This window comes from Kribbella sp. NPDC004875, assembly GCF_042873375.1.
In the GTDB taxonomy this organism is placed as follows: Bacteria; Actinomycetota; Actinomycetes; order Propionibacteriales; family Kribbellaceae; genus Kribbella.
Genome location: NZ_JBIALI010000002.1, coordinates 778,982 through 886,257, shown reverse-complemented (window position 1 = coordinate 886,257; position 107,276 = coordinate 778,982). Strand labels below are relative to the sequence as shown.

The window sequence follows — 107,276 nt, the reverse complement described above, 5'->3', positions numbered from 1 at the left end:
GGCGCACCGCCCGCCCCCCCCACCCCCCCCCCCCCCCCGCCCCCCCACCCCGCGGTTTGGGGGCCGGCCCCAACAAACGGCGGGATGCGGACCCGAAATAACACGTGTCACCCCACACTTTCAGGGGCCGGCCCCTGAAACGACGTCACGTGAGGTCGCGACGGAGGGGTACTACGGCTGCCGCCGCCGCGCCGACTGCGGCGTAGCCGAGGAGCACGAGGGCGGCGTACACCGGTGGGAGCGGCGTGCCGGCCGTGGCCGAGGTCTGGTCGGCGATGGTGTCGGTGAGGAACGTGAAGCTGGTGAGGGACGACGTCGCGCCGCCCGGGAGGTAAGGGTAGATCCGGTTCACGCCGGGCAGGATCATCAGCACGTACTCGAGGAAGTAGAAGTAGCCGAGGACGATGCCGACGGCAACGAGCTGGTGCCGGGCCAGAGCGCCGATCGCCACGCCGACGACCACGTAGACGGCCGCGACCACGGCGAGTTTGGTCAGCAGGAGGAGCAGATCCGCCGGGTCGACGGTCAGCGTCACCCCACGGATCGCAGCAGCGCCCAGGAGCGCGAGTCCGGAGGTGACGGACGCGAGCAGTCCGTATCCCAGGCCGCCCGCTCCGTAGACGAGCAGCTTCGCGGTCAGCACCTGTCCGCGGCGCGGTGCGGCCAGGAACGTCGTACCGATCGTGCGGTGCCGGTACTCGCTGGTGATCGCGATGGTGCCGAACAACGCGGGGACGAACAGCAACAGGCCGGACAGACCGACCACCAGGCCGGCACCGGCCGGGGTGTCGATCCCAGGCATCGGCGGCGTCGCGTTCTCCGGACCGGTCAGCGCCAGGATCCCGGTCAGGCCGCCACCCGACGCGACCGCGGCCAGGACGGCCCACCACGGCAGCCTGGTCGAGAGCAGGCGGGTGATCTCGCCACGGATCAGGTTCCTCATACCGTCGTCTCCTTCGCGGTCAGCGCGAGAAAGGCCTGCTCGAGCGTCGTTCCGTGCGCCGCGAAGTCCGCGAGTCCGCCGGACCAGGCGATCCGCCCGTGGTCGATCAGCACCAGGTCGTCGACGCTGTACTGCAGCTCGGTGAGCACGTGACTGGAGATCAGCACGGTCCGCCCTTCGTCCGCGAGCGTCCGCAGGAACGTTCGTAACCACACGATGCCCGCGGGATCCAGTCCGTTCGACGGCTCGTCCAGCACCAGCACCCCCGGGTCACCCAGGAGCGCGGTCGCGAGCGCGAGCCGCTGCCGCATCCCGGTCGAGAAGCCGCGGACCTTGCGATCGGCGTACCCGATGAGGTCGACGCTGTCGAGCACCGCGTCGATCCGGGATCGCGGATGCCCGCTCAGATCGCACACGGTCCGCAGATGCGCCCGCGCACTCGCCGCCGGATGGGCCGCCGCGAGATCGAGCACCGCACCCACCACCCCGGTCGGCGTCGCCAGGTCCCGGTACTGCGTGTCGCCGAACAACGCGCTCCCCCGATCGGGCCGGATCAGCCCGAGCAGCATCCGCAACGTGGTCGACTTGCCGGCGCCGTTCGGCCCGACGAACCCGGTGACGCGGCCCGCTGCCGCGGTGAAGGTCACATCGGTCACGGCCTCGACCGGCCCGAACGCCTTGCTCAGTCCCGCCACCCGGATGGGCAGTCCCTGGGTCATATCTGTCCCCTCGCCGACTATTATCAACCTGAGAGCAATAACATTATCAGACTGATAATGATCAGTGGAGGTCACTGTGGCGAAGGACTCGCCGATCGCCGAGGTCGTCATGCACCCGGCGCGGTTGCGGATCATCCAGCAGCTCAGCGGGCGCGAGCTGACCACCGCCCAGCTCCGCGACGCGCTCCCCGAGATCACCCAGGCGACGCTCTACCGGCACGTCGCGGCGCTGCTCGAGGCCGGGATCCTGGCGGTGGTCGACGAGCGCAAGGTGCGCGGGACGACCGAACGGACGCTGGCGCTGGGTGCGCGGCTGGCGGTCGCCGACCTCGACGAGGTCCGGGCCATGGACACCGCGCAGCTGCGGACCACGTTCCTGACCTTCCTGGGGCTGCTGGGCGAGACCTTCGACGACTTCCTGGCCGCCGAGGACCAGCAGTTGCGTGACTACCTCGGTTTCGGGATGAGCCAGCTGTACGTCGCCGACGACGACCTGCCCGCGCTACAGAGCACACTCAACGACGTACTGGCGCCGTACCGGAAAGAGCGACCCGGCACGCGCCGGGTCGCTCTCGCCAGTGTTCTCATTCCGGAAGCGGAATGAGCTGACCGATCAGTACTTCACCCTGTAGACGGCCCCAGTACCGAAGACGGGCGCGGAGACGAACAGCTGGCCCCAGCGGTTGAAGGCCGTGCCGCCCGGCATGGTGAGCTGGCCCCTGACCAGTTCCTTGCGGAACGTGGCCTGGTGGTGCCGGCCCTGGAACTGCAGGTAGAGCGCGCCGATCTGCGGCTTGCCCGTGAGCTCGAACTGGACCCAGCTCTTCTTGGCCAGTTCGACGACCGAGAGCGTCCCGCGCGGACCGCCGGCCAGGTCGACGATCGACGTGTAGCCGTCGGCGTAGCGCTTGCAGTTGCCACGGTTCGGCTTGGTCGGGTCACAGATCGCGTTGTAGGAACCCGGCTTGATCCGCCAGATCTGCGACTTGCCCGGTGTCGCCGGGAAGCCACGGAGCTCACCGACGTACCAGTAGCCGTCCGAACCGACAGTCACCGACGTCGCGACAGCCTCCGACGGAACCAGCGTGCCGGCCGGCGGGATCGGGCTCCCGTCCGGGCCCTTGGCGGGCAGGCCCGGCGGAACCGCGACGACGCGTGGCTTCAGCCGCGCCACGGTCTTGATGTGGCCGTTCGGCCAGACCCGGAGCAGATCGTTGCCGGCCGCGTCGGAGACCAGGACCGTTCCGTCGTTGAGCGCGGCGACACCGAACGGGTTCGAGTCGGTCGGGTTCTTCTCCAGGTCGTACGGATCCGGGTCCTTCTTCTGGTACGCCGCGATGTCGGCGATCTTCACCGGCGACTTCCCGTACCGCAACCGGTACAGCGTCGAACTGCCGGGAACCGGTGGCTGACCCGGCTCGCCGCCCGCACCGGTGAGGGCGTACGTCACGCCCCTCCGGCTGGTGTCGATCGCCGGTGCGAACCCGTTGGCGCCCGGCACCGTGCCGAGCTTCCAGGTCTTGTGACCATCGGTCGCGTAGACAGCACCGCTGCTCACGCTGTAGATGACCTTGTTCCCGAACGTCGAGACGCCGCGTGGCCCGTTCAGCTTGGTCGCCACCGGCTTCAGGCTCGACTGGTTGTTGTGCGCGTCGGCCTGCCCGGCGACCAGCACCGAACCGGCGAGCGCGAGCGCCGCTACCGCGGCAATGCGTGTTCGTACCCCCACTGCGAAACCCCCTATGTTCCGCCTCCCCCGAGCACGGATTCCCCCTCCGCAGACCACCTCATCGCAACATGAGGTCACGAAATGGTCAACGGGAGGACTCCGCGCGGTTACGCCGCGACGCTCGGTGCAGGGCGGTCAGGAGCAGAAAGCTCAGCGCAGCAAGGGGTCGATGGCAGCAGCGATGAAGAGCAGCGCCAGGTAGATGTTCGAGAAGTGGAACAGCCGCATCGGCTTCAGGGCGGCGCCTTCCGCGCCGGTGTGGGCCCGGAGCAACAATCTGCGCGCCTCGCGGAGGAACACGAAACCGAGCACGATCGCCGCCGGCCCGTACACGTAGCCGGTGTCGGCGATCGGCCAGAGCGCGAGCGACGTGATCACCATGACGACGGAGTACGCCATGATCTGCCGGGCGGTCTGGACCGGCGTCGCGACCACCGGGAGCATCGGCACGTCGACCGACGCGTAGTCCTCGCGGTACCGCATCGCGAGCGACCAGGTGTGCGGTGGGGTCCAGAAGAACACCACCAGGAACAGCACGACCGGGGTCCAGGCCAGCTTGCCGGTGACCGCGGTCCAGCCGATCAGGGTCGGGAAGCAGCCGGCGATCCCGCCCCAGACGATGTTCTGCACCGTACGGCGCTTCAGCACCATCGTGTAGCCGAAGACGTAGAACAGGTTCGCCGCCAGCGCCAGGCCGGAGGAGAGCCAGTTCACGAACAAGCCGAGCTCGAGCGTCGCCAGCACGCCGAGGACGACGCCGAAGATCGTCGCCGAGCGCGGGCTGACCGCGTGCCGCGGCAGCGGGCGGCGCCTCGTCCGGCGCATCTGCTCGTCGATGTCGCGGTCGAGCACACAGTTGATCGTGTTGGCGCTGCCGGAGGCGAGCACACCGCCGATCAGGGTTGCCACCACGACCTGCAACCCGGGCACTCCACCGGCCGCCAGGAACATCACCGGCACGGTGGTGATCAGCAGCAGCTCGATGATGCGCGGCTTGGTCAGACCGACGTACGCCTTCACCACGTCGCGCACCGACGGACTCACCACAGCAGTAGCGTCCGGCAGCGGCGTCGGGTACGACGTCGTCGCGGCGGGACGCGGGTCGACGGCCGTCACGAACACCTCGAACAATCTGGGTTGACGCCGGAGATCCGGCGCTGACGGTTCAGCAGTCTACGACGCCCCGTAGGAGGGTTCAGCCACCCCCCTCCGATGCGACGCCACCGATTGGGGAACAGGGAGAGTTGCCGGACAGTTGACACGTAGTTGAGCAGTGTGCAGTGGAGCGAGTTGGCCACAGTAGGCTCATCCTGGGTGACGGACCCAGAAGCCACCATCGAGAGGAGCGCCGCCGGCGTGACGGAGAAGACCAGCCCCAAGCTTGAATGGACCGAGCTCGACCAGCGCGCGGTCGACACCGTGCGGGTCCTCGCGATGGACGCGGTCGAGAAGGTCGGAAACGGACACCCCGGTACGGCGATGAGTCTCGCGCCGGCGGCGTACCTGCTGTTCCAGAAGGTGATGCGGCACAACCCGGCGGATCCGCACTGGGCCGGTCGCGACCGGTTCGTGCTGTCCGCGGGCCACTCCAGCCTGACCCTGTACATCCAGCTCTACCTGGCCGGCTTCGGTCTCGAGCTGGACGACCTGAAGGCGCTGCGGACCTGGGGCAGCAAGACCCCGGGCCACCCGGAGTACCGGCACACCAAGGGTGTCGAGACCACCACCGGCCCGCTCGGCCAGGGTGTCGGCAACGCGGTCGGGATGGCGATGGCGGCCCGCCGCGAGCGCGGTCTGCTGGACCCTGACGCGCCGAAGGGCGAGAGCCTGTTCGACCACCAGATCTACGTGATCGCGTCGGACGGCGACCTGGAGGAGGGTGTCTCGGCCGAGGCGTCCTCGCTGGCCGGTCACCAGAAGCTCGGCAACCTCACGGTGATCTACGACGCCAACAAGATCTCGATCGAGGACGACACCGACATCGCGTTCTCCGAGGACGTCGCGGCGCGCTACGCGGCGTACGGGTGGCACGTCCAGGACGTCGACTGGACCAACGGCGGCACCGGCTACGAGGAGGACGTACAGGCCCTGTACGACGCCCTCGAGGCGGCCAAGGCGGTCACCGACAAGCCGAGCTTCATCCGGCTGCACACGATCATCGGCTGGCCGGCGCCGAACAAGCAGAACACCGGCAAGATCCACGGCTCGGCGCTCGGCGCCGACGAGGTGGCGGCCACCAAGAAGGTCCTCGGCTGGGACCCGGAGCAGAGCTTCCAGGTCGCCGACGAGGTGCTCGCGCACACCCGCGAGGCCCTCGACCGCGGCAAGGCCGAGGAGGCCGAGTGGACCGCGAAGTTCGACGAGTGGAAGGCCGCGAACGCCGAGCGCGCCGCACTGCTCGACCGGCTCTCGAAGCGTGAGCTGCCGAGCGGCTGGAAGGACGCGCTGCCGAGCTGGGACGCCGACGCCAAGGGCGTCGCGACCCGCGCCGCCTCCGGCGAGGTGCTCACCAAGCTGGCTCCGGAGCTGCCCGAGCTGTGGGGCGGTTCGGCCGACCTGGCCGGCTCCAACAACACCACCCCGAAGGGCCAGCCGTCGTTCATCCCGGCGGAGTACTCCACCAAGGAGTTCCAGGGCGACGAGTACGGCCGCGTGCTGCACTTCGGGATCCGCGAGCACGGCATGGGCTCGGTGCTGAACGGCATCGCCCTGCACGGCCTGACCCGCCCGTACGGCGGGACGTTCCTGGTCTTCTCCGACTACATGCGCCCGTCGGTCCGGCTGGCCGCGCTGATGAAGCTGCCGGTCACCTACGTCTGGACGCACGACTCGATCGGCCTCGGCGAGGACGGCCCGACCCACCAGCCGGTCGAGCACCTCTCGGCGCTGCGGGCGATCCCGGGGCTGGACGTCGTACGGCCTGGTGACGCGAACGAGACGGCCGCCGCCTGGGCCACCATCCTCGAGCACACCGACCGCCCGGCCGGCCTGGCGCTGACCCGCCAGAACGTGCCGACGTTCCCGCGCGGCACCGACGGGTTCGCCACCACGGAGAACGTGCACAAGGGCGGCTACGTGCTGCTCGACACCGAGGGCACACCGGACGTCGTGCTCATCGGCACCGGCTCCGAGCTGCAGATCGCCGTCGAGGCGCGCTCGGTGCTGGCCGAGGCCGGCGTCAAGGCGCGGGTCGTCTCGATGGTGTCCCGTGAGTGGTTCGACGAGCAGGACGACGCGTACCGCGAGTCGGTCATCCCGGCCGCTGTCCGCGCCCGGGTCTCGGTCGAGGCCGGGATCGCGCAGAGCTGGCACGACATCGTCGGCGACTCCGGCCGCTGCGTGAGCCTGGAGCACTACGGTGCCTCCGCGGCGTACCAGACCCTGCACGACGAGTTCGGGATCACCACCGACGCGGTCGTCCAGGCCGCCAAGGACAGCATCGCCGCCGCCGCGCAGATCAGCGGTCCGGGTGTCCCGCCCGGACGCGCGGCCGCCGGGCCGGTCGGACCGGCCGACGCCAGCTGACGACACCCACAACAGAACATTCGGAAGAAGGCATCGGAGTTATGAACGATCGCTTGAAAGCACTCGCCGACGCGGGTGTCTCCATCTGGCTCGACGACCTGTCCCGGCAGCGGCTGACCAGCGGCGGCCTGGCGAAGCTGATCGACGAGAAGCACGTCGTCGGCGTGACCACCAACCCGACCATCTTCGCCAAGGCCATCTCGGACGCGAACGCGTACGCCGAGACGGTCGGCCGGCTGGCGGCCCAGGGCATCTCCGTCGACGAGGCGATCCGGGTGATCACCACCGACGACGTCCGGGACGCCGCGGACCTGTTCAAGCCGATCTACGACGACACCGAGGGCCAGGACGGCCGGGTGTCGATCGAGGTCGAGCCGACGCTCGCGCACGACACGGCGAAGACCGTCGAGCAGGCCAAGCAGCTGTGGGACATCGTCGGCCGCGAGAACGTCTTCGTGAAGATCCCGGCCACCAAGGCCGGGCTGCCGGCGATCACCCAGACGCTGGCCGCCGGGATCAGCGTGAACGTGACGCTGATCTTCTCGCTGGAGCGCTACAAGGCGGTCGCGGACGCGTTCCTGACCGGCCTGGAGCAGGCCGTCGAGAACGGCCACGACGTCACCAAGATGGCCAGTGTGGCGTCGTTCTTCGTCAGCCGCGTGGACACCGAGGTCGACAAGCGGCTTGAGTCGATCGGCACCGACGAGGCGAAGGCGCTGAAGGGCAAGGCGGCGATCGCCAACGCCCGGCTCGCGTTCGAGGCCTACGAGAAGATCTTCGACACCGACCGCTGGCGGGAGCTGGAGACCGTCGGCGCCAAGCCGCAGCGCCCGCTGTGGGCCTCCACCGGCACCAAGGACCCGTCGTACTCCCCGACGCTGTACGTCGACAACCTGGTCACCAGGGGTGTCGTGAACACGATGCCCGAGGCAACGATCAAGGCGGTCGAGGAGCACAGCGAGTTCTCCGGTGACACCGTCCGCGGCACCTACGACGCCGCCCGCAAGGTGATCGAGGACCTGGAGAAGCTGGGCATCTCGTACGACGAGGTCGTGCAGCTGCTCGAGGACGAAGGGGTCGCGAAGTTCGACGCCTCCTGGTCGGAGCTGCAGGAGACAGTGGCTACTGCCCTCAAGGCGGCCGCCAAGTGAGCGCACCGAAGGTCAAGACGCAGAACGGCGACTGGTCCGAGGTCGTCGACAAGCTGGTCGCCGAGAAGATCGCCTCCCGGATCGCCGCGAAGGACGCGACGATCTGGGGCCCGGACGCCGAGTCCGAGGCCTCGATCCGGCTCGGCTGGGTCGACCTGCACGAGACCTCGCGGCCGCTGCTGGCCGAGATCGAGGCCCTGCAGGCCGACCTGCGGTCCGAGGGTCTGGACCGGATCGTGCTGTCCGGTATGGGCGGCTCGTCGCTGGCGCCGGAGGTCATCACCCGGACGGCCGGCGTCGAGCTGGTCGTCCTGGACTCGACCGACCCGAGCGTGGTCGGCCGCGCGCTGGCCGGCGACCTGTCGAAGACCGTGATCGTCGTGTCCAGCAAGTCCGGCGGCACGGTCGAGACCGACAGCCACCGGCGGACGTTCGCGAAGGCGTTCACCGACGCGGGTATCGACGCCGCGTCGCGGATCGTCGTCGTCACCGACCCGGGGTCGCCGTTCGAGAAGCTGTCGGCGGACGAGGGCTACCGCAAGACCTTCCTCGCCGACCCGAACATCGGCGGCCGGTACAGCGCGCTGACCGCGTTCGGCCTGGTGCCGTCCGGTCTGGCCGGTGCCGACATCGCCGAACTGCTCGACCAGGCCGCCGAGGCCGCTCCGGAGCTGCAGGCCGACTCCCCCGACAACCCGGCCCTGTGGCTGGGTGCGGTGCTCGCGGCGAGCGCGGGCCGGGACAAGGCGATCATCACGGCCGACGGACCCGGCAGTAACGGCATCGTCGGCTTCCCGGACTGGGCCGAGCAGCTGATCGCGGAGAGCACCGGCAAGAACGGCACCGGTGTCCTCCCGGTCGCGGTCGAGGTGACCGCTCCGGAGCTGACGAGCGAGGCCGCCGACCTCACCAACGCGTTGCTGGCCGAGAAGGCGACGAGCGGCGTACCAACGGCTCTGACCTCGGGTTCGCTCGGCGGTCAGTTCCTGCTGTGGGAGGTCGCGACGGCGGTCGCCGGCTACCTGCTGGGCATCAACCCGTTCGACCAGCCGGACGTGGAGAGCGCGAAGAAGGCGGCGCGTGGCCTGCTCGACGCGCAGCCGGAGCCCGAGCCCGCGGCCTTCACCGAAGGCGCTGTCGAGGTTCGTGGTTCCGAGGGCCTGCTCGACGGTGTCGACTCGCTCCAGGGCGCGGTCGACGCGCTGCTCGGCAAGCTCGACGAGAAGGGGTATGTCGCAGTAATGGCGTACCTGGACTCCGAGCGGGACGCCGACCTGGTCGCGGTCCGCCCGGGCCTGGCGACCAAGACGGGTCGTCCGGTGACCTTCGGCTGGGGCCCGCGGTTCCTGCACTCGACCGGTCAGTACCACAAGGGCGGTCACCCGGAGGGCGTGTTCCTGCAGATCACCGGTGCGCACCCGCAGGACGTGGAGATCCCCGACCGTCCGTTCACGTTCGGCACGCTGATCTCGGCGCAGGCCGCCGGTGACGCCGGCGTGCTCGCGGAGCGCGGCCGGCCGGTGCTGCGGCTGCACCTCACGGACGTGGCCAACGGCGTACAGCAACTGTTGTCCGTACTCCGATAAGTCCGAAGCAGCTCGACATCTCGAAGGGATGCGGCAGATGACCGCTGAGCTCAACGAAGAGCCGGCCGGGCCGGTGAACCCGCTGCGCGATCCGCAGGATCGGCGGCTGCCGAGGATCGCCGGGCCGTGCAGCCTGGTGATCTTCGGCGTCACCGGGGATCTGGCTCGCAAGAAGCTGATGCCGGCGGTCTACGACCTGGCGAACCGGGGGCTGCTGCCCCCCGGTTTCGCCCTGGTCGGGTTCGCCCGCCGGGACTACACCAACCAGGACTTCGCCCAGATCGTCCACGACTCGGTGAAGGAACACGCCCGGACCCCCTTCCGCGAGGAGGTCTGGCAGCAACTGTCCGAGGGTTTCCGGTTCGTGCCGGGTGACCTGACCGACGACGAGGCGTTCAAGCGGCTGCGGGAGACCGTGGACGAGCTGGACATCACCCGTGGGACCGGCGGCAACCACGCGTTCTACCTGTCGATCCCGCCGGGGCTGTTCCCGGAGGTCGTGCGGCAACTGTCCGAGCACGGGCTGACCGACGAGCGGCCCGGCTCGTGGCGGCGGGTGGTGATCGAGAAGCCGTTCGGTCACGACCTGAAGAGCGCCCGCGAGCTGAACCAGGTGGTCGAGTCGGTGTTCCCGCCCGAGGCGGTGTTCCGGATCGACCACTACCTGGGCAAGGAGACGGTCCAGAACATCCTCGCGCTGCGGTTCGCGAACGCGATGTTCGAGCCGATCTGGAACAGCAACTACGTCGACCATGTCCAGATCACGATGGCCGAGGACATCGGCATCGGCGGCCGGGCCGGGTACTACGACGGCATCGGCGCGGCCCGGGACGTGATCCAGAACCACCTCCTGCAACTCCTCGCACTGGTCGCGATGGAGGAGCCGGTCAGCTTCGACGCCTGGTCCTTGCGCCAGGAGAAGAAGAAGGTGCTGAACGCCGTACAGCTGCCGGAGCGGCTGGATCTGCACTCGGCCCGCGGGCAGTACGCGGCCGGCTGGGCGGGCGGCGTGAAGGTGAAGGGGTACCTGCAGGAGGACGGCATCCCGAAGGACTCGGCCACCGAGACCTTCGCGGCGTTGCGGGTCGACGTCGACACCCGGCGCTGGGCGGGCGTGCCGTTCTACCTGCGCACCGGCAAGCGGCTCGGGCGTCGCGTGACCGAGGTCGCGGTGATGTTCAAGCGCGCGCCGCACCTGCCGTTCACCAAGACCGAGACCGAGGAACTCGGCCAGAACGCGCTGGTCCTGCGGATCCAGCCGGACGAGGGCATCACGGTCCGCTTCGGCGCCAAGGTGCCGGGCACGTCGATGGAGATCCGCGACGTGAACATGGACTTCGCGTACGGCGGTTCGTTCACCGAGTCCTCGCCCGAGGCGTACGAGCGGTTGATCCTCGACGTCCTGCTCGGAGACCCGCCGCTGTTCCCGCAGCACACCGAGGTCGAGCTGGGCTGGAAGATCCTCGACCCGGTGCTGGACTACTGGGCCCGGCACGGCAAGCCGGAGCAGTACGCGTCCGGCCACTGGGGCCCGGACTCCGCACACGAGATGCTCGCCCGCGACGGGCGTGCCTGGAGGCGGCCATGATCATCGACCTGACCGACACCACGTCGAGCGGCATCGCGTCCGCGCTGCTGCAGGCCCGCCGGCACGCCGGTTCGCCCGCCATGGGGATGGTCGGCACGATCGTGGTCGTCGTCGACGAGGCCTCCCACCACGACGCGATGAAGGCCGCGAACGAGGCCGGGCGTGAGCACCCGTCCCGGGTTCTGGTCGCGATCCTGCGGCCCGGCCGGGGCGCGCCCGGGCTGGACGCCGAGGTGCGGGTCGGCGAGGGCATCCCCGGCGAGGCGGTGCTGCTGCGGCTGCACGGCGAGCTGGCGAAGGTGCCCGAGTCGGTGATCACGCCGCTGCTGCTGCCGGACTCCCCCGTCATCGTCTGGTGGCCGGGTGGCGGCCCGAAGGTGCCGGCGGACGACCCGCTCGGCCGATTGGGCCGGCGCCGGGTGACCGACTCGGCGGCGACGCGGCGCGCGTCCATCGACTACTCGGCGCGGGCCGAAGGGTACGCGCCGGGCGACACCGACTTCGCGTGGACGCGGCTGACGCCGTGGCGGGCGCTGATGGCCGCCGCCCTGGATCAGTACCCGACGAAGGTCACCGGGGCCGAGGTCGCGGCGGCGAAGGGCAATCCCAGCGCGGACCTGATGGCCGCGTGGCTGCAGTCGCGGCTGAAGGTGCCCGTGGAGCAGCGCAACTCGCGCGGCCCGGGCGTGACCGCCGTACGGCTGTTCACGCCGTCGGGGCCGATCGCGTTGACCCGGCCGGACGGCGCGGTGGCGACGTTCAGCGTGCCCGGGCAGCCGGATCGGCCGGTGGCGCTGAAGCGGCGTACGACGTCCGAGCTGTTGAGCGAGGAGCTACGGCGGCTCGACCCGGACGACGTGTACGCGAAGACGCTCGCGTGCATGGTCGAGCGGGACAGCATGCCGGCCGCCGAGAAGACCGTCGACGCGACGGCGCGGAAGTCGACCGCGGCGAAGGTGACGGCGGCGGGTAAGAAGGTCGCCGCCGGTACATCGCGGAAGGCGGCCGCGCCGAAGAAGGCCGCGGGCGCGAAGAAGACCGTGGCCAAGAAGACCGTGGCGAAGAAGACCGTGGCGAAGAGGTCTGTGGCGAAGAAGTCCGTGGCCAGGAAGACCGTGGCCAAGAAGGTTGCCGGGAGCAAGAAGGTGGCCAAGCGATGACTGAGGTTGATCCGGAACTGCTGATCCATTCCGATGCCGAGGACCTGGCGTTCTCGGTGGCAGGCCGGCTGATCACGGCGATCGCCGATGCGCAGAGCACCGGTGGGATCGCGCAGGTGGTGCTCACCGGCGGCCGGGTGGCCGCGAAGGTGTACGAGGCGGTCGCGGGTTCGCCGGCGAAGGTGGAGGTCGACTGGCAGCGCGTCGAGTTCTGGTGGGGTGACGAACGGTTCCTGCCGCCCGGCGACCCCGAGCGGAACGAGACCCAGGCGCGGGACGCCTTCCTGTCGGCGCTCGACGTCGACCCGGCGCGGGTGCATCCGATGGCCGCCGACACCGGTCAGGGCGCGGAGGCAGCGGCCACGGCGTACGGCGAGGACCTGGCCGCGGCCGGTTCGCCGGCGTTCGACGTACTGCTGCTCGGCGTCGGTCCCGACGGGCATGTCGCCTCGTTGTTCCCCGGCTATCCGCAGATCGCGGTGACGGACGCCGCGGCGGTCGCGGTACACGACTCGCCGAAGCCGCCGCCGACCCGCATCTCGCTGACGCTGCCGCAGCTCAACAACGCGCGCGAGGTCTGGTTCGTCGTCTCCGGCGAGGACAAGGCCGAAGCAGTAGCCAAGGCCCTGGCCGGCAACGACATTCCCGCCGCCCAACCCAAGGGCCAGAACCGCACCCTCTGGCTCCTCGACCAGGCCGCCGCCCAGCAGGTCTCCTGACCGTGGCCTTGGTTCGGTGAGTACCGAAGCGTCGGAGTGACAGACTCGGGCCATGGGCTTCCGTGAGTTGCACGCCGAACGCTTCGTGATGCCGAACGCCTGGGACGCCGGCAGCGCGGTGATCCTCGCCGCGGCCGGGTTCCCGGCGATCGCGACGACCAGCGCCGGGATCGCGTTCTCGCTGGCGAAGGGTGACCACACGCTGCCGGACGGAGCGCCGGCGGTGTCACGCGAGGAGATGTTCGACCGCGTCCGCGAGATCACCGCGGCGAGCGCCGTACCGGTGAACGGCGACCTCGAGGACGGGTACGGCGCCACGCCGGCGCGGGTCGCGGAGACCATCACGCTCGCCCGCGAGGCCGGACTCGCCGGTGGCAACGTCGAGGACTACGACGGCCGCGAGCTGTACGACGTCGAGCTCGCGGTCGACCGCATCGTCGCGGCCCGCGAGGCGGCCGGCCCGGACTTCGTGCTGACCGCCCGCACCGACGGCCAGCTCCTCCGTACGCCGACCACGCTCGCCGACTCGATCGACCGGGCGAACCGTTTCCGCGCGGCCGGCGCGGACTGCCTGTACGTTCCCGGCATCAACGACCTCGACACCATCCGGACACTCGTCACCGAGATCGACGGACCGCTGAACGTCGTCCTCGGGCTCGGCACCTCCACCCTCACCGTCCCGGACCTGCAGTCGGCCGGCGTCACCCGGATCAGCCTCGGTGGCAGTATCGCGCGGGCCGCGCTCGGGTTCGTGCGCCGGAGCGCGGAGGAGCTGGCCACGAAGGGCACGATCACCTTCGCCGCCGAACAGATCCCGCAGGCTGACCTGAACCAGCTGTTTGCGCGATCATCCAAGGGTGAGCGCTGACTCTCGCCTGACGCCGCTGGCGACGGCCCACAGCCTCGTGGGCTTCACCACCTGCGCCTGCCTGCTGGTCTTCTACGCCGCCGGCGAACCCTTCGGAATCCTCAACGACATCGGCAACGCAGCCCTCGGCGTCCTCAGCCTCGTCCTCGCCCGGCGCCTGCCCGCACCGATCCCGGCGCAGGCAGACATCGGCTCGGCGCTTGTCCGGCGCGGTCTCCTCCTCGCAGCCGCGGCCGTCGGGGCCGCGCTGACTGTCGTGGGCACGGTGCTCGTGCTGTCGGGTGTTACCGGCTTCTACCTCGCCGGGCTGTGGTCGAGCCTCGGGTTCGCCCTGATCGGGATCTGGTTGATCGGCGTCCGCGGCGTCCTGCCCGGTGTGGTGATGTTGCTCGGCCTGGTCGGCATCCCCGGCATCCTGACGGGTCTCGACGACATGAACAACGTGCCGCCCTGGATCTTCGTCGCCGGCGTGAGCTGGGCCGGGACCTACCTGCTCTTCCCCACCTGGAGCCTCCGGCTAGCCCGGCAGCACCGTGCCGAAGGCGTCGGCTAGCTCCGGGAACATCCCACGTACGTCGCCACCGCGCACCCAGATCCCGATCGCCAGCGCTGCGGTTGCCTCCAGCAACTTCGCGCGCTGGAGCCCGCCCGCGAACACCGGCGTACATCCGAGATCCCGGACAAGGTCGGCGACCGGCTCGAGGTCGCCATCGCCGCACAGCGGCACGCCCAGCCCGGGCGGTGGGTTCCGCCAGACCGAGTCAGCCGCCAGGTTGAACGCCTTCACCACCTGCACGCCCGGTGCCGCCCGCGCGATCGCCTCGGCAGTCGCCGGTTGTGACAACGTGAAATCGTCGTATTTCAGGGCGTTCGTGCAGTCGATCAGGGTTCGACCCGCCGGCACCTGGCTCGCGACGTCCACCGCCACCTGCGCCGGTACGGCGCGCCGAGGCGCCGCCGCGGGTCGAATACTCTCTCACCGCCGCCGGTCAGGACCTGCTCGTCCCGATCCGCGCGCTCGGTGACTGGGCCGCCGTGTACGCCGACCAACTGCCGACCGAGAACACACCTATCCGGAGGAGCCTCCGAAACGGGGGTTAGGATCTGGGTATGACAGCTTCCGAGTCCCCCGACCGTCCGTACGGCGCCTTTCCGGTACGGATCGGTCTGCAGGTCCAGCCCCAGCACGCGCAGTACGCCGACATCCGGCGTACCGTCGCCGCGGCCGAGGAGATCGGCGTGGACGTCGCGTTCAACTGGGACCACTTCTACCCCCTGAGCGGTGAGCCCGAGGGCCTGCACTTCGAGTGCTGGACCATGCTGGCCGCGTGGGCCGAGGCGACCGAGCGGGTCGAGATCGGCGCCCTGGTCACCTGCAACTCCTACCGCAACCCCGACCTGCTCGCCGACATGGCGCGCACGGTCGACCACATCAGCGACGGCCGGCTGATCTTCGGTATCGGCTCCGGCTGGTTCGAGAAGGACTACGACGAGTACGGCTACGACTTCGGTACGGCGGGCGGCCGGCTGGACGCCCTCGGTGAGGCCCTGCCGCGGATCGAGCGGCGCTGGGCCAAGCTGAACCCGCAGCCGACCCGGGACATCCCGGTGCTGATCGGCGGTGGCGGCGAGAAGAAGACGCTCAGGCTGGTCGCGCAGCACGCGAACATCTGGCACGGCTTCGGTGACGCCGAGACGATCGCGCACAAGCACGCCGTACTGGACGAGCACTGCAGGTCGATCGGCCGCGACCCGGGTGAGATCGAGCGTTCGGCCGGCGTCGGTGACAAGAAGCCGGAGGAGATCGGCAAGGGACTGCTCGACGTCGGCACCCGGCTGTTCACCGTGTCGTCGTCCGGCCCCGACTACGACCTCGGCCTGCTCCGCGAGTGGGTCGCCTGGCGCGACGAGGTCAACGCGAAGTAGCACCGTCGGCCGGGTGGGCGTCTCCGGCGGCCGCCCGGCTGTCTAAACTTTCCGGCATGTCTACGTTGCCTGGGAACGGTTCGGTGCGGCCCATCACCCGGTGGGGTGAAGAGGTCATGCACCGGGTCAATCAGCCGGTCACCGACTTCGGTGCCGAGCTGCAGACGCTGGTCGCCGACATGGTCGCGACGATGAACGCGGCCGAGGGCGTCGGCCTGGCCGCGAACCAGGTCGGCGTGGACCTGCAGCTGTTCGTGTTCGACTGCCCGGACAAGTCCGGGAACCACGTCCAGGGTGTGGTCTGCAACCCGGTGATCGAGCTGCCCGAGGGCAAGGACCGGAACCTGGACGAGGGCGACGAGGGCTGCCTGTCGCTGCCCGGCGCGTTCACGAAGTGCGCCCGCCCGGACTTCGCCAAGGTCACCGGCGTCGACCAGCACGGCAACCCGGTGAGCTACGAGGGCGACGGCCTGCTGGCCCGCTGCCTGCAGCACGAGACCGACCACACCCAGGGCATGGTGTTCGGCGACCGGCTGTCGCGGAAGTACAAGAAGCGCCTGTTCGGCGAGGCCGAGGAGTTCGCGGCCGACTACCCCGCCGACTGGCCGGTGTCCCCCATGATCGAGCACCACGACGACCACGAGGACACCCCGGCCACCTGAGCTACCAGCGGGCCTTCTCCAGATCGATCGCCTCGACCGACTGGGCCGGGGTCTGTCCCGTGGTGTCCAGCCACAGGCCCCGGCGCGGCGTCTCGTCCAGTCCGGCCTGCAACGCCCGTACGCCGTCCTCCAGCGAGTCGCCCCAGTCGCGGTAGGAGTTGTTGCCCCCGCGGCCGATCTCGCGCTGCACGATCGACTCGACGGACGGCACGAGTACGACGAGGTAGGTCTCGACGCCGCGCAGCCGCGCGAACCACCGCTCGACGTACTCGCCCAGCACGATGTCGCTGCACACGAAGTCGAACCCGGCGTCCGCGTAGTGCTGTGCGATCAACGCGCTCGCGTCGTACCGCAGCTCCAGCTGGCGCAGCGCCTCGGGTGACGGGTCCGGTGTCATGATCTCGGCGCCGGCGACGACGCCGCGGTAGAACACGTCGCCGTCGAGGGTCGCCGCGGGCGGACCCATCCGCGCGGCGAGCAACGGGGCGATCGTGGACTTCCCGGCGGCCTGCATCCCGGTGACCAGAACTACCTTCGGCATGACGTCATCACATCATCGCCGTCCAGCGGTTTAGCGGGTCGCGTAGAACGCCACAGCCGCGGACGACGCCACGTTGAGCGAGTCGACGCCGCCGGCCATCGGGATCCGGACCGTCAGGTCGGCTTGGCGCAGCACCTGCGGTTTCAGGCCGTGGCCCTCGGTGCCGAAGATCAGCGCGAGCTTCTCGTCCTTGCGGCCGGCGAGTTCGTCGAGGGTGATCGAGTCGTCGGTGAGCGCCATCGCGGCAGCCACGTACCCGTGGTCCTGGAGGTGGCGCAGGTCGCCGGGCCAGCTCTGCAGCCGGGTCCACGGGACCTGGAAGACAGTGCCCATCGATACCTTGATCGAGCGCCGGTACAGCGGGTCGGCGCAGGTCGGGGTGACCAGCACCAGTCCGACGCCCAGCGCGGCTGCGGCCCGGAAGCCGGCGCCGACGTTGGTGTGGTCAACGATGTCGTCGAAGATCGCGATCCGGCGTACGTCCTCGGTGAGCAGCTCGGTGAGCGGCACGGCCGCACGGCGCTTGTACGACGCGAGCGCGCCGCGGTGCACGTGGAAACCGGTGACCTGCTCGGCCAGTTCCTCCGAGACGACGTACACGGGTTTGTCCGGCCACTTCGCCAGGACGTCCTGCAGTGAGTCCAGCCAACGTGGGGCGAGCAGGAAGGAGCGGGGCTCGTAGCCGGTGTCCGCGGCACGGCGGATCACCTTGTCGCCCTCGGCGATGAACAGGCCGTGCTCCTCCTCGAGAAGACGGCGCAGGTTCACCTCCCGCAGCTGTACGTAGTCCGCGAGCCGCTCGTCGGCGGCATCCGCGACCTCGACCAACGTCACGCCGGGCCTACCTGGGCGGCGACGTCCACGACGTTGCCGATCACAACGATCGCGGGGGCGCCGACGCCCTCGTCCTTCATCGCCTGCGCGATTCCGGCGAGATCCGACGTCACCATCCGCTGCCCGGGGAGGGTCCCGTCGGCGATCGCCGCCGCGGGTGTCTCCGCCGGGCGACCGGCCTCGATCAACCGTTCCGCGATCGCCGGCAGGTTCTCCACCGCCATCAGCAGCACCAACGTCCCGTGCAGCTGCGCCAGCGCGTCCCAGTTGATCAGCGAGTCCGGGTGCGACGGCGGAATGTGCCCCGACACCACGGTGAACTCGTGCGTCACCCCGCGATGTGTCACCGGGATTCCGGACACCGCCGGCACCGAGATCGAGCTCGTGATTCCCGGCACGACCGTCCACGGCACACCGGCCGCCGCGCACGCCAGCGCCTCCTCGAACCCGCGGCCGAAGACGTACGGGTCGCCACCCTTCAGCCGTACGACGACCTTCCCCTGCTGCCCGCGGTCCACCAGGATCCGGTTGATCTCCTCCTGCTGCGCGGCCCGCCCACGCGGCAGCTTTGCCGCGTCGAACAGCTCCACGTCCGGGTGCAGCTCGTCCAGCAACTGCTGCGGCGCCAACCGGTCCGCGACCACGACATCCGCCTCGGCCAGCAGCCGCCTGCCGCGCACCGTGATCAGGTCCGGATCACCTGGTCCCCCGCCGACCAGGTACACGCCCGGGCGCCGGTCCACCTCGCGCGCGGCCAGCTCCCCGGTCCGCAGTCCTTCGAGGATCGCGTCCCGGACGGCGGCCGACTTCCGGTGATCGCCACCGCCGAGCACGCCGATCGTCACGTTGTCGTGCTGCCCCGATGCGGGCGTCCACGCGGTCGCACGGGACCGGTCGTCCGAGCGGACGCAGAAGATCCGCCGTTCCTCGGCCTCTGCCGACACCTGGTCGTTCACCGCGGCGTCGTCGGTGGCAACGACGACGTACCAGGCGCCGTCGACGTCGCCGGCCTGGTAGCCGCGCTCGATCCAGGTCAGCGACGGGTTGCCGAGCAGGCCTTCGATGGTCGGCGTGATCGACGGCGACACCAGGTCGACCCGCGCGCCGGCCTCGAGCAGCCGCGGCAGCCGCCGCTGGGCGACCCCGCCGCCTCCGACGACGACCACGCGCCGCCCGTCGAGGACGAGGCCGGACAGGTACTGATGCGTCACGAAGTGATCCCCGCGTCCTCGAACGTGGCCATCTCGGCGAGCGCGCGGACCGCGCACGTCAGGATCGGATAGGCGAGCACCGCGCCGGTGCCCTCACCGAGACGCAGGTCCAGGTCGACCAGCGGCTGCAGGCCGAGCTGCTTCAGCGCGACCGCGTGTCCGGGCTCGGCCGAGCGGTGGCCGGCGACGCAGTAGTCGACGGCGGCCGGGTGGAACGCCTGCGCGACGAGCGCGGCCGCGCCGGCAATGACGCCGTCCAGGATCACCGGAACCCGGTTCGCCGCGGCACCGAGGATGTACCCGGCCAGGGCAGCGTGTTCCAGACCGCCGTACGCCTGCAGCGCCTTCAACGGTTCGGTCGCCGGTACGCCGTGCTTCGCGAGCGCGTCCCGTACGACGCCGGTCTTGTGTGCCAGTGCGGCATCGTCGATGCCCGTGCCGCGGCCGGTGACCACGTCGGCGGTCGCTCCGGTGAAGGTCGCGATCAGCGCGGCGGACGCCGTGGTGTTGGCGATCCCCATGTCACCGGTCAGCAGACAGCGACAGCCCTCCTGGACCAGCTTGTCCGCGAGGTCGAACCCGACGGCGACGGCGGCCTTCGCCTCGTCCTCGGTCAACGCGTCGGTCTGCGACAGGTCCCGGGTGCCCGGACGGACCTTGGCGTGCACGATGTCGAGCTGTTCGACCGGCGTCGCCACGCCGACGTCGACCACGCGGACGTCCACACCGTTGTTGGCCGCGAACGCGTTCACCGCGGCTCCCCCGGCGGCGAAGTTCGCCAGCATCGCAGCGGTCACTTCCTGCGGCCACGGGGAGACGTTCTGCGCGTGCACCCCGTGGTCCGCGGCGAACACCGCCACGACGGCCGGGCTCGGCACCACGGGCGGACACGTCCCGGTCATCCCGGCGACCCGCACGGACAGCTCCTCGAGTACGCCGAGGGAACCGGCCGGCTTGGTCAGTACGGCGTGCCGCTCCTCGGCGGCCCGCATCGCCGCGGGATCCGCGGGCGCGATCCGCTCCAGGTACTCCTCCACCAGGTCCTCCACGGGTCCTCCGTCCGTTGCCGCCGGCGCGTTCGGCGCGCGGTCCGGCGTACCCGATCTTCGCATCCCCGAGTGTGTGCCCCCGGACGGACCGGCGGGATGTGGACAGTAGTGTCGGGATCACCACATGTCGCGAGATCCCGGAGGACCACAGATGTCTCTCGATCGTCCCGTCGCCCCGGACCCGTACGCGTTGCTGCCGCAGGCCGGCGCGTTCACCGTCACCAGCACCGATGTCGCCGACGGCGAGCCGCTGCCGGACGCCCAGGCGTTCGCGGGCGGCAACACCTCGCCGCAGCTCAGCTGGTCCGGGTTCCCCGCGGAGACCAAGGCCTTCGTGGTGACCTGTTTCGACCCCGACGCCCCGGTCCCGTCCGGTTTCTGGCACTGGGTGCTGGTGAACCTCCCGGCCACCGTCACCGAGCTCCCCACCGGCGCCGGTACGGCGGAGCGCCTCGACAACGGCGCCTTCCACGTCCGCAACGACTTCGGCACCAAGAACTTCGGCGGCGCCGCCCCGCCCCCGGGCGACCAGGTGCACCGCTACTACTTCGTGGTGCACGCGATCGACGTCGAGGCGCTCGACGTGGACGCCGACGCCACCCCGGCCGTCGTCTCCTTCAACCTCGCCTTCCACACGCTCGCGCGCGCCATCCTCACACCGACGTACGCGATCGCGGAGTAGGTCCCTCTCCGGGCCGGCCGCCGACGCAAACCACGGCCGGCCCGACACTCTCGGTTGCTAGTGTCGCGCGGAGTACCGAGAGTCGTCCCGAGAGGATTCACGTGGCTGTAGGAACGCTTGACCCCGCATCGCCCGAGTACGCCTGGGTGGCATCGGTCGTCGACCGTGTGTCGGAGCTCGCCGGCCGAACCGCGCGCTGGAACGGCACGGTCGTCGTCACCGACGAGGCCGGGCAGGAAGCAGCTCGCCGGCGGGCGGGGCAGATCGGTGCCGACTCGTTCTACACCGCGGCCGACAAGATCGCGCTGAGCGAGGAACAGGCCGCCACCGTTCGCGAGGCGATCGAGCGGTCCGGTCAGGCCAGCTCGGATCCGGCCGAGGCGCAGCGGCGCTGGGACGACATGATGACCGTGACCGGCGCGGTCGGGGCACAGGCGATCCGGCTGACCGGCCCCCAGGCACAGGACACGGGCCGGGTCGCAGGCTACGAGGGAGATCTCGACCGCGGCCTCGGGCAGGTCTGGACCCGGGAGAACCTCCGGGAGATCTTCAACGGCTCCGAGTCGGCCCGCCTGGTGCCGGCCGAGGGGGTTCCGATCCGGCGCGCGCTCACCGAGCAGGACAGCTCGGGGAGAGCCACCTATCAGGCCCTCGCCGCCCTGAAGCTGGTGGGCAGGGAAACGTGGCGTCCGGCCGCCGAGGCCGCTGACCCGCTGATCGCGACACCACCGGACCTGCGATTCCAGGCGATGGTGGAATCCATCGCCGGATCCGAGGACGTCGCCGCCGACGACCTGCGCAACGTCAGCACGTGGACCTTCCGCCAGGACCTCGGCGCAGCGCTCACCACAAGAGACCCCGAGGCCGCTCGGGCTGCGGCCCACGACGCCGTCAACAAGACCGTCAACGAGATCGATCGTCTGGCGCCGTCTCCGGACCGCGAGATCCCCGCCGAAACGGCAAGATTCGCCAACGACCCGGCGCAGGCCGCCCCCGGCTCCGCGGCAACACCCCAGGCCGACCGGAGCACCGCGGCACAGACCATCGACCGGCAGCCCGACCTCAGAGAGCTCTAGCTCCCGGAGCTTTCCGCCCCGCGGGGAGGGGCTTGGTCAGAGGGCTGTGACGTAGACCCATTGGCCGGATTCGCGGGTGAAGGTGCTGTTCTCGTGCTGGACGGCGGGGTGGCCGTTGGTTGTGTAGTGGGCGTTGAACTCGACCGTGCCCTCGGAGTGGAACGGGCTGCCGCCGGTGGTGTTCAGGATCTCGAGGCCGGTCCATTCGCGGTCGGGAAAGTCGATGTGCGCCGGGCGTGTGGTCAGCGACCAGGTCTGCTGGAGGTACGCCGCGTCGTGCACCACGAAGGCGGAGTACCTGGAGCGCATCAGCTGTTCGGCGGTCGTCGCCGTTGTCGCGCCGCGGTGCAGCGGGCCACAGCAGGCGTCGTACGGCGCGTTCTGGCCGCAGGGGCAGGTGGATGGAACTGGCATGTCGCCGATTGTTCCCGATCGGTCGGCTGTCTGCGTGATCTTCTGCGTGATCTACTGCCTTGATGGAGCCGACAGACGCTGCGCGCTGGCGGCGGTCGATGATCCGTCCCGTGCTCGAGCGGTACGCCGCGACGGACGGAGTCGACGTGGTGATGCTGAGCGGCTCGACCGCCCGCGGTGACGCCGACCGCTGGTCCGACGTCGAAGTCGGCGTCTTCTGGCACCGACCGCCCACGGAGGCGGAACGCCTCGCAGCCGCGGAAGGAGCCACCGACGTTCGTACGGTGTCCGCAGCAGACGCACCGCCTCCCTGGCTCGATCAGCTCTCCCTCGGTGCTCCGCGCCCGGACGGCCTGACGGTCGACGTCATGCACACCCAGACAACCGCCGTCGAGAGACTGCTGGACGACGTGCTCGTCTCGTGCCGGCCCGACGAGGCCGCATTCGACCTGCTGCAAGGAATCCTCGACGCCGGCGAGGCCAGCGGACCGCGGGCCGAGCTCCTCGCGCACTGGCAGGAACGCGCGGCGAGCTATCCCCGTGAGCTGGCCACGGCCGTCATTCGCCGGAACGGAAACATCGAGAAGTTCTGGCGCTGGCAGATGCTGACCGAGCGGGACAACCCGCTGCTGCTCGCCCGCGAGTTCCTGCGCGTCGCCACCCAGATGCTCAATGTCCTGCACGCCCTCAACGGCCGGTACTGCGGCCACGTGCTGTCGTTCAAGCGCCTCGACACCATCGAACGCACGCTCCTCCTCGCCCCGCCCGCACTCGCGAGCCGGCTCCGTGCGGTCTTCACCCAGCCGCCCGCCGAGGCCGCGGAAACTCTCCGCACGCTCGTCGAGGAAACGTTCGACCTGGTCGAGACCCACCTCCCCGAGATCGACGTCGACCGTCTGCGCGCCACGTTCCGCAGCGACCGCAAGCCGCTCGACTCAGCGCACTGACAGCGACGGCTCTCCCACCGGCAGACTCGCGACTTCGTCCCGCAGTACGTCGTACTCCGCCGCGCTCAGCGTCTCCGAGAGGATCACGCTCACCCGACCACCCTTGCGCCCCCAGGCGCCGACGATCCGCCCGTCCACCAGCACGCCGTTCGGATGGAACGTGTCGGCCGCCGGCGTCAGCGCCCGCAAGCCCGGCGCGATGAACCGCCCGTCCCGATCCCGCCCGAACAGGCGCAGATCCGGCGCCACCAGCAGGCGAACCCCACGAGGCTCCCGCACCGTGCGCAAGGACTCCTCGTCCGCGCGAAGCACCCACCCGGGCACACCGTCGAAGTCGACCTCGACCAGCTCGTCAGCGATCGACGACCAGACCGCTCGCGCGTCGGCCGGCGACAACCCCGACCACCAGGAGAACGTTCTTGGTGTCGTCGGCCCGAAACAGCGCACGTGCCGCCGGCACAATTCCGCACGCGCCTCGGCCAGGTCGAGCTCCGGCCGCGGCACCTCGTGAACCCACAGCGACGTCGTATCCCATCGCACCGCGATCCGCCCGCTGACGCACGCCGACCGCAACCCCCGGATCCCGGCCCCACGCCGTTCCCGCCCGCCGAGGAACGCACACACCTCGTCGGCCAGTACGTCGATCCGCCGCGAATCGAGCGGCATCCGCCCGAGCGTGAACACCCCGAAGTCTCGCGCCGGCAACACGTACACGGCTGCCCGCGGACTGTACGTCTGGATCAACGAAGGATGCTCCCAGTCCGACCGCACACAGCCGGCCATCCGAGCATGCAGGCCGAGCAGTGCATCCCGAGGAGCGGTGTCCTGCAATCCGACGTACGCCGCCTGCTCGTGCGAGCCCGGTGGTAGCCGGTCGACGAGGTGGTTGACATGCAGCCGGTAGGCGACGGCCTGCTCCCGCGTGACGTTCAGCATGGTGCCGACCGTACGGGGAAAAGACGCCATCCGATGGCTTAGTTTCGTTGAGCAATGGCGAACCAGGCGGGCGCGCCGTTCGAATGGATCCGCGTTTCGAGCCGGCGTGGTTCGACCGCGCGGAGCGTCCAGCCGGAGCCGGTACCGAACGCCGTCCGCAGCAGTTCTTCGCTGACCGGATGGGGAACACCCTCGGGGTCCACGTCGCTGAAGCACAGCACGTAGAGCATCGCGCCGGGCTCGGCCACTGACGCCAGGCTCGCCACGTAACGATCGCGTTCGGCCGCGTCGAAGGTGTGGAACAGACCGCAGTCGAGGATCGTGTCGAACCGCCGCCCGACCTCCTCGAGGTGCAGTGCGTCGGCGGTCGCGAACTCGGCCGTGATCCCCTGCTCGGCGGCCTTCGCCCGCGCGTGGGCGAGCGCTGTCTCGGCGAGGTCGACCCCGAAGACCGGCACGCCGTACGACGCGATGTGCAGTGCGTTGTCGCCACTGCCGCACCCGGCGTCCAGGACCGAACCGGTGAAGGCGCCCGCGGCCGCGAGCTCGACGACGACGGGTTGCGGCCCGCCGAACTCCCACGGCGCGGGCCCGTCCTGGTACGACGCGTCCCACGAGCGGCCCGCCATCCGCTCATGACTCGTAGGTTGTTTCGTGCGGTACGGATCCCCAGCCATCGACGTACGCCTCCCGAGTCCGATGGAGTACTTCCATCGTTACCCCGACCCGACCACCCTGGCTACGCCCGAGGAGATGTCACAGATGCTCACCACCCGTCGCCGGGAACCTGCCGCAGCCCGATATGAGACGTGATCTACTTCTCTCGATCCGCGGGATGAGCTGGTATCTCAGCCGCGGCCACTGGGCGCTGGGCTGATGAGTGAGCCTGCGCGCACGGTCGTCGACCACCTGCCGCGGCCGACGGTGCCGGGGCCGGTCAGCGGTTGATGATCGCCAGGGCGGTGCCGAGCGCGAACCCGAGGACGCCGACGAGTCCGGCGATCGACGCGAGCCGGCTCGCCGACCGCGGGGCTGTACGTGGAGCGGTCGTCGGGTGCACCTTCCAGACCGGATCGTTCGGCGCCTGCACCTGATCCGGCCAGAGGTGCTGCGAGGTCGCGTTGCGGTCCATGGGAACTCCGTACTCGACAGATTGCCTACCTGTGCGCTGACGCGTCAGCCGCATGCCCGGTTCCCCAGACGGACACTAGCCGTCCTGATGCAGCGGGAAGGCCCGGATGATCACCGCTGTCGCGGTCCCGCACGTGGGCCCAGACGTGGGCCCAGACGTGGGCTCGGACGTGGGCTCGGAGCCGGTGAAGTCCCGCAGCACGCGATGCAGCCGGGCCCGCAGCTCGGCCAGCTCGCCGTCGGCCAGCGTGACGACCGCACTGAACGCGAAGTCCTCGTCGTCGGAGGTCTTCGCGGCCAGCCAGCTCGCGTACGCCGTGTCCTCGAGCTCCCGGTTCAGCGTCGCCTGCTCGACCCGCAGCCGGCGCCACGGCTTCACCCGTCCGGCGGCCCCCGGCACCGCCTCGATCACCCCGAGCGCCTCCAGCCGCCGCAGGTGGAAGGAGCACGACCCGGTGCTCTCCCCGAGTTCGCGCGCCGCGATCGTCGACGTCGTCGTACCGTCGCGGTCGATCAGCGCCAGGAGCGCGGAACGGAGCGGGTGCGCGCGGACGACGTCCCGGCGGTTCGGCGTACTGCGGTGCTCGGCCATGCAGTGCATCCTAATCCCAGACTTTGCAAAGCTTTGACTTTGCAGAGTACGGTCTTTGTATGCCGACGTACATTCTGGGCCGCCCGAGCCGGCGACTGCCCGCGCTGACGGACGAAGTACGCCGCGGCCGCCCGCTACGCATCACGGAGTACGGCGAGCCGATCCTGCACCGCGCCTGCCGGCCGGTCACCGAGTTCGGCGCCGCGCGGTGGGGCCGGTTGATCGACGACATGTTCACCACGATGTGGATCGCGGAGGGCTGCGGGCTCGCCGCGAACCAGGTCGACGTCGACGCACAGCTGTTCGTGTACGACCTCACCGACGAAGCCGGCGACCGCCACGTCGGTCACGCGTTCAACCCGCGGATCGAGACGATGACGGCGCTCTTCGGCACCCAGTCCGGCACCGAGGGCTGCCTCTCGGTGCCTGGCGCCAACGCAGCACTCCCCCGCCCGGCCCGCGCGACGCTGCACGCGTACGACGTCGACGGCCGCCCCTTCACGCTGGACGCATCCGGGTACTTCGCCCGCTGCCTGATCCACGAGACCCAGCACCTGTCCGGCACCGTGTACGTCGACCACCTCACGCCGGCGGCACGCGCCCGCGCACTGGCCGACTCGAACGCCGAACGCGCCACCGTCCTCGAGCAGCGCGCCACCCGCCAACGCCTACTCACCAAGCCGTGACCGACACACTCACGTCTCCCCTCGTCGACTTCACCTGCGGTCAATGGGGCAGTGCCGGCTGGGCCGCCGAACGCTCGCACGGCGACCTCCGCCGGCACCTGTGGACGGCGTACGCCGAACGGCGACCGTCCCCACCTGGGACCAGGTCCACCTCGCGCTGACCGCCCTCGACATCGTTGCGCTGGCTCCAAGCAACACTTTCAAACCATTTTCACCCAAACCCCGCCCCTGAATGCACGCACTCAGTGGCCCCGCGGCACCCGCAAAACTCCCGCCAACCACCGGCCTGCACCGATCTGCGGAACTTATTCGCCACCGGGCGACCAAAAAGTTCCACAAACCGAGCCACCTGAGACGAGTTCTACGCCGCGGGTCACCCGACGAACCACCCACCCCCACAACCAGCCGCCACCCCCGCAGGCACCCCATGGGCGAGCACTTCGTCGCGGACGTCCGCGCCACGCAACAGCTCATGCCGCCGAAGGCGCAACACAAACGGCCCCGCGGCCGGGGGCTGTTTTACCTCTGGGTGGGTGGTGGCGGGGAGCCTGGTGGACTCCCCGCCGGCTGGGGGTCAGTCCTTGATGCCGGACTGGGTGACGCCCTGGATGAGGTAGCGCTGGAGGAAGGCGAAGATCAGCACCAGCGGCAGGATCGACACCGCGACGGCCATGAACAGTTCGTGGATGTTGATGGTCTGGGCCGTGATGAACGTCGACATCGCGACCTGGATCGTCCACGACGACGAGTCCTGGCCGATCACCAGCGGCCAGAGGAACGAGTTCCAGTTGCCGATGAACGTGATCGCCGCGAGCGCCGCGAAGAACGGCAGGGAGTTCGGTACGACGATCCGCCAGAACACCCCGAAGTACCCGGCGCCGTCCACCCGGGCGGCTTCCTCGAGCTCCTTCGGAAAACCCAGGAAGTACTGCCGGAACAGGAAGGCCGCGAACCCGCTGAACAGTGTCGGAATGATCAGGCCGCGCAGCGACGAGACCCACCCGAGCGACGACACCACGATGAACGAGGGGATGAACGTCACCGCCCCCGGGATCATCAGCGTCGCGACGATCGCGTAGAAGATCTTGTCGGCGTGCTTGTACGGGATCCGGGCCAGCCCGTACCCCGCCATCGATGCCAGCAGCAACTGTCCCGCGGTGCCGAGGATCCCGACCACCGCGGAGTTGTACAACGCCCGCGCCATCGGCACCGTGGTGTCGTTGAACAGCTCGCTGATGTTCCCCCACTGCAGATGCGAGGGGAACAACGTCCACGTGGGCGCGGTGATGTCGGCCTCGGTGGACAGCGCGTTGCGCAGGATCAGGTAGAACGGCAGCAAGAACAGCACGACCGCGATGAACAGTGCGATCCAGCGCAGCACCGTTCCGACCCGGCCGAGTGGGGTCTGCTGGAACCCGATCGGCTGCGGCGTACCCGTCGTACGCTCGGAGACCGCCATCAGTCGCCCGCCTTTCCGAAGCCGAAGAGCCGGCTCTGCAACAGCGTCACGAGCATGATGATCACTGCCAGGATCAGCGCACCGGCCGACCCGTGACCGAGGTCCTGGATGGACCCGAGCGAGATGCCGTACAGGTAGACCAGCGGCGGCCGCGCGTAGTTCACGTTGCCGATCAGGTTGTAGAACTCGTCGAACGCCTGGTAGGCCGCGATCAGGTTCAGGATCAGGACCGCCACCGACGTCGCCCGCAGCTGCGGGAGCGTGATGTAGCGGAAGACCTGCCACCCGGGCTTCGCCCCGTCGACGTACGCCGCTTCGTACAGGGTCGGCGAGATCCGCTGCAGACCCGCGATGAACAGGATCATGTAGAACCCGAGCTGCAACCAGAGCCGCACCGTGACCAGCGGGAGCCAGTACCACGGCGGCGAGACCGTCGAGAGCCACGCGATGTTGTCCACGCCGAACCAGCCCAGCACCGTGTTCGCGAGACCGAACCGGACGCCGTTGAAGATCGACAGCTTCCAGATCAGCGACGCGACGACGTACGAGCACGCGGTCGGCAGGAAGAACACCGACCGGAAGAACGCCCGCGCGATCTTCACCTGGTTGACCAGCAACGCCAGTACCAGCGAGAGCACGAACGTCAGCGGCACGATGAACACCGCGAAGATCGTGAACGTGCCCAGGCTGGACAGGAAGTTGTGGTCGGTGAGCATGTCGATGTAGTTCTGCAGCCCGACGAACTTCGACGGCGTCGCGGTGTTGTACGCCTCGAAGAAACTGAGGACCAGGCTCCAGATGATCGGCAGGTAGGAGAACAGCAGCAGGCCGACCACGAACGGTCCGACGAACACCCAGAACCACAAGGTGGTGCCGGCGATCCCCTTCTGCCGCGGGGCTTTGGCCGATCGGCCCCGCCGCTCACCAGCGGTGGCGGGGCCGTCGGACGTCTTCGCCGGTGCACTCATCCGAACAACCGCGACAGTTCGTCGTTGACGGTCTTCTCGGCTTTGGCGATCTCTGCGGCGGGGTCGGCTCCCTTCTTGATGATGTTCGTCAGCATGTCGCCGAACGCCGTACCCATCTTCGGGGTCCAGGCCGGGTCGTCGGTGTGGCCGTAGTCCTGGGTCAGCTTCACGGTGTCGGCCGCGACGCCCTTCTGCAGCTTCTCCGCCTTCGCCGCGACGCTCTTCCGCGGCGGGATGTGGAAGCCGTAGCTCAGCGACCAGTCCACCTGGTCGTCCGCCTGGTCGATCCACAGCCACTTGACGAACTTCTTCGCCGCGTCGACGTTCGCGCTCTTCGCGGACACGAACTGCGTCCAGCCGCCGGAGTACACGGCCGGCTTGTTCGACGCGTCGAGGGCCGGGAACGGGATCACGCCGAGGTCGTCGCCGAGCGCCTTCTGCATGCCCGGCACCGCCCACATGCCGATCCACTGCATCGCGCACAGGCCCTGGTTGATCGCGCTCGGGTCGGTCCAGTCGGTCGGCGAGCCGAGCAGGATGCTCTTGCTGGCGTAGAGCTCGTGCAGCTTGCCGAACATCTTGGCCGGGCCGTCACCGGCGAAGCCGGGCTTGTGGTCCTTGGTGAGCCGGTCACCACCGGCCGCCCACAGCGCCGGGCTGCCGAGCGCGAGGCCGCCGTCGTTGCCGACGAACATGCCCTTCACCTTGTTGGTGGTGAGTTCCTTGGACGCCGCGATCAGGTCGTCGATGGTCTCCGGCGGCTTGATGCCGGCCTTGTCCAGCAGCGACTTGCGGTAGTAGATGACCTGCGGGTCGATGATCATCCGGATGCCGTAGATCTTGCCGTCCACGGTGTTCGTGGCCAGGTCGCCCGGCAGGAAGTCGTCCTTGACGTCGGCGATGATGTCGTCGAGCGCGACCACCTGGTTGCTCTTCACCATGCCGATGTTCAGCTGGCTCTCGAAGACGTCCGGGCCCTTGTTCGACAGCAGACCGGACGACAGCTTGCTGGCGTAGTCACCCGGCGTCCACTGCACCGAGACGTTCGCGTCGGTGTAGGCCTTCGCGTACTTCTGCGCGGCCTGCTGGGTCCCGGTCTCGCCGTACTGGTGGTACCACTGCGACAGATTGACCTTCGAACCTCCGCCGCCGCCTCCCGACGACGGTCTGCCGGTATTGCCGCCGCAGGCCGCGGTCAGCGCGGCGAGCGCGGCCAGACCACCGGTTCGCTTGAGCAGATCCCGCCGGGTCAGACCGGCGTTCGGAACATGAGCAGGCATGACTTCCACCTTCCCGAGAGCGACGTCGCAGGGGTACGACGCCAGGAGTTCCGAGTTACTTAACTACGTTAAGCATCTCCGATTTCGCACACGGTACAACAGGGTTCAACACAACGACAGCGTTCGACGCAAGGTCAATCGTTGTAGAAGTGCCAGAACAATGTCTCAAAAGCGCGCCCGGCGCAAGACCGGACGCGCTCTTCTTTGTTCGAACGTGTGGAGTTTGCTGGAGTTGATATCGGCTCGTGATCAGCCGAAGAGCTCGCCGGCGTCCGCCTTCCGGACCAGGAGTGCGGGCGGCGTGAAGCGCTCGCCGTACGTCGCCGCGAGTGCGCGAGACCGGGCTACGAACGCCCTCGGACCGTAGGCGTTGATGTACTGCAGCGCGCCGCCGTGCAGCGGCGGGAAGCCGATGCCGAAGATCGAGCCGATGTTGGCGTCGGCCACCGACCGCAGCACGCCCTCGTCCAGGCACTTGACCGTCTCGAGAGCCATCGCGAACAGCAGCCGCTCCTGCACGTCGATCAGCGGTACGTCGCTCTGCGGCGCGAAGTGCTCCCACAGCCCCGGCCAGAGCCGCTTGGGCCCGTCCGCCGGGTAGTCGTAGAACCCTGCCCCGGCCGCCTTCCCGCGGCGGTCGAACTCGTTCACGAGACGGTCCGCGACCGCCATCCCCGGATGCTCGTCGAACGCACCGGCGCTCTCACCGGCCGCGCGCGCCGCGTCCCGGATCTTCTGCGGCAGCGTCAGCGTGATCTCGTCCAGCATCGCCAGCGGCGGCGCCGGGAACCCGGCCTGGGTCGCGGCCCGTTCGATCAGCACCGGGTCGACGCCCTCGGCGACCATCGCGGCGCCTTCCATCACCAGCGTGCCGAACACCCGCGACGTGAAGAACCCGCGGCTGTCCCCGACCACGATCGGTGTCTTCTTGATCTGCCGTACGACGTCGTAGGCGCGCGCGATCGCCCGGTCGTCGGTCTTCTCGCCGACGATCAGCTCGACCAGCGGCATCCGGTCCACGGGCGAGAAGAAGTGCATGCCGATGAAGTCGTCCGGCCGGTCGATACCCTCGGCGAGGGTGCTGATCGGCAACGTGGAGGTGTTCGAGCAGAGCAGCGCGTCCGGCTCGACCACGGCGGCGATCTCGGCGAAGACCTTCTGCTTCAGTCCGACGTCCTCGAAGACGGCCTCGATCACCAGATCACAGCCGGCCAGGTCGTTCGGGTCGCCGGTCGGCGTAATCCTGCTGAGGAACGTCTCGACGTCGGCAGGCGTACTCCGGCCTTTCGCGACCTGCTTCGCCAGCAGCTTCTCGGAATATTCCTTTCCGCGCGCGGCGGCCTCCAAGGAAACATCTTTGAGCACAACCTCGAGACCGGCCTTCGCACACGCGTACGCGATGCCCGCGCCCATCATCCCGGCCCCGAGCACGCCCACCTTGCGAGCGCGCCAGGTCGGTACGTCGGCCGGCCGCGAGCCGCCCGCGTTGATCGCCTGCAGGTCGAAGAAGAACGCCTGGATCATGTTCTTCGCGACCTGCCCGGTGGCGAGCGAGACGAAGTACCGCGACTCGATCCGGGAGGCAGTCTCGAAGTCGACCTGGCTGCCCTCGACCGCGGCACTCATGATCGCCCGCGGCGCCGGGTACGGCGCGCCCTTGAGTTGCTTGCGCAGGTTCGCCGGGAAGGCCGGCAGGAACGCGGCCAGCTTCGGCGAGGACGGCGTACCGCCGGGGATCTTGTACCCGTCGTGGTCCCACGGCTGCTTGGCGTCACCGTCATACGTCGTGATCCACCGCCGGGCCGCAGCGAGGAGCTGATCGGCGGCGACGACCTCGTCGACGATCCCGACCGACAGCGCATGCGCGGGCTTCATCCGCTGGCCCTGGAGCAGCACCTTCATCAGCGCGTCCTGCAGGCCGAGCATCCGCACCGTGCGGGTCACTCCCCCGCCGCCGGGCAGCAGACCGAGCGTGACCTCCGGGACGCCGAGCTCGATCCGGTTGTCGTCGGCAACGATCCGGTGGTGGCAGGCGAGCGCGATCTCCAGCCCGCCGCCGAGCGCCGACCCGTTGATCGCGGCCACGACCGGTACGCCCAGGGTCTCCAGAGCGCGCAGCTGACGCTTGACCTCCTCGATGGTCCCGAACACCTGCGCCGCGTCCGAGGGCTGGATCTGCGACAGCTGCCGCAGGTTCCCGCCGGCGAAGAACGTCGATTTCGCGGACGTCACGATCACGCCCTCGAGCAGCGCCTTCTCGGCGATCAAGCGCTCGACGGTCCGGCCCATCGCCTCGACATAAGCGTCGTTCATGGTGTTCGCGGACGCGGACGGGTCGTTCAGCGTCAGCGTGACGACTCCGGCGTCGTTCTTCCACTCGATCATGCCGCAAGCCTCTCGATGATCGTCGCGACGCCCATCCCGCCGCCGACGCACAGGGTGGCCAGTCCGTAGCGGAGCTCGCGTCGCTCCAGCTCGTCCAGCAGGGTTCCGATCAGCATCGCGCCGGTCGCCCCGAGCGGGTGGCCGAGCGCGATCGCGCCGCCGTTCACGTTCACCTTCTCGTGCGGTACGCCGAGATCCTTCATGAAATGCATGACCGCGGCGGCGAACGCCTCGTTCATCTCGAACAGGTCGATGTCGTCGGCCTCGAGCCCCGCCTTGGCCAGCGCCTTCCGGGCGGCCGGCGCCGGGCCGGTCAGCATGATCGTCGGATCGGCACCGCTGACCCCGACCGAGACGACCCGGCCACGCGGCGCCTGACCGAGCGCCTCGCCGGCCTTCTCGTTGCCGATAGCAACCAGGGCGGCCCCGTCGACGATGCCCGAGGAGTTGCCCGCGTGGTGCACGTGCTCGATCCGCTCGACCGTCAGGTACTTCTCCAGGGCGACCGAGTCGAACCCGCCGTGCTCCCCGATCGCGGCGAACGACAGCGGCAGCCCGGACAGCGTCTCCACCGACGTCCCGGGCCGCACCAGCTGGTCGTGATCCAGGATCCGCAGCCCGTTCCGATCGACCACGGGTACGACGGAACGCGCGAAGTACCCGTTCGCCCAGGCCTTCGCGGCGCGGGCGTGGGACTCGGCGGCGTACGCGTCGACGTCGGCGCGGGAGAACCCGTCGATCGTCGCGATCAGGTCGGCGCTGATGCCCTGCGGGATGAAGCCGGTCTCGAGCGCGGTCTCCGGGTCCATCGCCCAGGCGCCGCCGTCGGAGCCCATCTTCACCCGGGACATCGACTCGACGCCGCCGGCCAGGATGAAGTCCTCCCAGCCGGACCGGACCCGCTGCGCCGCCTGGTTGACCGCCTCGAGACCCGAGGCGCAGAAGCGGTTGAGCTGCACGCCGCCGGTCGTCTCCGGGTACCCGGCCATCAGTACGGCGGTGCGCGCGATGTCCATGCCCTGGTCACCGATCGGCGTCACCACGCCGAGCACCACGTCGTCGATGGTGGCCGGATCCAGTTCGGGATGCCGCACCCGCAGTTCCTGCAGCAGGCCGGTGATCAGCTGGATCGGCTTGACCTCGTGCAGCGCGCCGGTCGGCTTCCCCTTGCCCCGCGGCGTGCGAATCGCGTCGTACAGGAAGGCTTCGGTCATACCGGTGATTGTGACAGTCCCGCTGTCACGATGGTCAAGGGGCACTCGTTATGATCTCCGCCATGTCGGAAGTGGCGGGGGACGCGACCCTGACGGTCGTCGAGTTGTCGGCGCGGGTCGGGATGACGGTGCGCACGTTGCGCTTCTATGCGGGCCGCGGGTTGATCCCGCCGCCGACGCGACGGGGACGGGTCGGGTACTACGGTGCGGAACACATCGCCCGTCTCGACCTGGTCCGCGAGCTGCAGGCGCACGGGTTCACGCTGTCGGCGATCGAGGGCTACCTGGACCGGATCCCGCAGGACGCGACACCGCAGGACATCGCGCTGCACCGCACGCTGCTGACACCGTGGATGCGCGACCTGCCGGAAACGCTCGACCGAGCAGCCCTGGTACGGCGTACCGGTCGCGACCTGAGCGACGACGACATCGAGATGCTCGTCGCGCTCGGGGTGGTCGAGCCGACGCCGGACGAGGACGTGTTCCAGGTCGCGACCGCGCACCTGAGCCTCGGGGTCGAACTGCTCGATCTGGACCTCCCGGTCGAGGCGGTGCTGGCCGCCGGCCGGATCTTCACCGACCACGGCCGCGCGATCGCCGAGGAACTCACCGAGGTCTTCCGCACCAAGGTCTGGCCGCACTACCGCGACTCCGGCGGTCCGCCGGAGCACATCCAGCAGCTCGTCGAACGCTTCAAACCCGTCACCATCCAGGGTCTGGTCCTCGCTTACGAACGAGCCGTCGGCGAGACCCAGCGCGACACCATCCGCCGCACCCAGAGCAAACCTCGGTGACGCCCGCGGTCAGGAGTTCGGCACCCGCAGGTACGTGAGGCCCCGGAGGTCGAGGAAGGTGTCGTTCGGGGTGGTGACGACGCGCAGCAGCACGGACTCGCAGCCGCTGCAGCGGGCGACCATGCCGGGTGCGTCGACGTACACGCGGGACTCGGCGAAGACCGCCGTCCGGCCGCAACCGTTGCACTGGGCAATGGCCGCGGTCAGGTCGACGGCGAACAGCTCACTCAGGGCACCGGCGGCCGCGTTCCCGTCCAGGTAGTTGGTTTCGCTCATCCGAACCGCTCCGTTCTCACCCGGGCCGGGTCGTGCCCGGCCGCGACCAGCAGATCCGCCACCGTCTCCACGAACGGCGTCGGCCCGCACACGTACGTCGTCGGCAGCTGCTCCGGCCGGAACGCATGCCGCTCGATCACGTCCGCGTCGATCCGGCCGACCCGCGGCTCACCGGCCGGAGCCTCGCGCGTGTACACGAGCCGTACGTCGACATCCTCCGACGCCGCCAGCTCCTTCAGGTCACTCACGTAAATCACCGACGCCGGCCGCCGAACGGAGTACAGCAGGCGCACCGGCGTCGTACTCGCCGCGGCTGCGTGCGCTCGCAGCATCGCCCGCAACGGCACCACGCCCGATCCGCCGCCGATCAGCTGGACCGGCCCCTCTTGCTCCGGCTTCCAGACGAACCAGCCGCCGACCGGACCGCGGATCTCCAGCGGATCCCCGGCCTTCAGCACGTCGACCAGGTACGGCGACACCTCGCCGCCCGGCACCTGTTCGACGGTCAACTCGACCGTCGAGCCTTCCCAGGCCGAGGCGATCGAGTACGACCGCGAGGCGCGGTACCCGTCCTCGGCGGTCAGCCGGACGTCGAGATGCTGCCCCGCCAGGTGGCCCGGCCAGTCCGGTACGTCGAGCACGATCGTGCGCGCGGTCTCGGTCTCCCGCCGTACCTCGGTGACCGTGGCCACCTGCCAGGTCAGTCGCCGGCGTATCGCTGTTCTTTCCATGGGTCTCCGTACTCGTGGTAGCCGGCGGTCTCCCAGAAACCGAGGTCCTCGGTGTCGGACAGCACCAGTCCGCGGACCCACTTGGCGCTCTTCCAGAGGTACAGGTGCGGGACCAGCAGTCGCGCCGGCCCGCCGTGCTCGGGGTCGAGCGGCTCGCCGTCGTACTCGTAGGCGATCCAGGACTGCCCGTCGAGCAGGTCGTCGACCGGCACGTTCGTGGTGTAGCCGCCGTAACTGTGCGCCATCGCGTAGTCCGCGCCGGTCTCGACGTCGGCGAGCAGCGTGTCGAGCGAGACGCCCTTCCAGGTCGTCTGCAGCTTCGACCACCGCGTGACGCAGTGGATGTCCTTGGTGATCTCCTCGGCCGGCAGCGCCATCAGCGCGGCCCAGTCCCAGCGGTACTTCTCGCCCGTCTCGGTGGTGACGACGAATTCCCAGTGCTCGGTCCGGATGTGGGGCGTCGGCCCGGCCGACAGCACCGGGAACTCACGCGTCAGATACTGCCCCGGTGGCAGCTCGGTCCCACCCCTGCTCCGGCCCGTGAACCCTGGCGACACGATGCCCATGCGACCTCCCTCGGTGTGCCGCGACTCCCCCGTGCAGGACTAAAATAGCTGCAGTGGAGCTGCCCCGGACCTGGTGGCGAGAGTGTGCCGCGACCTGTCCCGGGAAGGAGCCCGACGAACGCATGGTACGGCCTACTCCCGGCGTACGACACGGAGGCGTACTGGCCGTGGAGGCGGGTACCGGGCCTGGCACGGGGGCGGCCGCATCCGCAAACGTCGAGCGGCCGTACGCCGAACCGTTCGGGGCGTGCGTTGTGATGAGAAGTACCGAGCTGCCGCGGCCGCTGCAGTGGCCACGCTCAGTGGCGGCACGAACGTGGACGGAATACGTGGATCTCGACCGGAGCGCCCGCGTATGGGGGGCGATCAAGTCCGTGGCGGGGCACCAGAGTGTGTCTCCGACGCCACTGCATGCGGTGATGGCCTGCGCGCGGGCCCTGGCCGCGGTCGGTGCCGGATTCGGGATGGCACGTGACGGCAGCTGGGAGCCGTTGCTGCGCAGCGGCGCCGAGGCCGGTGAGCTGGACGACCTCCAGTTCACGCTCGGCGAGGGCCCGAGCGGCGATGCCGTGCTGATCCGCGCGCCGGTGCTCGAGTCGGATCTGGGTGGTGCCGGAGCCGGTCGGCGGTGGCCGGTGTTCGCGGCCGCGGCCGCGGACCGTGGCGTCGGTGCGGTGTTCGCATTCCCGGTCGGTGCCGGTGCTGCCCGGGTGGGCGTACTGAGCATCTACCGGCACGAGCGCGGGCCGCTCCCGGCGGACCTGCTCCAGGACGCCCTGGTGTACGCCGACGCGCTCCTGGTACTGATCCTGGACGGCCGCACCGGGATCGGCACCGACGCCGACGAAATGATCGGAGCGGCCTTCACGGCTCGGCGCGCCGAGGTACACCAGGCCACCGGCGTCATCGCGGCACAGCAAGGCATCGGCGTGACCGATGCCCTCGCGCGTTTACGTGCGTATGCGTACAGCAGCGGCATGTCCCTGCAGGCGGTAGCCGGCGAAGTGATGGCCGGCCGGCTCCGTCTCGAGGTGGACAAACCCCTCGAACAACCCGACGAGCCTGAGGAGACAGGCTCCCAGCATGGTGAGTTTGACCAGGAGGAGGACTCATGAGCGTGTCCGACCGGAGAGTGCGGGAAGTGTTCATCGAGTTGTCCGACACCCTCGTCGCCGACTTCGACATCATCGAGTTCCTCGACCGGCTGGCGACCCGCTGCAGCGAACTGCTCGACGTCTCGGCCTGCGGCATCCTGCTCGTCGACCACCACGGCGGCCTGAACCTGGTGGCCGCGTCCAGCGAGCAGGCCCGGCTGATCGAGCTCGTTCAGCTGCAGAACCTCGAGGGACCGTGCCTCGACACCTTCACCTCCGGGCGCCCGGTGCACTACGCCGATCTGCGTGACGGACTGAGCCCCTGGCCGCGTTTCGCGGCGGCTGCCGTCGAGGCCGGATACCTGTCGGTGCAGGCGTTGCCGATGCGGCTGCGCGATACGAAGTTGGGCGCGGTGAACCTGCTGAGCGAGCGAACCGGGCCGCTGACCGACGACACGGTCGTGCTCGGCCAGGCGCTGGCCGACGCCGCGACGATCGGTATCGTCCACCAGCGCGCGCTGGCCCGCCAGGAGATCGTCACCGAGCAGCTGCAGAACGCGCTGAACAGCCGGATCCTGATCGAGCAGGCCAAGGGCTACCTGAGCCACGGCCTGTCCATCGGCGTCGACGAGGCGTTCGGCATCCTGCGCAGGTACGCCCGCTCGACGAACCGGCGGCTGACCGCCGTCGCCGACGACGTCGTGCAGGGCCGAATCACGTTGTCCGGCTAGGCTCCGGATCATCGAGCGTTCGCTTCAGGCGACTACTTGACACAGCCGGAGATCTGGCGGCGACGATCGTTGCTGGTTACTCTGAGTTGGCCTGTCCAGGCAAGCCCAAGACCCCGGCGCTGGACGTGTCGCACCGCAGGGAGGGGTGGGCGCGGCACGGACATCAGCATGGGTCGCCCCAACCACGTGACTGACCGGCAGGCGCCAGGGTCCCGCCGTACCGTGTCGTCCCGAGGCGCACTCGCGGCGGGACCGCTTTCGGTGGTCAGACCCCCATCGTGCGCCCGATGATCTCCTTCATGATCTCCGTGGTGCCGCCGTAGATGGTCTGGACCCTCGTGTCCAGGTAGGCCTTCGCGATCGGGTACTCCGTCATGAACCCGTAGCCACCGTGGAGTTGAAGGCAACGATCGACGACCTTCTTCTGCAGCTCGGTCGTCCACCACTTCGCCATCGCCGCCTCGGCGACCGTCAGGGTGCCGGCGTTCAGCTCCTGGATGCAGCGGTCGACGAACACCCGGGCGATCGTGGTCTCGGTGGCGAGCTCCGCGAGCACGAACCGGCTGTTCTGGAACGAGCCGATCGGGCGCCCGAACGCCTTCCGGTCCTTCACGTAGCGCAACGTGTCGTCGAGCATGTTCTCGCATGCGGCCGCGGCGACGACCGCGATCGTGAGCCGCTCCTGCGGCAGCTTCTCCATCAGGTAGACGAATCCCTGCCCCGGTTCGCCGAGCAGGTTCTCCGCCGGTACCCGGACGTCGTCGAAGAACAGCTCCGCGGTGTCCTGCGCCTTCAGCCCGATCTTGTCCAGGTTCCGCCCGCGCTCGAAGCCGGGCATCCCGCGCTCGACGACGATCAGCGAGATGCCCTGGGCTCCGGCGTCCGGGTCGGTCTTGGCCACCACGATCACCAGGTCGGCGAGAATCCCGTTCGAGATGAACGTTTTCTGGCCGTTCAGCACGTAGTGGTCGCCGTCCCGCCGCGCCGTGGTCTGGATCCCCTGCAGGTCACTGCCGGCCCCGGGCTCGGTCATCGCGATCGCGGTGATCGTCTCGCCCGAGCAGAACGCCGGCAACCAGCGCTCCTTCTGCTCCGCCGTCGCATAGTCCAGCAGGTACGCCGAGTTGATGTCAGTGTGGATCGTGAACCCGACCCCGCTGGCGCGGACCCTGGTGAGCTCCTCGATCAGCACGGTGTTGAACCGGAAGTCGCGCGCCCCACCACCGCCGTACTCCTGCGGCATCATGAAGCCGAGCAGGCCCGCGGCGCCGGCGGCGCTCCACAGCTCGCGCGGGACGATGCCGGCCTGCTCCCAGCTGTCGTGGTGCGGGACGATCTCCTTCTCGCAGAACGCGCGGACGGTCTCGCGGAAGGAGTCGTGATCGGGCTCGAACAGCTGACGTTCCACAGGCGGATTCCCTTCAGGGGGCTCAGTTCTGGACGGCGGCGCCGGACTCCAGCAGGTCGTCGAGGTCGGTGATGCCCCAGTCGGTCAGGGCTTCGCGGGTGTGCTCCCCCGGTCGCGCGGGCGGCTGGTCCAGGCCGGTCGGCGTACGGTCGAAGCGCGGTGCCGGAGCCGCCTGCCGGACGCCGTGGTGCTCCACGAAGGTGCCGCGGGCGCTGAGGTGCGGATGGTCGGCAGCGAGCGGCAGGACCGGCGCGACACAGGCGTCGGATCCGTCGAAGAGTTCGGTCCACTCCGCCTGGGTGCGTTGCCGGAACGTCTCGGTCAGGACCTTCCGCAGCTCCGGCCATCGAGCCGGGTCGTTGCGGTCCGGGGCGTCGAGGCCGAGCTTGTCGATCAGCTCGGCGTAGAACTGCGGTTCGAGGGCTCCGACCGCGACATGCCGGTGATCGGCCGTTTCATACACGTCGTAGAACGGCGCACCGGTGTCGAGCAGATTCGTCCCGCGCTCCTGCCGCCAGGAGCCGGCCGCGAGCGCTCCGAGCAGCATCGTGGTCAGATGCGCCGAACCGTCCACGATCGCGGCGTCCACCACCTGCCCCTGACCGCTGCGCTGCGCCTCGTGCAGAGCCGCAAGTACGCCGATCACGAGGTAGAGCGATCCGCCCGCGAAGTCACCGAGCAGGTTCGCCGGGACCTGCGGCGGGCCACCTTCTCTGCCGATGAGATGCAGCGCACCCGACAGCGCGAGGTAGTCGATGTCGTGTCCGGCGGTGTGCGCCAGTGGACCGTCCTGTCCCCAACCGGTCATTCGCCCGTAGACCAGCCGCGGGTTGACCGCGTGACAGTCCGCCGGTCCCAAACCGAGTCGCTCTGCCACGCCCGGCCGGAACCCCTCGACGAGTACGTCGGCCTGCGCGACAAGCCGGCGTACGACGTCCACAGCCGCGGGTTGCTTGAGGTCCAGGGCCGCGCTGCGACGTCCGCGGTTCACCAGGTCGAGCTCCGGCGGGCCGAGCGAGATGGCGCCACCTGGGCGGTCGATGCGGAGTACATCGGCGCCGAGCTCGGCCAGCAGCATGCACCCGAACGGCGCCGGCCCGATCCCGGCCAGCTCGACCACCTTGACGCCCGCGAGTGGACCCATGACGGCTATTGTGACAGTGCCACTGTCACAGTCGTCAAGTCAGGTTTCGGAGGCGAGCTTCGACAGCTGGGTGGCAGCGAACGCCAGCTTGTCCGGGTTCATCACGAACTGCAGGTCGGTTACGCCATCCGGCCCTGTGCCGATGAAGCAGATCGCGACCACGCCATCGGGGCCGACGGCAACCAGGGCCGGCTCGCCGTTCGCCTCCGCGAGGTATGCCTCGATGCCGGCGCCGAACCGCTGCAGCGCGCCGATCACATACCTGGCGACCCGGTCGCGACCGATCACCACGTTACGCGCCGCGGACACCTTGCCACCGCTGTCGGCCCGCGACATCACGTCGGCGGCCAGCAGCTTCTCGAGCTCCTCGACTTCGCCCAGCCGTGCGGCTGCGAGGAATCGCTCGACCAGCGTGCGCCACCCGGCCCGGTCGACCGGTTGCTCCTGTCGCGGCTCCCCCGCGAGCTTCTTCCCCGCCCGCGACGCCAACTGCCGCGCGTTCGCCTCCGACGTCCCGATGAGCGCCGCCACGTCGCGGTACCCGTACGCGAATGCCTCGTGCAGCACGTACGCCGCCCGCTCGGCCGGCGTCAGCCGTTCGAGCAGGAGCAGCAACGCGAACGACACCGACTCCCGCTCGGTCACGATCTCCAGCGGACCGAGCGCGTCGAACTCGGCCCGCCCGGTCAGCACGGGCTCGGGCAGCCATTCCCCGACGTACGTCTCCCGCCGTGCCCGCGCCGACGTCAGTGCCTTGATCGAAAGGTTCGTGACGACCTTCGCCAGATACGCGTCCGGGTCCCGCACCGCGTCCCGGCCGGCGTCCTGCCACCGCAACCAGGCGTCCTGCAGGATCTCCTCGGCGTCGGTCGCCGTACCCGTCATCCGATAGGCGATGCCGAACAACCGTCCCCGCATCCGCTCGAAGTCATCCACGCGGGGCCCCCGGTGGCACGAAGGGAACCGATGGCGCGCCGTCCTCGATCAACCGCAGCAGCGCCTTGGTGTCGGCGTACTCCTCGATCAGGTCCGCGAGGCGGTCCAGACGCGCCTCGCGGAGGCCGGCGAACGAGACCGAACCGTCGGGCGCCGGCTTGCCGGTCTGCGCGGCAACCTCGGTGAGGAACGCGTGCCGCGCACTGTCGTCGTCGAGCAACCCGTGCCAGATCGTGCCCCAGGTGCTGCCGATCCGGCAGCCACCGGGGAACTCGTCCGGGTCCCCGACCACGTCGACCACGCCGTGGTGGATCTCGTACGCCGTCGGCGCCGGCCGGGCCAGCGTCTTCTCCCGGGCGAAGGTCGTTGCGACTGGCAACAACCCCAGGCCGTTGCGGTCGCCGCCACCTTCCACCCCGTGCGGATCGGCGATCGTCGCGCCGAGCATCTGGTAGCCGCCGCAGATGCCGAGGACGGGACGTCCCGCAGCGACCCGTGCCGCCACCGCGTCGGCGAGGCCGAGCGAGCGGAGCCAGTCCAGGTCCGAGCCGGTCGCGCGCGAGCCGGGGAGCACCACCAGGTCGGCGTCGCGGACCTCGGCCGGGCTGGTCGTGAAGAACACGCTGTTCGTCGGCTCGACCGCGAGCGCGTCGAGGTCGGTGAAGTTGCTGATCCGCGGGAATCGCACGACCGCGATCGTCAACAGGTCGCCCGGCGAAGTACGCCGTACCGGGATGTCGAGCGCGTCCTCGGAGTCGAGCCAAAGGTCGGGCAGCCAGGGCAGGACGCCGTACGTCGGCCGGCCGGCGACGGCGGTGAGCATGTCGATCCCCGGCTGCAGGAGCGACGCGTCACCGCGGAACTTGTTCACCAGGAACCCGCTGATCAGGGCCTGGTCGGCGGCGTCGAGCAAGGCGACCGTGCCGAACATCGACGCGAAGACTCCCCCGCGGTCGATGTCCCCGACCACGACCACCGGCGCCTTGGTGTGCTGCGCGAGACCCATGTTCACGTAGTCGGACTGCCGCAGGTTGATCTCGGCCGGACTGCCCGCACCCTCGCTGATCACCACGTCGTATCTCGAGGCGAGATCGTCGTACGCCGCGAACGCCGCCTTGGCGAGCTCGGCCCGCTCCGTCAGGAAACCGCGCGCGGTCAGCTCGCCCCAGGGCCGGCCCATCAGTACCACGTGACTGCGCCGGTCGCTGCCCGGTTTGAGCAGCACCGGGTTCATCGCGGCCTCGGGTTCGGCGCGCGCGGCAACGGCCTGGATCCACTGCGCGCGGCCGATCTCGGTGCCGTCCGCGCAGACCATCGAGTTGTTCGACATGTTCTGTGCCTTGTACGGCGCCACTCGCACACCCTGCCGCGCCAGCCACCGGCACAGCCCCGTGACGACGGTCGTCTTCCCGGCGTCGGACGTCGTACCGGCAATCAGCAGCGAACCCACCCGGACATCTTAGGGTTCCTGGTCGGAGTGCCGGCCGGAGCGCCGGTCGGTGCTCGGGATCCGGGGCGTCGGGCCCTGGAAGCGGGTGGCGCCGGTCTTCGCGGACAACGGCGTCGCGATGTTCTCCAGCGACTTGCCCTCGGCGTCGACGCCGAAGAACCAGGCGATCAGCCCGCCGGCCAGCATCACGGCCGCGCCGACGATGTAACCGGCCGTCAGCGGCCCACGCGGCGGGTTGTCGCCGGTGCCGATCAGCGAGGCGAACAGGAACGGCGCGATCACACCACCGGTCAGCTGTGAGATCGCGAAGAAGAACGAGATCGCCTGGCCACGGAGCTCGATCGGGAAGATCTCGCTCACCGTCAGGTACGCCGACGACGCGCCGGCCGAGGCGAAGAAGAACACCACGCACCACAGCCCGGTCAGCGAGGCCGCGTTCAGTACGCCGGCGTTGAACAGCAACGCGGTGATGAACAGCACCACGGCCGCCAGCGCATAGGTGCCGAAGATCATCTTCCGCCGGCCGATGGTGTCGAAGAGGTGACCCAGCAGCAGCGGACCGGCCAGGTTGCCGATCGCGAACGGGAAGAAGTAGAGCGCGACACTGGAGTCGTTCAGACCGAAGTACGACTTCAGGACCAGTGCGTAGGTGAAGAAGATCGCGTTGTAGAGGAACGCCTGGGTGACCATCATCGAGAAGCCGAGGAACGAGCGGCTGCGGTAGTCGCGCAGCATCACGCGGGCGATCTCGCGGTATGTCACCGGCGGATAGTCGACGACCTCGATCGCCTCGTCGTCGGTGACCTCGCGCAGCTCGCCGCCCTGACGCCGGACGGTCGCCTCGATGTCGTCGACGGTGCGCTCGGCCTCCTCGACCCGGCCGTGCGTCATCAGCCAGCGCGGGCTCTCCGGGATGTGCCGGCGCAGGTAGATGATGAACAGTCCCATCACCGGGCCGATCAGGAAGCACAGCCGCCAGCCCCACTCGATCGGGATGATGTCCTTGTTGAGGAACACCAGACCGACCGCGGAACCGATCAGCGCGCCACCCCAGTAGGTACCGTTCACGCCGATGTCGACGCGGCCGCGGTACCGGGACGGGATCAGTTCGTCGATCGCGGAGTTGATCGCGGCGTACTCACCGCCGATGCCCATACCGGCGATGAATCGGAACACCAGCAGCGAGCCGAGGTCCCAGGACAGACCGGCGGCGCCGGACGCGATCAGGTAGATCAGCAGCGTGACGATGAACAGGCTACGGCGTCCGAGCCGGTCGGTGAGCCGCCCGAACACCAGCGCGCCGACCACCTCACCGGCCAGGTAGACCGACGCCATCAAGCCGACCTCGGAGGTGGTCAGGTGCAGCGTCTCGGGCTCCTTGAGCACGTTCCCGACCAGCGAGACCAGCTGGATCTCGAGGCCGTCGAGGATCCAGGAGACGCCCAGACCGACGACGATCATCCAGTGGAACCGGGTCCACGGCAAGCGGTCCATCCGGGCCGGTACCAGACTCGGCAACGCCTTGCCGTGCTCCAACGCGTGCTCACTCATTCCCGCTCCTCCCGGCCCGTGCCTGTGGAACCGCCCTCCGCGCCGGTACCCCCACCGTGACGATCTCCAAACCCTGGGTCACGATGACTAGAGTTGCGGCATGGAGAACGAGATCACCGTGGTGGACGCCAAGGAGCGGAGCCGCTACGAGGCGCACGATGCGGACGGCACTCTGATGGGCTTCGTCGACTACCGGCTGCACCCGGGTGTCATCAGCTTCCTGCACGCCGAGACGCTGCCGGACTTCCGCGGCCGTGGTGTGGCCGGGACGATTGCCACGAAGTCCCTCGACGACGCGCGCGCCCTCGGGCTCCGGGTGAAGCCGGCCTGCCCGTTCTATCAGGGCTTCCTCGAGGAGCACACGGAGTACGCCGACCTCGTGGGGCAGCCGAAGTGACCGCGCCGGCGCTGGGCAAACTCGACTGGCAGCCGGCCGCCGACGTCCCCGAACTGCTCGCGGCACCGGTGCGCGCCGCGCTCGGCGAGCTGCCGGCGTACGCGGCCGGGATCGACGCGGAGCTGGCCGACACCGCGGCGTTCTGCGCGGAGTACGACGTCCCGATGGCCGCCTCCGCCAACTGCGTGATCGTGCTCGGCAAGCGCGCCGGCGAGGAGTCGTACGCCGCGGTGCTGGTGCTCGCCACCGACCGCGCGGATGTGAACGGCGTGATCCGCAAGCACCTCGGCGTACGGAAGATCTCGTTCGCCGCGCAGGACGATGCGGTCAGCACGACCGGCATGGAGTACGGCGGGATCACGCCGATCGGCCTGCCCGCGGACTGGCCGGTGCTCGTCGACGAAGCGGTCGTCCAGGCTGGTCTCGTGGTGATCGGCAGCGGCATCCGCGGCTCGAAGGTGCTGCTGGACGGCGCCGAGCTGGCCAAGTTGCCGAGTGCAACGGTGCTGGACCTGGCGCAGCACTGAGCAGTGGACCGCGGATGGAGCAGCACGACTGGCCGACCGAGTACGCCGAGCTGACGGCGGCCGACCGGCGCGCCCCGCTGCCGCCCGCGGACCTGGACCGGCTCGCGGTCGCCGCGTTCGTCCTCGGTCACGACGACGAGGTCGCGACGTACCGCGAGCGCGCGCACACCGAGCATCTCGCCCGGGGTGACGTGGTGGCGGCGATCCGGAGCGGCTTCTGGCTCGGCTTCCACTTCCAGCAGCGCGGCGAGCTCGCGCGAGCGGCGGGCTGGCAGGCACGGATCGAGCGGCTGATCCCGGACGACAGCCCGCAACTCACCGGGCTGGTCGCGATGGCCGGCGCGGCGTTGCTGATGAACTCCGGCGACGCCGCGGCCGCACTGCCCTTGTTCGAGCAGAACAGCAGGTGGGCGGAGGAGCCGGACGCGATCGTGCTGGCCGCGCTCGGCCGTGGCAACTGCCTCGTGATGCTCGGCCGCGGCGCCGAGGCCCTCAAGGCGCTCGACGAGGCGATGGTGCACGTGACCGCGAGCCAGGTCGGCCCCGAGGTCGCCGGAATGGCGTACTGCGCGGTGATCGCCCTGTGCATGAACCTGTACGACTTCCGGCGCGCCCAGGAGTGGACGAAGGCGCTCACCGGCTGGTGCGACCAGCAGTCCGGCCTCGTCCCCTACCGCGGCGCGTGCCTGGTGCACCGCGCGCAGATCCTGCAGCTCCGCGGCGCCTGGTCCGCCGCGGCCGATGTTGCGCAGGAGGCGTGCCGCCGATTGTCGGCGGGCGCGGTCGGCCTGGCCTGGTACCGGCTCGCGGAGGTCGAGCGGCAGCGTGGCCGGTACGAGGCGGCGGAGCGTGCGTACCTCGCCGCGGCCGCCGACGGGATGGACGTGCAGCCCGGGCTCGCGCTGCTCAGGGCGTGGCAGGGCCGGGTGGATGTGGCGATCGCGGGCCTCGAACGCGCGCTGGCCGAGGACGCGCCGGCGGCGAACCGGCCGTTGCTGCTCGCGGCCCGCGTCGAGCTCGCGGTGCGTTCGCGCGATCGCGAGACGGCGCGCAAGGCGGCCGCCGAGCTGAACGAGCTGGCGCGCGCGGATTCGCCGTACCTGCAGGCTTTGGCGGCGTACTGCGAGGGTGCGGCGCGGATCGCCTGTGGTGATCCGCAGAGTGCGATCCCGTCGTTACGCCGGGCATGGACGCTGTGGCAGCGGCTCGAGATGCCGTTCGAAGGCGCGCAGACACGACTGCTGGTGAGCCAGGCCTGTCGCGCGCTCGGTGACCACGACGCCGAGCAGATGGAGCTCGACGGCGCGCGGACCGTGTTCGAACGGCTCGGTGCGATCGAGCAACTGACCGCGCTGGACCAGCTCGCGCGGCCCTTCGACGGCACCGGGCTCACGCCGCGGGAGGTCGAGGTACTGCGGGTGCTCGCGACCGGCGCCACCAACCGGGCGATCGCCGACGAACTGTTCCTCAGTGAGCGGACCGTGGCCCGGCACGTCAGCAACATCTTCGGGAAGCTGCACGTCGCCAGCCGATCCGCGGCGACCGCGTGGGCGCTGCGGCACGGCGTCAATACGCAGAATTGACCACACGGTGTGGTCGAAGGTCGGCGTGAACGGTTGATGTGCCACCGCGGTTCCGGGTCCTAACTTGTGAGTTATGGACATGGTCGGGACTGTGGTGATCGGAGCCGGGCAGGCCGGGCTCGCGATCGGGTACTACCTGCGAGAGGCCGGTGCGGACTTCGTGATCCTCGACGGGCACGAGCGGATCGGCGACTGCTGGCGCGTACGTTACGACTCGCTGCGGCTGTTCAGCATGCCGCGGTACGCCAGCCTTCCAGGGTTGCGGATCGGCACGAAGGACTGCCCGGACCGCGAGGAGATGGCCGACTACCTCGAGCAGTACGCCGCCCATCACGAGCTGCCCGTACGGACCGGCGTACGGGTGACGCGGCTGACGCGGGACGACGAGGGGTTCGTGGTGGAGACGACCGCTGGGGACTGGCGCGCCGACCAGGTCGTGGTGGCGGCCGGGATGCACGGTGTTGCGCGTTGGCCCGCGTTCGCCGGCCAGCTCGATCCGTCGATCCGGCAACTGCACTCGCTGGAGTACCGGAACCCGGACCAGCTCGCGGACGGGACGGTCCTGATCGTTGGCGCGGCCAACTCTGGAACCGATATCGCACTGGAAGCCGTCCGCACGCACAAGACGCTGCTCGCCGGTCGCCACCCCGGCCAGGTACCGGTCGACATCGACTCGACGGTCGGCCACCTGTTCACCCCGGTCGTGATGTTCCTGTTCAAGTACGTGCTGACCCGCCGTACGCCGATGGGCCGCAAGGCGATCGCCAACGCCGTACGGAACGGGTTGCCGTTGACCCGCAACAAACTCGAGCATCTTCAGGCCGCGGGCATCGAACGGATCGGGCGGATCGAGGGTGTCCGCGAGGGCCGGCCGGTGACCGCGGAGGGCGACGTACTCGACGACGTGACATCGGTGGTGTGGTGCACGGGTTCGGATCCGGACCACAGCTGGATCGCCCTGCCGGTGTTCGACGAGAACGGCCGTCCGCGGCACGAGCGGGGCGTGTCGGCCGACGTCCCGGGGTTGTATTTCCTGGGGCTCGATTTCCAGTACGCGATCGCGTCGGCGAGCATCCAGGGCGTTGATCGGGACGCTCGCTTCCTTGTCAAACACCTGACCAGGCACCCGCGCCGTCTCACCCACCGGAGTGCCGATCGCGCGATACCCGTGGACAGGCGGTAGCATCCCGGGCTGAAATGGGTGCGTGGCTGGGCGTGGATCAGGGTGAGTGAGCAGAGCACGGTGAGTGGCGGCGACGGTGGGCCGACCGCGCTCCGGATCATGCTCGGTGGGCAGTTGCGGCGGATGCGTGAATCCGCCGGGATCAGCCGTGCCGACGCGGGCTGGCAGATCCGGGCGTCGGAGTCGAAGGTCAGCCGGATGGAGCTCGGCCGCGTCGGATTCAAGGAACGCGACGTCAGCGACCTGCTCGAGCTCTACGGCATGAACGACGACCCGGAGCGCGACCGGTTGATGGAGCTGGCCCGGGCCGCGAACAACCCGGGCTGGTGGTCCCGCTACGGCGACGTGATGCCGAGCTGGTTCGCGAACTATGTCGGCCTCGAGGTCGCCGCGGCACTGATCCGGACCTACGAGGTGATGTTCGTCCCCGGCCTGCTGCAGACCGAGGAGTACGCGCGGGCCATGGTCCAGCTCGGTAAGCAGGCGTTCCTGGAGCACCAGGAAGTCGACCAGCGGGTCGAGCTGCGCGTCACCCGGCAGCAGATCCTCACCCGGCCGAACCCGGCGCGGCTCTGGGTCGTCATCGACGAGTCGGTGCTGCACCGCCCGGTCGGCGGCAAGCGAGTGCTGCGCGCGCAGATCGAGCACCTGATGATGTGGTCGCAGCAGCCGAACATCACGCTGCAGGTGATGCCGTTCAGCAGCGTCGGTTACGCCGGCGCGGGCGGTGCCTTCAGCCTGCTGCGGTTCCCGGACGACGATCTGCCGGACATCGTCTACATCGAGCACGCGGCGAGTGCGCTCTACCTGGACAAGCTCGAAGAGGTCGACGAGTACGTCGCGATCATGGAGGGGCTGACAATCTCGGCGGCGCCGGTGTCCGCGACCGAGGGCCTCCTGAAAGAGGCCCTCGCTCAGCTCTGAGGCTCCCCCAGCCTCCTGGCTCAGGCGACCTCGAGGCCGACCTTGATGTTGCCGCGGGTGGCGTTCGAGTACGGGCAGACCTCGTGGGCCTTGGCGACGAGCTCCTCGGCGACCGCGCGCTCCAGGCCTGGCAGGCTGACCACCAGTGCGACCTCGAGGCCGTAGCCGGCGCCGCCGTTGATCGGGCCGATCCCGACCTCAGCGGTCACTGTCGAACCCTCCACGTCCTGGCGGGCCTTCCGCGCCACGACCTTCAGCGCGCTGTGGAAGCAGGCGGCGTAACCGGCCGCGAACAACTGCTCGGGGTTGGTGCCGTTGCCGGTGCCGCCCATCTCGGCCGGCGGGGCGACCACGACGTCGAGCTTGCCGTCGCTCGTGGCGACCTTGCCGTCCCGGCCGCCGTCGGCGGTCGCGCGGGCGGTGTACAGAACCTTCTCAACAGCGATGGTCATAGCTGGTCTCCTAGCGGGTGGGGTCGAGGACGAGCTTGCCGACGGTGCGGCGGGCTCGCATGTCTTCGTGGGCGGTGGCGACCTCGGACAGCGCGTACTCGCCGCCGACGATCGGGCGGAGCGTGCCGTTCGCGGTCAGGTCGAACAGCTCGGCGAGCGGGCCGCCGAGCAGCGCCGGGTTGGCGAAGCAGTCGGCGAGCCAGAAGCCGGCGACGGTCTTCGAGCCCTTCATCAAGCGGCTCGGGTCGATCGGCGCTGCCGGCTCGCGGGACGCGGCGCCGAAGGTGACCAGCCGGCCGAAGCGCGCGAGCGCCGCGAACGACTCGTCGAACGTCGGGCCGCCGACCATCTCGAGCACGATGTCGACGGGCTTGCCGCCGTTCGCTGCGAGGATGCGGTCCTTGAGGCCTTCCGGCGTACCGTCGATCGCACTGTCGGCGCCGAGCTCCAGGACCTGCCGGCGCTTCTCCTCGGTGGAGGCGGTCGCGATCACGCGGCCGGCGCCCCAGTGCTTGGCGAGCTGTACGGCGAGCGAGCCGACACCGCCGGCCCCGGCGTGCACGAGCACTGACTCGCCCGGCTGCAGATGGGTGGAGGTCTTCAGGAGGTGCCACGCGGTGGTGCCCTGCAATACGAGAGCGAGCGCCTGACCGTCAGTCACGCCTTCCGGCACGTCCCACGCGTACGGCGCGTGCGCGACGGCCTGCTCGGCGTACCCACCGGACCCGACCAGCGCGACGACACGGCGGCCGTCCGCGGTGTGGCCGACGACCTCACCACCCGGGATCAGCGGCAGCTCCGTCGTGGACAGATAGCTGTTCTCGACCTGGTGGGTGTCCGCGTAGTTGATGCCCGCGCGGTCGACCGCGATCAGCACCTGGCCGTCGCCGGCGACCGGCTCCGGGACATCGCTGATCTTCAGGACCTCGGGTCCGCCGAACTCGGTGATCTGAATGGCTCGCATACACCGTACTATACACTGTACGTTAGGATCGTCGAAGGGAGTTGGGTCACATGGCGCGGACACCGCGGAACACCCTGAGCGCCGACCTGATCGTGCGCACCGCGCTGGAGCTGATGGAAGCGCAAGGCACCGACGCGTTCAGCCTGCGCGGCGTCGCCGCCGAGCTCGGCGTCGGCCCGATGGCGCTCTACACGTACTTCCGGAACAAGGACGATCTGTACGACGCTGTGCGCGACCACCTGATGGCTCTACTGCCTGCCGTACCGTCCGAGGCACCATGGCCGGACCAGGTACGGGCTGTGTGCCGGTCGTTGCGGCTCCTGATGTTGCAGCACCCTTGCCTTGCACAACTGCTGGCGGGACGGCCGCTCAGCGGGCACGAGACCGCGCGGGTCGCCGAGGGGCTGCTCGGCGTACTGCGGGCTGCCGGCTTCGACCCGGAGACGGCAGCACGGACCCATACGACGCTGTTCACGTATGTGCTCGGGTCGACGTCGTGGGAGATCCAGATGGCGGCCGAGCGCCGCGACCCCGAGGCGTGGCGGCGCCTGCGGGCGTCGATGGAGTCGCTGTCGGCGCGCGAGTTCCCGTCGGTGGTCGAACTGGCGCCCGAGCTGGCCCGGACGACCGGCGGCGACGAGCAGTTCGACTACGGCCTCGACCTGCTGCTTGCGGGCCTCGCGGTCAGAACACCATCGTGACGATGGCGAGGATGCCGATGCAGACGATCAGCGCACGCAGGGCGACAGGCGGCAGCCGGCGGCCGTAGCGGGCGCCGATGAAGCCGCCGATCGTGGAGCCGACCGCGATCAGAGCGGCCGCGAGCCAGTCGATGTCGTGGACGACGATGAACAGGATCGCGGCGACGGAGTTCACCACCGTCGCCAGGACGTTCTTCAGGCCGTTCATCCGCTGCAGGTTGGAGTCCAGACCGAGGCCGAGGATGGCCATCAACAAGACGCCCTGCGCGGCGCCGAAGTACCCGCCGTAGACACCGGTGGCGAAGACCGCCGGGATCACCCACCAGGCGCCGCGGTGCAGATGCGACGGTGCGCTGATCCACTTCGAGAGCCAAGGCTGGAACGCGACGAGCAGGCAGCCGAGCAGGATCAGGACCGGTACGACGGCATGGAAGGCGGAATCGGGCAGGGTCAGCAGCAGCACTCCCCCGACGATGCCGCCGGCCAGCGACGCCGGGATCAGCCGCACCATCCGGCCGCGCTGACCCTCGAGCTCGCGGCGGTAACCGATCGCGCCCGCCGCCGTACCTGGTGCGAGACCGACGGTGTTGCTGACGTTGGCGAGCACCGGCGGGATGCCGACAGCGAGCAGCGCGGGGAACGTGAGCAGCGTGCCCGACCCCACCACGGCGTTGATCGTGCCTGCGCCCATCCCCGCCACCAGGACGAACAGCGCCTCGAACCATGTCATCGCTGACTGACTTTACGCACCCGGACCCGGTTCCCGCTCACCGGTCCGTCCGTTGAGAAGACAGTATGCGATCGACCCGTCGTCAATCGACAACACACAGCGGAACTGAGTCGGCGTTGCGACTCGGGGGTTGCTTCGCGGCGTTGCGGGGCTCGCGCGGCTGCTCGGCGTACCGGTGTGATTCTCAGCGTTGCGGGGGCTCGGCGGCCGGCGGCTCCTGCGGGGGCAGGTCCTGCGTGGGAGCCGGCGGGACGGCCGGGGTGGCCGGCGGGGTCTGGCTGCGGCTGTTCACCGCGGCGGACTCGGCGGCCGCGATCGCCTCGCGGACGGCGTTGTCGGCCTCGGCCACCGCGGCCCCACCCGAACCGTTGCCGACACCGGCGGCGTCGAGCTCCGGCACCTCGCCGTTCTGCAGCTCCGGGGCCTCCCAGGTGCCTTCGGCCTTCTGGGTGATGCCGGCCACCTGGCCGACCGCGCTGCCCAGACCCTTGAGTGCGTCGCCGATCTCGCTCGGCACGATCCACAGCTTGTTCGCGTCGCCCTGGGCGATCGACGGCAGCATCTGCAGGTACTGGTACGCGAGCAGACCCTGGTCCGGCTTGCCGGCGTGGATCGCGTTGAAGACCGTCGTGATGGCCTGCGCCTCACCCTGCGCCTTCAGGATCCGCGCCTGCCGCTCGGCCTCGGCGCGCAGGATGCGGGACTGCTTGTCACCTTCGGCGGTGAGGATCGCGGACTGCTTCTGGCCCTCGGCCGACAGCACTGCCGACTGCCGCATGCCTTCCGCGGTGAGGATCGCGGCGCGCTTGTCGCGGTCCGCGCGCATCTGCTTCTCCATCGAGTCCTGGATCGACGGCGGCGGGTCGATCGACCGGAGCTCGACCCGGTTCACCCGGATGCCCCACTTGCCGGTCGCCTCGTCCAGCACGTACCGGAGCTTCTCGTTGATCTCCTCACGCGACGTCAGCGTCTGCTCCAGGTCCATGCCGCCGATGATGTTCCGCAGCGTGGTCATGGTCAGCTGCTCGATCGCCTGGATGTAGTTCGAGATCTCGTACGTCGCCCGGACCGGGTCGTTCACCTGGAAGTAGATGACCGAGTCGATCGACACCATCAGGTTGTCCTCGGTGATCACGCCCTGCGGCGGGAACGCGACAACCTGCTCGCGCATGTCGATGGTGTAACGGACCTTGTCGACGAACGGGGTCAGCAGGTTCAGACCCGGCTGCAACCCGGTCTTGAACTTCCCGAACCGTTCGACGATCCCGACGGTCTGCTGCTGCACCACCCGGACAGACTTCACCAAGGTCACGATCACGACCAGCGCGACCAGTGCCAGGACTATGAGGAACGCGGTCACTTTGACCCTCCACTCGAACGGACCCTCAGGGACGGACAGTCTTCCGTATCGACGGGGCAGACGCCGTACCGGTTCCCGGCGCGTCGGGTGCCTGATCGAGCAGCTACGTCAGCTGTCCCTCGCCTTCGACACTACTGCGCAGTGGGGACCACTCAACCGCCGGTCACGATCAGTTCTGCGGCGGATCGGTCGGCTTCGGGTCCGAGGTCGGTTCGGGCGTCGGTTCGGGCAGATCCAGCTGGTGGTGCAGCGGTTCGGCGACCGGGTACACGACCGCGGTCGCGCCGTCGATGTGCATCACCTCGACCCGGGTGCCCGGGGCGATCGTCGAGATCTCGTCGTACGGCCGGGCGGTCCACAGCTCGCCGCCGAGCCGGATCGAACCGCCGCCGTCGGGATGGATCTCCTTCACCACGGTGCCGGTGCGGCCGATCACGTGGGCGGAGCCGGTCTTCAGCTCCTGGCCGTGATGGATCTTGCGGACGATCATCGGCCGGATCGCCGCCAGCATCGCGGCCGCGGTGATCAGGCCGACGACGATCTGCAGCCAGAGCAGTCCCGGGAAGAACGCCGCCACACCCGCCGCCGTCAGCGCGCCCGCCGCGAGCATCAGCAGCGTGAAGTCGAGCGAGGCCAGTTCGGCCAGACCGAGGACGGTGGCGATCGACAACCACGCCGCCCACATGTTGTCCCGCAGCCAATCCATCATTTCCCAAGCCTATCCACGTCAGGGGCTCCAAGCAGACGTTGGACGCGTCCCACCCCCACCCCGCTCCCCCAGCCGCCCCCGCCGCGCCCCGCCGCGCCCCGCCGCGCCCCGTCCGTGTCACGTTTCAGGGGCCGGCCCCCGAGGTGGTGGGGTGCGGACCCGACCGACGCGCCCGACCGCGCCTCCCACCGCACCCGCGCACCCCACCCGCGCACGCCACCAGCGCGCCGCATCCGCCGACGTTTCAGGGGCCGGCCCCTGAAACGGTGGGGTGCGGAGGCAAATTCTGGGTCCGCACCCCACCGTTTGAGGGGCCGGCCCCTCAAACGGCAACACGCGAGGGCGCCTGGCGGGGCGGGCGAGGCGGGGAGGGCGGGCGGGGCGGGCGCGCGAGGCGGAGTAGGGGCGGGGCGGGGCGGGGTGGGGTGGGGAGACCGCGGGTGGGAAGCCGGGGTGGGGTGGGGAGACCGCGGGTGGGAAGCCGGGGTGGGGTTAGCGGGCTTGGGCTGTGTAGCGGGCGTTTTGGTGGGTGAGGGTGAGGGGGAGGTCGAAGGTTTCGCTGAGGGTGGTGGCGGTGAGGGCCTCGTGGATGGGGCCGGCGGCGACGATTCGGCCTTGTTTGAGGAGGAGGGCGTGGGTGAAGCCGGGTGGGATCTCCTCGACGTGGTGGGTGACGAGGACCATCGCGGGTGCGCCGGGGGCGGTGGCGATCGTGCTGAGGGAGCGGACGAGCTGCTCGCGGCCGGTGAGGTCGAGGCCGGCGGCGGGCTCGTCCATCAGCATCAGTTCGGGGTCGGTCATCAGCGCGCGGGCGATCTGGACGCGCTTGCGCTCCCCCTCGGACAGCGTGCCGAACGTACGGTCCTGCAGATGCGCGATCCCGAGCTCGCCGAGCAGTGCGGCGGCACGCTGGTGGTCGAGCTCGTCGTACTCCTCGATCCACCGGCCGAGTACGGCGTACGACGCGGAAACCACCACGTCCGAGACGCGCTCGCTCTTCGGCAGGCGGTCGGCCAATGCGGCGCTGGTGAGTCCGATACGGGGGCGGAGCTCGAAGACGTCGACCGCGCCGAGCACCTCACCGAGCAGGCCGGCGACGCCGTACGTCGGGTGCAGTTGGGCCGCGAGGATCTGGAGCAGGGTGGTCTTGCCGGCACCGTTGGGCCCGATCACCACCCACCGGTCGGCCTCGTCGATCGTCCAGTCGATCCCGTCGAGCAGACGCGCGTCCCCACGGACGACCGTCGCGCCGGCCAGCTCCACCACTGCAGTCATGCAGCAAAACCTAAGGGGTCGCCGTCGGCGGCCTGTCTCCGGGTGGTGAGAGACTTGCGGGCGTGTTGACGACCTCCGCCTCGCTCCGGTTCACCGTGTGGACGAACGCGATGCTGACCGGCGCCTGTGATCCCGACACCGCCGCGCAGAAGATCCTCGGTGACGACGTCGGTCACCACGTCGCGGGCCTGGCCGGTCATCCCGAGCCGGCCACGCTTCCGGTCGCGCTCAATCTGTTGCGCGCCGCCGGTACGACGCAGGCCCATCTCGCACTGCCGGTTCCCGGCGACCCGATCGGGTTGGCCGGGCCGCCGGCGTTCAACGAGGCGGCGCTCGAGACGGGTGAGGCCGTCGTACTGACCGGGCCCGAGGTTGGGCTGGTTCCGTCGTACGTCGGTCCTGCGGTGCAGTGGAGCGTGTTGCCTGCCGCGAGCCCGATGCCGGCGGATTTCGGCGAGGCGGATCGTGGGTTGCGGCTGGCGCTGATCGATGCGGCCGAGTCGCTCGCCGCACTGGATGTCGCGCGGTGGAAGCCGGAGGTCGCGGACGCGTTGATCGACATTCGCAAGATCGGGCGGGGGCGCGGCGACGACCTTGCCCCGGGCTACGAACCGCGAGCCGTGAAGGCCGCCGCGACGGCCCGCCGTTGCCTGGCGATCGCCGACGCTGCCCTCGAGGACGACGGCGCCGCAGTCACCGGAGCCGAGGCCGACGCCCGCCGCCGAGCCCTCCTCGAACTCGCGGCCGCAGCCCGGCGAGCACTGGTCGCAGCCTGCGCACCACCGGTCCACGCCTGACGAGGCGCCCTGGATATGGACCAGTGGGCGGGCCGGGGTCTCATTTGGGTAGCGTTCGGGGTGCGATGACTGATCCCGGTGAGGTTGAGATCGCGGCGGCTGAGCGGCCGACGCTGCTGGTGACGTTGACGGGGACCGACCGGCCGGGGCTGACGTCGGCGGTGCTCGGCACGCTCGCGACGCGCGGGCTGGAAGTGATCGACGCCGAGCAGGTCGTCCTGCGGGGCCGGCTGGTGCTCGGCGTACTGCTGTCCGCGCCGCGCGATCACAAGGACCTGAAGGACGAACTGAGGGCGCTCGCCGACGTCCTCGACGTGGACATCTCGGTGAAGAAGGGTGTCGGCGACAACGAACCGCGCCGCAAGGGACGCAGCCAGGTGACGGTGATCGGGCACCCGTTGTCCGCCGCCGGCCTCGCCGCGATCGCCGGCCGGATCGCCGACACCGGCGCGAACATCGACCGGATCAGCCGCATGGCGCGGTACCCCGTCACTGCCATGGAGATCGCGGTCTCGGGCGCGGACCCGGAGGCACTGCGCAAGGTACTCGCCCAGGAAGGCGTCCGGCAGCAGCTCGACGTCGCCGTCCAGGACGGCGGCCTGTACCGGCGGGCGAAGCGGCTGATCGTGATGGACGTCGACTCGACCCTGATCCAGGGCGAGGTGATCGAGATGCTCGCCGCGCACGCGGGCCGGCTGGACGAGGTCGCCGCGGTCACCGAGCAGGCGATGCGTGGCGAACTGGACTTCGCCGAATCGCTGCGGCACCGCGTCGCGGCACTCGAGGGACTGCCGGCGACCGCGCTCGACGAGGTGTTCGCCGCGATCGAGCTCGCGCCCGGAGCGCGGACCCTGGTGCGGACGCTGAAGCGGCTCGGGTACCAGTTCGCGATCGTCAGCGGCGGGTTCAGCCAGATCACCGGCAAGCTCGCCGCCGACCTCGGGATCGACTACGCGAAGGCGAACGAACTCGAGATCGCCGACGGGAAGCTCACCGGCCGGGTCGTCGGCGAGATCGTCGACCGCGCCGGCAAGGCGACCGCGCTCCGCGAGTTCGCGCGGCGTTCCGGGACCCCGATCAGCCAGACCGTCGCGATCGGCGACGGCGCGAACGATCTCGACATGCTGGCCGCCGCCGGCCTCGGTGTCGCCTTCAACGCCAAGCCGGTCGTCCGGGCCGCCGCCGACACACACCTGAGCGTCCCGTACCTCGACACGATCCTGTACCTCCTCGGCATCTCGCGCGAGGAAGTGGAAGCGGCCGACGCCGACAACCCGGCCTGACCCCGCCGCGCCCCGACGATCCGTCGTCGTCACCAAGCGGCCTGTGACGAGATGTTGACACTATGCCATGAGAGCGCTCACATTGGCGGCATGCGTACCCGCCCCTTTGTGATCGCACTGCTCGCGCCGTTGCTGGCCGTCGTACCGCTCGCGTACGCCAGCGTGCCGCCGCCCGCTACCGGGTGGACGACGGTGTGGAGCGACGACTTCGACGGGCCCAGCGGCACCCTGCCGTCGGGCTCCAACTGGATCATCGACACCGGCCACGGCTACCCCGGTGGCCCCGCGAACTGGGGTACCGGTGAGATCCAGAACTACACCAGCAGCCCGAACAACCTCGCCCTCGACGGCGCCGGCAACCTGAAGATCACGCCGCGCCGGGACAGCGCCGGCAACTGGACGTCGGCCCGGATCGAGAGTCAGCGCGGCAACTTCAAACCGCCCGCCGGTGGCGTGCTGGCGATCGAGAGCCGCATCCAGATGCCGAACGTCACCGGTGACGCCGCGCTCGGCTACTGGCCCGCGTTCTGGGCTCTCGGCTCGCCGTACCGTGGCAACTACTGGAACTGGCCGGGCATCGGCGAGTTCGACATCATGGAGAACGTCAACGGGATCAACTCGGTCTGGGGCGTGCTGCACTGCGGCGTGAACCCCGGGGGCCCGTGCAACGAGACCACCGGCCTCGGCGCGAACCGCGCTTGTCCCGGCTCGACCTGCCAGTCCGGTTTCCACACGTACCGCTTCGAGTGGGACACGTCGGTCTCGCCGAACCAGCTCCGGTGGTACGTCGACGGTCAGCAGTTCCACGTCCTCAGCCAAAGTCAGTTCCCGGCCGACACGTGGTCGAACATGACCTCGCACGCCGGGTACTTCGTCCTGCTGAACCTGGCGATCGGAGGCGCCTTCCCGGATGCGCTCAACGGCCCGACTCCGCGCGCGTCGACGGTGCCGGACCACCCGATGGTCGTCGACTACGTGGCGGTGTCGACGAAGGGCGGAGGTACGACGACTCCCCCGCCGGGCGGCACCTCGGCGTACAGCACGGTGCAGGCGGAGTCGTACAGCCAGCAGTCGGGCATGGGCCTGGAGACCACGACCGACACCGGCGGCGGCCAGAACCTGATGCAGGTCGGCAACGGTGACTGGGCGCTGTACCGCGGCATCAACTTCGGCAGTACACCGGCCACGCAGTTCGTGGCCCGCGTCGCGTCCGGGGCCGCGGGTGGAGTCAGCGGGTTGGTCGAAGTACGGCTGGACAGCCGGAGCAACGCGCCGATCGGCAGCTTCGCGATCGGCAACACCGGCGGCTGGCAGTCGTGGCGCACCGTTCCCGCCAACCTGTCGGCGGTCACCGGAACCCACGACGTCTACCTCACCTTCACCAGCGGCCAACCGGCCGACTACGTCAACCTCAACTGGTTCACGTTCGGCCACTGAGGCATCCAGCACCTATCCTTCGGCTTATGTCTGAACTGCAGGGTGGGCCGGGGGCCCTGTTCGCGATCGGTGGCGCCGAGGACAAGCTGAAGAAGCGCACGGTGCTGCAGGAGTTCGTCGACGCCGCCGGCGGCTCGAAGGCGCGGATCGTGGTCGTCCCCACGGCCTCCGCGCTCGGGCCCGACGTCATCGACGTGTACCGCGCGCTGTTCGCCGCCCTCGGGGCCGAGAGCGTGGTCGGCGTCCGCCCGGAGAACCGGGAGGACGCCGACGACCCGGCCTTCATCGCCCCGCTCAACGACGCGACCGGCATCTTCATGACCGGCGGCAACCAGCTCAAGCTCGCCGGTGTCGTCACCGGTACGGCGTTCGGTCGCGCGGTCACCGCCGCGCACGCGCGTGGCGCCGCCGTCGGCGGTACGTCGGCCGGCGCCAGCATCCTCGCCGAACACATGATCGCCTTCGGCCGCACCGGCGCGACCCCGCGGCAGCGGATGAGCCAACTGGCCGGCGGTCTCGGCCTGGTGCAGGGCGCGATCGTCGACCAGCACTTCGCCCAGCGGAACCGCTACGGCCGCCTGCTGTCGCTGGTCGCGCAGTCCCCCGGCCTGCTCGGGATCGGTGTGGACGAGGACACCGCGGCCGTCGTCCGCGGCAGTCACCTGGAGGTCGTCGGCCGCGGCGCGGTGACGATCTTCGACGGCAGCCGGATCACCTCGAACGCGCACTACGCCAAGCGGTCGGAGCCGATCCTCGCGTCCGGCGTCGTCCTGCACGTGCTGCCGGCCACCGCGACGTTCGACCTGCAGGACCGGGTGCTGCTGTCGTACGGCCCGCAGCCGCCGGCCTCGGAGATCGCCGAGATGGCGGCCGCCGAGGCGGACCTGCGGAAACTCGCGAAGGAGATCGCGGCCGAAGGGGTGTCGCCGCGGTACTACGCGGAGCGGAAGCGACGGGAGGGTCGTCGTACCAAGACGAATAGATCTGCCGCTGCCGGGGAATCCAGACCGGAGGCGACCGAGCCGATCACGGCCGGCGCCGACCCCGATCTCCCCGACCGCACGCAACCAGGACAGTGACCCCTTACGGATGACCGACTCGCACGGCACGCCCTCCCCTGACCTCAAGATCATCGAGACCCGCGTCTACCGCGGCCCCAACGTCTGGAGCTACGACCCGGCGATCCACCTGGTCGTCGACCTCGGCTCGCTGGAGAACTTCCCCTCGAACACGATTCCGGGCTTCACCGAGCGGCTGCTCGCCGACCTGCCCAGGCTCGACCAGCACCACTGCTCGCGCGGCCGCCGCGGCGGGTTCATCGAGCGTCTGGACGAAGGCACCTGGCTCGGCCACATCGCCGAGCACGTCGCGCTGCAACTCCAGCAGGAGGCCGGCCACGACATGCGCCGCGGCAAGACGCGCCAGGTCAAGGGATCGCCCGGCGTCTACAACATCACCTACGCGTACGCCGACGAGTCGGTCGGTCTCGCCGCGGGTGAGCTCGCCGTACGGTTCGTGAACCACCTCGTCCAGCCGGACCCGCAGTTCGATTTCACCACCGAGCTGGAGAAGTTCATCAAGCAGGCCGAGCGGACCGCGTTCGGGCCGTCGACGCAGGCGATCGTTGACGAGGCGGTGTCCCGGGACATCCCGTGGATCCGGCTGAACAAGGCCAGCCTGGTGCAGCTCGGCCAGGGCGTGCACGCGAAGCGGATCCGGGCCACGATGACGTCCGAGACCGGGTCGATCGCGGTCGACGTCGCCAGCGACAAGGACCTCACCACCCGGCTGCTCGCGTCGGCCGGGCTGCCGGTGCCGCGGTCGGAGTCGGTTCGCACCGTCGACGAGGCGGTCGCCGTCGCGAACAAGATCGGCTACCCGATCGTGTGCAAGCCGCTCGACGGCAACCACGGCCGCGGAGTCTGCCTGAACCTGCCGGACGCGGACGCGGTCCGGGAGGCGTTCCCGATCGCGGCCGAGCAGTCCCGGCGCGGGTTCGTGATCGTGGAGAACTTCGTCACCGGTAAGGACTACCGGTGCCTGATCATCAACGGCCGGATGGAGGCGATCGCCGAACGCGTGCCCGCGCACGTCGTCGGTGACGGCATCCACACCGTCGCCGAGCTCGTCGACATCACCAACGCCGACCCGCGGCGCGGTGTCGGTCACGAGAAGATCCTGACCCGGATCACGATCAACAACGCGGCCCGGCAGCTGGTCCGCGACCAGGGGTTCGAGCTGGACGACGTACCGCCGGAGGACGTGATGGTGAAGCTGACGCTCACCGGCAACATGTCCACCGGTGGGATCTCCATCGACCGGACCTGGGAGGCGCACCCGGAGAACGTCGAGATCGCCGAGGAGGCGGCCCGGATGATCGGGCTGGACATCGCCGGTATCGACTTCATCTGCCCGGACATCACCCAGCCGGTCCGCGAGACCGGCGGCGCGATCTGCGAGGTGAACGCGGCACCGGGCTTCCGGATGCACACCAACCCGACGATCGGCGAGCCGCAGTACATCGCGAAGCCGGTCGTGGACATGCTGTTCCCGCCGGGCGCGACCAGCCGGATCCCGATCGTCGCGGTGACCGGGACGAACGGCAAGACCACCACCGCGCGGATGATCAGCCACGTGTTCAAGGGTCTCGGCCGCAAGGTCGGGATGACCTCGACCGACGGCATCGTGATCGACGAGCGGCTGGTGATCCGCCAGGACGCGTCCGGGCCGAAGTCCGCGCGGATGGTGCTGCAGAACCCGCGCGTCGACTTCGCGGTGTTCGAGGTGGCCCGCGGCGGGATCCTGCGCGAGGGGCTCGGGTACGAGCGCAACGACGTCGCCGTGGTCCTGAACGTGCAGCCCGACCACCTCGGCCTGCGCGGGATCGAGACGCTCGAACAACTCGCCGACGTGAAGGCGGTGCTGGTCGAGGCGGTGCCGCGGACCGGGTACGCCGTGCTGAACGCCGACGACCCGCTGGTGCGCAAGATGCGCCGGAAGTGTTCGGGACAGGTCGTGTGGTTCAGCATGGCCGAGCCGGGCAGCGAGGTCCGTGACTACATCGAGGGGCACTGCCGGCGCGGCGGGCGGGCGGTCGTCCTGGAGCGGTCCGACCTCGGCGACATGATCGTGGTGAAGCACGGGCGGCGGTCGATGCAGCTCGCGTGGACGCACTTGCTGCCGGCAACGTTCGGCGGGCGGGCGATGATGAACGTGCAGAACGCGATGGCGGCCGCCGCGGCGGCGTTCGCGGCCGGTGCGTCGCTGCACGACATCCGTCAGGGCCTGCGGACGTTCAGTACGTCGTACTATCTGTCGCCCGGGCGGTTGAACGAGATCGACGTCGACGGTCGCAGCGTGATCGTCGACTACTGCCACAACGCGCCGGCGATGCGGATGCTCGGCGACTTCGTGGACCGGATCGGCGAGAGCCTGAGCGCCTCGTCGGAGGTCGGTCGGCCGTCGCGGATCGGTGTGGTCGCGACCGCGGGTGACCGGCGGGACGACGACATCCGTGAACTCGGTGAGGTCGCGGCGCAGCACTTCGACGTGGTCGTCGCCCGCGAGGACGTCCGTCTGCGGGGGCGCAGGCGCGGCGAGTCGGCGGAGCTGGTGGTGGCCGGTGTGAAGGCCGCGATGGACAACGGCGCGCGGTGCCGCCGGGTGGACGTCGTCCTCGACGAGCTGGACGCCGTCCGGTTCGCGCTGGAGCTGTCGAACCCGGGCGATCTCGTCGTGCTCTGCGTCGACCAGCACCAGCAGGTGCTGGCCGAGCTCGAGTCGGTGTCGCACCTGGCGCAGGCCGGGGCGCGGTCGGGCGACGAGGGTGGCGACCCCGACTTCGTCCAACCCGACGAAGAGATCACAGAAGAGGCCGCCCGGGAACTTGCCTAGGGCAAGTCTCGTTGCCCGTTGCGTGAAGACGAAGTTGCTGACGGCCGCGCTCGTCGCGGCCCTGCCGTTCCTGCTGTCCGCCTGTGGCTCCGCGGAGCCCGAGCCGGCTACGCAGGAGGTCGCGACGACCCCAGGCATCCTGGTCGAGGACGCCTGGGTGCGGGCGACGACCGGCGCGAAGGACACCACGATGACGGCCGCGTTCCTGTCCCTGACCAATCCCGGTGACACCGACGTGAAGTTGACCTCGGCAACTTCTCCGGCCGCCGGCGTGGTGCAGCTGCACGAGATGGCCATGCAGGGCGGGAAGATGGTGATGCGCGAGAAGGCGGGCGGGATCACGGTGCCGGCCGGCTCGCACACCCACCTCTCCCCCGGCGGCGACCACATCATGCTGATGTCGCTCGAGCAGCCGCTCGCGCCCGGTGACGAAGTACCGCTGACGCTCAAGTTCTCCGACAACACGACGCATGACCTGAAGGTTCCGGTGAAGGCATTCACCGAGGAGGAAGAGCACTACCACCCCACCCCGACGAGCAAGTGACCAGCCGCCGGCAGTTCTTCGGGTACGCCGGGGCTGCGGCCGCCGGAGCGGCGGCAGGTGGCGGTGTCGTTGTCGCTGTGGGCACCGGCAGCTCTCAGGAGCAGGTCGTTTCGCGGACGATCTCGCCGTACGGCGACCACCAGGCCGGGATAGCCCGCCCGGCGTCGGCCGCGAACGAGTTGGTGGCGTTCAAGCTCGGGACGGATCGGGCCGGGCTCGGCCGGTTGATGCGGTTGTGGAGCAGCGACATCGTCGCGCTGGCCGACGGGCGGGCGGCCCCCGGTGACACCGCTCCGGAGTTGGCGGCGGCGAACAAGAACCTGACCGTGACGGTCGGCTTCGGCCCGCGGGTGTTCACGCTGACCGGCCAGAAGCCGGTCGGCCTGGACGATCTCCCGGTCATGCGGCACGACCGGCTGCAACCCGCCTGGTCCGGCGGGGACCTCCTCGTCATGGTCGGCGCCGACGACGCGGTGAGCGTCGTACACGCCGTACGGCGGCTGATCGCGGACGCGAAACCCTTCGCCACCCCGGTCTGGCGCCAGACCGGCTTCTGGGACGGTACCGGCGCCGACGGCAAACCCGTCACCGGCCGCAACCTCTTCGGTCAGGTCGACGGCACCGGCAACCCCGCCTTCGGTACGCCGGAATTCGACCAGACCGTCTGGTCGGCCGACGGTCCCGACTGGTTCCGCGGCGGCACGATGCTCGTCGTCCGCCGGATCCGGATGAACCTCGACACCTGGGACGAGCTGACCCGCTCCGAACAGGAACGCGCCGTCGGCCGCAAGCTCTCCACCGGCGCACCTCTCACCGGCGCCGCCGAGCACGACGAACTCGACCTCGAGGCCCGCGACGCCGACGGCCGTCCCGTGATCGCCCAGAACGCCCACGCCCGTCTGTCGCACCACTCGGAGAACGACGGCCGCCGGATCTTCCGGAAGGGCCTCAACTACGTCCACGACAGCGGCGCCACCCGCGAGTCCGGCCTGGTCTTCCTGAGCCACCAGGCGAGCGTCTCCGGCCAGTTCCTCCCGCTGCTGACCCGACTGGACGCGGCCGACGCTCTCAACGAGTGGACCACCACGATCGGCTCCGCCGTCTTCGCCCTGCCCCCAGGGTTCCAGCCCGGCGGCTGGCTCGGCCAGCCGCTACTCGGCTGACGCCGCCTGCCTGCGTGCGAAGAGCCGGCGGCGCGGGTCCTCCTGGTCGATCCAGTCCAGGTCGTCGGAGAGTACGGCGTCGTTCGAACGGTCGGCGTACGGGTCAGGTGGGGGCGGCGGTGGCGGGAGCGCGCGGAGCTTGAGCGCGGTCATCGGGATCGCCAGCAGTACACCGACGACCAGCCATGGCCAATACTCGCGGAGCATCGGCTCGAAGGACTGGAAGAACGCCTCGGTGGACGCGTCACCGACCGCGTCCATGGTCTTGCCGGACGAGTTGCTGACCAGCCGGACCGACTCGACGACACCGAACGCCACCAGGTAGAAACCGGCCAGCGGGATCCACGACCCGACCGAGCGCCACCCGCGTTTCCAGCAGGCGACGTACAGCAGCAGCGCGAGACCGGCACCGACAAGCAGACCGTTGAGCTGCCACAGCCAGCGCCACTCGGTCAGCTGCTCGGCGGGGCGGAGCGCCGTCCAGGCCACCGGCAGCGCCAGCGCGAACGCGGCGACCACCGAGCTTCTGGTGCCCAGGGCACCGAAGAACGCACCGAGAGCGCTTGCCACCAGCAAGGTGATCAGCAGGTTCCGGTCGGAGAACGAGTTGCCGCTCAGCCACCACAGACCCCCGGCGACCACCAGCACCAGCGGTACCGCGATCCGAACCCGCGCGACCAACAGGCCGGCCAGCACGCCGCCCGCGAACCCGCCGAGCAGCACCAGGTCGACGCGGGGCGGCACGAACATCGTCGTACCCTCCGGCAACCCCTTCAGGTACGTCGCGGAGAAGCCGCCCACGAACCAGGCGACCACCGCGGCCGGGACCGACCACAGGTAGCGCATCGCAACCCCGTTCCCGCCCCAACCGGCCCGTGCGGTGGGCGGACGGGGCTAGCGCTGGGCTCTCTCGACCTTGCTCTTCAAGGTCTCCGGTGTGTCGACAGTAGCTCCCTCGGACCGCAACCAGGCGTCAAGACTCGCCCGATGCTGCAGAGACATCACCGCCACCACGTCCCCGGCCCGCGCCTCCGCGGCCAGCGCCTGCGCCGCGGCCAGCTCGGTCGGGTACGCCGGTACGTCGTCCACGCCTACCGACGCGGCGCCCGCCCGGAACACCGCCTCGAGCTCCTCCGGCGGCCGGCCGCGCAGGTACTCGTCCTTGTGCCCGATCGCGATCTTGTCGGTCGCCCGGGCACCCATCGCACCGAGCGCCGCGACCATGTCGTCGGCCCGGTCACCGGGCGAGCCGAGCGCCAGCATCAGCCGGCCGCCGTCCGGCCGGACGCCGTTCATGATCTCGAGCAGCGCCTCCAGCCCGGCCTCGTTGTGCGCGAGGTCGATGACGACGGTGAAGTCGCGCAGCGAGTACATGTTCATCCGGCCGGGGTTGTTCTCGTTCGGTGCGAACGTGCTCAGCCCCTCGATCACCGCCGCCCGCGGCAGCCCGAGTCCGAGCGCCGCCGACGCCGCGGCCAGCGTGTTCTCCACGTTGTAGTGCGACAGGCCCGACAGGGTCATCGGGACGTCGACCACCTTGAGCAACGGCTCCGGGTCGCGGGCCTGGTCGAGCACGGTGACGAACCCGTCCAGCACGGTCGTCGCCCGGCCGCCCTCGTCCAGCACGGTGCGGATCGACGGCGAGTCGGGGTCCCGCGAGAACACCCAGCACTTGGCCGGCGAGCCGAGCCGCATGGCGAACGTCCGCGGGTCGTCGCCGTTCACCACACACCAGCCGCGCGGGCGGGTGATCTGGGTGATGACCGCCTTCACCTCGGCGAGCTGGTCGACGGTGTCGATCCCGCCCAGGCCTAGGTGGTCCGCGGTGACGTTGGTGACCACCGAGACGTCGTTGTACGCGATACCGATGCCGCGGCGCAGGATCCCGCCCCGGGCGGTCTCGGTCACCGCGAGCTGGATGCCGGGCTGGGACAGCACCTGTCCCGCGCCACTCGGACCGGAGAAGTCGCCGTACTTGACCAGCTCGCCGTCGAAGTAGACGCCGTCGGTACTCGACCAGCCGACGTGCAGGCCGGCGGCGCGGCCGATGTGGGCGATCATCCGCGACGTCGTGGTCTTGCCGTTCGTGCCGGTGACCGCGACGACCGGGACCTTCGGCCGGATCGTCGGCGGCGGGTTGCCGGGCGGCTCGTCCCGCACCCGCTCGCCCACGGCCGTGAACAGCTCGGACAGGTCGGCCGGGTGATCGGGACCGAACGCGTCCAGCACCTCGACGATGGCCGCGCCGAGCGCCCGCGCCCGGCCCTCGTGAGCCCACGGGAACGCGACCACGAGCCGCCGTACGTCGGACTCCGGGCGCACCCGGACGCCGATCCGCCCGATGCCCGCCTCGCGCGCGATCCGGCGTACGACGTGACCCGCGACGCGGATCGCGAACCGCTGCCGGAATCCGGACCCGATCCGCCCCGGCCGGGTACTACCGAGCCCGATCGCCTGCGCGTACGCCTTCGCCGCCGGCGCGGGCGCGTCCACCAGCGCCGCCACGTCCAGCGTCAGCTTGATCGCGGCACGACTGAAGTAGAGGTTGGCTCCGTCCAGGACGCGGAGCTCCACCAGCGAAGTGCCCACTAGGAGATGCCTCCCGATCCTGTGCAGTCGCGAGCATGTGCTCGGGGGTGTAGCTCGGTGTGCTGGGGCGAAGGGTTCGATGCGGAGCATCGTGCCCTTTGCCCCAGTGCAGCGAGATGCGCCGCCGAGCGCAGCGCAGCACGCACAGGATCGGGAGACATCTCCTCACGCTCCCATCGCGTGGTAGCCGCCGTCGACGTGCACGATCTCGCCGGTGGTCGCGGGGAAGAAGTCACTGAGCAGGCCGACGATGGTCCGTCCGGTCGGCTCCAGGTCGGACGGGTCCCAGCCCAGCGGGGCGCGGTCCAGCCACGGCTCCTCGAACTTCTCGAAGCCCGGGATCGCCTTCGCGGCCAGCGTCTTCAGCGGACCGGCCGATACCAGGTTGCACCGGATCCCCTGCGCACCGAGATCCCGCGCGAGGTACCGGTTGGTCGACTCGAGCGCCGCCTTCGCGACCCCCATCCAGTCGTACCCCGGCCAGGCGACCGTCGCGTCGAACGTCATCCCGACGACGCTGCCACCGCGGCCCATCAGCGGCGCGCAGGTCACGGCCAGCGCCTTCAGGCTGTACGCCGACACGTGCACCGCCTGCGCCACGTCGTCCCACGGCCCGTCCAGGAACTTGCCACCGAGGATCGTCTCCGGGTTCCCGTAGGCGATCGAGTGCACGACGCCGTCCAGCCCGTCGACATGTTCGCGGACGGCGTCCGGCAGTGCGGCCAGGTGCTCGGCGTTCGTGACGTCGAGTTCCAGCACCGGAGGCTCGCTCGGCAGCCGCTTGGCGATCCGCTTGGTGATGCTCAGCGCACGGCCGAAGTTGGAGATCAGCACGGTCCCACCCTGTTCCTGCGCCACTTTCGCGGTCGCGAAACCGATCGAGGTGTCGAGCGTGACGCCCGCGACCAGGATGCGTTTGCCGTCGAGGATGCCCACCGGCATGCCCTTTCTCGAGGGGTGAGTTAGTTGCCCATACCGATGCCGCCGTCGACCGGGATCACCGCACCGGTGATGTACCCGGCCTCCTCCGACGACAACCAGCGGACCGCGTTCGCGATCTCCTCGCTGAGCCCGAACCGGCCGAGCGGGATCTGGCTCAGGTATTGCTTCTGGGTCTCTTCCGGCAGTACGGCGGTCATGTCGGTCTCGACGAACCCGGGGGCGACCACGTTCGCGGTGATACCGCGGCCGCCGAGCTCGCGCGCGATCGACCGGGCCATCCCGATCAGTCCCGACTTGCTGGCCGCATAGTTCACCTGGCCCGGCGAGCCGAGCAGGCCGACCACCGACGAGATGAACACGATCCGTCCCTTGCGCAGCCGCAGCATGCCCTTCGCGGCACGGCGCGCGACCCGGAACGACCCGGTCAGGTTGGTCTGCAGGACGGCGTCCCAGTCGTCGTCGGACATCCGCAGCAGCAGGGTGTCCCGGGTGATGCCGGCGTTCGCCACCAGCACCTCCACCGGGCCCTGCTGCTCCTGGATGGTCTCGAAGGCAGCGTCGACCTGCTCCTGGTCGGTGATGTCGCACTTGACCGCCAGGAAGCCGTCCGGCGGCGGGCTGGAGTTGTAGGTCACGGCGACCTGGTCACCGGCCTCCTTGAACGCCATGGCGATCGCCAACCCGATCCCCCGGTTGCCTCCGGTCACCAGCACAGACCTGCCCACAAGCCCTCCTCACGTCGTCGGTCGGAGGAACGCTATCCCACTGGGCAGCGCGCTGATGACTTAGGAGTCTTCGAGCCGGAAACCGACCTTCATGCCGACCTGGTAGTGGTCGACCTGGTTGTCGACGAGGTGACCGCGGATCTCGGTGACCTCGAACCAGTCGAGGTGCCGCAGGGTCTCGCCGGCCCGTTCGAGGCCGTTGGTGATGGCCTGGTTGAGGCCCTCTTTCGAAGTGCCCACGATCTCGGTGACGCGGTAGGTGCGATCGGTCATTGGCCGTTCCTCTCCATCCAGCTGCGCGCGGGCGGACGACGCGGCGTACCGTTGTTCCTGGTGAGGAGGATAGATGTCGAGACGCCATGAGCGGAGTGCCGAGCACGTCATTTCGGTGACGAGCGCGCAGCCCGGGCGGTCCGAGGACCTGGACAGCCGGATCGTTCGCTACGCGTGGATGATGTCGATCCGGATCGTGTGCTTCGTCCTCGCCGTGCTGACCCCGTCGCCGTGGCGCTGGCTGTTCGTCGTCGGCGCGATCGCCCTGCCGTACTTCGCGGTGGTGCTGGCGAACGCCCACCGGTCCTCGACGGAGCCCGCCGCGGACCCCTACATCGCGCCGGCGCGGCCCGCGATCGGGGAGCGTCCGACGGTCGTCGTACCTGCCGAGGAAGAGGCTCGTCAGGAGCCTCGTGACGAGCGCCGGACCGACACCGAAAAGTGATCTGTGCCGGGACTGGAAAACTTGTGCTGATTCGTGTCAGAATCTCCCGCGTGCTCTGAAACTCACGAGTGGAATTCAGAGACTTGATGCGGCGTCGGACGGCTCCCCCCGTGGCTGTCCGACGTCGCTTCATTTTGCCCGGGCTATTGATTACTGAGGCATCAGGAATGCAGAGGAATGGATGACTGAAGACGCCTCACCGGCCACCTGCTCCGCCAAGGGCTGCGGCAACGCCGCTACCTGGGCCCTGCTGTGGAACAACCCGAAGATCCACACCCCGGACCGGCGGAAGACCTGGCTCGCCTGTGACGAACACAAGGAGAGCTTGTCCGACTTCCTCGGCCGGCGCTCATTCCTGCGCGAGGTCGAATCATTCAGCGGGTGAATGCGCGACACCGAAAAAGCACATTTCCGGATTGGGCCGGTATCGCAACGGGTATCGCGGCAGGTTTCGCGAGCGGTTTCGTGGGCGGAGCGCGTTCAGCCGCCGATCGCTGACATCGGTCGCGCCGGCTGCAGGAAGCTCGGGTCGTTGATGCCGTGACCCGGCAGTTTGTTCCGCAGCGCGCGGCGCCAGCGGTCGGCCAGCTCGGCGTCGCCGGCGCCGGCCCGCAGCGCGGTCCGCAGGTCGGACTCGGTGCGCGCGAACAGGCAGTCCCGGACCTGGCCGTCGGCGGTCAGCCGGACCCGGTCGCAGTCGCCGCAGAACGGCCGGGTGACCGAAGCGATGATGCCGACCGTCCGCGGCCCGCCGTCGACCAGGAACGACTCGGCCGGGGCGCTGCCGCGTTTCGAGGCGTCGTCCGGCGTGAGCGCGAACCGGGCGCCGAGTTTGTCGAGGATCTCGTCCGCGGTCACCATCGTCGACCGGTCCCAGCCGTGTTGCGCGTCCAGCGGCATTTGCTCGATGAACCGCAGTTCGTAGCCGCGCTCGAGACAGAACTCCAGCAATTGCGGCGCTTGCTCGTCATTCACGCCGCGCATGAGGACCGCGTTCACCTTCACCGGCGTGAGACCGGCGTCGTGGGCCGCCTCGAGACCGGCGATCACGTCCTTCAACCGGTCCCGGCGGGTGAGCCGCCGGAAGGTCTCCGGGTCGACCGTGTCGAGGCTCACATTCACCCGGTCCAGGCCCGCCTGCTTCAGCGCTTCGGCCTGCCGTGACAGACCGATCCCGTTGGTGGTCAGCGACACCTCCGGGCGGGGCGCGAGGGCCGTCGTACGGGCGACGATGCCGACCAGACCGCGGCGCAGCAGCGGTTCGCCGCCGGTGAAGCGGATCTCGTTCACGCCCAGGTGGGTGGCGGCCACCGAGACCAGGCGGACCACCTCGTCGTCGGTGAGCAGCTCGGGCTTGCCGAGCCAGTCGAGACCCTCCTCCGGCATGCAGTACGTGCAGCGCAGGTTGCAGCGGTCGGTGAGTGAGACGCGGAGGTCCGTGGCGACCCGGCCGTACCGGTCCGCCAGCCCCGTCGACGTGACTTCCTCGATCGCCGTCATCCCCTCAGCGTACGTGCCGCGCGTCCGGCATTTCAGGGCATGGCTTAAGTTCGAGACGTGGGTCGCTTGATGAATGTCCGCTGGCTGGCCGCCGCGCTGGGAGTCCTCGTGCTCGCCGCGGTGTGCGTGCAGCTCGGCCGTTGGCAGTTCCACCGCCTCGACGAGCGCAAAGCGCGCAACGAGGTCACCCGGACCAATCTGGCCGCCGCGCCGGCGCCGATCGACCAGATCCTCGGGCCGCAGGGCGTCGTCGGCGACCAGCACGCCTGGCGCACCGCTGTCGTCAAGGGCCGGTACGACGCCTCGAAACAGGTGATCCTCAAGTACCGCAACGTCGAGGACAAACCCGGGTTCGAGATCGTCACGCCGCTGGTCCTGGCCGACGGGAAGGCGGTCCTGGTCGACCGTGGGTTCCTGGCGCGGCAGAGCTCGGAGCTGATGCCGCTGCACGTTCCCGCCGTACCGGCCGGTGAGGTGACGGTCACCGGCCGCCTGCAGCGCAGCGAACGCGGCGGCCACACCAACGGCGGCACACCGGACGACGGTACGGCGCGACTCATCAACGGACCCGACTACGCGAAGGTCCTCGGGCTGAACCTGTACGACGGGTACCTGACCGTCGAGAAGCAGGAGCCGGCCAACGACGCCGCCTTCGCCGGTTTCCCGGGGCCGGAGATCGACGACGGGCCGCACTTCTTCTACGCCCTGCAGTGGTTCTTCTTCGCCCTGCTGGCCATCGGTGGTCTGGTCTACTTCTCCCGACAGGAGGTGCGCGGTGGCAAGTCCACGGACGCCGGACCTGAAGTCGCCGAGCGGCCGCAGGCGCACGCCGGAGCGCCGGATTGAGGACTACGCGCTGATCGGTGACCTGCAGACCGCCGCTCTGGTGTCGAAGCAGGGATCGATCGACTGGCTGTGCCTGCCGCGGTTCGACTCGCCGGCCTGCTTCGCGGCGCTGCTCGGCAGCGACGACAACGGGCACTGGCGGATCGCGCCCCGGGCCGCGGACGCCGTCAGCACCCGCCGGTACCGCGGCGACACGATGGTCCTGGAGACCGAGTGGAGTACGCCCGGCGGGACCGTCCGGGTGATCGACTTCATGCCACCCCGGGACGCGGCGCCGGACGTCGTACGGATCGTCGAGGGTGTCAGTGGGTCGGTGGATCTGCGGTCCGAGCTGAGGCTGCGGTTCGACTACGGCCACGTCGTTCCGTGGGTACGGCGCTCCGACGGACAGGTGGACGCGATCGCGGGACCGGACGCGGTCTCGTTGCGGTCCGACGTACACCAGTACGGGCGCGACCTCGCGACGTACTCGGACTTCCGGGTCTCCGACGGCGACCGGGCCTGGTTCGTGCTGACGTGGCATCCGTCGCACCACCCGGTCCCGGAGCCGACGGACGCGCTCGGGTCGCTGGAACCGACCGAATCGTTCTGGACCGACTGGGTCGCGCGCAGCACCAGTTCGATCACCGTCGGCGCGGAGGTCACCCGCTCGGTGCTGACGCTGAAGGCGCTCACCTATGCGCCGTCGGGTGGCATCGTGGCGGCGCCGACCACGTCGCTCCCCGAAACCCTCGGCGGCGCGCGGAACTGGGACTACCGGTACTGCTGGTTGCGGGACGCAACGATGACGCTGGCCGCGATGCTGCGCTGCGGCTACACCGACGAGGCACAGGCCTGGCGCGACTGGCTGCTGCGCGCGATCGCAGGCTCCCCCGAGGACCTCCAGATCATGTACGGCGTGACCGGCGAGCGCCGGCTCACCGAATTCGAAGCCCCCTGGCTGGCGGGGTTCGCGGACTCGGCGCCGGTACGGATCGGGAACGCGGCCGCCGAGCAACTGCAGATCGACGTCTACGGCGAGGTGATGGACGTCCTGGCCCTCGCTCGCGAGTCGCAGCTCGGGCCGAGCGAGGACGCGTGGGCGGTACAGCGCGGCCTGATGCAGCACCTCGAGGAGGTGTGGGACCAGCCCGACCAGGGAATCTGGGAGGTCCGCGGCGAGCGGCAGCACTTCACCTACTCGAAAGTGATGGCGTGGGTGGCCTTCGACCGTGCCGCGCGGGCGGTCGAGCGGTTCGGGCTGAGTGGGCCGGCCAGAAAGTGGCGGGCGCGCGCGAACGAGATCCACCGGGCCGTCTGCGAGCAGGCGTTCGACGCGGAGCGGAACACGTTCACCCAGGCGTACGGGAGCAAGGCGCTCGATGCGGCCGTACTGCTGATCCCGCAGGTCGGGTTCCTGCCCGCCGACGACCCGCGGGTGGTCGGGACCGTGGACGCGGTCCAGGAAGAACTGGCCGCGGACGGGTTGGTCCGCCGGTACCTGACCGAGCAGACCGACGACGGCCAGCAGGGCGGCGAGGGCACGTTCCTGATCTGCTCGTTCTGGCTGGCCGACGCGCTGGCAATGACCGGGCGGGTCGGCGAGGCCCGGGACCTGTACGAGCAGCTCGTTGCCCTTCGCAACGACGTCGGACTGCTCGCGGAGGAGTACGACGCGACCACGGGACGGATGCTCGGGAACTTCCCGCAGGCGTTCTCGCACCTCGGCCTGGTGAACACCGCGTGGCACCTGACCACCGCCGAGTCACCATTACGGCGCTCGGCGTACTAGGAATCGCGCGCCGGGGCGACCGGTTCTTGCCGTCGGCCACGAACGGTCGAGGTGCGCGCCGGGGTGCGGTGCGGCAGGATGGTGCCGTGGACCTCGGACTGCGCGATCGCACCTACATCGTCACCGGCGCCAGCGCCGGACTCGGCTTCGCCACCGCGAAGGCTCTTGCCGCCGAAGGCGCCCGGCTGGTGATCTCCAGCCGCAACGAGGAGTCGATCGCGCGGGCCGCCGCCGAGCTCGGCCCGAACGTCGTCGGGATCCCGGTCGACAACGCCGAGCCGGACAGCGCGGAGCGGCTCGCGGCGACCGCGATCGCCAAGTGGGGCGAGCTGCACGGAGCCCTGATCAGTGTCGGCGGTCCCCGCCCCGGCACCGCGCTGGACACCGACGAGGAGGACTGGCGGGCGGCCTTCGACAGCGTGTTCCTCGGCAGCCTCCGGATCGCCCGCGCCGTCGCCCGGGCCGGCGCGGACGGCACGTCGATCGCGTTCGTGCTGTCGTCGTCGGTGAAGTCCCCGATCAACGGGCTGGCGATCTCGAACGGTCTCCGGCCCGGCCTGGCGATGGTCGCGAAGACGCTCGCCGACGAGCTCGGCCCGAACGGCATCCGCGTGAACGGCCTGATGCCGGGCCGGATCGCCACCGACCGCCTGAAGGAACTCGACGGCAAGGGCGGCGACCCGGATGCGGCCCGGCGCGCCTCGGAGAAGACCATCCCGTTACGCCGCTACGGCACACCCGACGAGTTCGGGCGGGTCGCCGCCTTCGTCCTCTCCCCCGCCGCCTCCTACCTGACCGGCACCATCATCCCGGTCGACGGCGGGGCGCTCCGCACGATCTGAGGGTTGCCCACTTAGCCAGGGGGTTGCCCACTCAGCGACTGGGTTGCCCCCTCGGATTCTCAGGGGGCAACCCGCCAGCTCGCCAGGCAGGCGCATCAGCCCCACTGGCCGGGGACGTAGTCGCCGGCCGGCTGCTGGGTGATGATGTTCAGGCGGTTCCAGGTGTTGATGCCGGCGACCGCGGCGACCAGCGCGGCCGTCTGCTCCTCGTTGTAGTGCTTCGTGATCTCCAGCCACACGTCGTCGGGGACACCGCCGGCGGAGTCGGCGATGCGGGTACCGGCTTCGGCGAGCGCCAGCGCTGCGCGCTCCGCCTCGGTGTAGACGGTCGCCTCCCGCCAGGCGGCGACGAGGTTGATCCGCACCGCGGTCTCGCCGTGGTGGGCGAGGTCCTTCGAGTGCATGTCGACGCAGACCGCGCAGCCGTTGATCTGGCTGACCCGTAGGTCGATCAGCTCGAGGGTGCGCAGCGGGACGCCGGCGTCCATCGCGACCCTGGCCGCGGAGTTGAGGTGCTTGATGAACTTGGTGAGGACCGGGTTGGTGAACAGGTCCAGACGTGCATTCATAACAGGTGTCTCCTTGCGAATGAACGTGTTGACGTCCATCCGACGAGGCAGCCCCGCGCAGTGTGAGTCCGGGACGTGTCAGTCCGGGATTCTGTTGCCGTGTTCGTCCCAGTGCTCGGCGACCTTCTTGCTCGGTTGCACACGCGGCGGCTCGCCCGGCATCTTCGGGTAGTCCGGCGGGAAGTTCAGCTCACCGCCGGGCAGGTCCTCCCACAGCCGCAGCAAGACGTCGAGCGAGTACGCCGTGTCGTCCATGTCCGCCCACGGGTCGCCGTCGGCGAGGTACTCCGGAACTGTGTGCAGGTTGAACGCCCGCGGGTCGTCGACCTCGGCCAGCCGTTCCCACGTCATCGGAGTGCTCACCGGAGCTCCCGGTCGGGGCCGCAGCGACCAGGCGCCGGCGACCGTCCGGTCGCGCAGGTTCTGGTTGAAGTCCAGGAAGATCGACGCGTCGCCGCGCTCTTCCTTCCACCAGGCCGTCGTGACGCCGTCGTCGCGCCGCTCGAGCTCACGCCCCAGACCGATCGCGGCGTGCCGGACGTCGTCGAACGACCACTCCGGGCGGATCCGCACGTAGATGTGGATCCCCCGGTTGCCGCTCGTCTTCGGATACCCGCGCAGCCCCAGCTCCTCCAGCAATTCGCGCGCGACGCCGGCCACCCGCCGGGCGTCCGCGAAGGTTGCACCGGGCTGTGGATCGAGGTCGATGCGCAGCTCGTCCGGACGGTCGAGGTCGCCCTTCCGCACCGCCCAGGGGTGGAACGTCAGCGTGCCCATCTGCGCCGCCCACACCGCGGCGGCGATCTCGGTCAGGCAAAGCTCGTCGATCGGCCGGTTGTTCGGCGTCAGCACCCGGCACGTCTCGAGCCAGTCCGGCGCGCCTTTCGGCAGCCGCTTCGAGTAGAACCCGTCGCCGGTCTGGCGGCCGACCGCGTCCACCGACAGCGTCATCCCCTCGCGCCATCCGCCGGGCCAGCGCTCCAGCGCGACCGGCCGGTCGCCGGAGGCGTGCATGAACGCGGACTGCACCGCGATGAAGTACTCGCACACCTGGAGCTTCGTGACCTCTGGAGCCCAGTCGGTCGCCTCGTACACGATCCGCTCGGGGCTGGAGACCCGGACCTCCCGGTCCCCCGCGGTGACGACCACCGCTGTGCTCTTCGCCATGCCGAGACGGTATCGCCCCGGACCGGCCAATTCCGTCGGCCACGGGGCGGAAAGACAAGTTTTCTCGACCCCTGGCCACGCCAGGTGACCGAGCGGTAACGTTCCAGCACCTCGTTCCTGGGGCGTGAGGCCTCCGGGACACCTGACAAGGAGCGCGAGGATGAACAGATCCGCCCTGTTCGCCGCTGCGACTGCAGTGGCGACCACCACCGCCCTCGGACTGACCAGCGCCACGACCGCGACCGGCGCGCCGACGGCGTCACCTGTCCCCTCTCCCGCCGCAGCCGTCGCCAAGGCCCGGACGGCGATCACGAGTCACCTGACCACGCTGCGGGCCACCACGGCCGACACGTTCGTGGTCAAGGACGTGATCGTCGACAAGGACGGTTCCAGCCATGTCCGGATGGACCGCACGATCGGAGGCCTCCAGGTGCTCGGCGGCGACGTCGTCGTCCACCAGGCCGCGGACGGCGCCTTCAAGGGCGCCAGCCTGACTCTGAGCCGGAGCGCGAATGTCGCCCGTACGCCGAAGGTCAGCGTCGCGACCGCCACCTCCAAGGCGCTCACCAAGGGCCTGAAGAGCGAAGGCAAGCCGAGTCTGGTGATCGAGGCCCGCAAGGGCGCACCCCGGCTGGCCTACCTGGTCACCACAGCCGGCACCCAGGCCGACGGTACGCCGAGCCGCGTCACCACCACGATCGACGCCCTGACTGGTGCGAAGCTGGTCAGCGAGCAGCACATCGAGACCGCGACCGGCGACGGCAAGAGCCTGTACTCGGGGACCGTGCCGCTCCAGACGAGCACCGCGACCGGTGGCTTCACGCTGACCGACGCGACCCGCGGCAACGGCTTCACCGCCGACGCGAACAACAAGACCGACTCGATCCTGTGCCAGCTGTTCCAGCTCGGCTGCCCGGCGCCGACGAAGTTCGTCGACGCCGATAACCACTGGGGCACCGGCAGCAACACGGACCGGGCCACCGCCGCCGTCGACGCGCACTACGGCGCCGCCACCACGTTCGACTACTACAAGTCCGTGCACGGCCGGAACGGCATCTTCGGCGACGGCAAGGGCGTCCCGAGCCGCGTCCACTACGGCTCGAACTACGTGAACGCCTTCTGGGACGGCAAGCAGATGACGTACGGCGACGGTGACAACGTCGCCGCCGGTCCGCTCGTCTCGCTCGACGTGGCCGGCCACGAGATGTCCCACGGCGTCACCGAGCACACCGCGAACCTCACGTACTCCGGTGAGTCCGGCGGCCTGAACGAGGCGACCAGCGACATCTTCGGCACCCTGGTCGAGTTCTACGCGAACAACACCTCGGACCCCGGTGACTACTACATCGGCGAGAAGATCATGAAGGACCGCCCGGCGCTGCGCTTCATGGACAAGCCGAGCAAGGACGGTACGTCGCCGGACTGCTACTCCTCCGACGTCGGCAATCTGGACGTGCACTACTCGTCCGCGATCGCGAACCACTTCGCGTACCTGCTCGCCGAGGGCACCGGTGCGAAGACGATCGGCGGGCTGCCGCACAACGGGCCGACCTGCAACGGCTCGACGCTGACCGGCATCGGCCACGACAAGCTCGGCAAGATCTGGTTCCGCGCGCTGACGACGTACATGACCAGCGGTACGACGTACGCGCAGGCCCGGACCGCGACGCTGAACGCTGCCACCGACCTCTACGGCGCGAGCAGCGCCGAGAAGGCAGCGGTCGCCGCGGCCTGGTCCGCTGTCAGCGTGAACTGACGCTGTTTTCGCCGGTCCTGTCCCACTGGGGTGGGCAGGGCCGGCGAACAAACGTTTTGAGCATTGCCACGACGGTGGCGCGGACCTACCGTCACAACCATGGGTGGGGAACCCGGGGGCGCTGTCGAGCAGCGGCCGCAACTGCGTGCGGCCCGGCCGTTGCTGCTGGTCGTCGACGCCGACCCGGAACGGCTGGAACGCTGTGAGACCGAGCTCGACCGAGCCTTCGGCGTCGACTTCCGGGTTCGCGGCGAGCTGACCGCGGCCGCCGCGATCACTTGCCTACAGCAAGCACACGACTGGGAACAGCGGGTCGCGGTGGTGCTGGTGGACCACGCGCTGAGCGACGACGATCGGGCCCGCATCCTCGCGACGTCCCGGACCGCGCATCCGGACGCGCGGCGGGCGCTGCTGATCGAGTGGGGTGCCTGGGCGGACCGTACGACGGCCTCGGCGATCCTGTCCGCGATGTCGGTGGGCGACATCAACTACTACGTGCTCAAGCCGTGGACCGTCCGCGACGAGTTGTTCCACCGGACCGTCGCCGAGTTCATCCAGGAGTGGTCGCGGTACGAGGTCGCGAACCTGCGGGAAGTGGTCGTGATCGCCGCGGAGAACTCGGTGCGTGGGCAGGCGATCCGCAGTCTGCTGGCCCGCAACGGGATCCCGAGCGCGTTCCGGCCGAGCGGGTCGAGTCTCGCGAACGACGCGCTGGAGTTCATCGGCGAGCCGGATCCCGGGTCCGGGGTCCTGGTCTGGATGCCCGCGATCGGCGGGCCGGTGCTGCACGACCCGACCGACGCGGAGATCGCCGAAGCGTGGGGCGTACCAACGACCTTGGAGTCCGCCGACACCACGTTCGACGTGCTGGTGATCGGCGCCGGGCCGGGTGGGCTCGCGACCGCGGTGTACGCGTCGTCCGAGGGGTTGCGGACGCTCGTCGTGGAGCGGGAGTCGATCGGCGGCCAGGCCGGGACGAGCTCGCTGATCCGCAACTACCTGGGGTTCTCGCGCGGCATCCGCGGGTCCGAGCTGGCGCAGCGCGGATATCAGCAGGCCTGGGTGTTCGGCGCGCACTTCGTGCTGATGCGGACGATCGAGAAGCTCGAGCAGCAGGACGGACAGTTCCGTGCGGTGATCGGTGACGTGGGCGCGGTGACCGCGCGCGCCGTGGTCCTGGCGATGGGGGTGTCGTACCGGCGTCTCGAAGTACCGGCACTGGAAGCGCTGGTCGGGAACGGCGTGTACTACGGCGCGAGCGTCTCGGAGGCCCACGGGTTGAAGGGCCGGGACGCGTGCGTGGTCGGCGGCGGGAACTCTGCCGGGCAGGCCGTCATTCACCTGGCTCGCTACTGCCGGCACGTCCTGCTGGTGATCCGCGGCGAAGACCTGACGGCGAGCATGTCGCAGTACCTCATCGACGCCATCGACGCGGCGCAGAACGTGAGCGTGCGGGCGTCCAGCGAGGTCGTCGACGGCGGCGGCGAGGACGGGCGGCTCCAGCATGTGACGCTGCGGGACCGCCGGACCGGCGCCGAGGAGTCGATCCCGGTCGACGGGTTGTTCGTGATGATCGGCGCGGTGCCGGGGACCGACTGGCTGCCGGATCAGGTGGCTCGCGACCACCGCGGATTCGTACTCACCGGCGCGGATGCCGGCGTGAATCCGCTGTGGGACGCGGGCCGGCCGCCACAGCCCTACGAGACGACGTTGGCCGGTGTGTTCGCCGTCGGGGACGTGCGGTCCGGGTCGGTCAAGCGGGTGGCTTCGGCCGTGGGCGAAGGGTCCGTGGTGGTGTCACAGATCCACGCCCACCTCAAGGTCTCGGCGGATGGCTGACCGCCGCTTCGTCTACACGCCGGCCATGGTTGGCGTGACCGCCTTGGTCCTCCTGCTCCCGATCGCCGGCCTCGGTCTGCTACTCGAAAAATCCCAGCTGGACGTGCATTGGGAACATCATCCGACGCATTTCTGGCTGGTGCTGCTCACCGCCGCATTGGCTGCCGTGCTGGCCTACGCGACCGGCGCGGCGGCGCTCCGTCGTGGTGACGCGCGCGTGTTGTTCGTCTCGCTCACCTTCCTGTCCGCGGCCGGGTTCCTCGGGTTGCACGCGCTCGCGACACCGAAGGTCCTCCTCGACACGCCGAACGCCGGCTTCACCCTTGCGACGCCGGTGGGTGTCGCAATCGGGTCGGTTTTCGCGTTCTTGTCGAGTCTGTCGATCTCCGGCGTCAAGTGGGGCCGCAGGCTGCGAGCCGGCTTGCTGGTGCTGATGGCCTGCTGGGCAGCGGCGTCGGTCCTGCGGTTGCCGCCGTTGCACGGCACGTCCGTCCCCGAAGTTGCCGACGGCATCCTGGCGACGCTCGCCGTACCGGCGGTGCTCCTGTACGGCGTGGCCGCGGGCCGCTACCTGCGGACGTGGTGGGAGCGGCCGTCGCTGATGCTGCTGTCGATGATCGCGGCGTTCGTGCTGCTCGGTGAGGCGATGATCGCGCTGGCGTTCGCGCGGAACTGGGCGCTGTCCTGGTGGGAGTGGCATGCGCTCCTGCTGCTCGCGGTCGTGCTGGTCGTCGCCGGGGTGCGGATGCAGTGGTACGAGGAGCGGTTCGCGGACCTGTACCAGGAGGACACGGTCTCCGGGCGGCGCGAGCTGAGCGTGCTGTTCGCGGACCTGGAGGGCTTCACGTCGTTCTCCGAGAACCACGACCCGGCCGAGGTCACGACGATGCTCAACACGTACTTCGAGGTCGTCGTACCCCCGGTTGTCCGGCGCCACGGCGGCGACGTCGACCGGATCATCGGCGACGCGCTGATGGTCACGTTCAACAAGCGCGGGGACCAGCCCGACCACGCGGTCCGGGCGGCCGCGGCCGGGCTCGCGCTGCAGGAGGCGGCGGCCGGGGTCCGGGCCGCGCATCCGAACTGGCCGCGGTTCCGGGTCGGGATCAACTCCGGGATCGCGTCGGTGAGCCTGCTCGGCACCGAGGGCGGCCGCACGCACACGGTCATCGGCGACACGGTCAACGTCGCCTCCCGGATCGAGGGGAAGGCACCCGGCGGTGGTGTGGCGATCGGCGCGGCGACCAAGGCACAGTTGCCGACGGCGCGCACCGAGTCGCTCGGGATGCTCGCGCTGAAGGGCAAGGCCGAGCCGGTGGAGGTGTACCACCTCCTCGAGCTGTCACCGCGCGAATGATCACCCGTGCCTTTCGCGCGCACACCGGCTGTTCACGTGTTGGACCTTGGAACGGCCCCGTGCCGGTGTGAGAATCCGGGCCATGTCTGCCCCGATTCGATCGCGGCGCCGCCTGGGCGCCGTAGTGATCTCGACGAGTCTTCTCGCCTCCGGGCTGGCGGTGGCGATCGCCGCCGCGCCCGCGCAGGCCGCTTCGTCCGATGTGGTCGTCACCGAGGTGTACGGCGGTGGCGGGAACAGCGGCGCGCCGTACACCAACGACTTCGTGGAGCTGACCAACAACAGCTCGGCCCCGGTCGACGTGAGTGGATGGTCGATCCAGTACGCCTCGGCGAGCGGAAGCTCCTGGCAGGTCACCAAACTGACCGGCAGCATCGCCCCGGGTACGGCGTACCTCGTCCAGGAAGGCGGCGGCGCCAACGGCCAGCCGATGCCGGCGCCGAACGCCACCGGCACGATCCCGATGTCGGCGACCGCCGGCAAGATCGCGCTGGTCACGAACCAGACCGCGCTCGCCTGTGGCGCGACCTGCCACGCGGACCCGGCCGTCAAGGACTATGTCGGCTACGGCGCCGCGAACGACTCCGAGACCGCGCCCGCGCCGGGCCTGTCGAACACCACCTCGGCCGCGCGGACCGACCCGGGGAAGGACACCGACAACAACGGTGCCGACTTCGCCGCCGGCAACCCGTCGCCGGGCACACTGACCGGCGGTCCGGCCGAACCGCCCGTCGACGCGAAGATCCACGACATCCAGGGCGCCGCGCACCGGTCGCCGCTGGAGGGCAAGAAGGTCACCGGCGTCACCGGCGTGGTGACTGCGAAGAGCAGCAACGGGTTCTGGTTCCAGGACCCGCAGCCGGACGACGACCCGGCGACCAGCGAAGGCCTGTTCGTCTTCACCAGTTCCGCGCCGACGGTGTCCGTCGGCAACGCCGTGACGGCCGAGGGCTCGGTTGCCGAATTCCGCCCGGGCGGCTCCGGCGGTACGACGAACCTCACCACCACCGAGCTGACCAACGCGAAGATCACCGTCACCGGGACGGCCGCCGTACCGGCCCCGACGATCGTCGGTCCGGGCGGGCGGGTGCCGCCGTCGACCGTGATCGAGGACGACGCCGCCGGTGACGTGGAGAAGACCGCGACGGCGTTCGACCCCGACAGCGACGGGCTGGACTTCTGGGAGTCGCTCGAGGGCATGTGGCTGGGCATCAACCAGCCGGAGGTCACCGGCCCGACGAGCTCGTTCCGCGAGCTGTCCGTCGTACCGGCGGGCTCGGGTGTGCGGACGGTGCGCGGCGGCATCCTGCTGCAGAAGTCCGACAGCAACCCGGAGCGGGTGCTGCTGGACGACGTCCTGACGGCGATCCCGGACGCCAAGACCGGCGACAAGCTGGCCGGCCCTGATTCGGATACCGTCACCGGTGTCCTCGACTACTCGTTCGGGAACTTCAAGTTCCTGCCGACCACCACGCCGACCGTGATCGACGGCGGGGTCGAGCGGGAGACCACCAAGGCCTCGTCGCCGGTGCAGCTGTCGGTCGCGACATTCAACGTGGAGAACCTGGACCCGTCCGACGGTGACGCCAAGTTCGACGGGCTGGCGCAGGCGGTCGTGCACAACCTCGCGTCGCCGGACATCCTCGGTCTCGAGGAGGTGCAGGACAACGACGGCGCGGTCAACTCCGGCACGACGGCCGCGGACAAGACGCTGGGCATGCTGGCCGCCGCGATCGTGAAGGCGGGCGGACCGCAGTACACCTGGAAGCAGATCGACCCGGTGAACAACGCGGAGGGCGGCGAGCCGGGCGGCAACATCCGGGTCGCGTTCCTCTACCGGACCGACAAGCCGGTGAAGTTCGTCGACACCCCCGGCGGCGGCTCGACGGTGGCGACCACGATCGTCACCGACCGCGCCGGCCGGCCGCACCTGAGCTCGTCGCCGGGCCGGATCGACCCCGCGAACCCGGCCTGGGCCGCGACCCGGGTGCCGCTCGCGGGGGAGTTCAAGTGGCACGGGCAGACGGTGTTCGTGGTCGTGAACCACTTCAGCTCGAAGGGTGGCGACGACCCGCTGTGGGGCCGGTTCCAGCCGCCGGTGCAGGTGACCGCCGAGAAGCGGCACCAGCAGGCCGCCGTGGTGCGCGGGTTCGTGGACCAGATCCTGGCCAAGGACAAGGGCGCGAACATCGTCGTCCTCGGTGACCTGAACGACTTCGACTGGTCGCAGACCGCGGACATCCTGGTCGGCTCGGGCACGACCGCGCTGATCGACCTGCCGCGGACGCTGCCGCTGAAGGAGCGGTACAGCTACGTGTTCGAGGGCAACAGCCAGATCCTGGACCAGATCCTGATCTCGCAGAACCTGCGCCCGGCGTCGGCGTACGACGTCGTGCACATGAACGCCGAGTTCCCGGACCAGATCTCCGACCACGACCCGCAGGTGGTGAAGCTGATCCCGCTGCCGTCCTGGGTTCGCTAGCTCTCTTGCGGGACGCTTACGTCGACGGCCCGGGCTGGGTTTCCCTTGCCCGGGCCTCGATACTTGAGTCGTGACAGATTCCACCAAGCAGTACGCCGTACAGAAGTCCGACGCGGAGTGGAAGGCGCAGCTCTCCCCCGCCGAGTTCCACGTGCTGCGCCAGGCCGGAACCGAGCGGCCGTTCGTCGGTGAGTACACCGACACCAAGACGGTCGGGGTCTACAAGTGCCGGGCGTGTGACGCGGAGTTGTTCCGCAGCGAGACGAAGTTCGACTCGCACTGCGGCTGGCCGTCGTTCTTCGCTCCGCTCGCGGAGGACCGGGTCGAGTACATCGAGGACAGCACCCTCGGCATGAAGCGGGTCGAGGTCCGCTGCGCCAACTGCGGCTCGCACCTCGGTCACGTCTTCGAGGGCGAGGGCTACGGCACGCCCACCGACCTGCGCTACTGCATCAACAGCATCAGCCTCATCCTCACCCCCGCCTGACCAGCGCGAGCCACCCGCGGGGCTGGACGCTTGGGTCCACCTCACCCTCACCCCCGCCTGACCTGGGCGCGAGTCACCCGGTCGGGCTCTAGACTGGGGCGGCTGGTGGCTCCCCTGGGGAAGGAAATTGGTGGCTGACGAGATCCGTGCACCGCGGGTTCTGGATGTGCTGGCGGCGGAGGAGCCGTGGGAGGTGCCCGCCGAGTGGACGGCCCGGGTGCGTGGTCAGCTCCGGGCGTGGGCCGAGGATCCCGAGGCACTCAAGCCGTTGCGGGCCGAGGCCTTCCCGGACTTCGTCAAAGGCACCCCGGCTGCGGTCTGGTTCACCCATCAGATCGCCCCGCTGCTGACCGGGTGGATCCCGGTCCTGCACGGCGAGTACGCCGACCTGTCGACCGAGCTCACCCGGGAGTTCTACCGGCCGCCCGCGCGCCTTGGCGGCAACGGCCACGTCATCTACACGGCCCCGACGGACTGGCACCTGCAAGCGATCGCCGGGGCCCGTGGTTTTCGTGAGCACGGCCGCCGGCAGGCCCTGAAGCTGTCCCGGGACGCGGTCGCGCTGTTCGTCGACGCGCCCCCGATGGCCGCCCGGTCACAGGCGCTCACCGCCGCCTTCGACCGCGTGCTGGCCGACAAGGAAGCCACCGAGCTGCACATCACCGGCGAGTACGACGAGATCGTCAAGTACTGGCGTACCGAGGCGCTCAAGGACCGCGAGCGCGCCGTACTCCCGGAGCTCGCCGGCCCGTCCGCAGCCCTCCGCTACTCGCTCAACTCGGTCCGCGACACGCACGCCCGGCTGCTGATGGTGAGCCCGGACGAGTACGCCGGTGACTTCGCGCAGGTGCTCGCCGAGCTCATCCTGGCCAGCGGCCTGCGCGGCATCCCGCAGTCGGTCGCGAACGTCCTCGGCGACACCACCATCGACATCCACAAGGCGATGGAGGACATCCACGCGACCTTCAAGCTGCAGACGTGGCACGGTCACGTCAACCAGTGGATGGCTCGCGCGATCCGCAACGGACAGTCAGGGCTCGCCCGCTCCTGGGGCGCGTCCGCTGCGCGGGTCGGCGTACACCTGTCCGGGGTGCTCTCGAAGGGGCCGTGGCCGGAGGCTGAGGTCCCGGACCTCACCACGCTGTTCCGGATGCTCGACCGGGAGCGCTGGAGCACCCTCGAGAACGCGGCCGCGGCCGACCAGGAGGCATCGCTGTCGGCCGCCTGGAAGGGCGTCAAGGACGACGAGGCCGCGAAGGCCGGTGGCGGCGCGCGGGACGACGAGGAACTGCCGGATGTGCTCGACTTCAGCGACAACCCACTGGCCGAGCTCGACTCGCTGATCGGCCTGGAGTCGGTGAAGGACGCCGTCCGCCGGATGGTCGCCGAGGTGAAGACCAACCTCCGCCGCACCGAGCTCGGTCTGCCGAGCCACGAACGCGCGCGGCACATGGTCTTCGTCGGCAAGCCCGGTACGGCGAAGACCACGATCGCCCGGCTGCTCAGCCGGATCTACCACCAGCTCGGCGTCCTGGAGAAGGGCCACGTGGTCGAGGTCGACCGCTCGGACCTGGTCGGTGCCGGGTTGGGTTCGACGGCGCCGATGACCGCGGCCAAGTTCCGCGAGGCGCTCGGCGGCGTGCTGTTCATCGACGAGGCGTACAGCCTGACGCCGGAGAACACGCCCGGCGACTACGGCCTGGAAGCGGTCGCGACGATCCTGAAGATGATGGAGGACCACCGCAACGACTGCATCGTGATCGTCGCCGGGTACCACCGCGAGATGCAACGGTTCATGGAGTCGAACACCGGTCTGCAGTCCCGGTTCCCGAAGCTGCTGTCGTTCAGCGAGTACGACACCGACCAGCTGGTCCAGATCTTCGAGCTGCAGGCGCGGCAGAAGGGCATGATCTACGGCGAGGAAGTACTGGACAAGGTCCGCACCGTGATTCCGCCCGCGCCGCGTGGGCACAGCTTCGGTAACGGTCGTTTCATCCGGAACGTGCTCGAGGAGGCCGTCTCCAACCAGGCCACCCGGCTGTCCGCGAGCGACCCCGACAAACTCACCGAGCGGGACCTGCGCGAGCTGATCCCGGCCGACGTCCGGCCGCCGACGTCGATGCGCGCCGAGGACTACCTGCTGCAGAAGCCGGGGACCTAGCGTCCTCAGGACACTAGACGGGCGTGGCGAGTGCTACCGGGTTGCCTTCCGGGTCGGCGAGGTACGCCTGACGCTCGCCCCAGGGCATCGTGGCCGGCTCCTGCAGGACCGGGTGGCCGGCCGCGCGGAAGCGTTCCACCTCCGCCTCGACGTCGTCGACGTACACGAACAGCTCGAAGCGGGGCGCCGTCCCGACGGTGATGCCGAGCTGCGCCTCCGGCCAGCTGGTGTCGGACAGACCGAGGGACGAGTCGCCGCGCTCCATCCCGACGTAGTGCGGGTCGCCCTCGAGCGGGAACTGGTACGTCGACTCGTAGCCGAGCAGCGTGTAGAACTCGACCGACCGGCGGACGTCGGTGACATACAGCACCGGAAACGCCTTGCGGTGCATCAGCGTCATATCGGCCCCCTCCGCCCCGGTCAGACCAGGTTGGCGATCAGCTCGGCGACCCCGGTCCGCTTGCCGGTGTAGAACGGGACCTCCTCGCGCACGTGCCGGCGCGCCGTGGACGCCCGCAGGTCGCGCATCAGGTCGACCATCCGGTGCAGCTCGTCGGCCTCGAAGGCGAGGATCCACTCGTAGTCACCGAGTGCGAACGACGCCACCGTGTTCGCCCGGACATCCGGGTAGGTGCGCGCCATCTTGCCGTGCTCGGCGAGCATGAACCGGCGCTCCTCGTCGGGCAGCAGGTACCACTCGTAGGACCGGACGAACGGGTACACGCAGATGTAGCCGCGGGCCTCCTCGTCGGCCAGGAACGCCGGGATGTGGCTCTTGTTGAACTCGGCCGGCCGGTGCAGCGCGAACTGCGACCAGACCGGCACCAGGTGCCGCCCGAGCCGCGAACGGCGGAGCGCGTGGTACGCCTGCTGCAGCGCGTCGGAGGTCGGCGCGTGCCACCAGATCATGAAGTCGGCGTCCGCGCGGAAGCCCTCGACGTCGTAGAACCCGCGGATCACCACGTCCTCGGCCGCCAGCTTCCCGACCAGGTCGTTCAGCTCGGCGGTGAGCTCGTCACGGTCGACGTCACCGAGCGGGGTCTCGACCTTGAACACCGACCACAGGGTGTAGCGGATGACGTCGTTCAGTTCACGGGCCTTCGGCTTACCAGTCACGATTTCATTGTCTCCAATGCCTCCAGGTGCTCCCGCACCCGGGTGGCCGCCTTGCCACCCGACGCCACACACGCCGCGATCCCGACACCCCGGTACGCCGCCCCGCAGACCGCGAGCCCCGGTACGCCGGCCACCGCGCTCTCCACCCGATCGACGCGATCCAGATGGCCGACGGCGTACTGCGGGAGGCCGCCGCCCCATCGCGTGACCACGGAACCGACGACCTCGGCGCGCAAACCGATCGCCGCGCGCAGGTCCGCGGCCGCGAGCGCGACGAGCTCCTCGTCGGAGCGCTGCAGCACGTACTCCTCACCGAGCCGGCCGACCGAGGCACGCAGTACCGCCAGGTCTCCCCCGGCCTCGCCGGACCAGGCCCACTTGGCGTGCGAGTACGTCGAGGCCTTGATCGTGCGCTGCTCGACGGACGGCACCAGGAACCCGGAGCCGGTCGCGTCAGCCGGCCAGTCGCGTTTGCGGACTGCCAGCGTGACGATCGCCATACTCGCGTACTCGATCGTCGCCAGCTCGGTCGACGCCGCCGGAGCCAGCTCGGCCAGCATCCGCGAGGCGGGCGTCGCCGGGACCGCGACCACGACGGCGTCGGCGGTCAGGTACGTCGGGTCCGGGACCGGGCCGGCCTCCAGCGCGTAGCCGTCCGCCTGGCGCGTGATCCGGCGTACGGCGAGCTTGCGGCGGATCTCGACGCCGCGCTCGGTCAGATCCCGCTCAAGAGCACCGATGAGCCGGTTGATTCCGCCGGCGAGGCCCGCGAACACCGGCTGACCGGCGCGCTGCTGGCCGAGCTCGCGCAGTTCGGCGGTCGCGGCGAGCAGGCTCGGTGCGGTCCGCAGCTTCGCGTACAGATCGGGGACGGCGGCCGCGAGCGAGATCTCGTCCGCGTTCCCGGCGTACACCCCGCCGAGCAGCGGGTCGATCAGCTTGTCGGTCACCGCGGAGCCCATCCGCTCGGCGACGAACCGGCCGATCGCGACGTCCTCGGTCAGCGCCGGCGCGGGCAGCTCGGCCTCGTGCGCGACCTGCTCGGCGCCGGCGGCTCCGAGGACGTCGGCCGCCGCGGCCGGATCCACCGGGACACCCATCACGGTCGGCGGGATGGCCCGGATCCGGTCGCCGATCCACAGACCGGCGGAGGTGGTCGCCGGATGCACCACGTCGTCGCCGAGCCCGAGCGCGCGGATCAGGTCCACCGCCTCCGGCCGCCGCGCGAGCACCGACTCGGCACCGAGGTCGACCGGAACGCCCTCGACCTCCGCGCCGGCCAGCTTGCCGCCGAGCCGCGGCGATCCTTCGAGGACGGTGATCTGCGGCGGGTTCGGCCCGGTAGCCAGCGCGTGCGCCGCCGCCAGTCCACTGATCCCGCCACCGACCACGACAACCCGGCTCACACGTCCTCCAGCATCAGCTCGTACTTCTTCCCCGGCCCGAGATCGGTGCTCGAGGTGCCCACCACCCGGAACCCGCAGCGGGCCAGCACCGCCTGTGAGGCCGGGTTCCGGTCCGAGGCGCCGGCCGACAGCGCGGTCAGCCCGTACTCCGTGGCGGCGACCCCGATGATCGCGCGGACCGCGGCCGTCGCCAGCCCCTGGCCGGCCCACTTCTCGGCGATCCGGTAGCCGAGCTCGGCCGCCCCGTTCTCGAGGTCGACGAGGTTCACCCGCCCGGCGATCGCGCCGGTGTCGTCCACCAGCACGTGGAACCGGCAGATCCCGGCCGCCTGCTCCGCCAGCATGGCCGCGTGCCGCTCCGCGAACTCCGCGAAGTACTCGTCACCACGGTCCCAGATCCACGAGGCGAAGTACTCGCGGTTCTGCTGCTCGAAGGCCAGCACCGCGTCCGCGTGCCCGGCGGACAGCGGCTCCAGCGTCACCGGATGATCCGGCAGCCGGATCACTCTGCTCCCACCACCGGACGGGCCGTCGACTTGGACCGGACGTACTTGGCGACCCGCGCCAGCACCTCGGGGTCGGCGTCCGGCGGGACCCCGTGACCGAGGTTGAAGATGTGGCCCGGCGCCGCCTTGCCCTCCTCGAGGATCCGGTCGATCTCGGGCTCGATCGCGTCCCAGCCGGCGAACAGCAGCGCCGGGTCGAGGTTGCCCTGGACCGGCTTCGGGCCGGCGCCCGCGGCGGTGATCCGGCGCACCGCCTCGTCGAGCGGGACGCGCCAGTCGACGCCGACCACGTCCGCGCCGGCGGCACTCATCAGGCCGAGGAGCTCGCCGGTGTTCACGCCGAAGTGCACCCGCGGTACGCCGTACGACGCGATCGCGTCGAAGACCTTCGCGGAGTGCGGCTGGACGAACCGTTCGTAGTCCCGCGGCGAGAGGCCGCCGGCCCACGAGTCGAAGAGCTGGATCGCCGACGCACCGGCTTCCACCTGGACGGACAGGTACGCGATCGCGACGTCGGCGAGGCGGTCGGCCAGCGCGTGCCACAGCTCCGGATTGCCGTGCATCATCGCCTTGGTCTTCGCGAAGTCCTTGCTCGGCCCGCCCTCGACCAGGTACGACGCGACGGTGAACGGGGCGCCGGCGAACCCGATCAACGGCGTACCGCCGAGCTCGCTGACCAGCTGCTGCACCGACTCTGTGGTGTACGGCACATCGGACGGGGTGACCGGACGGACCGCGGCGACCCCGGCGGCGTCCCGGATCGGGTCCGCCACCACGGGGCCGACACCGGGCTTGATCTCGACGTCGTACCCGGCGAACTTCAGCGGTGCGACGATGTCGGAGAAGTAGATCGCCGCGTCGACGCCGTAACGGCGGACCGGCTGCAGCGTTATCTCGACGACGAGGTCGGGGCGCATGCAGGACTCGAGCATCGTGGTGCCCTCCCGCGCCGCGCGGTACTCGGGCAGCGCCCGTCCCGCCTGTCGCATGAACCACACCGGAGTGTGCGGCGGACGCTCACCCCGAGCGGCGAGCAGGTACGGCGAACTGTCCAGCGGTGCAGGCGACGTCGAAGACACACCGTGATGATCCCACGCGCCCAGAAAAGAGTCCTGGGGCCTCCTGTCCTGGACTGAGGAGCGCAGGGAGCGAAGCGACTGGAGCGACGAGGGAAGGACGGGAACCGAGTCCCCAGGACACGCCGGCGCCGGAGGCCCGGCCAATGGCACAGGCTGTTACCGGCGCGTCTAAACAGGCGGCGGTGAGTAATCGGTCGTAGGCTGCCGATATGGGTGCCCGCAAGCAGGTCGACGCGCCACCCGCGGAGTTCGCCGAAGCAGTCTCGCAATTACGAGCTGCCCGGTTCCGGCCCGAGGTTTTCGTCGAGGAGATGCCCGCACCGCAGCGGATCGCACCGCATGCGGCCGCGGTCAGCGCCGACGTGACGGTCGACGGCGACGATGTCGCCACCGGCCGGCTCGTCATCCTCTACGACCCGGCCGGGAACGACGCCTGGCAGTCGACCTTCCGCTGTGTCGCATACGTGCGCGCCGCCGTCGAACCGGAGATGGTGACCGACGCGCTGCTCGGTGGCGTGGGCTGGACCTGGCTGATGGAGGCTCTGGCCGACCGGGGTGCCGAGTTCCTGGCGCCGAGCGGTACCGTCACCAGGGTGGTATCCGAGAGCTTCGGCGGAATGGCCGACGACGACGCGACGGCGGAGATCGAGATCCGTGCGTCCTGGAGTCCCGTGCCGGGGCCTGGTGGCCTGGTGGACGTGACCGGGCACGCGGAGGCCTGGGGTGAGGTGCTCTGCACGGCGGCCGGACTGCCGCCGGTGCCGCCGGGGGTGGTCGCGATGCCGACCCGGCGTGGACAGCGGGGCCGATGAGCCCGGTAGAGACCCAGCCGTCGACACCGGACGACCCGACCGCGAGCCTTCCGCTCCTGGAACTGCGGGACGGGCTGTCGGAGGTGATCGACACCGATCCGGCGCTGAGCCGCATCGTCGAGGCGTTCCGGTCCGGCAGCGGGCCGGTGGCCGTGGACGCCGAGCGCGCGTCCGGCTACCGCTACTCGCACCGCGCGTACCTGGTGCAACTGCGCCGCGAGGGCTCCGGGTCCGCACTGGTGGACCCGATCCCGTTCGGCGACCTGTCCGCACTCGGTGACGCGATCGTCGACACCGAGTGGATCATCCACGCCGCGAACCAGGATCTGGCCTGCCTGGCCGAGGTCGGGATGGTGCCGCGGCAGGTGTTCGACACCGAGCTGGCCGGCCGCCTGCTCGGGTACCCCAAGGTCGGGCTCGCCTCGCTGGTGAGCGAAGTACTCGGCTACCGGATGCGCAAGGAGCACTCGGCGGCCGACTGGTCGACCCGGCCACTGCCCGCGCCCTGGTTGACGTACGCCGCCCTGGACGTCGAGATGCTGATCGAGCTGCGGAACGCGATCGAGCAGGAGCTGCGCCAAGCGGGCAAGTGGGAGTGGGCCGAGCAGGAGTTCGCCGCGATCCTGGACGCTCCCCCGCGGGAGCCGAAGCCGGACCCGTGGCGCCGTACGTCGGGTATGCACCGGGTCCGCAACCGTCGCAGCCTCGCCGTGGTCCGGGCGCTGTGGGAGGCCCGGGACCAGATCGCCGAATCCGCCGACATCTCCCCCGGCCGGGTGCTGCCGGACGCCGCGATCGTGGAAGCGGCCTCCGCGATGCCGACCGACCGGGACGCGCTGCAGAAGCTCACCGCGTTCAAGGGCCGCGGCGCGCACCGGCACATGCGCACCTGGTGGGAGGCCGTCGACCATGCCCGCCGGCTCCCCGACTCCGAGCTCCCCAAACAAGGACCGCGGTACGACGGCCCGCCGCCGGCCCGCGCTTGGGCCGACCGTGACCCGGACGCGGCTGCCCGCCTGTCGGCCGCTCGAGCCGCGGTCGCCGAGATCGCCGAGGCGCACCGCCTGCCGACCGAGAACCTGCTGGCCCCGGACACGATCCGGCGGCTCGCCTGGTCACCGCCGAAAGACCTCTCGCTCGAGGTCGTCACGACGTTCCTCCGCGACCACCACGCCCGCCCCTGGCAGATCGGCCTGACCGCGGAGGTCCTGACCGACGCCATGTCCTCCGAGGCCCCCGCCAAGCCGCTCGACTAGCTCGGCGCACTTCCGGTGGGTTGCGACACGTTGTCGTCGGTGGAGACCGGTAATAACTGGTCTCCGGTCCCCGGATCCGGTCTCAGCCCCAGCTGATCTCGGAGGGTGAGCACGATCTGGAGTGCGCCGAGCAGGATCACCACCGCGATGATCGCGAAGATCTGGCGGTAGCTGAGCAGGCTGACCAGCAGGCTGCCCAGCGCCAGTGAGATCGCCTGCGGGGTCGACACGAGGACCTCGACCGCCGTCGACACGCGGCCGATCAGATGGCCCGGCGAGCGCCGCTGCATCAGCGTCGTGAACGAGATGAACGTCCACGGCAGCCCGACGCCGCAGATGGCCGCGCCGACGAGCACCACGGCGATGGTGGGCGCGGCGATACAGACCACAGTCGCCACGGCCAGCGCCGTCAGACCCGCAGCGCAGACGGCCACCTCGCCAAGACGGCGTACGGCGCGGCTCGCGGTGAGACCGCCGGCGATGGCGCCGACGCCCTGACACGTGACGAAGACGCCCGAGAACGTCGGCGGCTTGCCGAAGGCGTCCAGCAGCGCGTAGATCGACGACTCGAAGAAGCCGATCACCAGGATCGAGATCGCGAGACCGGCGAGCACATGCCGCAGTACCCGGTCGTTGAGCAGGAAGCGGACCCCGCCGAGCACGTCGTCGCGGAAGGTGCTCTTGGCCGGAGCCGGAGACTCTGAGACCTTGAGGGTCGCGATCAGCAGACTGGCGATCGCGAATGTCGTCGCGTCGATGACCGCCACCAGCCAGCCGCCCGCGGTCGCGAAGACCGCGGCGCCGACCAGCGGGCCGAACAGCCGGTAGCCCTCCTTGATCGTGGCCAGGCTGGAGTTCGCGTCGACGAGCAGCTCGTCCGGCAGCAGTTCCTTGAGCAGGCCGTTGACCGCCGCGGGCAGTACTACGAAGGAGACGCCGTACAGGAAGGCGACCACCCAGATCAGCCAGACGTCGCCCGCGTCGCGGACGAGCACGAGCGGGAGTACGGCGAGGGCGCTGGCGACATTGCCCCAGACCAAGATCGCCTTGCGGGGCAGCCGGTCGACCCAGAGGCCGAACAGCGGCGCACCGAGCGCGGGCAGCACCATGAAGAAGAACGTCAGTCCGGCGAGCGCGTTGGAGCCGGTGAGTGTCTTCACCCACATGCTCAGCACCAGCAGCATCACCGAGTCGCCGAGCATCGACGTACTCAACCCGCCGAACAGGCGCGGAAACCCGGGCTGCGCGAACAGCTTCCTCATGCCGGATCGACTCCCGGGAAGTACGCCGGGACGCCCCAGGAGACGAACTCGCAGAGTCGCGCGCCCGCCGGCCGCTGCGCCGGGTCGGTCAGCCGGTCGAGGTGACGTTCGAGCACCGTCGCGATCGCCTCGTTCATCTCCTTGAGCTCGTCCGCGGTCAGCCAGGCGACCATCTCGGTGCTGTTCTGCGCCGCCCGCCATTGCTCGGACTCCTCCGGTGCGCGCTGCTGGGCCTCCCGGAGCCGGTCCGTCGCACGGCCCATCATCACCTCGGACAGCGCCTGCGCCGCCCGCCGTTCCTCGATCGAGCTCGACGCGAGCTCGTCGTCCCAGCGGAACCCGAGACCGGGCACCTTCCACGGCCGCTGCCGGCCCTTGCCGCCCTCGGCCTCCACGACGAACCCGTGCTGCGCCAGCTTCCGCAGGTGCCACGAGCAGTTCGCCGGCGTCTCGTCGAGCCGGTCGGCCAGCTCGGTCGCGGTCAGCGGCCCGCTGATCGACAGCAGCTCGACGATCGCCATCCGCACCGGATGGGCCAGGGCATTGAGTTCACGCGGGTCGCTGAGGCGGCGATGCGGGATCGGCATGCATGGAAAGTACTCTTTCGAAAGACTTCTTGCAATGGATCGCGAAAAGAATCCCCCGCCGCGGAGACACGACGGGGGACGGTCCCTACAGGACTACGCGGGGAGCTGCGCCTCGATCGCGGTGACGACCTCGTCGGACTCCGGCTCGGTGCGCGGACGGAACCGGGCCGCGACCGTGCCGTCGGTGCCGATCAGGAACTTCTCGAAGTTCCACTGGATGTCACCGGCCTCGCCGTCCGCGTCCGGTGTCAGCGTCAGCTCGGAGTACAGCGGGTGCCGGCCGTCACCGTTCACCTCGAGCTTGTCCAGCATCGGGAACGTGACGCCGTACGTCGTCGAGCAGAAGGTCTCGATCTCCTCGGCGGACCCCGGCTCCTGTCCGCCGAACTGGTTGCACGGCGCACCGAGCACGGTGAAGCCGCGGGCCTCGTACTTCTTCTGCAGGTTCTCCAGGCCCTCGTACTGCGGCGTCAGCCCGCACTTCGACGCCACGTTCACAACGAGAACCGCCTTGCCCTTGTACTCGGCGAGCGACGTCGGCGCACCGGACAGGGTGGTCAGCGGGATGTCGTACAGGCTCATGCTCGTCCTTGGGAGGTTGGGAGGTGACGGGTGAGGAAGTCTTCGGTACGGCGCCACGCCAGCGCGGACGCCTCGGCGTGGTGGAACATCGGCAGCGGGTTGTCGAACGCGTGACCGGCACCGTCGTACCGGTGCACCTCGGCGGAGCCCAGCGCGGGCACGATCGCGTCCACGTCGAGGTACGCATCGGTGTTGCCGAAGTGGTGCAGGCTCGCCGCGGTGACCTGCGGTGCGAGCTCGAGAAGGCCGGGCAGCGCGGAGCCGTAGTAGCTCACCAGCACGTCCGGGGACGACTCGGCGGCGACGTTGAAACCCAGCCCGCCGCCGAAGCAGAAGCCGACGACCGCGGTGCCCTTGTCGCGCGCCTTGAGGTACTCCAGCGCAGCGATGGCATCGTTCACGGCCTGGCCCCAGTCGAGGCGACCGACGATGCTCATCGCCCGCGAGAGCAACTCCGGGGAGGACTCGTCGAGCTCAGTGTCGTCCAGGCGCCAGTAGATCTCCGGCGCGATCACGTAGTACCCGAGGGCGTGCAGATCCGCCGCGCGTCGTGCGATGTAGTCGGAGACGCCGAAGATCTCCTGCAGGAGCAGAACTCCCGGCGCCTCGCTGCCGGCGGCTCCCCACTCGTGGACTGGTATCAAACCTGAACCGGTATCGATCTCCAACGTCACACTGTGAAGCGTACGACCTCGGGAGCGACCGGCTTCGGTTCGGGTGCCGGCATCCAGGCCTTCGTCTCCGCGATCGCGTCGACGAGCAGCTTGTACAACCGGTCGTCCGGATCGGGCACGCAGGCTTGTGAGATGCCCTCGACCGCGCAGGACACCGCGCGCGGCGCGGTGCGGCGGGCGAAGTCCGGCGCCGCCCGGCGGGCCCGGCCGGTGAACGAGCGTGCCCACTTGGTCGCCGACGGCACCGCTTGCAGCACCGCGAGTGAGTCCGGCTGGATGTCGTCGTACGGGCGCCCGTCCAGCGCCGCCAGTTGCTTCTCCCCCACCAGCAACGCGACGGCCAGGATGTACTGGCGCTCCTGCGAGACGATCGGCAACGCATGCTGAATGCAGCGCGCCGTCACCCGCGGTACGACGTGTGGGTCGTCAGGCGTCAGCCCGATCACCGACGGGATCAACGGAGCGAGCCTGGACCGCCCGGAGTCCGTCGTGCAGTCGTTGACGTCGCGCGCGACCCCTGCGAGCAGCGGGTGGGTGCAGGCCGGATGGTCCGACCAGGGTTCGCCGGCCAGATACGAGGCGAACTCCATGAAGCACGCGCCCTTGCGCGGATTGCGATGTTTCCCCCGGCTCAGGACCGGTACGGCCAGATCAAAATTGTTCATGGAACAACTCCAGTAACGCGGACCTTGACCTTCAGCATGCGCCCAAACCGCGCCGTTCGCCACGGGTAACGGCTGAGTTAGCACTCAGACATTCTCTGTGAGCGGATCCACAACCACCCCTTCTTTGGTGGTTCTGTTACCCACGGGTAGCATCGGGGTAGCTTTCCCGACCCCAGAGGAGGGCCCCCGTGCCCCGTGAGATCCGCGATGTCGTGTTCGTCGACGGCGTTCGCACCCCGTTCGGCAAGGCCAAGGGCCAGTACGCCGAGACCCGCGCCGACGACCTGGTGATCAAGTGCATCCGGGAGCTGCTGCGGCGGAACCCGGGTCTCCCCCCGGAGCGGGTGGACGAGGTCGCGATCGCGGCCACCACCCAGATCGGCGACCAGGGCCTGACCATCGGACGGACCGCGGCCCTGCTGGCCGGCCTGCCGAACACCACGCCCGGCTACGCCATCGACCGGATGTGCGCCGGCGCGATGACCGCCGTCACGACCACCGCCGCGGGCATCGCCTTCGGCGCGTACGACGTGGTGGTGGCCGGCGGTGTCGAGCACATGGGCCGGCACCCGATGGGCGAGGGCGTCGACCCGAACCCGCGGATCATCAGCGAGAAGCTGGTCGACACCTCCGCGCTGGTGATGGGCTCCACCGCCGAGAACCTGCACGACCGGTTCCCGGGGATCACCAAGCAGCGCGCCGACGCGTTCGCGGCCGCCTCCCAGGAGAAGGCCGCGAAGGCCTACGCCAACGACCTCATCCAGCCGGACCTGGTCCCGATCGCGACCCGGTCGGCCGAGCAGGGCTGGGGCTACGCGACCGCCGACGAGCCGATGCGGCCGGGCACCACGGTCGAGGACCTCGCCACGCTGAAGACTCCGTTCCGCCCGCACGGCCGGGTGACGGCCGGCAACTCGGCCGGCATCAACGACGGCGCGACCGCCTGCGTACTCACCTCCGCCGAGGCCGCCGAGGAGCTCGGACTCACGCCGAAGATGAAGCTTGTTTCGTACGGCTTCGCCGGTGTCGAGCCCGAGGTGATGGGGGTCGGCCCGGTGCCGGCGACCGAGAAGGCGCTGAAGCTGGCCGGGCTGACCATCGACGACATCCAGGCCTTCGAGGTGAACGAGGCGTTCGCCGTCCAGGTGCTGGCGTTCCTCGAGCACTACGGCATCGCCGACGACGACCCGCGGGTCAACCCGTACGGCGGCGCGATCGCCTACGGCCACCCGCTGGCCTCGTCCGGGGTGCGGCTGATGAACCAGCTGGCCAAGCAGTTCGAGCAGCGCCCCGAGGTCCGCTACGGCCTCACCACCATGTGCGTCGGCCTCGGCATGGGCGGCACGGTCATCTGGGAGAACCCGAACTGGGAAGGTGCGAAGGCATGAGCCTGCAGGAACTGATCGACTCGGCCGCTGCGCTGTCGGCCGACGAGGTCGTCACGGTCGCGCACTCGCGGGACGTCGTCCTCCCGAACAAGGCCGGCCTGATGGCGCTCATCACGCTGGACAACGGACACGACCACACCAAGCCGAACACCTTCGGGCCGAAGGGTCTCGGGTCGCTGAACGCGGCCATCGACGCCGCGCTGGCGCGGGACGAGATCGTCGCGATCGGGGTCACCGGCAAGCCGTTCATCCTGGCCGCGGGCGCCGACCTGACCGGCGTACCGAAGCTGACCGATCGGGAGCAGGCGCTGGCGCTCGGCAGGATCGGGCACGGCGTGATGCGGAAGCTCGTCGACGGTGGCAAGCCGTCGTTCGGGTTCGTGAACGGTGTGGCGCTCGGCGGTGGTCTCGAGGTCGCGCTGCATGCGACATACCGGACCGTGTCGGTCGCGGCCGGGATGCTGTCGACGCCGGAGGTCTTCCTCGGGCTCCTCCCGGGCTGGGGCGGCAACTTCTTGCTGCCGAACCTGATCGGTGCCGACAACGCCGTCAAGGTCATCGTCGAGAACGCGCTGAACCAGAACAAGATGCTCAGTGGCCCGGAGGCGGTGAAGCTCGGGATCGGCGACGTACTGCTGGAGTCGGCGGACTTCCTCGAGCAGTCGCTGCTGTGGGCCTCGAAGGTGCTGACCGGTGAGATCACCGTCGAGCGGCCGGAGATCGACCGGGGCGAGGCGTGGGACGCGGCCGTTGCCCGGGGCAAGGCTTTCGCCGACGTCAAGGTGAGTGGTGCGGCGCCGGCGCCGTACCGGGCCCTGGACCTGATCGCCGCGGCTCGCGACAACGACCGGGACCGTGGGTTCGCCGCCGAGGACGAGGCGCTCGCCGACCTGATCATGAGCGAGGAGCTGCGCAGCGGGCTGTACGCGTTCGATCTGGTGAACAAGCGGGCCAAGCGGCCGGCCGGTGCGCCGGACAAGTCGCTGGCGCGGCCGGTCAACAAGGTCGGTGTGGTTGGTGCTGGTCTGATGGCGGGTCAGTTGGCGCTGCTGTTCGCGCGGCGGCTCGAGGTACCCGTCGTACTGACCGACCTGGACCAGGAGCGCGTCGACCGGGGCGTCGGCTACGTGCACGGTGAGATCGACAAGCTGCTCGGCAAGGGCCGGATCCGTCCGGACAAGGCGAACCAGCTGAAGGCGCTCGTCACCGGGTCGGTGGACAAGGGCGTGTTCGCGGACGCGGACTTCGTGATCGAGGCCGTGTTCGAGGAACTACAGCTGAAGAAGACGATCTTCGCCGACCTGGAGAAGATCATCCGGCCGGACGCGATCCTCGCCACCAACACGTCGTCGTTGTCGGTGACCGAGATGGCGGCCGATCTGGAGCACCCGGAGCGGGTCGTCGGGTTCCACTTCTTCAACCCGGTCGCGGTGCTGCCGCTGCTGGAGATCATCCGTGCGGACCGTACTGACGACGAGTCGTTGGCGACGGCGTTCGCGGTCGGCAAGAAGCTGAAGAAGTCGTGCGTGCTGGTGAAGGACGCGCCGGCGTTCGTGGTGAACCGGCTGCTGACCCGTTTCCTCGGTGAGGTCAGCGCGGCGGTCGACGAGGGTACGCCGATCCTCGAAGCAGACAAGGCGTTGTCGGCGCTCGGACTGCCGATGCCGCCGTTCGTGCTGCTGCAGCTGGTCGGCCTGCCGGTCGCGCTGCATGTCGCGGAGACGATGAACCGGGCGTACCCGGAGCGGTTCGCGGTGTCGGAGAACCTCGCGAAGGTTGTTGCTGCGGGCAAGAGTTCGTTCTACGTGTGGCCGGAGGGCAAGCCGGTCGTGGACCCGGAGGTCGAGGCGCTGGTGACGGTCGGCGACAAGCCGTCCACCGCCGACGAGCTCCGCACCCGGGTGCTGACCGCACTCGCCGAGGAGATCAAGATCATGCTCGACGAGGGCGTGGTCGCCGAGGCCCAGGACATCGACCTGTGCCTCCTCCTCGGCGCCGGCTGGCCCTTCCACCTCGGCGGCATCACCCCGTACCTCGATCGCACCGGCGTATCCGAAAAGGTCAACGGCACCCGCTTCCTCCCCAAGGGCGTCGCGAGCCTCGCCTGAACCGCTGGGGGTCGGTGCAGAGCCGGAAGCCTGCTCCGGCCCCCAGCAACCTCACCACCTGAATCGGCGTTCAGCCTTTGAACTTCTTGGCGCCGGCCGCGATTTGGGTGGCGGTCAGGCCGGTGTCTTTCTTCAGGACTGACTCGCCGTGGACCGAGAGGTCGGTGTAGAGGGTGGCCAGTTTCTTCTCGCCCAGTTTGTCGGCGAGGTATTCGGTGATCCACCAACTGGTGCCGTAGGCGCGGTCCGCGTCGGCTGCGAAGACGGACTGATCGGGCAGCGTGGTCAGCTTCGCGAGGTACTGCGACTTGACGCGCTTGCGGTACGGGTCGACGGTCCAGTGCGGATCGTCCTCGATCGCCCGGCAGCGGACGTACTCCGCCAGTCCTTCGACCGCCCAGATCGGCGCGTTCAACCCCAGCGTCGCGGTCGCCACGTGCGTCATTTCATGGACCAGCAGGTCCTTGTCGAGTCGCTTGCGCAGCGCCGGGTTCACCACGATCCGGCTCCCGATCGGACGCCCGGCCGGCTTCCCGAGCTGCTCCCCCTCGAACAGCGTCACCGCCTTCGCCGCGATCGTCCACCCGTCGCCGCTGCCCGCGGTCCAGAGCGTCGACATCACCCGCTCCTGCGGCATCGCGACCACGAGTACGGCGCCGTTCCACGGCCGCGCCCAGTGTTTGCGGACCGACTTCACGGCCTTCTCGGCGACCTGCGCGACCTTCGTACCGAGACTCGCCTCCCGCTTGTCCACCACGACCACGACCGAACCCCGGCGTACCACCTGGACCTCGTCGAAGTCCCATGGTTGGCGGTGCCCGTCCTGGCTCAGGTTCTCGTCGGTGCCGGTGTCGTCGACCAGCACCCACGTGCCGGCGCGCTGGACGAACGTGTACCCGAGATCGGTCTGCACCGGCCGCGGATCCAGCCCGGACAGCTGGTACCGCATCATCACCCGGGTCGAGAACGTCGTCGGCCCGAACTTGCCGACCAGCCCGGGCACCGGCCGGAAGGCGTCGGCGGTGAAGTACTTCAACGAGCTGAGCCCGAACTTCCGCAGGTTCGTGAACAGCAATCGCTGCCGCGCGACCAGCTCGGTCTGCTTCGGGTCGACCGGGGCCATGAAACCCTTCAGGTCACCGGCCAGCACCGCGGTGGAACGCCGGGCCAGTACCGCGTCGACCGCTTGTTTGCGGGCCGCGTCAGCGACAGTCGGTGACGCACTGGGCGTCGCCTCGACAACTGCGGCCGCACCAAGGCCCGGTGGTGGTTCCTCGCCGCGCCGGACGTGGACGGCGACGACCGCGCCGGACGCCGCGAGCGCCAGCACGGCAACGCCCGCGAACAGGCGTTTCGGGTGATTCATTGGTTGTCCCCTCGGATGGTCGGCTGATCCTATCGGTCGCCGACCATCCCGGGGCCAGGGTTACGCCTTCTGCACTTCGCCGGTGCGCTGCTCGATCCCGACGCGGCTCTTGCGGTAGCCGTACACGCCGTAGATCACGAAGCCGAGCACCATCCAGATCGCGAACCGCAGCCACGTCTCCAGCGACAGGTTCAGCATCAGGTAGATGCAGATGATCGCCGAAACGATCGGGATCACCGGGTTCAGCGGCACCCGGAAGGACCGCTCGATGTCCGGCCGGCTCTTGCGCAGCAGCGGTACGGCGATCGACACCAGCGTGAACGCCGCGAGGGTACCGATGTTCACCATCTCCTCGAGCTTCCCGATCGGAGTGACACCGGCGATGATCGCGACGACCACACCGATCCCGATGGTGAGACGGTACGGCGTACCCCACTTCGGGTGCGTCTTGCCGAGCTGCCGCGGCATCAGGTGGTCACGGCTCATCGCGAACACGACCCGCGCCGCCCCGATCATCAGGGTCAGGACGACGGTGGTCAGACCGGCGACCGCACCGGCCGAGATCAGCGTCGCGAACCCACCCTTGCCGACCGAGCGGAACGCTTCCGCGAGCGCTGCCTCGCCGTTGATGTCCGAGTACTTCACCATGCCGGTGATGACGATGCAGACCAGCACGTACAGCACGGTGCAGATCGCCAGCGAGCCGATGATGCCGCGCGGCAGGTCGCGCTGCGGGTTCTTCGCCTCTTCGGCGGTGGTCGCGACGACGTCGAACCCGATGAACGCGAAGAACACCAGCGAGGCGCCGGACACCAGACCCATGATCCCGAACGTCGACGGAGTGAATCCGAAGACCGCCTGGAACAGCGGCGTGGTCAGCTCGACCCCACCACCCGGGGACGGAACGCTCGGCGGGATGAACGGCGTCAGGTTCGAGCTCTTGATGTAGAACAGGCCGGCGATGATCACGAACAGCACCACGAACAGCTTGATACCGACCAGCACCAGGTTGACCCGCAGCGACTCCTTGATCCCGATCGTCGCCAGCGTGGCGAGCACCAGGACCAGCAGCATCGCCAGCACGTTCACATGGCTGTCCGGCCCGATCGAGTCCGGCCAGCCCAACCCGATCTCGTCGAGGAACAACTTGGCGTACGTCGACCAGCCCTGCGACACGACGCTTGCCCCGAGCATCAGTTCGAGGAGCAGGTCCCAGCCGATGATCCAGGCGAAGATCTCACCGAGCGAGAAGTACGAGAACGTGTACGCCGACCCGGACACCGGCACGGTGGACGAGAACTCGGCGTAGCAGAGCGCGGCGAGCGCACAGCAGACCGCGGCCAGGACGAACGACAGTGCGATCCCCGGACCGGCGTACAGTTTGGCGGCGCGCCCGGTCAGGGTGAAGATGCCGGCACCGATGATCACTCCGATGCCGAAAACGGTCAGGTCGACCGCTGTGAGGCGTTTCTTGAGCTGGTACTCCGGCTCGTCGGTGTCCGCGATCGATTGCTCGATCGTCTTCTTCCGGACAAGACTCATCTGCGCCTCCTCGACGGTGCCTTTCACAAGACATGGCAAGACATGGACGGAACCCTCCGAGACTGCCCCTCTGACACCGCGAGGTCAAACCGCCACTCAGCGTTGTGGCCGGTATGTTGCCAGTGCGCTCCACAGCGTGGCCTCGGTCAGACCGGTGCGGGTGAGCAGAATCCGGTCGCGGGCCGCCTGATCGTTACCGTTGCGCGCGAGATCCTCGTACAGGTCCTCGACGTTGCCGAGTCCGATCCGCTGCACCAGATACCGGACGGCTAGCCAGCTCACGCCGTACACGTCCGCGGAGTTCTGGTAGAAGCCGGCGTCGGTCGGCAGCGCGGACAGCTGTGGCAGCGCCTCGTCGATGACCTCCTGCTCCCACTTGCCGACCTCGGCCGGTCCGCTGATCGCCTCGATCCCCCGCCAGGACACGTACTCCGCGGAGCCTTCGGCCAGCCACAACGGTTCGTACCCGCCGAGGTCCGCGGTCGCGACGTGAGTGATCTCGTGCGAGAGCAGGATCTCGTCGACCCGGTCGCGTTCGTTCGGGTTGATCACGATGTAGCCGCCGGCGACCGTGCCGTCGGCGGTGTCCTGACCGGGCAGCGAAGAGAACGTCGAACCGGTGCTCGCCGCCGACTCGATGTCCTCGTCGGCGAACCGCGCGTCCCGGACGTCGGTCTCGTCGAGCGCGATGACGAACACCGAGCCGGCCCATTTCCGTGGCCAGTACCGCGTGACCTCGCCGAGCCCCTCGGCCGCGGCGCGGACGATCGCACGGCCACGCTTCGTGTCACCCTTCTCCACCACGACGAGCACCCGTGGACCGCGCTGCACCTCGATCCGGCCGAGATCCCAGGCCTCCCGGTGCGCGCCCGGGCCGAGGTCCGCGTCCAGGTCGTCGTCATCGGTGAGCAGCCAGCGCCCACCGCGGGCGATGAACGTGTAGCCGAGCTCGGTCGTCACCGGGGTGAAGTCGACCTTCGGGATCTGGTACCGCATCAGGACCCGGACCAGGTACGTCGTACTGCCGTGCGCCCGGACCGCGGCGGGGTCGAACCGTTCCTCGGCCTGGCTGTAGCCGAGCTCGCCGAAGTCCATCTCGACCAGGTTCGCGAACAGGATCTTCTGCGCGGCGATCAGCTTCTTGTTGGCCGGGTCCAGGTCGGCCAGGAACAGCGGCTCGTTACCGGCCGCCACAGCCTGGGCGCGGCGCAGCAGGATCGTGTCGACGGCGATCCGGCGGGCGGCGACCGCGGCGGCGATCTTGGACGGCTTGGTGGCCTTCGGGGTCCCCGGGGTGGGCGTCGAGGTCCGGACGACGACAGGGTGCGAGCGGGCGTCCTGCGTGCGTTGTTCAACGGTGTAGACGATGCCGCCACACACCAGGGCCACCGCGGCCAGCAGACCCAGCCAGCGGCGGGGGCCGGTCGGTGCCCCGGAATTGGGCGGCGTCGCACTCACTTCGGGTCGATCCCCTCCGAGTACCCGATGGTCGTAGCCGGGTCACCCTACTCGACCCACGCGGTTTTATGCTGCCGCGGCAGCCTTCAGGGCCCGGAAAAGTCCCGTCTCGGTCATTCCGAGGTGCTCGAGCATGATCCGGTCACGTTGCTGCTGCGTCGAACCGAGCGCAGCCAGCTCGCGGTACAAGGTACCCACCTCGGTCCCGCCGAAGCGGGTGAACAGGTAGTCGAGGGCCAGCCAGGACAGCGGGTACGAGCTGTCGGCCTGGTCGAAGAACGTGGCGTCGGAGGGCAGCGCCTTCGCCTTCGCGAGGTACTTCGTCCGCACGTCCAGCTTGTACTGCCCCAGCGCGAGGTCCTTCTGTCCGTCCATCGGCAGGAACTCGACGTACGTCGCGGCGCCCTCGACCAGCCAGCGCGGCGCGTACGGCCCGTACGGCGCGGTCGCCACGTGCGTGAACTCGTGCGCCAGCGTGCGGGCGTCGACCTTGGCGCGGTTGTGCGGGTTGACCACGACGTAGGAGTCGGCCCGCTCCCCCGCGCCGGTGACCTCGCCGGGCAGCGTGCGGTACACCCAGGTCGCCATCGCGAGGGCGTCCTCGGCGTTCTTCGGCTGGGTGTAGTCGGCGCCGCGGACGATCTTGTCGTCGAGCGCGATCACCACCCCGGAGCCCTTCCAGCCGCCGGGCCAGCTCTTCGAGACCGCCTGGACCGCGCTCAGCGACATCGTGACCAGCCTGTTCGCCAGGGCGTCCTGGCCTTGCTCGACGACGACCAGGACCCGCGGCGCGCGCTTGACCAGGACCGGGCCGGTGTCCCAGGCCTCCTGGTGCGAGCCGCGCGGAAGGCGCTTGTCGAGGTCGGAGTCCGAGACCAGCATCCAGGAGCCGCTCGGCCGCTGGGTGAACGTGTAGCCGAGCATCGCGCGAACCGGGACCAGGTCGATGTTGCTGATCTGGTAGGTCATCGCGACCGCCACCAGGTACGTCGTCGGGCCGTACTTCTGCGCGAGAGTGTCGTCGTACTGCTGGGCCAACTGCTGGTACGTCAGCTTCGCGAAACCGAACTGCCGGAGGTTCGAGAAGAGGGTCCGTTGGCCCGCGACCAGCTTGGTGTCGGCTGGGTCGACGTCGGCGAGGAACTCCTTCTCGTTGCCGGTGAGGACCGCCTGCGCGCGGCGCTTCAGCACCACGTCGACGGCCGCGGACCGGGCGGCCAGGTCGATCGTCGGACTGCTCGTCACGGTCTCCGCGGAGCCGCCCGAGCTTCGGCTGGACCAATGCAGCGCGAGACCGCCGCCCACCGCGGCCGCCAGCAGGGCCAGCGACAGCAGGAACGGCCAGAGCCGCGAGCGGCGCTTCACGGCCGCGTGCCGGCTGTGCCGCCCTCCCTCAGCCACGGTGGCCCTGCGTCCTGATCGGTGGGCCTAGGCGCTGCCCGGGCGGTCGCCCGCCCGGTCCGGCTCGTTCAGAGCATCGTCGTGGTGCTCTGAGATCAGCTCGGTGATCTCCCGAGCCAGCTCCTGACCGGTCAGACCGATCTCCTGCAGTACGGCGGGACGCTTGGCGTGCTGCAGGAACTGCTGCGGGATGCCGAAGTCGCGGATCGGGGTCTGGATCCCGGCGTCCCGCAGCGCCTGCGCGATCATCGTGCCGCAGCCGCCCGCACGGCCGTTGTCCTCGACCGTCACGACCAGCTTGTACTTCGCCGCCATCTCGACCAGCTGCGGGTCGACCGGCTTGATCCAGCGCGGGTCGACCACGGTGACACCGAAGCCGTGCGCCTCGAGGCGCTGGGCGACGTCCATCGCGGTCGCGGCCATCGAACCGATCCCGACCAGCAGCACGTCGTCACCGGAGCGCTTCAGGATGTCGAGGTCACCGACGCGCTCGATCGCCTCGATGTCCGGACCCACTTCGCCCTTGGCGTAGCGCAGTACCGTCGGCGCGTCGTCCACGTCGATCGCCTCGTTCAGCAGCTCCTGAACGCGCTTGCCGTCCCGGGGCGCGGCCAGCCGCAGACCCGGGACGAGCTGCAGCAGCGACATGTCCCACATGCCGTTGTGGCTCGGGCCGTCATCACCAGTGACACCCGCACGGTCGAGCACGAACGTGACACCGCACTTGTGCAGTGCGACGTCCAGCAGGACCTGGTCGAAGGCCCGGTTCAGGAACGTGGCGTAGATCGCGACCACCGGGTGCAGGCCGCCGATCGCCAGACCGGCCGCGCTGGTCACCGCATGCTGCTCCGCGATGCCGACATCGAACGTGCGGTCCGGGAACTCCTCGGCGAACTGGGCGAGTCCGGTCGGGTGCAGCATCGCCGCGGTGACCGCGACGACATCGTCGCGGCGGTGGCCGATCTTCACCAGCTCGTCACTGAACACATCCGTCCAGCCGCGCGGCTTGTTCGCCGGGCGGACCTGGTGGAAGTTGTCCTCCTCGTCCTGCTCGGCGGCCGCGTAGCCGTAGCCCTTCTTGGTGACCGCGTGCACGATCACCGGTCCGCCGAAGGCCTTCGCGGACCGCAGCGCGTCCTCCATCGCCTCGCGGTCGTGGCCGGCCACCGGTCCGACGTACTTCAGGCCGAGGTCCTCGAACATGCCCTGCGGGGCGAGCATGTCCTTCAGGCCCTTCTTGATGCCGTGCAGCACCTCGTACATCGGCGGACCGACGTACGGCGTCCGGCCGAGGTTCTTCTTGATCAGGTCGAGGACCTTCTCGTACCGCGGGTTCGTGCGCAGACTGGTGAGGTGCGTGGCCAGGCCGCCGACCGTGTCGCTGTAGGACCGGCCGTTGTCGTTGACGATGATGACGAGCTTCAGGTCCTCACCGGCAGCGATGTTGTTCAGCGCCTCCCAGGCCATACCGCCGGTCAGGCCGCCGTCACCGATCAGCGCCACCACGTGCCGGTCCTCCTTGCGGAGCCGGTACGCCTTCGCGAGACCGTCGGCGTACGACAGTGCCGTCGAGGCGTGGCTGTTCTCGATGATGTCGTGCTCGGACTCGTCCTGGTTCGGGTAGCCGGACAGGCCGCCCTGCTGCCGGAGCGTGTCGAACGTCGGGGCGCGGCCGGTCACCAGCTTGTGCACGTACGCCTGGTGACCCACGTCGAACAACAGCCGGTCCCGC

At 69.7% G+C, this 107,276-nt stretch carries 104 protein-coding genes (1 of these 104 cut by a window edge); 48 read left to right on the top strand and 56 right to left on the bottom strand.

Features of this window, described 5'->3' with window-relative positions; genetic code table 11:
- Positions 1-145: 145 nt before the first annotated feature.
- The gene (locus ACFYRH_RS15270) at positions 146-943 is read right to left on the bottom strand and encodes an ABC transporter permease subunit (protein WP_387774114.1); all 798 of its coding nucleotides are present in this window, start codon (positions 941-943) and stop codon (positions 146-148) included.
- Entirely contained in the window at positions 940-1,662 is a 723-nt protein-coding gene (locus ACFYRH_RS15265) for an ABC transporter ATP-binding protein (protein ID WP_387774111.1), read from the bottom strand. Before ACFYRH_RS15265 ends, ACFYRH_RS15270 begins: the two co-directional genes overlap by 4 nt.
- A gap of 76 nt (positions 1,663-1,738) precedes the next feature.
- Here ACFYRH_RS15265 and ACFYRH_RS15260 point away from each other — a divergent pair, with 76 nt between their 5' ends.
- Positions 1,739-2,266 (top strand): helix-turn-helix domain-containing protein, encoded by a 528-nt coding sequence (locus ACFYRH_RS15260; RefSeq protein WP_387774108.1) that lies wholly within the window; start codon positions 1,739-1,741, stop codon positions 2,264-2,266.
- A gap of 9 nt (positions 2,267-2,275) precedes the next feature.
- On the opposite strand, the gene ACFYRH_RS15255 is transcribed toward ACFYRH_RS15260, so the two are convergent.
- The gene (locus ACFYRH_RS15255) at positions 2,276-3,391 is read right to left on the bottom strand and encodes a ScyD/ScyE family protein (RefSeq protein WP_387774105.1); all 1,116 of its coding nucleotides are present in this window, start codon (positions 3,389-3,391) and stop codon (positions 2,276-2,278) included.
- A gap of 150 nt (positions 3,392-3,541) precedes the next feature.
- Complete coding sequence (locus ACFYRH_RS15250) at positions 3,542-4,456, bottom strand: heme o synthase (protein WP_387775297.1); 915 nt, start codon at positions 4,454-4,456, stop codon at positions 3,542-3,544.
- 291 nt (positions 4,457-4,747) lie between these two features.
- Here ACFYRH_RS15250 and tkt point away from each other — a divergent pair, with 291 nt between their 5' ends.
- The 8 genes from tkt to ACFYRH_RS15210 are packed head-to-tail and all read left to right on the top strand — an operon-like array spanning position 4,748 to position 14,541.
- Positions 4,748-6,916, top strand: coding sequence for a transketolase (gene tkt, locus ACFYRH_RS15245; RefSeq protein ID WP_387775294.1), 2,169 nt, complete (start codon positions 4,748-4,750; stop codon positions 6,914-6,916).
- Between the two features lie 41 nt (positions 6,917-6,957).
- The gene (gene tal, locus ACFYRH_RS15240) at positions 6,958-8,067 is read left to right on the top strand and encodes a transaldolase (RefSeq protein ID WP_387774102.1); all 1,110 of its coding nucleotides are present in this window, start codon (positions 6,958-6,960) and stop codon (positions 8,065-8,067) included.
- On the top strand, positions 8,064-9,653 hold the full coding sequence (locus ACFYRH_RS15235) for a glucose-6-phosphate isomerase (protein ID WP_387774096.1): 1,590 nt from the start codon (positions 8,064-8,066) through the stop codon (positions 9,651-9,653). Before tal ends, ACFYRH_RS15235 begins: the two co-directional genes overlap by 4 nt.
- Positions 9,654-9,690: 37 nt before the next feature.
- Positions 9,691-11,241: a glucose-6-phosphate dehydrogenase gene (gene zwf, locus ACFYRH_RS15230; protein ID WP_387774093.1), complete on the top strand. Its 1,551-nt coding sequence runs from the start codon at positions 9,691-9,693 to the stop codon at positions 11,239-11,241.
- A complete protein-coding gene (locus ACFYRH_RS15225; RefSeq protein ID WP_387774090.1) occupies positions 11,238-12,401 on the top strand; it encodes a glucose-6-phosphate dehydrogenase assembly protein OpcA in 1,164 nt (387 codons plus the stop codon). Before zwf ends, ACFYRH_RS15225 begins: the two co-directional genes overlap by 4 nt.
- Positions 12,398-13,120: a 6-phosphogluconolactonase gene (pgl, locus tag ACFYRH_RS15220; protein ID WP_387774087.1), complete on the top strand. Its 723-nt coding sequence runs from the start codon at positions 12,398-12,400 to the stop codon at positions 13,118-13,120. The genes ACFYRH_RS15225 and pgl overlap by 4 nt, the downstream gene beginning before the upstream one ends.
- 52 nt (positions 13,121-13,172) lie before the next feature.
- A complete protein-coding gene (locus tag ACFYRH_RS15215; protein WP_387774085.1) occupies positions 13,173-13,988 on the top strand; it encodes an isocitrate lyase/phosphoenolpyruvate mutase family protein in 816 nt (271 codons plus the stop codon).
- Entirely contained in the window at positions 13,978-14,541 is a 564-nt protein-coding gene (locus tag ACFYRH_RS15210; protein WP_387774082.1) for a hypothetical protein, read from the top strand. The genes ACFYRH_RS15215 and ACFYRH_RS15210 overlap by 11 nt, the downstream gene beginning before the upstream one ends.
- Here the strand turns inward: ACFYRH_RS15210 and ACFYRH_RS15205 are convergent.
- Complete coding sequence (locus ACFYRH_RS15205; RefSeq protein WP_387774079.1) at positions 14,506-14,910, bottom strand: hypothetical protein; 405 nt, start codon at positions 14,908-14,910, stop codon at positions 14,506-14,508. The genes ACFYRH_RS15210 and ACFYRH_RS15205 overlap by 36 nt on opposite strands.
- Between ACFYRH_RS15205 and ACFYRH_RS15200 the strand changes: the two genes are divergently transcribed.
- The 3 genes from ACFYRH_RS15200 to def (ACFYRH_RS15190) are packed head-to-tail and all read left to right on the top strand — an operon-like array spanning position 14,847 to position 16,576.
- Positions 14,847-15,089 carry a winged helix-turn-helix transcriptional regulator gene (locus tag ACFYRH_RS15200; RefSeq protein ID WP_387775291.1) on the top strand — a complete coding sequence of 81 codons (243 nt, stop codon included), beginning with the start codon at positions 14,847-14,849 and terminating at the stop codon, positions 15,087-15,089. The two genes, ACFYRH_RS15205 and ACFYRH_RS15200, sit on opposite strands and share 64 nt — an antisense overlap.
- Before the next feature lie 9 nt (positions 15,090-15,098).
- On the top strand, positions 15,099-15,914 hold the full coding sequence (locus ACFYRH_RS15195; protein WP_387774076.1) for an LLM class F420-dependent oxidoreductase: 816 nt from the start codon (positions 15,099-15,101) through the stop codon (positions 15,912-15,914).
- A 56-nt stretch (positions 15,915-15,970) separates the two neighbouring features.
- The gene (gene def / locus ACFYRH_RS15190) at positions 15,971-16,576 is read left to right on the top strand and encodes a peptide deformylase (RefSeq protein ID WP_387774073.1); all 606 of its coding nucleotides are present in this window, start codon (positions 15,971-15,973) and stop codon (positions 16,574-16,576) included.
- A 1-nt stretch (position 16,577) separates the two neighbouring features.
- Here the strand turns inward: def (ACFYRH_RS15190) and ACFYRH_RS15185 are convergent, their stop codons facing one another.
- Genes ACFYRH_RS15185 through cobT form a run of 4 tightly spaced genes read right to left on the bottom strand, consistent with a single transcriptional unit; the run spans position 16,578 to position 20,211 of the window.
- Positions 16,578-17,117, bottom strand: coding sequence for an AAA family ATPase (locus tag ACFYRH_RS15185; RefSeq protein WP_387774070.1), 540 nt, complete (start codon positions 17,115-17,117; stop codon positions 16,578-16,580).
- A gap of 30 nt (positions 17,118-17,147) precedes the next feature.
- Positions 17,148-17,951, bottom strand: a complete 804-nt coding sequence (locus ACFYRH_RS15180; protein ID WP_387774067.1) for a TrmH family RNA methyltransferase — start codon at positions 17,949-17,951, stop codon at positions 17,148-17,150.
- Positions 17,948-19,162, bottom strand: coding sequence for a uroporphyrinogen-III C-methyltransferase (gene cobA, locus ACFYRH_RS15175; RefSeq protein ID WP_387774064.1), 1,215 nt, complete (start codon positions 19,160-19,162; stop codon positions 17,948-17,950). The genes ACFYRH_RS15180 and cobA overlap by 4 nt, the downstream gene beginning before the upstream one ends.
- Complete coding sequence (gene cobT, locus ACFYRH_RS15170; protein ID WP_387774061.1) at positions 19,159-20,211, bottom strand: nicotinate-nucleotide--dimethylbenzimidazole phosphoribosyltransferase; 1,053 nt, start codon at positions 20,209-20,211, stop codon at positions 19,159-19,161. Before cobT ends, cobA begins: the two co-directional genes overlap by 4 nt.
- Positions 20,212-20,362: 151 nt before the next feature.
- Here cobT and ACFYRH_RS15165 point away from each other — a divergent pair, with 151 nt between their 5' ends.
- Together ACFYRH_RS15165 and ACFYRH_RS15160 are read left to right on the top strand one after the other, a co-directional pair.
- Complete coding sequence (locus ACFYRH_RS15165; RefSeq protein WP_387774058.1) at positions 20,363-20,893, top strand: YbhB/YbcL family Raf kinase inhibitor-like protein; 531 nt, start codon at positions 20,363-20,365, stop codon at positions 20,891-20,893.
- Positions 20,894-20,994: 101 nt separating this feature from the next.
- Complete coding sequence (locus ACFYRH_RS15160; protein WP_387774055.1) at positions 20,995-21,969, top strand: hypothetical protein; 975 nt, start codon at positions 20,995-20,997, stop codon at positions 21,967-21,969.
- A 36-nt stretch (positions 21,970-22,005) separates the two neighbouring features.
- Here ACFYRH_RS15160 and ACFYRH_RS15155 read toward each other — a convergent pair whose 3' ends face one another.
- A complete protein-coding gene (locus ACFYRH_RS15155) occupies positions 22,006-22,383 on the bottom strand; it encodes a YchJ family protein (RefSeq protein ID WP_387774052.1) in 378 nt (125 codons plus the stop codon).
- Between the two features lie 62 nt (positions 22,384-22,445).
- Here ACFYRH_RS15155 and ACFYRH_RS15150 point away from each other — a divergent pair, with 62 nt between their 5' ends.
- Positions 22,446-23,330: a hypothetical protein gene (locus tag ACFYRH_RS15150; protein WP_387774049.1), complete on the top strand. Its 885-nt coding sequence runs from the start codon at positions 22,446-22,448 to the stop codon at positions 23,328-23,330.
- Here the strand turns inward: ACFYRH_RS15150 and ACFYRH_RS15145 are convergent.
- From ACFYRH_RS15145 to ACFYRH_RS15130, 4 genes are all read right to left on the bottom strand, one after another.
- Positions 23,319-24,266, bottom strand: coding sequence for a DNA glycosylase AlkZ-like family protein (locus tag ACFYRH_RS15145; RefSeq protein WP_387774046.1), 948 nt, complete (start codon positions 24,264-24,266; stop codon positions 23,319-23,321). The genes ACFYRH_RS15150 and ACFYRH_RS15145 overlap by 12 nt on opposite strands.
- Positions 24,267-24,304: 38 nt before the next feature.
- Positions 24,305-24,895: a class I SAM-dependent methyltransferase gene (locus ACFYRH_RS15140; protein ID WP_387774043.1), complete on the bottom strand. Its 591-nt coding sequence runs from the start codon at positions 24,893-24,895 to the stop codon at positions 24,305-24,307.
- A 308-nt stretch (positions 24,896-25,203) separates the two neighbouring features.
- Positions 25,204-25,398: a hypothetical protein gene (locus tag ACFYRH_RS15135; RefSeq protein WP_387774040.1), complete on the bottom strand. Its 195-nt coding sequence runs from the start codon at positions 25,396-25,398 to the stop codon at positions 25,204-25,206.
- A gap of 75 nt (positions 25,399-25,473) precedes the next feature.
- Positions 25,474-25,989, bottom strand: a complete 516-nt coding sequence (locus ACFYRH_RS15130) for a helix-turn-helix domain-containing protein (protein WP_387774037.1) — start codon at positions 25,987-25,989, stop codon at positions 25,474-25,476.
- Positions 25,990-26,048: 59 nt separating this feature from the next.
- Here ACFYRH_RS15130 and def (ACFYRH_RS15125) point away from each other — a divergent pair, with 59 nt between their 5' ends.
- Both def (ACFYRH_RS15125) and ACFYRH_RS15120 read left to right on the top strand, forming a co-directional pair.
- Positions 26,049-26,675, top strand: a complete 627-nt coding sequence (gene def, locus ACFYRH_RS15125) for a peptide deformylase (protein WP_387774034.1) — start codon at positions 26,049-26,051, stop codon at positions 26,673-26,675.
- Positions 26,672-26,836, top strand: coding sequence for a hypothetical protein (locus ACFYRH_RS15120; RefSeq protein ID WP_387774031.1), 165 nt, complete (start codon positions 26,672-26,674; stop codon positions 26,834-26,836). Before def (ACFYRH_RS15125) ends, ACFYRH_RS15120 begins: the two co-directional genes overlap by 4 nt.
- A gap of 413 nt (positions 26,837-27,249) precedes the next feature.
- On the opposite strand, the gene ACFYRH_RS15115 is transcribed toward ACFYRH_RS15120, so the two are convergent.
- The 5 genes from ACFYRH_RS15115 to ACFYRH_RS15095 form a co-directional block, all read right to left on the bottom strand.
- Positions 27,250-28,134, bottom strand: coding sequence for a carbohydrate ABC transporter permease (locus tag ACFYRH_RS15115; RefSeq protein WP_387774028.1), 885 nt, complete (start codon positions 28,132-28,134; stop codon positions 27,250-27,252).
- Positions 28,134-29,102 (bottom strand): carbohydrate ABC transporter permease, encoded by a 969-nt coding sequence (locus ACFYRH_RS15110; protein WP_387774026.1) that lies wholly within the window; start codon positions 29,100-29,102, stop codon positions 28,134-28,136. Before ACFYRH_RS15110 ends, ACFYRH_RS15115 begins: the two co-directional genes overlap by 1 nt.
- Positions 29,099-30,382: an ABC transporter substrate-binding protein gene (locus tag ACFYRH_RS15105; protein ID WP_387774023.1), complete on the bottom strand. Its 1,284-nt coding sequence runs from the start codon at positions 30,380-30,382 to the stop codon at positions 29,099-29,101. Before ACFYRH_RS15105 ends, ACFYRH_RS15110 begins: the two co-directional genes overlap by 4 nt.
- Before the next feature lie 249 nt (positions 30,383-30,631).
- The gene (locus ACFYRH_RS15100; protein ID WP_387774020.1) at positions 30,632-32,767 is read right to left on the bottom strand and encodes a 3-hydroxyacyl-CoA dehydrogenase NAD-binding domain-containing protein; all 2,136 of its coding nucleotides are present in this window, start codon (positions 32,765-32,767) and stop codon (positions 30,632-30,634) included.
- On the bottom strand, positions 32,764-33,981 hold the full coding sequence (locus ACFYRH_RS15095) for an acetyl-CoA C-acetyltransferase (protein ID WP_387774017.1): 1,218 nt from the start codon (positions 33,979-33,981) through the stop codon (positions 32,764-32,766). The genes ACFYRH_RS15100 and ACFYRH_RS15095 overlap by 4 nt, the downstream gene beginning before the upstream one ends.
- A 62-nt stretch (positions 33,982-34,043) precedes the next feature.
- Between ACFYRH_RS15095 and ACFYRH_RS15090 the strand changes: the two genes are divergently transcribed.
- On the top strand, positions 34,044-34,775 hold the full coding sequence (locus ACFYRH_RS15090) for a MerR family transcriptional regulator (RefSeq protein WP_387774014.1): 732 nt from the start codon (positions 34,044-34,046) through the stop codon (positions 34,773-34,775).
- Positions 34,776-34,784: 9 nt separating this feature from the next.
- On the opposite strand, the gene ACFYRH_RS15085 is transcribed toward ACFYRH_RS15090, so the two are convergent.
- The 3 genes from ACFYRH_RS15085 to ACFYRH_RS15075 are packed head-to-tail and all read right to left on the bottom strand — an operon-like array spanning position 34,785 to position 36,348.
- A complete protein-coding gene (locus tag ACFYRH_RS15085; RefSeq protein ID WP_387774011.1) occupies positions 34,785-35,051 on the bottom strand; it encodes a DUF6510 family protein in 267 nt (88 codons plus the stop codon).
- Positions 35,048-35,782 carry a ferredoxin reductase gene (locus ACFYRH_RS15080; protein ID WP_387774008.1) on the bottom strand — a complete coding sequence of 245 codons (735 nt, stop codon included), beginning with the start codon at positions 35,780-35,782 and terminating at the stop codon, positions 35,048-35,050. Before ACFYRH_RS15080 ends, ACFYRH_RS15085 begins: the two co-directional genes overlap by 4 nt.
- Positions 35,752-36,348 carry a sulfite oxidase-like oxidoreductase gene (locus tag ACFYRH_RS15075; RefSeq protein ID WP_387774005.1) on the bottom strand — a complete coding sequence of 199 codons (597 nt, stop codon included), beginning with the start codon at positions 36,346-36,348 and terminating at the stop codon, positions 35,752-35,754. Before ACFYRH_RS15075 ends, ACFYRH_RS15080 begins: the two co-directional genes overlap by 31 nt.
- 392 nt (positions 36,349-36,740) lie before the next feature.
- Here ACFYRH_RS15075 and ACFYRH_RS15070 point away from each other — a divergent pair, with 392 nt between their 5' ends.
- Both ACFYRH_RS15070 and ACFYRH_RS15065 read left to right on the top strand, forming a co-directional pair.
- Positions 36,741-37,463 carry a GAF and ANTAR domain-containing protein gene (locus ACFYRH_RS15070; protein WP_387774002.1) on the top strand — a complete coding sequence of 241 codons (723 nt, stop codon included), beginning with the start codon at positions 36,741-36,743 and terminating at the stop codon, positions 37,461-37,463.
- Complete coding sequence (locus ACFYRH_RS15065; RefSeq protein WP_387773999.1) at positions 37,460-38,173, top strand: GAF and ANTAR domain-containing protein; 714 nt, start codon at positions 37,460-37,462, stop codon at positions 38,171-38,173. Before ACFYRH_RS15070 ends, ACFYRH_RS15065 begins: the two co-directional genes overlap by 4 nt.
- A 265-nt stretch (positions 38,174-38,438) precedes the next feature.
- Here ACFYRH_RS15065 and ACFYRH_RS15060 read toward each other — a convergent pair whose 3' ends face one another.
- From ACFYRH_RS15060 to ACFYRH_RS15040, 5 genes are read right to left on the bottom strand one after another with little or no spacing between them, the layout of a single operon-like run.
- On the bottom strand, positions 38,439-39,581 hold the full coding sequence (locus tag ACFYRH_RS15060; RefSeq protein WP_387773996.1) for an acyl-CoA dehydrogenase family protein: 1,143 nt from the start codon (positions 39,579-39,581) through the stop codon (positions 38,439-38,441).
- Between the two features lie 22 nt (positions 39,582-39,603).
- Positions 39,604-40,725 (bottom strand): CaiB/BaiF CoA transferase family protein, encoded by a 1,122-nt coding sequence (locus tag ACFYRH_RS15055; protein ID WP_387773993.1) that lies wholly within the window; start codon positions 40,723-40,725, stop codon positions 39,604-39,606.
- A gap of 39 nt (positions 40,726-40,764) precedes the next feature.
- Positions 40,765-41,661: an RNA polymerase sigma factor SigJ gene (gene sigJ / locus ACFYRH_RS15050; RefSeq protein ID WP_387773991.1), complete on the bottom strand. Its 897-nt coding sequence runs from the start codon at positions 41,659-41,661 to the stop codon at positions 40,765-40,767.
- Positions 41,654-43,111 carry a cobyric acid synthase gene (locus ACFYRH_RS15045; RefSeq protein ID WP_387773989.1) on the bottom strand — a complete coding sequence of 486 codons (1,458 nt, stop codon included), beginning with the start codon at positions 43,109-43,111 and terminating at the stop codon, positions 41,654-41,656. The genes sigJ and ACFYRH_RS15045 overlap by 8 nt, the downstream gene beginning before the upstream one ends.
- Positions 43,112-43,120: 9 nt before the next feature.
- Positions 43,121-44,662, bottom strand: a complete 1,542-nt coding sequence (locus tag ACFYRH_RS15040; protein ID WP_387773987.1) for an MFS transporter — start codon at positions 44,660-44,662, stop codon at positions 43,121-43,123.
- A 100-nt stretch (positions 44,663-44,762) separates the two neighbouring features.
- Between ACFYRH_RS15040 and ACFYRH_RS15035 the strand changes: the two genes are divergently transcribed.
- The 5 genes from ACFYRH_RS15035 to ACFYRH_RS15015 all read left to right on the top strand — a co-directional run bounded on the left by ACFYRH_RS15035 (position 44,763) and on the right by ACFYRH_RS15015 (position 49,276).
- A complete protein-coding gene (locus ACFYRH_RS15035) occupies positions 44,763-45,059 on the top strand; it encodes a GNAT family N-acetyltransferase (protein ID WP_387773985.1) in 297 nt (98 codons plus the stop codon).
- The gene (locus ACFYRH_RS15030) at positions 45,056-45,586 is read left to right on the top strand and encodes a YbaK/EbsC family protein (protein WP_387773983.1); all 531 of its coding nucleotides are present in this window, start codon (positions 45,056-45,058) and stop codon (positions 45,584-45,586) included. Before ACFYRH_RS15035 ends, ACFYRH_RS15030 begins: the two co-directional genes overlap by 4 nt.
- A 14-nt stretch (positions 45,587-45,600) precedes the next feature.
- Positions 45,601-47,169: a LuxR C-terminal-related transcriptional regulator gene (locus ACFYRH_RS15025; protein ID WP_387773980.1), complete on the top strand. Its 1,569-nt coding sequence runs from the start codon at positions 45,601-45,603 to the stop codon at positions 47,167-47,169.
- Between the two features lie 73 nt (positions 47,170-47,242).
- On the top strand, positions 47,243-48,352 hold the full coding sequence (locus tag ACFYRH_RS15020; RefSeq protein WP_387773977.1) for a flavin-containing monooxygenase: 1,110 nt from the start codon (positions 47,243-47,245) through the stop codon (positions 48,350-48,352).
- Between the two features lie 99 nt (positions 48,353-48,451).
- Complete coding sequence (locus ACFYRH_RS15015; RefSeq protein ID WP_387775288.1) at positions 48,452-49,276, top strand: helix-turn-helix domain-containing protein; 825 nt, start codon at positions 48,452-48,454, stop codon at positions 49,274-49,276.
- Between the two features lie 20 nt (positions 49,277-49,296).
- On the opposite strand, the gene ACFYRH_RS15010 is transcribed toward ACFYRH_RS15015, so the two are convergent.
- Positions 49,297-49,728: an organic hydroperoxide resistance protein gene (locus tag ACFYRH_RS15010; RefSeq protein ID WP_387773974.1), complete on the bottom strand. Its 432-nt coding sequence runs from the start codon at positions 49,726-49,728 to the stop codon at positions 49,297-49,299.
- A 10-nt stretch (positions 49,729-49,738) separates the two neighbouring features.
- A complete protein-coding gene (locus ACFYRH_RS15005) occupies positions 49,739-50,692 on the bottom strand; it encodes a zinc-binding alcohol dehydrogenase family protein (RefSeq protein WP_387773971.1) in 954 nt (317 codons plus the stop codon).
- Between the two features lie 50 nt (positions 50,693-50,742).
- Here ACFYRH_RS15005 and ACFYRH_RS15000 point away from each other — a divergent pair, with 50 nt between their 5' ends.
- Entirely contained in the window at positions 50,743-51,393 is a 651-nt protein-coding gene (locus tag ACFYRH_RS15000; RefSeq protein ID WP_387773969.1) for a TetR/AcrR family transcriptional regulator, read from the top strand.
- Here ACFYRH_RS15000 and ACFYRH_RS14995 read toward each other — a convergent pair.
- The 4 genes from ACFYRH_RS14995 to ACFYRH_RS14980 form a co-directional block, all read right to left on the bottom strand.
- The gene (locus ACFYRH_RS14995; protein ID WP_387773966.1) at positions 51,377-52,123 is read right to left on the bottom strand and encodes a sulfite exporter TauE/SafE family protein; all 747 of its coding nucleotides are present in this window, start codon (positions 52,121-52,123) and stop codon (positions 51,377-51,379) included. The two genes, ACFYRH_RS15000 and ACFYRH_RS14995, sit on opposite strands and share 17 nt — an antisense overlap.
- A gap of 184 nt (positions 52,124-52,307) precedes the next feature.
- Positions 52,308-53,483 (bottom strand): SPFH domain-containing protein, encoded by a 1,176-nt coding sequence (locus tag ACFYRH_RS14990; protein ID WP_387773963.1) that lies wholly within the window; start codon positions 53,481-53,483, stop codon positions 52,308-52,310.
- A 169-nt stretch (positions 53,484-53,652) separates the two neighbouring features.
- Complete coding sequence (locus ACFYRH_RS14985; protein WP_387773960.1) at positions 53,653-54,192, bottom strand: NfeD family protein; 540 nt, start codon at positions 54,190-54,192, stop codon at positions 53,653-53,655.
- Positions 54,193-54,684: 492 nt separating this feature from the next.
- Entirely contained in the window at positions 54,685-55,467 is a 783-nt protein-coding gene (locus ACFYRH_RS14980) for an ABC transporter ATP-binding protein (protein ID WP_387773957.1), read from the bottom strand.
- Positions 55,468-55,529: 62 nt separating this feature from the next.
- Here ACFYRH_RS14980 and ACFYRH_RS14975 point away from each other — a divergent pair, with 62 nt between their 5' ends.
- The 7 genes from ACFYRH_RS14975 to ACFYRH_RS14945 all read left to right on the top strand — a co-directional run bounded on the left by ACFYRH_RS14975 (position 55,530) and on the right by ACFYRH_RS14945 (position 64,585).
- Positions 55,530-56,264, top strand: coding sequence for a hypothetical protein (locus tag ACFYRH_RS14975; RefSeq protein WP_387773954.1), 735 nt, complete (start codon positions 55,530-55,532; stop codon positions 56,262-56,264).
- 65 nt (positions 56,265-56,329) lie between these two features.
- Entirely contained in the window at positions 56,330-57,547 is a 1,218-nt protein-coding gene (gene serB / locus ACFYRH_RS14970) for a phosphoserine phosphatase SerB (RefSeq protein WP_387773951.1), read from the top strand.
- 90 nt (positions 57,548-57,637) lie between these two features.
- Positions 57,638-58,984 carry a glycoside hydrolase family 16 protein gene (locus ACFYRH_RS14965; RefSeq protein WP_387773948.1) on the top strand — a complete coding sequence of 449 codons (1,347 nt, stop codon included), beginning with the start codon at positions 57,638-57,640 and terminating at the stop codon, positions 58,982-58,984.
- A gap of 26 nt (positions 58,985-59,010) precedes the next feature.
- Positions 59,011-60,063: a cyanophycinase gene (locus ACFYRH_RS14960; RefSeq protein ID WP_387773945.1), complete on the top strand. Its 1,053-nt coding sequence runs from the start codon at positions 59,011-59,013 to the stop codon at positions 60,061-60,063.
- Positions 60,064-60,073: 10 nt separating this feature from the next.
- Positions 60,074-62,878 carry a cyanophycin synthetase gene (gene cphA, locus ACFYRH_RS14955; RefSeq protein WP_387773942.1) on the top strand — a complete coding sequence of 935 codons (2,805 nt, stop codon included), beginning with the start codon at positions 60,074-60,076 and terminating at the stop codon, positions 62,876-62,878.
- A 22-nt stretch (positions 62,879-62,900) separates the two neighbouring features.
- Positions 62,901-63,422, top strand: coding sequence for a copper chaperone PCu(A)C (locus ACFYRH_RS14950; protein ID WP_387773939.1), 522 nt, complete (start codon positions 62,901-62,903; stop codon positions 63,420-63,422).
- Positions 63,419-64,585 carry a Dyp-type peroxidase gene (locus tag ACFYRH_RS14945; RefSeq protein ID WP_387773936.1) on the top strand — a complete coding sequence of 389 codons (1,167 nt, stop codon included), beginning with the start codon at positions 63,419-63,421 and terminating at the stop codon, positions 64,583-64,585. The genes ACFYRH_RS14950 and ACFYRH_RS14945 overlap by 4 nt, the downstream gene beginning before the upstream one ends.
- Here the strand turns inward: ACFYRH_RS14945 and ACFYRH_RS14940 are convergent.
- The 5 genes from ACFYRH_RS14940 to ACFYRH_RS14920 all read right to left on the bottom strand — a co-directional run bounded on the left by ACFYRH_RS14940 (position 64,574) and on the right by ACFYRH_RS14920 (position 69,114).
- Entirely contained in the window at positions 64,574-65,431 is an 858-nt protein-coding gene (locus ACFYRH_RS14940) for a hypothetical protein (RefSeq protein ID WP_387773933.1), read from the bottom strand. The genes ACFYRH_RS14945 and ACFYRH_RS14940 overlap by 12 nt on opposite strands.
- Positions 65,432-65,479: 48 nt before the next feature.
- Positions 65,480-67,174 carry a Mur ligase family protein gene (locus ACFYRH_RS14935; RefSeq protein WP_387773930.1) on the bottom strand — a complete coding sequence of 565 codons (1,695 nt, stop codon included), beginning with the start codon at positions 67,172-67,174 and terminating at the stop codon, positions 65,480-65,482.
- Positions 67,175-67,339: 165 nt separating this feature from the next.
- Positions 67,340-68,116, bottom strand: a complete 777-nt coding sequence (fabI, locus tag ACFYRH_RS14930) for an enoyl-ACP reductase FabI (protein ID WP_387773927.1) — start codon at positions 68,114-68,116, stop codon at positions 67,340-67,342.
- A 20-nt stretch (positions 68,117-68,136) separates the two neighbouring features.
- A complete protein-coding gene (fabG, locus tag ACFYRH_RS14925; RefSeq protein ID WP_387773924.1) occupies positions 68,137-68,841 on the bottom strand; it encodes a 3-oxoacyl-[acyl-carrier-protein] reductase in 705 nt (234 codons plus the stop codon).
- Between the two features lie 60 nt (positions 68,842-68,901).
- Complete coding sequence (locus ACFYRH_RS14920; protein ID WP_387773921.1) at positions 68,902-69,114, bottom strand: dodecin; 213 nt, start codon at positions 69,112-69,114, stop codon at positions 68,902-68,904.
- Between the two features lie 73 nt (positions 69,115-69,187).
- Here ACFYRH_RS14920 and ACFYRH_RS14915 point away from each other — a divergent pair, with 73 nt between their 5' ends.
- On the top strand, positions 69,188-69,559 hold the full coding sequence (locus tag ACFYRH_RS14915) for a DUF3099 domain-containing protein (protein ID WP_387773918.1): 372 nt from the start codon (positions 69,188-69,190) through the stop codon (positions 69,557-69,559).
- Positions 69,560-69,740: 181 nt separating this feature from the next.
- Complete coding sequence (locus ACFYRH_RS14910; protein WP_387773915.1) at positions 69,741-69,944, top strand: hypothetical protein; 204 nt, start codon at positions 69,741-69,743, stop codon at positions 69,942-69,944.
- Between the two features lie 95 nt (positions 69,945-70,039).
- Here the strand turns inward: ACFYRH_RS14910 and moaA are convergent, their stop codons facing one another.
- Positions 70,040-71,059 carry a GTP 3',8-cyclase MoaA gene (gene moaA, locus ACFYRH_RS14905; RefSeq protein ID WP_387773912.1) on the bottom strand — a complete coding sequence of 340 codons (1,020 nt, stop codon included), beginning with the start codon at positions 71,057-71,059 and terminating at the stop codon, positions 70,040-70,042.
- Between the two features lie 57 nt (positions 71,060-71,116).
- Here moaA and ACFYRH_RS14900 point away from each other — a divergent pair, with 57 nt between their 5' ends.
- The 3 genes from ACFYRH_RS14900 (at position 71,117) to ACFYRH_RS14890 (ending at position 74,518) form a co-directional block, all read left to right on the top strand.
- A complete protein-coding gene (locus ACFYRH_RS14900; protein WP_387773909.1) occupies positions 71,117-71,905 on the top strand; it encodes an SURF1 family protein in 789 nt (262 codons plus the stop codon).
- Positions 71,835-73,676 (top strand): glycoside hydrolase family 15 protein, encoded by a 1,842-nt coding sequence (locus ACFYRH_RS14895; RefSeq protein ID WP_387773906.1) that lies wholly within the window; start codon positions 71,835-71,837, stop codon positions 73,674-73,676. The genes ACFYRH_RS14900 and ACFYRH_RS14895 overlap by 71 nt, the downstream gene beginning before the upstream one ends.
- 86 nt (positions 73,677-73,762) lie before the next feature.
- A complete protein-coding gene (locus ACFYRH_RS14890) occupies positions 73,763-74,518 on the top strand; it encodes an SDR family oxidoreductase (RefSeq protein ID WP_387773903.1) in 756 nt (251 codons plus the stop codon).
- 95 nt (positions 74,519-74,613) lie between these two features.
- Here ACFYRH_RS14890 and ACFYRH_RS14885 read toward each other — a convergent pair whose 3' ends face one another.
- Positions 74,614-75,087 carry a carboxymuconolactone decarboxylase family protein gene (locus ACFYRH_RS14885; protein ID WP_387773900.1) on the bottom strand — a complete coding sequence of 158 codons (474 nt, stop codon included), beginning with the start codon at positions 75,085-75,087 and terminating at the stop codon, positions 74,614-74,616.
- A gap of 78 nt (positions 75,088-75,165) precedes the next feature.
- Positions 75,166-76,254: a DNA polymerase domain-containing protein gene (locus ACFYRH_RS14880; RefSeq protein WP_387773897.1), complete on the bottom strand. Its 1,089-nt coding sequence runs from the start codon at positions 76,252-76,254 to the stop codon at positions 75,166-75,168.
- 160 nt (positions 76,255-76,414) lie between these two features.
- Between ACFYRH_RS14880 and ACFYRH_RS14875 the strand changes: the two genes are divergently transcribed.
- The 6 genes from ACFYRH_RS14875 to ACFYRH_RS14850 all read left to right on the top strand — a co-directional run bounded on the left by ACFYRH_RS14875 (position 76,415) and on the right by ACFYRH_RS14850 (position 86,336).
- Entirely contained in the window at positions 76,415-78,010 is a 1,596-nt protein-coding gene (locus tag ACFYRH_RS14875; protein WP_387773894.1) for a M4 family metallopeptidase, read from the top strand.
- Between the two features lie 99 nt (positions 78,011-78,109).
- Positions 78,110-79,849, top strand: a complete 1,740-nt coding sequence (locus ACFYRH_RS14870; protein WP_387773891.1) for an FAD-dependent oxidoreductase — start codon at positions 78,110-78,112, stop codon at positions 79,847-79,849.
- Complete coding sequence (locus tag ACFYRH_RS14865) at positions 79,842-81,206, top strand: adenylate/guanylate cyclase domain-containing protein (protein WP_387773888.1); 1,365 nt, start codon at positions 79,842-79,844, stop codon at positions 81,204-81,206. The genes ACFYRH_RS14870 and ACFYRH_RS14865 overlap by 8 nt, the downstream gene beginning before the upstream one ends.
- Positions 81,207-81,288: 82 nt before the next feature.
- Positions 81,289-83,688 (top strand): lamin tail domain-containing protein, encoded by a 2,400-nt coding sequence (locus ACFYRH_RS14860; RefSeq protein ID WP_387773885.1) that lies wholly within the window; start codon positions 81,289-81,291, stop codon positions 83,686-83,688.
- Positions 83,689-83,758: 70 nt separating this feature from the next.
- Positions 83,759-84,175 (top strand): peptide-methionine (R)-S-oxide reductase MsrB, encoded by a 417-nt coding sequence (gene msrB, locus ACFYRH_RS14855; RefSeq protein WP_387773882.1) that lies wholly within the window; start codon positions 83,759-83,761, stop codon positions 84,173-84,175.
- Between the two features lie 130 nt (positions 84,176-84,305).
- On the top strand, positions 84,306-86,336 hold the full coding sequence (locus ACFYRH_RS14850) for an AAA family ATPase (protein WP_387773879.1): 2,031 nt from the start codon (positions 84,306-84,308) through the stop codon (positions 86,334-86,336).
- A gap of 13 nt (positions 86,337-86,349) precedes the next feature.
- Here the strand turns inward: ACFYRH_RS14850 and ACFYRH_RS14845 are convergent, their stop codons facing one another.
- From ACFYRH_RS14845 to hemE, 5 genes are read right to left on the bottom strand one after another with little or no spacing between them, the layout of a single operon-like run.
- A complete protein-coding gene (locus ACFYRH_RS14845; protein WP_387773876.1) occupies positions 86,350-86,736 on the bottom strand; it encodes a VOC family protein in 387 nt (128 codons plus the stop codon).
- A 20-nt stretch (positions 86,737-86,756) separates the two neighbouring features.
- The gene (gene hemQ / locus ACFYRH_RS14840) at positions 86,757-87,455 is read right to left on the bottom strand and encodes a hydrogen peroxide-dependent heme synthase (protein ID WP_387775285.1); all 699 of its coding nucleotides are present in this window, start codon (positions 87,453-87,455) and stop codon (positions 86,757-86,759) included.
- Complete coding sequence (gene hemG / locus ACFYRH_RS14835) at positions 87,449-88,858, bottom strand: protoporphyrinogen oxidase (protein ID WP_387773873.1); 1,410 nt, start codon at positions 88,856-88,858, stop codon at positions 87,449-87,451. The genes hemQ and hemG overlap by 7 nt, the downstream gene beginning before the upstream one ends.
- Complete coding sequence (locus ACFYRH_RS14830; RefSeq protein WP_387773870.1) at positions 88,855-89,364, bottom strand: GNAT family N-acetyltransferase; 510 nt, start codon at positions 89,362-89,364, stop codon at positions 88,855-88,857. The genes hemG and ACFYRH_RS14830 overlap by 4 nt, the downstream gene beginning before the upstream one ends.
- Positions 89,361-90,443, bottom strand: coding sequence for a uroporphyrinogen decarboxylase (hemE, locus tag ACFYRH_RS14825; protein WP_387773867.1), 1,083 nt, complete (start codon positions 90,441-90,443; stop codon positions 89,361-89,363). Before hemE ends, ACFYRH_RS14830 begins: the two co-directional genes overlap by 4 nt.
- A gap of 209 nt (positions 90,444-90,652) precedes the next feature.
- On the opposite strand from hemE, the gene ACFYRH_RS14820 reads away from it, so the two are divergent.
- Together ACFYRH_RS14820 and ACFYRH_RS14815 are read left to right on the top strand one after the other, a co-directional pair.
- On the top strand, positions 90,653-91,255 hold the full coding sequence (locus ACFYRH_RS14820) for a DUF3000 domain-containing protein (protein ID WP_387773864.1): 603 nt from the start codon (positions 90,653-90,655) through the stop codon (positions 91,253-91,255).
- Positions 91,252-92,511 carry an HRDC domain-containing protein gene (locus ACFYRH_RS14815; protein WP_387773861.1) on the top strand — a complete coding sequence of 420 codons (1,260 nt, stop codon included), beginning with the start codon at positions 91,252-91,254 and terminating at the stop codon, positions 92,509-92,511. The genes ACFYRH_RS14820 and ACFYRH_RS14815 overlap by 4 nt, the downstream gene beginning before the upstream one ends.
- On the opposite strand, the gene ACFYRH_RS14810 is transcribed toward ACFYRH_RS14815, so the two are convergent.
- The 5 genes from ACFYRH_RS14810 to ACFYRH_RS14790 all read right to left on the bottom strand — a co-directional run bounded on the left by ACFYRH_RS14810 (position 92,508) and on the right by ACFYRH_RS14790 (position 96,281).
- Positions 92,508-93,773, bottom strand: coding sequence for an MFS transporter (locus ACFYRH_RS14810; RefSeq protein WP_387773858.1), 1,266 nt, complete (start codon positions 93,771-93,773; stop codon positions 92,508-92,510). The genes ACFYRH_RS14815 and ACFYRH_RS14810 overlap by 4 nt on opposite strands.
- Entirely contained in the window at positions 93,770-94,360 is a 591-nt protein-coding gene (locus ACFYRH_RS14805) for a winged helix-turn-helix domain-containing protein (RefSeq protein ID WP_387773855.1), read from the bottom strand. Before ACFYRH_RS14805 ends, ACFYRH_RS14810 begins: the two co-directional genes overlap by 4 nt.
- A 93-nt stretch (positions 94,361-94,453) precedes the next feature.
- Complete coding sequence (locus ACFYRH_RS14800; RefSeq protein WP_387773852.1) at positions 94,454-94,942, bottom strand: glutathione peroxidase; 489 nt, start codon at positions 94,940-94,942, stop codon at positions 94,454-94,456.
- Complete coding sequence (locus tag ACFYRH_RS14795) at positions 94,939-95,616, bottom strand: dienelactone hydrolase family protein (protein ID WP_387773849.1); 678 nt, start codon at positions 95,614-95,616, stop codon at positions 94,939-94,941. The genes ACFYRH_RS14800 and ACFYRH_RS14795 overlap by 4 nt, the downstream gene beginning before the upstream one ends.
- Positions 95,613-96,281, bottom strand: coding sequence for a hypothetical protein (locus tag ACFYRH_RS14790; protein ID WP_387773846.1), 669 nt, complete (start codon positions 96,279-96,281; stop codon positions 95,613-95,615). Before ACFYRH_RS14790 ends, ACFYRH_RS14795 begins: the two co-directional genes overlap by 4 nt.
- 188 nt (positions 96,282-96,469) lie before the next feature.
- Between ACFYRH_RS14790 and ACFYRH_RS14785 the strand changes: the two genes are divergently transcribed.
- On the top strand, positions 96,470-97,669 hold the full coding sequence (locus ACFYRH_RS14785) for a thiolase family protein (RefSeq protein ID WP_387773843.1): 1,200 nt from the start codon (positions 96,470-96,472) through the stop codon (positions 97,667-97,669).
- A complete protein-coding gene (locus ACFYRH_RS14780) occupies positions 97,666-99,777 on the top strand; it encodes a 3-hydroxyacyl-CoA dehydrogenase NAD-binding domain-containing protein (RefSeq protein WP_387773840.1) in 2,112 nt (703 codons plus the stop codon). The genes ACFYRH_RS14785 and ACFYRH_RS14780 overlap by 4 nt, the downstream gene beginning before the upstream one ends.
- 70 nt (positions 99,778-99,847) lie before the next feature.
- On the opposite strand, the gene ACFYRH_RS14775 is transcribed toward ACFYRH_RS14780, so the two are convergent.
- The 5 genes from ACFYRH_RS14775 to dxs form a co-directional block, all read right to left on the bottom strand.
- Complete coding sequence (locus tag ACFYRH_RS14775) at positions 99,848-101,143, bottom strand: hypothetical protein (protein ID WP_387773837.1); 1,296 nt, start codon at positions 101,141-101,143, stop codon at positions 99,848-99,850.
- A 60-nt stretch (positions 101,144-101,203) separates the two neighbouring features.
- Positions 101,204-102,685, bottom strand: a complete 1,482-nt coding sequence (locus tag ACFYRH_RS14770) for an APC family permease (RefSeq protein WP_387773834.1) — start codon at positions 102,683-102,685, stop codon at positions 101,204-101,206.
- Between the two features lie 96 nt (positions 102,686-102,781).
- Positions 102,782-104,143 carry a hypothetical protein gene (locus ACFYRH_RS14765; protein WP_387773831.1) on the bottom strand — a complete coding sequence of 454 codons (1,362 nt, stop codon included), beginning with the start codon at positions 104,141-104,143 and terminating at the stop codon, positions 102,782-102,784.
- 66 nt (positions 104,144-104,209) lie between these two features.
- A complete protein-coding gene (locus tag ACFYRH_RS14760) occupies positions 104,210-105,544 on the bottom strand; it encodes a hypothetical protein (protein ID WP_387773828.1) in 1,335 nt (444 codons plus the stop codon).
- A 27-nt stretch (positions 105,545-105,571) separates the two neighbouring features.
- Positions 105,572-107,276 carry the 3' portion of a 1-deoxy-D-xylulose-5-phosphate synthase gene (gene dxs, locus ACFYRH_RS14755; protein ID WP_387773825.1) on the bottom strand. The gene runs 188 nt beyond the window's last position, so only the last 1,705 of its 1,893 coding nucleotides appear in the window; its start codon lies off the right edge, out of view — the gene reads right to left on this strand; it ends in the stop codon at positions 105,572-105,574.

What these genes read in the sequence shown, in the direction of transcription:
- ACFYRH_RS15135 (WP_387774040.1), bottom strand. Translation starts at nt 25,398, where the DNA reads ATGGACCGCAACGCGACCTCGCAGCACCTCTGGCCGGATCAGGTGCAG.
- moaA (WP_387773912.1), bottom strand. Translation starts at nt 71,059, where the DNA reads ATGACGGCGATCGAGGAAGTCACGTCGACGGGGCTGGCGGACCGGTAC.
- ACFYRH_RS15000 (WP_387773969.1), top strand. Translation starts at nt 50,743, where the DNA reads ATGGCGCGGACACCGCGGAACACCCTGAGCGCCGACCTGATCGTGCGC.
- ACFYRH_RS14915 (WP_387773918.1), top strand. Translation starts at nt 69,188, where the DNA reads ATGTCGAGACGCCATGAGCGGAGTGCCGAGCACGTCATTTCGGTGACG.
- ACFYRH_RS14860 (WP_387773885.1), top strand. Translation starts at nt 81,289, where the DNA reads ATGTCTGCCCCGATTCGATCGCGGCGCCGCCTGGGCGCCGTAGTGATC.
- ACFYRH_RS14880 (WP_387773897.1), bottom strand. Translation starts at nt 76,254, where the DNA reads ATGGCGAAGAGCACAGCGGTGGTCGTCACCGCGGGGGACCGGGAGGTC.
- ACFYRH_RS14770 (WP_387773834.1), bottom strand. Translation starts at nt 102,685, where the DNA reads ATGAGTCTTGTCCGGAAGAAGACGATCGAGCAATCGATCGCGGACACC.
- ACFYRH_RS15085 (WP_387774011.1), bottom strand. Translation starts at nt 35,051, where the DNA reads ATGAGCGAAACCAACTACCTGGACGGGAACGCGGCCGCCGGTGCCCTG.
- ACFYRH_RS14995 (WP_387773966.1), bottom strand. Translation starts at nt 52,123, where the DNA reads ATGACATGGTTCGAGGCGCTGTTCGTCCTGGTGGCGGGGATGGGCGCA.
- ACFYRH_RS14780 (WP_387773840.1), top strand. Translation starts at nt 97,666, where the DNA reads ATGAGCCTGCAGGAACTGATCGACTCGGCCGCTGCGCTGTCGGCCGAC.
- ACFYRH_RS15165 (WP_387774058.1), top strand. Translation starts at nt 20,363, where the DNA reads ATGTCTCTCGATCGTCCCGTCGCCCCGGACCCGTACGCGTTGCTGCCG.
- ACFYRH_RS14810 (WP_387773858.1), bottom strand. Translation starts at nt 93,773, where the DNA reads ATGAGGAAGCTGTTCGCGCAGCCCGGGTTTCCGCGCCTGTTCGGCGGG.
- zwf (WP_387774093.1), top strand. Translation starts at nt 9,691, where the DNA reads ATGACCGCTGAGCTCAACGAAGAGCCGGCCGGGCCGGTGAACCCGCTG.
- ACFYRH_RS14875 (WP_387773894.1), top strand. Translation starts at nt 76,415, where the DNA reads ATGAACAGATCCGCCCTGTTCGCCGCTGCGACTGCAGTGGCGACCACC.
- ACFYRH_RS14910 (WP_387773915.1), top strand. Translation starts at nt 69,741, where the DNA reads ATGACTGAAGACGCCTCACCGGCCACCTGCTCCGCCAAGGGCTGCGGC.
- ACFYRH_RS15020 (WP_387773977.1), top strand. Translation starts at nt 47,243, where the DNA reads ATGGACATGGTCGGGACTGTGGTGATCGGAGCCGGGCAGGCCGGGCTC.
- ACFYRH_RS15015 (WP_387775288.1), top strand. Translation starts at nt 48,452, where the DNA reads ATGCTCGGTGGGCAGTTGCGGCGGATGCGTGAATCCGCCGGGATCAGC.
- ACFYRH_RS15040 (WP_387773987.1), bottom strand. Translation starts at nt 44,662, where the DNA reads ATGAGTGAGCACGCGTTGGAGCACGGCAAGGCGTTGCCGAGTCTGGTA.
- ACFYRH_RS15145 (WP_387774046.1), bottom strand. Translation starts at nt 24,266, where the DNA reads ATGCTGAACGTCACGCGGGAGCAGGCCGTCGCCTACCGGCTGCATGTC.
- ACFYRH_RS14820 (WP_387773864.1), top strand. Translation starts at nt 90,653, where the DNA reads ATGGGTGCCCGCAAGCAGGTCGACGCGCCACCCGCGGAGTTCGCCGAA.
- def (WP_387774073.1), top strand. Translation starts at nt 15,971, where the DNA reads ATGTCTACGTTGCCTGGGAACGGTTCGGTGCGGCCCATCACCCGGTGG.
- cphA (WP_387773942.1), top strand. Translation starts at nt 60,074, where the DNA reads ATGACCGACTCGCACGGCACGCCCTCCCCTGACCTCAAGATCATCGAG.
- ACFYRH_RS14775 (WP_387773837.1), bottom strand. Translation starts at nt 101,143, where the DNA reads ATGAATCACCCGAAACGCCTGTTCGCGGGCGTTGCCGTGCTGGCGCTC.
- ACFYRH_RS15025 (WP_387773980.1), top strand. Translation starts at nt 45,601, where the DNA reads ATGGAGCAGCACGACTGGCCGACCGAGTACGCCGAGCTGACGGCGGCC.
- ACFYRH_RS15215 (WP_387774085.1), top strand. Translation starts at nt 13,173, where the DNA reads ATGGGCTTCCGTGAGTTGCACGCCGAACGCTTCGTGATGCCGAACGCC.
- ACFYRH_RS14805 (WP_387773855.1), bottom strand. Translation starts at nt 94,360, where the DNA reads ATGCCGATCCCGCATCGCCGCCTCAGCGACCCGCGTGAACTCAATGCC.
- ACFYRH_RS14845 (WP_387773876.1), bottom strand. Translation starts at nt 86,736, where the DNA reads ATGACGCTGATGCACCGCAAGGCGTTTCCGGTGCTGTATGTCACCGAC.
- ACFYRH_RS14815 (WP_387773861.1), top strand. Translation starts at nt 91,252, where the DNA reads ATGAGCCCGGTAGAGACCCAGCCGTCGACACCGGACGACCCGACCGCG.
- ACFYRH_RS15090 (WP_387774014.1), top strand. Translation starts at nt 34,044, where the DNA reads ATGTCGGAAGTGGCGGGGGACGCGACCCTGACGGTCGTCGAGTTGTCG.
- ACFYRH_RS15270 (WP_387774114.1), bottom strand. Translation starts at nt 943, where the DNA reads ATGAGGAACCTGATCCGTGGCGAGATCACCCGCCTGCTCTCGACCAGG.
- ACFYRH_RS15265 (WP_387774111.1), bottom strand. Translation starts at nt 1,662, where the DNA reads ATGACCCAGGGACTGCCCATCCGGGTGGCGGGACTGAGCAAGGCGTTC.
- ACFYRH_RS15110 (WP_387774026.1), bottom strand. Translation starts at nt 29,102, where the DNA reads ATGAGTGCACCGGCGAAGACGTCCGACGGCCCCGCCACCGCTGGTGAG.
- tal (WP_387774102.1), top strand. Translation starts at nt 6,958, where the DNA reads ATGAACGATCGCTTGAAAGCACTCGCCGACGCGGGTGTCTCCATCTGG.
- ACFYRH_RS14800 (WP_387773852.1), bottom strand. Translation starts at nt 94,942, where the DNA reads ATGAGCCTGTACGACATCCCGCTGACCACCCTGTCCGGTGCGCCGACG.
- def (WP_387774034.1), top strand. Translation starts at nt 26,049, where the DNA reads ATGCCGACGTACATTCTGGGCCGCCCGAGCCGGCGACTGCCCGCGCTG.
- ACFYRH_RS15055 (WP_387773993.1), bottom strand. Translation starts at nt 40,725, where the DNA reads ATGGGTCCACTCGCGGGCGTCAAGGTGGTCGAGCTGGCCGGGATCGGG.
- ACFYRH_RS15105 (WP_387774023.1), bottom strand. Translation starts at nt 30,382, where the DNA reads ATGCCTGCTCATGTTCCGAACGCCGGTCTGACCCGGCGGGATCTGCTC.
- ACFYRH_RS14865 (WP_387773888.1), top strand. Translation starts at nt 79,842, where the DNA reads ATGGCTGACCGCCGCTTCGTCTACACGCCGGCCATGGTTGGCGTGACC.
- ACFYRH_RS14920 (WP_387773921.1), bottom strand. Translation starts at nt 69,114, where the DNA reads ATGACCGATCGCACCTACCGCGTCACCGAGATCGTGGGCACTTCGAAA.
- ACFYRH_RS15150 (WP_387774049.1), top strand. Translation starts at nt 22,446, where the DNA reads ATGGAGCCGACAGACGCTGCGCGCTGGCGGCGGTCGATGATCCGTCCC.
- ACFYRH_RS14960 (WP_387773945.1), top strand. Translation starts at nt 59,011, where the DNA reads ATGTCTGAACTGCAGGGTGGGCCGGGGGCCCTGTTCGCGATCGGTGGC.
- ACFYRH_RS15130 (WP_387774037.1), bottom strand. Translation starts at nt 25,989, where the DNA reads ATGGCCGAGCACCGCAGTACGCCGAACCGCCGGGACGTCGTCCGCGCG.
- ACFYRH_RS14940 (WP_387773933.1), bottom strand. Translation starts at nt 65,431, where the DNA reads ATGCGCTACCTGTGGTCGGTCCCGGCCGCGGTGGTCGCCTGGTTCGTG.
- ACFYRH_RS15065 (WP_387773999.1), top strand. Translation starts at nt 37,460, where the DNA reads ATGAGCGTGTCCGACCGGAGAGTGCGGGAAGTGTTCATCGAGTTGTCC.
- fabI (WP_387773927.1), bottom strand. Translation starts at nt 68,116, where the DNA reads ATGCCGGTGGGCATCCTCGACGGCAAACGCATCCTGGTCGCGGGCGTC.
- ACFYRH_RS14870 (WP_387773891.1), top strand. Translation starts at nt 78,110, where the DNA reads ATGGGTGGGGAACCCGGGGGCGCTGTCGAGCAGCGGCCGCAACTGCGT.
- ACFYRH_RS15155 (WP_387774052.1), bottom strand. Translation starts at nt 22,383, where the DNA reads ATGCCAGTTCCATCCACCTGCCCCTGCGGCCAGAACGCGCCGTACGAC.
- serB (WP_387773951.1), top strand. Translation starts at nt 56,330, where the DNA reads ATGACTGATCCCGGTGAGGTTGAGATCGCGGCGGCTGAGCGGCCGACG.
- pgl (WP_387774087.1), top strand. Translation starts at nt 12,398, where the DNA reads ATGACTGAGGTTGATCCGGAACTGCTGATCCATTCCGATGCCGAGGAC.
- ACFYRH_RS15005 (WP_387773971.1), bottom strand. Translation starts at nt 50,692, where the DNA reads ATGCGAGCCATTCAGATCACCGAGTTCGGCGGACCCGAGGTCCTGAAG.
- ACFYRH_RS15140 (WP_387774043.1), bottom strand. Translation starts at nt 24,895, where the DNA reads ATGGCGGGCCGCTCGTGGGACGCGTCGTACCAGGACGGGCCCGCGCCG.
- ACFYRH_RS15095 (WP_387774017.1), bottom strand. Translation starts at nt 33,981, where the DNA reads ATGACCGAAGCCTTCCTGTACGACGCGATTCGCACGCCGCGGGGCAAG.
- ACFYRH_RS15100 (WP_387774020.1), bottom strand. Translation starts at nt 32,767, where the DNA reads ATGATCGAGTGGAAGAACGACGCCGGAGTCGTCACGCTGACGCTGAAC.
- ACFYRH_RS15225 (WP_387774090.1), top strand. Translation starts at nt 11,238, where the DNA reads ATGATCATCGACCTGACCGACACCACGTCGAGCGGCATCGCGTCCGCG.
- ACFYRH_RS15195 (WP_387774076.1), top strand. Translation starts at nt 15,099, where the DNA reads ATGACAGCTTCCGAGTCCCCCGACCGTCCGTACGGCGCCTTTCCGGTA.
- ACFYRH_RS15035 (WP_387773985.1), top strand. Translation starts at nt 44,763, where the DNA reads ATGGAGAACGAGATCACCGTGGTGGACGCCAAGGAGCGGAGCCGCTAC.
- ACFYRH_RS15075 (WP_387774005.1), bottom strand. Translation starts at nt 36,348, where the DNA reads ATGGGCATCGTGTCGCCAGGGTTCACGGGCCGGAGCAGGGGTGGGACC.
- ACFYRH_RS14980 (WP_387773957.1), bottom strand. Translation starts at nt 55,467, where the DNA reads ATGACTGCAGTGGTGGAGCTGGCCGGCGCGACGGTCGTCCGTGGGGAC.
- ACFYRH_RS14790 (WP_387773846.1), bottom strand. Translation starts at nt 96,281, where the DNA reads ATGAACAATTTTGATCTGGCCGTACCGGTCCTGAGCCGGGGGAAACAT.
- ACFYRH_RS15115 (WP_387774028.1), bottom strand. Translation starts at nt 28,134, where the DNA reads ATGGCGGTCTCCGAGCGTACGACGGGTACGCCGCAGCCGATCGGGTTC.
- ACFYRH_RS14985 (WP_387773960.1), bottom strand. Translation starts at nt 54,192, where the DNA reads ATGATGGATTGGCTGCGGGACAACATGTGGGCGGCGTGGTTGTCGATC.
- ACFYRH_RS15080 (WP_387774008.1), bottom strand. Translation starts at nt 35,782, where the DNA reads ATGGAAAGAACAGCGATACGCCGGCGACTGACCTGGCAGGTGGCCACG.
- ACFYRH_RS14885 (WP_387773900.1), bottom strand. Translation starts at nt 75,087, where the DNA reads ATGAATGCACGTCTGGACCTGTTCACCAACCCGGTCCTCACCAAGTTC.
- ACFYRH_RS15185 (WP_387774070.1), bottom strand. Translation starts at nt 17,117, where the DNA reads ATGCCGAAGGTAGTTCTGGTCACCGGGATGCAGGCCGCCGGGAAGTCC.
- ACFYRH_RS14965 (WP_387773948.1), top strand. Translation starts at nt 57,638, where the DNA reads ATGCGTACCCGCCCCTTTGTGATCGCACTGCTCGCGCCGTTGCTGGCC.
- ACFYRH_RS15010 (WP_387773974.1), bottom strand. Translation starts at nt 49,728, where the DNA reads ATGACCATCGCTGTTGAGAAGGTTCTGTACACCGCCCGCGCGACCGCC.